This is a genomic window from Gammaproteobacteria bacterium, from assembly GCA_013214945.1.
In the GTDB taxonomy this organism is placed as follows: domain Bacteria; phylum Pseudomonadota; class Gammaproteobacteria; order Enterobacterales; family Psychrobiaceae; genus Psychrobium.
The window spans coordinates 1-91,850 of the sequence record JABSRT010000024.1; the positions used below are offsets into that span (position 1 = coordinate 1).

At 41.5% G+C, this 91,850-nt stretch carries 74 protein-coding genes, 1 pseudogene and 3 riboswitches; of the genes and pseudogenes, 50 read left to right on the top strand and 25 right to left on the bottom strand.

Translation table 11 applies throughout. The annotated features are described in order from the left end of the window. Positions 1 to 8 precede the first annotated feature (8 nt). The 5 genes from HRU23_16565 to HRU23_16585 all read left to right on the top strand — a co-directional run bounded on the left by HRU23_16565 (position 9) and on the right by HRU23_16585 (position 4,489). Positions 9 to 257, top strand: a complete 249-nt coding sequence (locus HRU23_16565; GenBank protein ID NRA55753.1) for a hypothetical protein — start codon at positions 9 to 11, stop codon at positions 255 to 257. Positions 258 to 486: 229 nt separating this feature from the next. Beyond that, positions 487 to 1,284 carry an EAL domain-containing protein gene (locus HRU23_16570; GenBank protein NRA55754.1) on the top strand — a complete coding sequence of 266 codons (798 nt, stop codon included), beginning with the start codon at positions 487 to 489 and terminating at the stop codon, positions 1,282 to 1,284. Positions 1,285 to 1,813: 529 nt separating this feature from the next. Continuing rightward, on the top strand, positions 1,814 to 2,680 hold the full coding sequence (locus HRU23_16575) for an AraC family transcriptional regulator (protein ID NRA55755.1): 867 nt from the start codon (positions 1,814 to 1,816) through the stop codon (positions 2,678 to 2,680). Positions 2,681 to 2,714: 34 nt separating this feature from the next. Further along, positions 2,715 to 3,695 (top strand): alpha/beta fold hydrolase, encoded by a 981-nt coding sequence (locus HRU23_16580; protein ID NRA55756.1) that lies wholly within the window; start codon positions 2,715 to 2,717, stop codon positions 3,693 to 3,695. 449 nt (positions 3,696 to 4,144) lie between these two features. Continuing rightward, positions 4,145 to 4,489 (top strand): hypothetical protein, encoded by a 345-nt coding sequence (locus HRU23_16585; GenBank protein ID NRA55757.1) that lies wholly within the window; start codon positions 4,145 to 4,147, stop codon positions 4,487 to 4,489. A gap of 36 nt (positions 4,490 to 4,525) precedes the next feature. Here HRU23_16585 and HRU23_16590 read toward each other — a convergent pair whose 3' ends face one another. Then, complete coding sequence (locus HRU23_16590) at positions 4,526 to 5,281, bottom strand: ATP-binding protein (GenBank protein NRA55758.1); 756 nt, start codon at positions 5,279 to 5,281, stop codon at positions 4,526 to 4,528. Between the two features lie 14 nt (positions 5,282 to 5,295). Beyond that, positions 5,296 to 6,840, bottom strand: coding sequence for an IS21 family transposase (locus tag HRU23_16595; protein ID NRA55759.1), 1,545 nt, complete (start codon positions 6,838 to 6,840; stop codon positions 5,296 to 5,298). 206 nt (positions 6,841 to 7,046) lie between these two features. Here HRU23_16595 and HRU23_16600 point away from each other — a divergent pair. Then, positions 7,047 to 7,637 (top strand): annotated as a pseudogene (locus HRU23_16600) (arginase family protein). A gap of 120 nt (positions 7,638 to 7,757) precedes the next feature. Here HRU23_16600 and HRU23_16605 read toward each other — a convergent pair. Then, on the bottom strand, positions 7,758 to 8,699 hold the full coding sequence (locus tag HRU23_16605) for a helix-turn-helix domain-containing protein (GenBank protein NRA55760.1): 942 nt from the start codon (positions 8,697 to 8,699) through the stop codon (positions 7,758 to 7,760). 543 nt (positions 8,700 to 9,242) lie between these two features. Here HRU23_16605 and HRU23_16610 point away from each other — a divergent pair. Beyond that, positions 9,243 to 9,602: a nuclear transport factor 2 family protein gene (locus tag HRU23_16610; protein ID NRA55761.1), complete on the top strand. Its 360-nt coding sequence runs from the start codon at positions 9,243 to 9,245 to the stop codon at positions 9,600 to 9,602. A 71-nt stretch (positions 9,603 to 9,673) separates the two neighbouring features. On the opposite strand, the gene HRU23_16615 is transcribed toward HRU23_16610, so the two are convergent. Then, positions 9,674 to 10,153, bottom strand: a complete 480-nt coding sequence (locus HRU23_16615) for a hypothetical protein (protein NRA55762.1) — start codon at positions 10,151 to 10,153, stop codon at positions 9,674 to 9,676. 589 nt (positions 10,154 to 10,742) lie between these two features. Next, a complete protein-coding gene (locus tag HRU23_16620; GenBank protein ID NRA55763.1) occupies positions 10,743 to 14,714 on the bottom strand; it encodes an SEL1-like repeat protein in 3,972 nt (1,323 codons plus the stop codon). 287 nt (positions 14,715 to 15,001) lie between these two features. Between HRU23_16620 and HRU23_16625 the strand changes: the two genes are divergently transcribed. Next, complete coding sequence (locus HRU23_16625; GenBank protein ID NRA55764.1) at positions 15,002 to 15,286, top strand: hypothetical protein; 285 nt, start codon at positions 15,002 to 15,004, stop codon at positions 15,284 to 15,286. Positions 15,287 to 15,410: 124 nt separating this feature from the next. Then, positions 15,411 to 16,517: a helix-turn-helix transcriptional regulator gene (locus HRU23_16630; GenBank protein ID NRA55765.1), complete on the top strand. Its 1,107-nt coding sequence runs from the start codon at positions 15,411 to 15,413 to the stop codon at positions 16,515 to 16,517. A gap of 95 nt (positions 16,518 to 16,612) precedes the next feature. Here HRU23_16630 and HRU23_16635 read toward each other — a convergent pair whose 3' ends face one another. From HRU23_16635 to HRU23_16670, 8 genes are all read right to left on the bottom strand, one after another. Then, positions 16,613 to 17,596 carry an alpha/beta fold hydrolase gene (locus HRU23_16635; protein NRA55766.1) on the bottom strand — a complete coding sequence of 328 codons (984 nt, stop codon included), beginning with the start codon at positions 17,594 to 17,596 and terminating at the stop codon, positions 16,613 to 16,615. Positions 17,597 to 17,852: 256 nt separating this feature from the next. Further along, complete coding sequence (locus HRU23_16640) at positions 17,853 to 18,968, bottom strand: PQQ-dependent sugar dehydrogenase (GenBank protein NRA55767.1); 1,116 nt, start codon at positions 18,966 to 18,968, stop codon at positions 17,853 to 17,855. Between the two features lie 270 nt (positions 18,969 to 19,238). Then, positions 19,239 to 20,141, bottom strand: coding sequence for a hypothetical protein (locus HRU23_16645; protein ID NRA55768.1), 903 nt, complete (start codon positions 20,139 to 20,141; stop codon positions 19,239 to 19,241). 561 nt (positions 20,142 to 20,702) lie between these two features. Next, on the bottom strand, positions 20,703 to 21,833 hold the full coding sequence (locus tag HRU23_16650) for an alkene reductase (protein NRA55769.1): 1,131 nt from the start codon (positions 21,831 to 21,833) through the stop codon (positions 20,703 to 20,705). A gap of 383 nt (positions 21,834 to 22,216) precedes the next feature. Beyond that, the gene (locus tag HRU23_16655; protein ID NRA55770.1) at positions 22,217 to 22,759 is read right to left on the bottom strand and encodes a cupin domain-containing protein; all 543 of its coding nucleotides are present in this window, start codon (positions 22,757 to 22,759) and stop codon (positions 22,217 to 22,219) included. 77 nt (positions 22,760 to 22,836) lie between these two features. Continuing rightward, positions 22,837 to 24,336, bottom strand: a complete 1,500-nt coding sequence (locus tag HRU23_16660) for an aldehyde dehydrogenase (GenBank protein NRA55771.1) — start codon at positions 24,334 to 24,336, stop codon at positions 22,837 to 22,839. A 12-nt stretch (positions 24,337 to 24,348) separates the two neighbouring features. Next, positions 24,349 to 25,701, bottom strand: coding sequence for an aspartate aminotransferase family protein (locus tag HRU23_16665; protein ID NRA55772.1), 1,353 nt, complete (start codon positions 25,699 to 25,701; stop codon positions 24,349 to 24,351). A gap of 10 nt (positions 25,702 to 25,711) precedes the next feature. Then, on the bottom strand, positions 25,712 to 26,485 hold the full coding sequence (locus HRU23_16670; protein NRA55773.1) for a gamma-glutamyl-gamma-aminobutyrate hydrolase family protein: 774 nt from the start codon (positions 26,483 to 26,485) through the stop codon (positions 25,712 to 25,714). 316 nt (positions 26,486 to 26,801) lie between these two features. Here HRU23_16670 and HRU23_16675 point away from each other — a divergent pair, with 316 nt between their 5' ends. The 3 genes from HRU23_16675 to HRU23_16685 all read left to right on the top strand — a co-directional run bounded on the left by HRU23_16675 (position 26,802) and on the right by HRU23_16685 (position 31,197). Beyond that, on the top strand, positions 26,802 to 28,175 hold the full coding sequence (locus tag HRU23_16675; protein NRA55774.1) for a glutamine synthetase: 1,374 nt from the start codon (positions 26,802 to 26,804) through the stop codon (positions 28,173 to 28,175). A gap of 91 nt (positions 28,176 to 28,266) precedes the next feature. Beyond that, entirely contained in the window at positions 28,267 to 29,550 is a 1,284-nt protein-coding gene (locus HRU23_16680) for an FAD-binding oxidoreductase (GenBank protein ID NRA55775.1), read from the top strand. Positions 29,551 to 29,703: 153 nt separating this feature from the next. Then, the gene (locus HRU23_16685; GenBank protein ID NRA55776.1) at positions 29,704 to 31,197 is read left to right on the top strand and encodes a sodium:proton antiporter; all 1,494 of its coding nucleotides are present in this window, start codon (positions 29,704 to 29,706) and stop codon (positions 31,195 to 31,197) included. 83 nt (positions 31,198 to 31,280) lie between these two features. Here HRU23_16685 and HRU23_16690 read toward each other — a convergent pair whose 3' ends face one another. Next, positions 31,281 to 32,132 carry an SDR family oxidoreductase gene (locus HRU23_16690; protein NRA55777.1) on the bottom strand — a complete coding sequence of 284 codons (852 nt, stop codon included), beginning with the start codon at positions 32,130 to 32,132 and terminating at the stop codon, positions 31,281 to 31,283. 194 nt (positions 32,133 to 32,326) lie between these two features. Here HRU23_16690 and HRU23_16695 point away from each other — a divergent pair, with 194 nt between their 5' ends. From HRU23_16695 to HRU23_16770, 16 genes are all read left to right on the top strand, one after another. Continuing rightward, on the top strand, positions 32,327 to 33,223 hold the full coding sequence (locus tag HRU23_16695; GenBank protein ID NRA55778.1) for a LysR family transcriptional regulator: 897 nt from the start codon (positions 32,327 to 32,329) through the stop codon (positions 33,221 to 33,223). A 356-nt stretch (positions 33,224 to 33,579) separates the two neighbouring features. Continuing rightward, entirely contained in the window at positions 33,580 to 37,932 is a 4,353-nt protein-coding gene (locus HRU23_16700; protein ID NRA55779.1) for a response regulator, read from the top strand. Between the two features lie 1,159 nt (positions 37,933 to 39,091). Further along, a complete protein-coding gene (locus HRU23_16705; GenBank protein NRA55780.1) occupies positions 39,092 to 40,543 on the top strand; it encodes a mannose-1-phosphate guanylyltransferase/mannose-6-phosphate isomerase in 1,452 nt (483 codons plus the stop codon). 1 nt (position 40,544) lies between these two features. Then, positions 40,545 to 41,912 (top strand): phosphomannomutase CpsG, encoded by a 1,368-nt coding sequence (locus HRU23_16710; GenBank protein NRA55781.1) that lies wholly within the window; start codon positions 40,545 to 40,547, stop codon positions 41,910 to 41,912. 89 nt (positions 41,913 to 42,001) lie between these two features. After that, entirely contained in the window at positions 42,002 to 43,312 is a 1,311-nt protein-coding gene (locus HRU23_16715; GenBank protein ID NRA55782.1) for a UDP-glucose/GDP-mannose dehydrogenase family protein, read from the top strand. Between the two features lie 2 nt (positions 43,313 to 43,314). Beyond that, on the top strand, positions 43,315 to 44,805 hold the full coding sequence (locus tag HRU23_16720) for a glycosyltransferase (GenBank protein NRA55783.1): 1,491 nt from the start codon (positions 43,315 to 43,317) through the stop codon (positions 44,803 to 44,805). 18 nt (positions 44,806 to 44,823) lie between these two features. Continuing rightward, a complete protein-coding gene (locus tag HRU23_16725; GenBank protein NRA55784.1) occupies positions 44,824 to 45,957 on the top strand; it encodes an alginate biosynthesis protein Alg44 in 1,134 nt (377 codons plus the stop codon). Positions 45,958 to 45,980: 23 nt separating this feature from the next. Further along, positions 45,981 to 47,324, top strand: a complete 1,344-nt coding sequence (locus HRU23_16730; protein NRA55785.1) for a sel1 repeat family protein — start codon at positions 45,981 to 45,983, stop codon at positions 47,322 to 47,324. Next, a complete protein-coding gene (locus tag HRU23_16735; GenBank protein NRA55786.1) occupies positions 47,321 to 48,661 on the top strand; it encodes an alginate export family protein in 1,341 nt (446 codons plus the stop codon). Before HRU23_16730 ends, HRU23_16735 begins: the two co-directional genes overlap by 4 nt. Beyond that, a complete protein-coding gene (locus tag HRU23_16740; GenBank protein NRA55787.1) occupies positions 48,661 to 50,142 on the top strand; it encodes a right-handed parallel beta-helix repeat-containing protein in 1,482 nt (493 codons plus the stop codon). Before HRU23_16735 ends, HRU23_16740 begins: the two co-directional genes overlap by 1 nt. Position 50,143: 1 nt before the next feature. Continuing rightward, positions 50,144 to 51,529, top strand: coding sequence for an MBOAT family protein (locus HRU23_16745; GenBank protein NRA55788.1), 1,386 nt, complete (start codon positions 50,144 to 50,146; stop codon positions 51,527 to 51,529). Positions 51,530 to 51,541: 12 nt separating this feature from the next. Then, entirely contained in the window at positions 51,542 to 52,600 is a 1,059-nt protein-coding gene (locus HRU23_16750; GenBank protein ID NRA55789.1) for a hypothetical protein, read from the top strand. Continuing rightward, positions 52,597 to 53,235 carry an alginate O-acetyltransferase AlgF gene (locus HRU23_16755; GenBank protein ID NRA55790.1) on the top strand — a complete coding sequence of 213 codons (639 nt, stop codon included), beginning with the start codon at positions 52,597 to 52,599 and terminating at the stop codon, positions 53,233 to 53,235. Before HRU23_16750 ends, HRU23_16755 begins: the two co-directional genes overlap by 4 nt. Positions 53,236 to 53,239: 4 nt before the next feature. Beyond that, positions 53,240 to 54,583 (top strand): hypothetical protein, encoded by a 1,344-nt coding sequence (locus tag HRU23_16760; GenBank protein ID NRA55791.1) that lies wholly within the window; start codon positions 53,240 to 53,242, stop codon positions 54,581 to 54,583. After that, complete coding sequence (locus tag HRU23_16765) at positions 54,583 to 55,668, top strand: alginate lyase family protein (protein ID NRA55792.1); 1,086 nt, start codon at positions 54,583 to 54,585, stop codon at positions 55,666 to 55,668. The genes HRU23_16760 and HRU23_16765 overlap by 1 nt, the downstream gene beginning before the upstream one ends. A 54-nt stretch (positions 55,669 to 55,722) precedes the next feature. Beyond that, a riboswitch (cyclic di-GMP riboswitch) is annotated at positions 55,723 to 55,818 on the top strand. A gap of 83 nt (positions 55,819 to 55,901) precedes the next feature. Beyond that, positions 55,902 to 57,035 carry an alginate lyase family protein gene (locus HRU23_16770; GenBank protein ID NRA55793.1) on the top strand — a complete coding sequence of 378 codons (1,134 nt, stop codon included), beginning with the start codon at positions 55,902 to 55,904 and terminating at the stop codon, positions 57,033 to 57,035. A gap of 827 nt (positions 57,036 to 57,862) precedes the next feature. Here HRU23_16770 and HRU23_16775 read toward each other — a convergent pair. After that, on the bottom strand, positions 57,863 to 58,912 hold the full coding sequence (locus HRU23_16775) for a substrate-binding domain-containing protein (protein NRA55794.1): 1,050 nt from the start codon (positions 58,910 to 58,912) through the stop codon (positions 57,863 to 57,865). A 152-nt stretch (positions 58,913 to 59,064) separates the two neighbouring features. Between HRU23_16775 and HRU23_16780 the strand changes: the two genes are divergently transcribed. Next, a complete protein-coding gene (locus tag HRU23_16780) occupies positions 59,065 to 60,186 on the top strand; it encodes a substrate-binding domain-containing protein (protein NRA55795.1) in 1,122 nt (373 codons plus the stop codon). Next, complete coding sequence (locus HRU23_16785) at positions 60,183 to 62,645, top strand: EAL domain-containing protein (GenBank protein NRA55796.1); 2,463 nt, start codon at positions 60,183 to 60,185, stop codon at positions 62,643 to 62,645. The genes HRU23_16780 and HRU23_16785 overlap by 4 nt, the downstream gene beginning before the upstream one ends. Before the next feature lie 163 nt (positions 62,646 to 62,808). On the opposite strand, the gene HRU23_16790 is transcribed toward HRU23_16785, so the two are convergent. Continuing rightward, positions 62,809 to 63,570, bottom strand: coding sequence for an IclR family transcriptional regulator (locus HRU23_16790; protein NRA55797.1), 762 nt, complete (start codon positions 63,568 to 63,570; stop codon positions 62,809 to 62,811). A gap of 305 nt (positions 63,571 to 63,875) precedes the next feature. On the opposite strand from HRU23_16790, the gene aldA reads away from it, so the two are divergent. The 4 genes from aldA (at position 63,876) to HRU23_16810 (ending at position 69,190) form a co-directional block, all read left to right on the top strand. After that, complete coding sequence (gene aldA / locus HRU23_16795) at positions 63,876 to 65,300, top strand: aldehyde dehydrogenase (GenBank protein ID NRA55798.1); 1,425 nt, start codon at positions 63,876 to 63,878, stop codon at positions 65,298 to 65,300. Positions 65,301 to 65,391: 91 nt separating this feature from the next. Then, on the top strand, positions 65,392 to 66,633 hold the full coding sequence (locus HRU23_16800; GenBank protein ID NRA55799.1) for a mandelate racemase/muconate lactonizing enzyme family protein: 1,242 nt from the start codon (positions 65,392 to 65,394) through the stop codon (positions 66,631 to 66,633). 2 nt (positions 66,634 to 66,635) lie between these two features. Beyond that, positions 66,636 to 68,258, top strand: a complete 1,623-nt coding sequence (locus tag HRU23_16805; GenBank protein ID NRA55800.1) for a GMC family oxidoreductase N-terminal domain-containing protein — start codon at positions 66,636 to 66,638, stop codon at positions 68,256 to 68,258. 194 nt (positions 68,259 to 68,452) lie between these two features. Next, positions 68,453 to 69,190 carry a helix-turn-helix domain-containing protein gene (locus HRU23_16810; protein NRA55801.1) on the top strand — a complete coding sequence of 246 codons (738 nt, stop codon included), beginning with the start codon at positions 68,453 to 68,455 and terminating at the stop codon, positions 69,188 to 69,190. Positions 69,191 to 69,236: 46 nt separating this feature from the next. Here the strand turns inward: HRU23_16810 and HRU23_16815 are convergent, their stop codons facing one another. The 3 genes from HRU23_16815 to HRU23_16825 form a co-directional block, all read right to left on the bottom strand. After that, entirely contained in the window at positions 69,237 to 70,088 is an 852-nt protein-coding gene (locus HRU23_16815) for a DMT family transporter (GenBank protein NRA55802.1), read from the bottom strand. Positions 70,089 to 70,155: 67 nt separating this feature from the next. Then, the gene (locus HRU23_16820) at positions 70,156 to 70,887 is read right to left on the bottom strand and encodes an alanyl-tRNA editing protein (GenBank protein ID NRA55803.1); all 732 of its coding nucleotides are present in this window, start codon (positions 70,885 to 70,887) and stop codon (positions 70,156 to 70,158) included. A gap of 228 nt (positions 70,888 to 71,115) precedes the next feature. Then, a complete protein-coding gene (locus tag HRU23_16825; GenBank protein NRA55804.1) occupies positions 71,116 to 72,240 on the bottom strand; it encodes an NADH:flavin oxidoreductase in 1,125 nt (374 codons plus the stop codon). 132 nt (positions 72,241 to 72,372) lie between these two features. Here HRU23_16825 and HRU23_16830 point away from each other — a divergent pair, with 132 nt between their 5' ends. Continuing rightward, complete coding sequence (locus tag HRU23_16830; GenBank protein ID NRA55805.1) at positions 72,373 to 73,296, top strand: LysR family transcriptional regulator; 924 nt, start codon at positions 72,373 to 72,375, stop codon at positions 73,294 to 73,296. A gap of 10 nt (positions 73,297 to 73,306) precedes the next feature. On the opposite strand, the gene HRU23_16835 is transcribed toward HRU23_16830, so the two are convergent. Then, positions 73,307 to 73,480, bottom strand: coding sequence for a hypothetical protein (locus tag HRU23_16835; protein NRA55806.1), 174 nt, complete (start codon positions 73,478 to 73,480; stop codon positions 73,307 to 73,309). Between the two features lie 301 nt (positions 73,481 to 73,781). Next, a riboswitch (cyclic di-GMP riboswitch) is annotated at positions 73,782 to 73,866 on the top strand. A 108-nt stretch (positions 73,867 to 73,974) separates the two neighbouring features. On the opposite strand from HRU23_16835, the gene HRU23_16840 reads away from it, so the two are divergent. Next, entirely contained in the window at positions 73,975 to 75,882 is a 1,908-nt protein-coding gene (locus HRU23_16840; GenBank protein NRA55807.1) for a S8 family serine peptidase, read from the top strand. 327 nt (positions 75,883 to 76,209) lie between these two features. Continuing rightward, positions 76,210 to 76,959, top strand: a complete 750-nt coding sequence (locus tag HRU23_16845) for a hypothetical protein (protein NRA55808.1) — start codon at positions 76,210 to 76,212, stop codon at positions 76,957 to 76,959. A 171-nt stretch (positions 76,960 to 77,130) separates the two neighbouring features. On the opposite strand, the gene HRU23_16850 is transcribed toward HRU23_16845, so the two are convergent. Beyond that, the gene (locus HRU23_16850; GenBank protein ID NRA55809.1) at positions 77,131 to 77,988 is read right to left on the bottom strand and encodes a LysR family transcriptional regulator; all 858 of its coding nucleotides are present in this window, start codon (positions 77,986 to 77,988) and stop codon (positions 77,131 to 77,133) included. A gap of 106 nt (positions 77,989 to 78,094) precedes the next feature. Here HRU23_16850 and HRU23_16855 point away from each other — a divergent pair, with 106 nt between their 5' ends. Both HRU23_16855 and HRU23_16860 read left to right on the top strand, forming a co-directional pair. Continuing rightward, complete coding sequence (locus tag HRU23_16855) at positions 78,095 to 78,799, top strand: AzlC family ABC transporter permease (GenBank protein ID NRA55810.1); 705 nt, start codon at positions 78,095 to 78,097, stop codon at positions 78,797 to 78,799. Beyond that, positions 78,799 to 79,110 carry an AzlD domain-containing protein gene (locus tag HRU23_16860; GenBank protein NRA55811.1) on the top strand — a complete coding sequence of 104 codons (312 nt, stop codon included), beginning with the start codon at positions 78,799 to 78,801 and terminating at the stop codon, positions 79,108 to 79,110. The genes HRU23_16855 and HRU23_16860 overlap by 1 nt, the downstream gene beginning before the upstream one ends. Positions 79,111 to 79,243: 133 nt before the next feature. On the opposite strand, the gene HRU23_16865 is transcribed toward HRU23_16860, so the two are convergent. Further along, entirely contained in the window at positions 79,244 to 79,711 is a 468-nt protein-coding gene (locus HRU23_16865) for an OsmC family protein (protein NRA55812.1), read from the bottom strand. Positions 79,712 to 79,827: 116 nt separating this feature from the next. Here HRU23_16865 and HRU23_16870 point away from each other — a divergent pair, with 116 nt between their 5' ends. Next, the gene (locus HRU23_16870; GenBank protein NRA55813.1) at positions 79,828 to 80,733 is read left to right on the top strand and encodes a LysR family transcriptional regulator; all 906 of its coding nucleotides are present in this window, start codon (positions 79,828 to 79,830) and stop codon (positions 80,731 to 80,733) included. A gap of 420 nt (positions 80,734 to 81,153) precedes the next feature. Then, positions 81,154 to 81,876 carry a hypothetical protein gene (locus tag HRU23_16875; GenBank protein ID NRA55814.1) on the top strand — a complete coding sequence of 241 codons (723 nt, stop codon included), beginning with the start codon at positions 81,154 to 81,156 and terminating at the stop codon, positions 81,874 to 81,876. A gap of 114 nt (positions 81,877 to 81,990) precedes the next feature. Here the strand turns inward: HRU23_16875 and HRU23_16880 are convergent, their stop codons facing one another. Beyond that, positions 81,991 to 82,593, bottom strand: coding sequence for a LysE family transporter (locus HRU23_16880; protein NRA55815.1), 603 nt, complete (start codon positions 82,591 to 82,593; stop codon positions 81,991 to 81,993). A 37-nt stretch (positions 82,594 to 82,630) separates the two neighbouring features. Then, positions 82,631 to 83,458 carry an AraC family transcriptional regulator gene (locus HRU23_16885; protein NRA55816.1) on the bottom strand — a complete coding sequence of 276 codons (828 nt, stop codon included), beginning with the start codon at positions 83,456 to 83,458 and terminating at the stop codon, positions 82,631 to 82,633. Between the two features lie 261 nt (positions 83,459 to 83,719). Next, a riboswitch (TPP riboswitch) is annotated at positions 83,720 to 83,818 on the top strand. Positions 83,819 to 83,887: 69 nt separating this feature from the next. Between HRU23_16885 and thiD the strand changes: the two genes are divergently transcribed. The 7 genes from thiD (at position 83,888) to thiE (ending at position 89,794) form a co-directional block, all read left to right on the top strand. Beyond that, on the top strand, positions 83,888 to 84,739 hold the full coding sequence (gene thiD / locus HRU23_16890; GenBank protein NRA55817.1) for a bifunctional hydroxymethylpyrimidine kinase/phosphomethylpyrimidine kinase: 852 nt from the start codon (positions 83,888 to 83,890) through the stop codon (positions 84,737 to 84,739). Continuing rightward, positions 84,729 to 85,583 carry an ABC transporter ATP-binding protein gene (locus HRU23_16895; GenBank protein NRA55818.1) on the top strand — a complete coding sequence of 285 codons (855 nt, stop codon included), beginning with the start codon at positions 84,729 to 84,731 and terminating at the stop codon, positions 85,581 to 85,583. The genes thiD and HRU23_16895 overlap by 11 nt, the downstream gene beginning before the upstream one ends. Beyond that, positions 85,576 to 86,343: an ABC transporter permease gene (locus HRU23_16900; GenBank protein NRA55819.1), complete on the top strand. Its 768-nt coding sequence runs from the start codon at positions 85,576 to 85,578 to the stop codon at positions 86,341 to 86,343. Before HRU23_16895 ends, HRU23_16900 begins: the two co-directional genes overlap by 8 nt. Before the next feature lie 82 nt (positions 86,344 to 86,425). Further along, positions 86,426 to 87,376, top strand: coding sequence for an ABC transporter substrate-binding protein (locus HRU23_16905; protein ID NRA55820.1), 951 nt, complete (start codon positions 86,426 to 86,428; stop codon positions 87,374 to 87,376). Between the two features lie 170 nt (positions 87,377 to 87,546). Continuing rightward, on the top strand, positions 87,547 to 88,218 hold the full coding sequence (gene tenA / locus HRU23_16910; GenBank protein ID NRA55821.1) for a thiaminase II: 672 nt from the start codon (positions 87,547 to 87,549) through the stop codon (positions 88,216 to 88,218). Between the two features lie 24 nt (positions 88,219 to 88,242). Continuing rightward, positions 88,243 to 89,034 (top strand): hydroxyethylthiazole kinase, encoded by a 792-nt coding sequence (thiM, locus tag HRU23_16915; protein ID NRA55822.1) that lies wholly within the window; start codon positions 88,243 to 88,245, stop codon positions 89,032 to 89,034. A 103-nt stretch (positions 89,035 to 89,137) separates the two neighbouring features. Beyond that, positions 89,138 to 89,794, top strand: a complete 657-nt coding sequence (gene thiE / locus HRU23_16920; protein NRA55823.1) for a thiamine phosphate synthase — start codon at positions 89,138 to 89,140, stop codon at positions 89,792 to 89,794. A gap of 328 nt (positions 89,795 to 90,122) precedes the next feature. Here the strand turns inward: thiE and HRU23_16925 are convergent, their stop codons facing one another. After that, a complete protein-coding gene (locus tag HRU23_16925) occupies positions 90,123 to 90,455 on the bottom strand; it encodes a multidrug efflux SMR transporter (protein ID NRA55824.1) in 333 nt (110 codons plus the stop codon). Between the two features lie 410 nt (positions 90,456 to 90,865). Between HRU23_16925 and HRU23_16930 the strand changes: the two genes are divergently transcribed. Further along, positions 90,866 to 91,138, top strand: a complete 273-nt coding sequence (locus HRU23_16930; GenBank protein ID NRA55825.1) for a DUF4242 domain-containing protein — start codon at positions 90,866 to 90,868, stop codon at positions 91,136 to 91,138. Between the two features lie 265 nt (positions 91,139 to 91,403). Beyond that, a complete protein-coding gene (locus HRU23_16935; GenBank protein NRA55826.1) occupies positions 91,404 to 91,619 on the top strand; it encodes a TIGR02922 family protein in 216 nt (71 codons plus the stop codon). Positions 91,620 to 91,850: the final 231 nt, after the last annotated feature.

Below are 91,850 nucleotides of genomic sequence, written 5' to 3' on the forward strand. Positions count from 1 at the left end.
ACAATGCTATCGCGTTTACACTGTACGACTATTTAGAGCTTGCCGATTGGAGTGGGCGAGCGATACACCCCAACAAACGTGGTTCGATTGACGATACCACCCCAAAACTGATTGATAGGCTAGGGATTAGTCCCGACGATTGGATAGAAGTGATTAAGAACTTTAGGCGGCAATATGGTCACTTTGCTGGCAGCGAATACGCGTTGCGACAATGTGCAAACGACCACGGACAGTGTTGGCATAAAGGCGTCGGTTAAAACACCAAGTAAATACCCAGAATTCATGTTCTAAGTGCACCACTTACTAAATTATTATTTCGTAATTGGCTATCGGGGGGGCCATTAACTAATTCCTGATAGTTTTTACATGAAGCTCGATCTCTCTTTTATTCGTCTACCACAACTATCCAAATGGAATTACAGTAGCAATAGATTTATAAATAAGATCGAACTATACTGGGCTTTTATGGCTGGTGGTTAATGTTTAATGGACGGTTTAATAACAAAATATAACGTTGAAAATGCTATTGAACGGGTGAGTGGCTTATATATTGCGAGGTATAATGGCTTCTATTTTGAAAGTGTCTTTCAGCCGATAATATCTTCTCCTTCTGGTGATTGTTTGGGGTTTGAGGCTTTAGTCAGAATTAAGGATCTAACCACAGGAAAAAGTATAAATCCTTATTGCTTCTTTCAATCTCTGACCTCTGATATTGAGATGACAAATTTTGGCACCGTTTGCTTTGGTATTCACGTGCGTAATTTTGCCCAATCCCCACATAGAGCTTTAAAACTTTTTATTAATATCTCGCCTGTTATGTTTTCTGCGACTTACAATCACCCTGTCTCAGTCTGTGATGCAATCAGTCGAATAGACAAAGAGGGGCTAGCACTTGAGAATATTGTTTTTGAAATAACAGAGTTTGAGGGCAAGCATGTCTCGGGTTTAGTTGCTGGCATTAAGATGTTCAGCTCTCGTGGTATTAGTATCGCAATTGACGATTTCGGCGTGGATTTTTCCAATGAAGCAAGGGTTCATTTATTAAAACCCGACTTTATTAAGTTGGATAAATCTCTTTTGGATAATTATATCGCGGATGGTGATGTCGCACTTATTGATGGTATATCCCTTACTAAAAACGAAGGCGCGACTGTTATTGTTGAAGGGGTTGAAACCAAAGAGCAACGAGACATTTTAACCACGTTAGGGGTTGAGCTTATGCAAGGTTATTATTTTGGTAAACCGGCGGCGTTAACATACATTGAGAGCGATTTTTTAAATTAAGCTCATTACCAATGAGCCAAAATTAAAATCTAAGGTATTCTGGCAAATGTTATTCCTGTGCGCATTGAGTGCTAACTAGATCCAATGAACTCCCAAATAATGGACAAGAATATCGAACAAGATCCTAGTATTTATCACTACTGCAAAGGCGTCTCAAGGAATTAAAAATCCTCTTCCGAAAGGAGTTTATTTCGTAATTAGTGAATGCGGGAAGTGCCTATGTTGTATGGAGTTGTAACTGGTGTGTGATTAGCACGTAGGGGGTAGATAAAAATAACACACATGACTTACGATAAGTAATGCAACATAGTATTGATACCAATGAGCTAACAGCTAAACCTCAAATCTCCGATAGTGGCAGTGTAGGAGTATTGCTGATGTTGACTACTACATACAAAGGGAAGTAAGTATACTTTTTCACAGCCTTTGGTGCTTACATTTAAACTCCGCAACTTTCATCATGTATTATAAGCTGTAAATGAGTAACTTGTTGTTACCGAGCGGTTATATCTAAAGGCTACTATAAAGCATGAATTATCAGGATCGTTTCCATCAATTACTAAATTATATAGATTCTAATTTGGATGAAGATTTAACAGTGGATAAGTTAAGTGATATTGCCTGTTTATCCAAATATCATTTCCATAGGCAGTTTTCTTCGTTCTTTGGTATAACGGCATTTTCTTATATCAGACAGGCGAGAATGAAGCGAGCCTCTTACCAATTGGCTTTTAAGAAAGACATGCGAATTATTGATATTGCTGTTGCCAATGGCTACGAAAGTTCAGAAGCGTTTTCTCGCGCTTTCAGTCAGTCTATTGGTCAGAGTCCATCCCAGTTTAGAGTACAACCGCAGTGGACGCCATGGTATCAAAAATATGAACAGTTCAAGACGTTGAGAATTCAGCGTATGAAATCGGTTAAATGTTCGCATCGCGTTGAAATTATAGATTTTAGTGACGTTAAAGTCGCCACCTTAGCACACCTTGGTCCCCTGGAATTACTTGGCAACACGATTAACTTATTTATTGAGTGGCGTAAAGAAAATAACTTATCACCTAAGATAAGTAGAACATTTAATATTGTTTATGATGATCCCGCAGTGACTGAACCAGATAAATACCGCTGTGATATATGCGTCTCAGTTAAATCTGATGTAAAAAATAATGAGCATGGTGTCATCACAAAGACCATACCTGCGGGACGTTGTGCGGTCATTAGGCATGTTGGTTCTGACGATACTATTAGTGAAAAAATCGCTTACTTATACGCAGAGTGGCTTGCGCAAAGTGGAGAAAAATTACGTGATTACCCTATATTTTTCGAAAGGGTAAGTTTTTTTCCTGATGTTCCAGAGACTGAAGTGATTACAGATATTTATCTGCCCTTGAAGTAGCTTGCAACAATGAGAAAAAATTAAAGGAGTTATGATGAAGTTAAGTTATGTGTTGGTCATTATTATGGCGCTTTTTCTGTTTGTCACACAATCACAGGCAAAGCAATTGGAACAACCACTGGATAAGTTTTTTTCACTTAAAGAGATAAAAAATGCAGATAAAAAGGCGCTGAGTACTCTGGAGTATGTACAGGCGAGTGATGATATCTCCCTCGCATTTCGTTCTTACCTTCCGTTGCAAGCTAAAGCAATTTTGATTTTTTACCATGGTGCAGGTGCTCATAGCGGACTGTCCTATAACCACATTGGTGTAGGGGTACGAGATCAATTTGAAATAGCTGTGTATATGCCCGATTTAAGGGGGCATGGAAGTTCAGGTGGTGACCGAGGTGATGCACCTAGTGATGAACAAGTTTGGCAGGATATTAATACCATGATTACGCATGCGCGTGTTCAGTATCCAAAGCTACCTATCTTTGTCGGTGGACATTCAGGGGGCGCTGGTCTTACGCTTAATTACGCCACTTGGGAGCAAAGAGCGCCTATTGATGGATACGTATTTCTTGCGCCATATTTTGGCTTTCGTTCTGAGACCAGCCACGATAAAGATAAAAATGGCGGTTATGAATTTTCGACAATAAACGTTTCAGACTTTGTGATAAACAGTATGAGTGGAGGGCTATTTTTCGGCCATTCAAAAGCGGTTAAATTTAACTATCCCGCAAGCGTATTAGAAGAAAATCCTCAAATCGTCGCATTTAACACTATCAATATGTCTAAATCAGTAACGCCTTATTCACCTGACACTCAATTATTAGAGTTAAAGCAGTTTGGGTTGTGGATTGGCAATAAAGATGAAGCCTTTGATCCATTAAAGGTAACGCGATTTGCAGAAGAAAACAGCGATATAAAAGCGAATAAGGAAATAAAAATGATTGAAGGGGAAAATCATTTTTCTATTATTATCGGGGCCTCTAACTTTATTGGGTCATGGATAACGAGTGTTATCAGGTAATACAGAACTGAAATAGCTATTTACTTAGAATTAACAATGTAACAAGAGTAACAATGGGACACTCAGTGCGCCGAGCTAAATCGGTACCCGAATTCAACATCAACCGACCATCGAGTCGGTTTTTTCCGTTCAATCAAAAAATATTAACAAATCTAGCATTCATCTCTCGAAATTTTGATTACTAATGGCCGTTAGAGACCAATCATTGTCCTATACAAGCAAGAGTTCCTCTCGTGTATTTATGTATAGTCATCTCCTGCCAATAATAGCGTGAAGTAGCAATCAATTTCTTGTTGGCATCATAGTGGATAAATACTCCTATTTATAATAACAGTTACGTATATTAGGGATCGCAAAGAGGGCGGTGTCGAATAGTTTAACTGTTTATTCAAATGTATTTTGGAGTAGTTGATGTCTACACAAATAACTCATTTAATTAGGTAAATCTTATGTTAGCAAAGAATAAAAAACCACTTCGTTTACTTATGCCTCAATGGCAGGGCGGTAATAATCATGCATACCATTTTGGTGCTCAATTGCTCGCTTGGCTTGCCCCTGCAACGGATGGCCCTATAGAAATCGTTGATATTACATTTGATGAGAATAGACAATTAAAAAATGAAAATGGTATTGTCGGGCGCTCAGAAATTATTCCTCAGTTGTTCAGTGCTAAAGCATTAATAGAAAAACATATGCCAGAAGAGTTGGTGGTATTAGGTGGAGACTGTTTAGTTGATTTAGTGCCTTTTGTGCGTATTCCGGCGAAGGTGAACACCGATTCTGGTTCAACGTGAACACCTAATCATTCAATGTATTGCCCAGCCTCTTTTTTAACTTAAGTGTTCACCATGGGTCAAGTCGTTTAGTATTTTTCGCATTGATTCACCCCGCAGTTTTATCCGATGAGAGTTATGCATTATTCGGTCTAATATGGCGTCAGCCAACGTGTTATCTCCTATCATTTCATACCATTGATCAGTTGGTAATTGACTGATAATGATAACTGAGGCGCATCCGTGACGGTCGTCCATTATTTCCATCAGATCATTACGCTGAGCTGTATTTAGCGGCTCTAGCCCCCAATCATCAAGTATCAACAAGTCGATTTTTGCTAACGTCTTAAGGATCTTCTGATACGTCCCATCAGCTTTAGACTGCGCTAACTCCAGCATCAGGCGAGAGATTCGGTAGTATCGTGTACTAAAACCCTTTAGGCAGGCGGTGTGACCGAAGGCGCAAGCGATATAGGTTTTCCCTGTACCACAGGGCCCTGTGAGCAACAGGTTTTGCGCTTTACTAAGCCAGTCACATTGTGCCAGAGAAGCCACTTGAGATTGCTGCAAGCCTCTCGGGTGCTGGTAGTCTATGTCTCTAAGGTTTGCGCCGAGCTTGAACTTTGCACTGCGGATAAGACGTTGCTGTTTGCGGTTATCGCGATCCTGTTGTTCGCTGTCGACGAGCAACTGTAATCGCTCGTTAAATGATAGGCCTTCATAGGTGCCAGGTTGTTCTGATTGAGTTTGTAGCGCCATCGCCATGCCGCTAAGTTTCAGCTGGCGAAGTTGAGATAAAGTCTGGTCGATCATCGTTATTCTCCTTGTTAGTGAAAGCTTTTAGGGCCGCGAATATTTTCATGGTTCTGCGGCAGTGCCGAGTCAACACACTGTTTATCTCGTGGTAACTTATCTTGATTGCTTAGTAATATGGCTTTGATATTTTTCAGCTTAACGAGCGATTGGTCATTTGCGATGGCGCAAGCGGCATTGAGGCGATTGACTGGGTAGGATTTGCTTAAGTTCAACAGCCCTAGGCACACACGATAAGCGAGTTCTGGGTGAGGTTTTCTGTCGAGTTGGCCAGCAACCCAAAGCAATGTATCGGGTCCCACATCTTTCGCCCAGCTCTTTAACCTACCAGGACTCCATTGCTGATGTTTCGCGTGTTTTCTCGGCATGTGCCCAGGCTCAGAGGTTGTGCCTGGATAATGTTTTCTGACGTGGGTGGCTAGCAGATGCGTTTTAAAGTAAATCTTCATCAGCTTATCGCTGGCGTGACACTCTATTTTTTCACCCACGAGGTGATGTGGAACCGAGTATAGATGCTGTTCATATTGGATATGATAATCAATGTTGACCTTCGCCGTCTTGATATCAACATACTGATACGGGTGGGTTGGCAGCGCTTTTAACAAGGGTTTATCAAGCTGCTCGAACCATTGTTTCCGGTTGCCAGGTAGCTGCTTAAAGGGTCTTGAGTTAACCTCAACGAGCAATGATGCGATGCATTGATTAAGCTCCGCTAGTGAAAAGAAGGTGTGATGGCGCAGACGGGCTAAAATCCAACGTTCAATGATTTGCACGCCCACTTCAGCCTTTGCTTTATCTTTAGGTTTGTAAGGTCTAGCGGGTACGACAGCGACACTATAGTGCTCAGCAAGTTGCTGGTAACTAGGGTTTAACTCCGGATCATAACGACAAGAACGGCTAACGGCACTGCGGAGATTATCAGGCACCACCATGACAGGTGTGCCACCTAAGAACTCAAAGGTACGCACATGACTAGCCAGCCAATCTGGTAAGCGCTGGCTCCAAGTTGCTTCGGCATAGGTATAATTTGAGGCACCAAGCACGGCAACAAAGATCTCAGAAAATCGTATTTCACCTGTCGATGGCGACACCACTGGCATTCTTTGGCCAGCGTAATCAACAAATAACTTGTCGCCAGCTTTATGCGTCTGGCGCATTGAGCGCTTTTGTTTCTTAGCCCAATTGAGGTAACGATCGCAGAACTGAGAGTAACTTAAGCAACGATTAGGATACTGCTGACAATATTCTTCCCAGAGTAACCGCTTGGTCATTCCTTTCCCTTTGAGCTCCAGGTGAAGTACTGGCCAATCTGGCATTTGAAAACGAGTAGAGGCCCGAGTATCGGCTTTGGGGTAAAAGAGCCTGGCTAACTCGGTATCGTCTAGTTCGTTAGGCAAGGGCCAAGAAAGACTTAGTTCGTTGGCCCTAGTCAGCAATTTTTGAATGGCACCAACACTGACTTTTGTGCTGGCATTGATTTGGCGAACGCTGAGTTTTGCTTCTAAACGCAGCCTTAAAACATCTCTGATTTTACGCATTGTGATCCTCTTTGTAGCCATAACCCTTCCTTAATCGTTAAAAGGGTAAATATGGCACTGAAAGATATTATTAATCAATGCATTGAAATGATTCCGGTTCATGGTGAACACCAATTCCGGAAATTAGGGTAAAAGTGTTCACGATAAAGCCGGAATCACTGTTCACGATAAACCAGAATGGGTGTTCACGATGCGCCGGATTAGGTGTTCACGTTAGGCCGGAATATGCACCTTTTGCTTATTTACAGGAAAAGTATGGTGATGATCTGGGTATCTTATGGGTGGATGCACACCCAGATATTATGACATCTGAACAGTTTGAACATTCTCATGCCTCGGTTTTACGAGCGCTGATGGGAGAGGGTGACAGCGATCTCACTCAGTTTGTTAACCGACCGATTGCAGCCAATAAGATAATGTATGCTGGTGTAAATAATGAAAGTGACTATGAAGCTGATTTCCTAAAAAAGAGAAATATGCGTGTTTGTCGCCCTGAAGATATTCACACTAATATCACCCCTATTAGGCAATGGATTGATGAGGAAAATATTAAGGTGTTAGCGATACATCTAGATTTAGATGTTTTAAGCATATCAAATTTTGGATCGCTGTTATTCAACAGCCCAAATGTAGCCGCAGATACTTTTGATGGTATCGCTCAAGGACAGTTAACGATGGAAGATGTCATTAAGGTTATCAATGTGGCCAGTGAAAAGAGCAAGGTTGTTGGCATTGGTATTGCTGAGCATCTACCTTGGGATTCGTTATCCCTTAAAAATATGCTTGAGCAATTACCATTACTTGGAAAGCGCGAGTAATACAGTTTATGATCAGTTATTTATAGGGAATAAAACAATGAAGTTAGCATTAATCCGAGCTGTGTTTTATTCAGCTTGACCATGTACGTTGGAATAAATAGTCCCCGCTATTTATTCCTTTTAGTTTGTTCGGTACAGATCTTTGGGGGAGATACCGTATTGCTTTTTAAACGTTCGACTAAACTGAGACAGATCTTTGTAGCCAAATGTTAATGCCGCTTGCGTTACGTTACTGACTTTTCTGGTCGCTAATGCTTCGTAAGCAAAGCTCAAACGTTGCATTTGCAACCAATTTCTTGGTGTTTCACCTATCTCCGCAAACAAGCGACTTAATGTTCTTACCGAAACATTATTTTCAGTTGCGATACGATTTATGCTCAGTTCCTCATCGGTGATGTGTCTATGAATGTAGGTTTTAATTTCACTTAACAGTTTGCTATGACCTGTGTCTGTTGCTTGCTCTCGCCCATCACTTGCACGTTGCATTGCTGTTGTAAGCATTTCCAACGTTGGCAGGATAAACTCATTTTTTTGACTTAGTTCAGGAGACGATGCAATGACTAAAGTATCTTGCATAAGTGATTTAATCAGTTTGCCATATACTGATTGGCATTTAATTATCGTTCCTCCTAACTGATCGATATGAGATATTTTTGTCTGAACTAATGAACGGGGAAGCTTAAGTAGCATGGATTTATAAGCGTTGCTGTAATTAAAGCAGTAGGGTTTAGCTGAATCGTAGATCAATATATCGCCAGCTTGATGTTTAACCTGATGATCATTTTGACTAAAATAACCTTCCCCCTCTAGCATGATAGAAAGAAAAATATCTTCACGAGGCGTTGAACGCAAATCCGATGGACGTCGATCGTAGCGGATACCATCGGAAATAACATGGCTTAGTTCCGCTAGACCAACATCTTGTACTGTTGTGGTTGCACTGAAATTTTCTTTGTTGTTTGTTAGGCCCGTACACGGTGCATAATATTTAGTGACCACCTCATGCCAGTAACTGAATTTATCTTTATTCTCTAAAGAATCTGTCGAAAACACCATGCTCATTGTTAACACCTCACCCTAAAATCCTAATGATAACAAGTAATTTAGGTACCTGTTTGTTTTTTGAGTTTATTTTCCCCCGAATTCAATTCAAGAACGCATTACCACTTATCAGCAGCATTTTCGCTGGTGGATTATCTCGAACTCGCTGATTGGATCGAGGTAATCAAAAACTTCCGGCGTCACTACGGTAACTTTACTGGCAGTGAACAAAGTTTACGACGCTGTGCTAATGAACATCACCATTGCTGGTATAAAGGCGTTGGCTGGACTGTCTTAACTGTACAATCAGAGAGAGCTTACTCTTGCTGGCTTCGTGTGCCAGTTTTTAAAAACAATGTATCTTTCACGCAGAACTAGGCATCTTAGAGCGCAGCAGCAAAATAAATTCGCTTATTGATATAAAAATGGTGGCGTAGAGCGTTAGTATTTAGTCATCTAAATTTGTTGAGAGTCCTTTTATCAGGCGTTATGTTTCAGTGTTCCCCACAATGAGCAGATACCTTCTATAGTTAATTAGTACTAACTATATTAGGAGAATATGCAATGAAATTAGCTAACATAGTACAACGTGGCTGGGATGCCGTTGGAACTGGTGATTTTGATACTTTAATCAAAGATTATGTGGAAGGGATGACTTTCATCATGCCAGGTCAGGACAATGTTTTGAAAGGGCGGCAGGAGTTTCGTTCTGCGTTAGATGGCCTTGGCTCAATCCTTCCTCCAGGCTTCGAAATCACGAAACTTAGGCAAATAGAAGGTGAAAGTGAAGTTATCTCGATAGTTGAATGGAAATCCGATAAAATTACAGCTTCTCAGTTGTCGGTTTTGTTCAAGTTTGAGGGTGAAAAAATCTACGAAGAGCGCTGGTTTATAGACACTGAACAATGGAAATTCGCATTCTGAGTAGTAGGGAAACATAACCAGAATTTAAAGTGGGACTGCTACAGTTTGCTTGGTTCCGCTTTGTGAGGTGTCTAGAACAAATAACCATGAGATCCCGCCATTGCTCCAGCGATTGCTAGTAAGCTTAATGAAAATAAAACGATATGCATCCACAGAATAACTTTAAAGGCTTGCTCGTCATCGTCTATTGCCTTGTTCTTAAACCATTGATGTAAAAATAATGGCTCTAATATAAATAAAACAATAGAAAACGCTAACCAAACAAAAGTCATTAAGTGAAGCCACCAAAATGACAGACTTAAATATTTTGTCCAGGCATTCATAACTTCGAGCATATAGATACCAGAAACTCCTGTAAGCAGGGTCGTTATCTTGGCCTGAAAACTAAACTTACCTTCAAGTAGCTCAAATAAATTTAATCGATTTTCTGCCGTTTGGGTCTTTCTAAGTGAAGGAATTAATACCGTGGTAACAAAACCAACACCACCAATCCACAGGACGACCGCTAAGATATGGATGACTTTTGCGATAACGAAATAATTGTAATTCATACTTATTACTTGAGCCTAACAAGGCTGTGGAATTGCGCATTCTCAGCCTGAAATTTAAATATATCAAGACCATAATTTAGATAAGGCAGTCTTTCAATCATTAAGTCACGCAACGGTAATAATCTTATTTTAGAACAAGGAATTGAAAGAATTAGATCAAGTAATTAAACACAAAGCTAATATAGACGGGGCGAACCAGGGTAAGTATTAATGCTAAATGCCACCAGTTTAATAAAGTTCAGTTAGTTCTGATTACTTTATTAAATAGCTCAGCCAACTCCTTAATACCAGCAGTGGTGATGTTCATTAACGCAGTGATGTAAACTTTGTGCGCTCGAAAAAAGCTACCGTCTGAAGTGATTTATCGCAATCTAGTTATATTAGCTAATGTGAAAATTTTCAATCAACCAAAATGCAATGACTTGCTTTTTTACGACAAGCCAAAGGATAGCAGGGCGGGTGTCTACTTATATTAAGCAGTTCATTAAGGTATTAGTGTCTTTTTTACTGCATTGCCAAGCGACTTGGTACGCTAGTTCCAATTCGCTTGGCAATAGATCAACATAAAAATCAGGTGCTCGCCTTGATTTTAAATCGGTGTCAGCTCGGTTATTGCATCATCCCAATCAGCGCGTTCTAATCTAACGAGCTGCTCATCGCTCGGATCATCAATATCCATCAATCGCAACGAACGCGATTCTGTCATTGCCTCATAAAGATTACGTACCGCACCAGCGTTGCCGAAACCTGAGCCATAATCTTCCCGCCACTGAGCCATCAGCAAAGGCAACTCACTTAAAAAGTTGGTCTCAATATAATCGCCGCCACGGGTGGAAAATCCTTCTAATATCTCCACTAGTTCTTCTGGAGAAAAGTCCTCAAAGCGCAAATATTGTTTAAACCGACGCTTAAGTCCTTCATTGCTTTCTAGAAAACTAACCATCTCCTGCTCATAACCTGCAACAATCACCACAAATTGGTCGCGTTTGTCTTCCATTTCTTTAAGCAGTACATCAATTGCTTCTTGGCCAAAATCATTATCGCTGTCTTTTTTACTCAGCGTATAGGCTTCATCAATAAACAGTACTCCGCCCATTGCTCTGTCGATGACTTTTTGGGTCTTGGTTGCCGTTTGACCAACGTAGCCAGCAACAAGATCTTGGCGTGAAACCTCCACCACTTGGTCATGAGAAATAACGCCCTTTTGTTTGAGTATCTTGGCTAATAAGCGAGCGACTTGTGTTTTTCCCGTGCCAGGGTTACCCGAAAAAACCATATGCAAATTGCCAGAATCTTGAACTTCCAACGATCGTTCTTGGCGGCGCTTATTGTTGATAATACGTGCATTGAGCTTTTTAACCGATTGCTTAACAGCCTTAAGACCTGTCATCGCAAAGAGCTCTTGCTCTGGGTCTAATCCTTGCTTGTTGACGGGGGAGGGCTCTGAATTGGCGTCATTGGTAACGGCCAGTATGTCTACGGCTTTAATCCTGCCAATATCTTCACCGGTGCTTATCGCGCGTAGATCAGTCTGCTGCTGAATGCTTTCAAGTAAATTTTCTATAAAACGCGCGTTACCAAAATGTTTATCTCGACTTTCGTGCATTCTATTTAGATAGGCGCTTAATGCGTCCTTTGCCTGCACGTTGAGCAAACTGCCGCGTTTTTCAGCATTGACAATAAATAGCTGCAGCAACTCTTTTGGTGTGAAATCTTCAAATAATATTTTTTTATTAAAGCGTGAGCCTAAGCCGACATTAGACTCGATAAACGTTGTCATTTCGGCTGGGTATCCCGCGACAATAACCATTAAATTATCACGCTCATTTTCCATTGTCTGTAGCAGTAAATTGATAATGTTTTGGCCACCTTCGCCTCGACTTAACAGCTGGTATGCCTCATCAATAAATAAGATCCCACCACGCGATTTTTCAATAACTGACTTGAAATTATCCTCGCTCCAACCTCCTTTATCATAATTACCAAAGAAATCTTTATTGCTTACCTCAACTACCTTGCTGTTGGCAATCAAGCCTAAACGTTGGTAGATAACCCCAAGTTTACGCGCGACAGTGGTTTTACCGGTGCCGGGGTTTCCGGCGAAGATTAAATTAAGTCGCGGGGTATTAATGGCTAACCCCTTTTGCTGACGCAACTTGTTAGCCTTTTGCATTGCGGCAAGACTTGCTACCTCTTGACGTACCGCTTCAATCCCCATAAAACCATCGAGTTCTTTAAGCAAACTCTGGGTATCGAGATCCACCACTTTTTTAGTTGGTACATTTGTGCTGGTCTGCTCGGTAGCATTTGAGTTAGCAGTTGAGGTAGAAGCCGAATTAGAATTAGTTTGATGTTGAGAAATTAAACTCTCTGGTAATAAAATTCGTTGTTTTTCTTGCTTCTCACTAATCCGATTATAACGGTCTGACGATGGTCGGTCTAAGAAAAAATAATAAGAGCCTAACATCGCAGAAGCCCGACCATAGCCTTGATCCGATGCCAATTTAAGCGTCGCTATCCACCCATTACGCTCTGGTCCAGTATAATTATCGTGTGAATACTGATTAAGAATTTTAGAGATCGCCACAATATGCCCTTGCTCCGCGGCGGCAATACCAAATTTCATCGCTCGACTGGTATTAAACAATTTCGCATGAAAGCTTGCTTTTGCGAAGGCGTAGAGTTCGTGCACGCCATTGCCTTCAACAGAACGTTTAAACCAATTAAAGCTCTCAGTCTTATTAAAATAACTACCACTTTCTAAATAAATTTCAGCAAGTTCTGACATCGACCGAGAACAACCTAAATTGGCCGCGGCCAAATACCAAGTGTAGGCGGACTCTTTATTTTTCATCGTTTTTTCATAACGATACATCCAGCCCAATGCCTCCATTGCAACAATATCATTAACCGCTGCCGCTTTGAGAAACCAGTGTTCCGACTTTTTAAGATCCAGACATTGGGCTTCATCGCGGTAGACATAACCTAGACTTCTCAGTGCTGGGTTGTAGCCTAAATCAGCAGCCTTGCTATACCAGTTAATCGCAAGGTTCACATCGCGATAACTTTTTTGATAAAGATAAGTACGAGCGAGGTTATACATGGCTCCCTTGTGACCAGCCTGAGCTCCCTTTCGATACCAATGGATTGATAATTCAATATTTTTTACCGAATCCTCTTGGTAAATACCGCCAAGTCCATTCATGGCGTTGTTGTTACCTAAATCAGCCGCCTTGGTACACCACTCAATCGCCAGGAGTAAATCGCGATAACTTTTTTCATTACGATAACCCCGTGCGAGCTGATACATCGCATCAACGTGACCGGCTTGAGCTGCCTTTTTAAACCACTGCATCGATAGATCCAGGCTTTTGACTGAATCTTCGAAAGCATAAACTTTACCAAGCTCGAACATTGAACTTTTGTTGCCTAACTCAGCAGCCTTGGTCCACCACTCAATTGCGCGCTTTAAATCGCGATAATTTTTTTCATGACGATAACCCCAGGCGAGGTTATACATCGCACTTTCATGACCTGCCTGTGATGCCTTTTTATACCACTGCATCGATAGCTCAAGGTTTTTGACTGAATCTTCGTAATCATAAACTTTACCAAGCTCGAACATTGACTCGCAGTCGTCTAGCTCTGCAGCTCTGGTCCACCATTTAACCGCTAATTTTAAATCGCGATAACTTTTATTATGACGGTAAGCCCAAGCTAGGTTATACATCGCACCCGCGTGATTGGTTTGTGCTCCTTTTCCGTACCACAGCATCGATAATTCAAGGTTCTTGACCGATTGTTCATTCTCGTAAATGTCGCCAAGCTCGAACATTGAATCGTTATCTTGCTGATCTGCTGCACGAGTAAGCCACTGTATTGCCAAATCGAGATCTCTAAATTTCTCTTCATTTCGGTAAATCCAACCCAGTACCCCTGAACACAGGCACTGATCCTGAACGAAACCTTGCTGTAACAAGGCAATCGCTTTAGGGATATCTTCAGTCACACCAACGCCGTTTAAATAAAATATCGCACTTTGGCGTAATAACTGTGGAGCTCGTTCGCTTTGCTGTTCAAACCACGCCAAGCCTTTTGTGATGCTGTGGGGACTAAAATACTTGAGGTCTTGCAAGCCTGCTGGCTTTTGGGGGTTATCGAGGTAGTAGCATTGACAAATCAGTGCGGCGCGGACATCAAAAGTCGTGAGCTGAATCATCTTGTTGATCTGTTCGCGAGCTTTATCGGACTTATTGCGATTAATAAGGTAGCGCTGATAGGCCAAGACAAATAAGTCAGCCTTAGCCTCACTTTGCTCTAAGCTTATCAGCTGTTGATCGCTAATCGGATAATCGCCGTATTCAAGGTTATCGTTGGTTTGAAGTGTTTGTTTCGGTTGTTCAGCGACATTAATAGTTGGTTGTGATGATTGTGCTGATGCCACCACATTTTGAGCAGGGATTTTTACGCTAGGGGCGGGCACATCGGCACTAGCTAACTTACTTGAAGACGATTCTGACGAACTGCCAGAGTTAAATAAACTCTTTAACCGTTTAAACATTTTAACCTCTTAAAAAATTAGCTCAGAAAAACCAACGCGCGATAATTTAACCGAGAATACGACCACCATAAAACTAGCCTTTGGCAGTTTAATATTTACAACCCAAGACCATAATTGAGATTGTTCTGACTTTCAATCATTAAGTCACTGATCAATGTAATATTATTGGAGTCTCGGTAGGGGGGAAATAGGTGAAAAGTATATAAAAACGACACTAATCTCTTTTATACGGCTAAACATTTTATGTAGTACGCTTGTCACCTGCTATTTGTAGTAGAACAAGTATTATGGCTTGGGAACGTGACAGTTTAATTGATTTGGCAACTACGCCGTATTATCACGTTATTTCTCGCGGTGTTCGCCGTGCTTATTTGTGCGGCGATGATAGATTCACCGGGAATAATATCAATCATCGCCGTCAGTGGTTAATCGACCAAGTTAAACGGATTTATAGGGTCTTTTCAATTGAGACCGCTGCATATACCATTATGATTAATCCGAACAACAAAATAATTTGTTTATTGATAAAAAAATTGTGGGGTAAAACGTTAGTATTTAGCCATCAAATTTAGTTGAGAGTCTAATTTAAAGGTTTTAAACTAACCTGCGTGAATTTAATCTTTTGTGATATTTGACTGGAGCGGGCTTAAGATGGCTTTCCTATAATTGTCACCTGCAAACCATAATGGGATCTTAATGCTTGCCATACCGTTACCTTTTGTTATGTCACTTTTACTGGTGATAGTTGTGATACTTTTAATTGCTAAACAACCAATCGAAGGAAAAATACCGGCTTTATTCATCACTTTGTGCGCGGTAAGCACATTGATGGTTGGATTGCGCTGGACGTATGATGTTGCAATTTTTAGGTTTCTACAGCCTATTTTGGCTTCATTATTACCGGTTACTGCATGGTATTGTTTTGCTAAAGCACATAATAGAGGGCGTATATCAATACTGCACTTAACCGGGCCTATTGCCATCACCATTTGTTCATTTTGGTTTCAATTTTGGATTTATACGATAGATGCCATTTTAACTGTGCTTTACTTTTGTTATGGGGCCGTACTGATTCGCTACTCATTTTCGATACCGCAAGATGTTCGGCTGAGCGATGCACAACGGGTGATTACTGCAGAGCGTATTGCTGGCATTATGTTAGTTGTCTCTGGTTGCATTGATGGCGTGTTATCGTTTGATTTTATAGCGTACGCAGGAAAACATGCGCTAGACATTTTGTCTCTGGCGTATTTGTTTCTCATTCCTACTGTGGTGGTTGGTGTCATTATTGTTAGTTTCAGTACCATTAGCAATAACAGCAATAACGGTACTAGTACTGGAACAGAGGAGTTATCGGCTGCACCACATAACGGTGCCAGTAATAGTGAGACTGATTTATCTTGTAAAGCTGCTTTGCTGCCAGAGGCCGATGCGAACAACATTGTGAGCAAGATGGAAACCTTAATGGCAGAGCAAGAAGTGTTTCGCGATCCTAATTTGAGTTTGGGGCGTTTATCACGAAAAATCGGTATTCCCGCGCGGCAAGTTTCAATGGCTGTGAATCAAGTTTATACGATGAATATCTCCAAAGTGCTCAATGAATACCGTATCAATTACGCCAAAAAATTGCTTGTTAATACTGACGACAGTATTACAGACATTTATCTCAGTGCGGGTTTTCAAACTAAGTCTAACTTTAATCGAGAGTTTGCACGCATCACTGGGATAACTCCCAGCGTATACCGATCAGATCCCACTATGTTATACGTAAAAGAAAAGATTAAACTTAAGCAAAGTACTTAAGCAAAGTACTTAAGCAAAGTACTCGGCCAAGTATTCAAGTCGAGCAGTCAGCCACGCACTAAAGTCCTGTTCTCCAATATATCTCATGTCGCTGATTAATTAGTTATAAAATTTAAAATATCCTCAAGTATATGGCTATGTAGCACTTGCCTTGTTGTATCAGCGCCGTCCTTACACACAATTCCATCCCCTGGCGTTTCTTCTTCAAGCAGAGGAACTGCATTGGGTTTACACAATTGCATAAAACTGAAATGCGTGGCTTGTTCGTACACCTTATAGCGGCGATTTAACAAGGGTAAATGCTCTGCCAGGTAACCCGATTCTAACGCTTGAGGCAAATCTCCAATATCAACTCCCGCTCCTAAAATCATCACCGCAGTATTAACATTGTTCAGACTCGTTATAGTAAAGCTGCGTGCTAAGCCTAAATCTAAAATGACCGCTTTGGTGATCCTAGCATCATAGAAATTAAAGGATTTAGGCTCTTGTGGCTGAGGTGAACTTAGTCCAAGCTCACTGGCTAGACCACAGGTTCTAGGGTTAGGGTACTGCCGACACTGTTTATTAAAGGTGTTGCGATCAAATTTTGCGCCGACTAACTGCATCACACTCCAGCCCCCTAATGAGTGACCGACAGCAGACACATTTTTAGGATCAATCGCAGTACGCCAAGCTGGGTCTTCTAATAAGTAATTTAATACACGCACTAAATCCTGAGGACGTTGCCACCACTGCGATGCTTGCAAGGCCAAATGGTTATATGTTGTGGTACCCGGATGGTCGGGGGCTGCAACAATAAATCCTTTGAGCGCCAACTTGGTTGCTAGCCAGTTTAAATTTCGCCAGCTGCCACGATAACCGTGTGAGAGTAATACTAGTGGATATTTTTGCTTGGGCAGCGCGGCATGTTTGATCACGTCAGTACCGACAAATGCAATGTTCTCGGCTACTGATATTATTGGAGAAGTTTGTTTTGTCGGGTACCAGATAGTGACTTTTAACGGGCGATCTTCATTACTATTTAATTCAAACTGACCAAAGCCAACTGAACTGGCACAGGCTACCTTAAACATACCCATAAATATGATGCTAACTACGATGAATATTTTCACTGGAATAATTCCTTATTTACAATTAAAGAACCATCAGTATGTTGGTCATCATGGCATTAATCGCCCTAGATCATGATTTAGGACGACCTAAAACAGGTTTTAGTACTTTTTAAATACGCTTGGTTGAAGCTATAGGCTAAATCTTAACGACATTCTTTTGATTAAAGATCCAGAACCTCAGCCGTGCAAAGCTAGTGGCCTCATACAATTAAAATCTATTACCTTATGGCGTATTGGCTGTTGTTGGTTTAAGGCGATAAATTCGACCACTGTCGGTCGATATCAGTAAATTTCCTTGTTTGTCTTCAATAACGTGGCGAATACGTTGTTTTAGCTCGGTGAGTAGTCGATGTTCAGCGGTAACAAGCTCACCATCGAGTTCAACCCGGTTCAGATGAGTTAATTTCAACGCGCCACTGAGTAAATTACCTCGCCATGTTTTAAAGGCGCGGCCAGAATAGAGTAATAAACTAGAGGGGGCGATTGATGGAATATAGACTTTAGCTGGTGGCTCGATTCCCGCTTTTAATGTACCTTCGCCAACGCTAAAGGGGCCCCAATATTCTTTGCCAAATGACACCACTGGCCAGCCATAATTACGACCGGGTTTAATCAGGTTAATTTCGTCACCGCCTCGGGGGCCGTGTTCTATTGCCCATAATCGCTGATGTTTTTGATCAAATGCTAACCCTTGCGGATTGCGATGGCCGTAACTATAAATTTCGGCCAGCGCATTATTCTGGGCAATGAATGGATTGTCTTTGGGCACTGTACCATCAAGGTTTAGCCGCAAGATGCTGCCAGCATGGGTAGATAAATCCTGCCCGTTGGGGCGATGTCCACGGTCGCCAACCGAGAAAAAAACATGACCATTGCCATCAAACGCCATGCGTGAGCCAAAATGACGATTGGTGCTCGTTGCCGACTCGGTTACGAGCAAATCTTGCCATTGCTTTAACTTATGGCCAATGAGTTTGGCGCGCGCCAGTGTGGTTCTGCCCTGACCAGCCACTGGTTTTGCATAGGTAAAATATAGCCACTGTTGGTGCGAGCTATCGGGGGGAATTTTAATATCGAACAAGCCGCCTTGTCCCTTGGCGTATATTGGCGGTAAGCCTGAAATATGTCGTTGTTGTCCTGTAATGAGGTCTAGTTGTAATAATTGACCATTACGTTCGGTGATCAGCAGTTTATTTGGGCCAATCAAGGTCATGCCCCAAGGAATGCCTAACTCAGAGGCTAGCAGGTCAATAGCATAGTTGGTGCTAGATTGCGCCCAAGGTTTTATGCTTATTAAAGAACACAGTAATACGATTGATATTAATGATAGTTTTGTCATCAGCTTAGCCTTGCAAGACAAGTAAGGTTGTTTAATCGTTAGCTCACAAAAAGAGAGCTATTAACCAAGTGCAAAATTTCATGAATAACTATGATACATAGATATTGAGATCTATACAGCACGTTCAAAATAACCAGCAACTAAGTGGTCAGCATCGGACGGGGAGCTTAATTTATATTTCGTCAAGCCCGCTAAACAATGATTGGTACTGCAGTGACACAGTTATTTAACGGGATCTTAATTGTTATCTAGATATGTAGGTAAAATTCACTAATTACTAGCGCTGAAGACTAATCCATTATATGTCGGCAAGGGAACAACTAACCTCAGTTCCCAATCAACAGCATAAGATAATTCGCAACTTGCGGTCCAGAAAGGATTGGTGTCAACAACATTAATGGTACCCTCTAAACGACCTGCAGCATTATCTGATCGAGTTGTCAGATAAGTACTGAGATAAAAGCTATACGACAGAGACCCTCTGTCGTCATACCACTGGTCATGTTCAGTAAAACTAAATCTTACTGACTCAATCAATGAATCATTGACCCCCTTTACTTCAAAAATCTGAGCAAGGTGGCTACCATCTAGTCGGTACGTTGGAATTTCAAAGATAAAATCATCTGATGGCGACCAGTCCCATTCGTTTGTTATCTCGTTGCTCACGGATTGTACAACACTAAATTCATTGGTGCCGCCACCGTCGCACTGATTTTTTAGTCCGACAATTAAACTATAAAAATTAATCTTATATTTAGGTTCAATCAAAATATTCTTGAGCCTAAAATCAAAGTCGCCGTTAAAATCTAATGCCCTAAGAGTAACGAAATAGTCTTGCGGGACTGGGCGGTCATTTCGGTCTTCATAGGTTACCGGGTATCTATGATAAAACTCATAAGTGCCAGGGTTTAATGAATCGGTGCCATTGTAAGCGGGAAGCTTGTAGTGATTGGCAAACCGAATATTAATATTACTTTTTTCACCATCTCCCCAATCTATTTCTAAAAAACTAATTGATTTATCGCTTATCACTGTTGCCTTGGCAACGACACTGTCGGTAGTCACAAAGAAATCTTCGACCTTGGCAATATTACACTTTCTTGCCCGGGGTTTTACCGCGGTTTGACCTATTGAATGTTTAGAATTGCTATGTTTAGTCTTTTGTATACTCATGACTGATACCTCATACAAGCTAATGTTAGATGTAATAGTGAATAAGTAACGTTAGTAACAGCCGTGGTGATTGATTGTAGTTTATTGATGATGTGCTACAAAAGCGGATTTACTGGTTACCTTTAGCTCTACTTTTAGTTGTTTAATGTCGAGTTATTCATCTATCACACGTTTGCTCGATTATTTCAGCCATGTTCCATTGAGTGTACGCAGCGAGATAAGTAGCCTAAAATTTATTAGAGACTTACTATCTAAAGCTATTTAAATACGGGGAAAGGGCTGGCATAACTTAATTCTTGAATTAAATCTGTGCCTACGGCTACCGAGCATTTAAAACCAATCCTTGGTTTACCCTATCAAACGAACTTTAGTTTAAATTATATTTTTCGAGCTCATTAATTTAAAGTTGTTGCTTAGATAAAGAAGACGATTATTAACTTATTGTTATAGAGATAAAATTTGGGGTGTTTGACGGTGGATATGAAAATACTTATTAGCTAAATAACCGCTCAACGGTGTTAATTGAGCAGTTACTTTCCTGTTTAGTGCAACGACTATATGTTATTTAGTGCCAGTATAAGTCGAGTAATCAACATAACCGATATCGGTACCGCCATACATTGTCGTGGGATCAACCGCATTTAATGGCCAGTTGTTTTGGATCCGCTCAGGTAAATCAGGATTAGCGATAAACGGGCGGCCAAAACCAAAAATATCTCCGTTACCGGCGTTGAGTACTTTAAGTGCTTTGTTAGCGGTATATTTGCCAGCGTACATAATTACCCCACTAAATTCCTGACGGACGGCTTTATAAAATGTTTCTGGCAGATCTGGCGCATTATCCCAATCGGCTTCAGCCAATGACAGATAGGCAATACCTATGTCATTCAATACTTTGATGGCACTAATGTAGGTGTGCTGGGGATCAGATTCAACCAAGCCTAAATAGACTCTAGTTTCGGTGGTGCTTTCAAATAACGGTGCAAACCGAACGCCTACTCGGTCTTTACCGACTACATTTGCCACAGCAGTGGTGATTTCTTTTAAAAATCGTAATCGATTTTCTAAACTGCCGCCGTAATGGTCATCGCGCTGATTACTATGCTCTGATATGAATTGATTAACCAAATAACCATTGGCACAGTGTAATTCAACGCCGTCAAACCCAGCTTCCATCGCATTTCTGGCCGCTTGCGCATATAACTCAACTAACGCTTCAACTTCGGTAGTGGTTAAGGCACGCGGACTACTTGGGTTGGCTAAATCGCCTTCGCCAGGTGCTGTTTCGATAAACACTTTAACATTATCTGCTGCGATTGCTGACGGTGCAACAGGAGCATCGCCATTGGGTTGCAATGTGGTGTGTGATACGCGACCGACATGCCACAATTGGGCAAAAATAACGCCACCTTGCTGATGGACTGCTTGAGTTACTTTTTTCCATCCTGAAATTTGTTCAGCGTTGTAAATACCAGGCGTCCAAGCATAACCTTGACCACGAGGTTCTATTTGCGTGCCTTCTGTGACTAAAAATCCCGCACCAGTACGCTGGCTATAATATTTAGCCATTAAATCATTTGCAATATCGCCAGGTTGAGTACTGCGAGATCGCGTTAGTGGTGGTAACACAATGCGATTTTTTAAGGTGAGTGAGCCCAACTGAATTGGCGTAAATAATGACTTGTTGTCCATGGGGTGATCCTACATTTTACGGGATTAATTTGAACGAGCTATACTAAATCACAAGCGATACAATATATAACAACTTGTCTTTGTAGTTGGTACAACTAATAATGGTACCAGTGGTAGTAAGTAATTGAGTTGATTAGATATTGATCAGGTTGGTGAAGTGGCTATTTGTTGCTAAATCTAGTCGCTAAATCGTGAAGCTAAAGAATGCCAAAAAACAGATTTTACGGGTTGATGATTATTGTTTTGCCTGCACTTTTTAGGTCTAAATGTTAGGTCTAAATTTTAGGTCTAAAAAGTGCAGGGCTGTGTTGCTAATATTTGCGATATTGACCAATTAACTGACGTGAAAGAGACATTGTGAACAATATTTTAATTCGCAGCCGTTAGAATGTTGGAGGGGTATGGGCGCTAATTATTTTGCACACCTTGTTCGTGTGGTTCTTAAATCGGTGTGGCAGTTTAGTTGAAAACTTATAACTATCGCCTTTGGTCAGTTTGTAACTGGTACCAGCAATGGTGATCTCAATACTTCCCTCTATCACTGTGCCAGCTTCTTCGCCTTCATGGCTTAACATTTCTGCACCGGTGTCTGAACCCGGAGCGTATTTTTCAACCAAAAATGCGAGCTGTGAATCAGAGCCGCCAGGGCCTACCAGCTTGAGTTCGACCCCGTCACCGCCAACATCTACTAGCTCGTCAGCTTTAAAAACCACTTGTGACTGCTGTTTGAAATCGATGGTAAAAAACTCGGTGAGCGACATCGATACACCGCCCAGTATCCGTTTAAGCGAACTTACTGAAGGGCTAACCGTATTACGCTCAATCATTGAAATTGTGCTGTTTGTCAGCCCAACTCGCTTGGCTAGCTCACGCTGTGACAAGCCATGCATTTGGCGTATTTTCTTTAAACGATCACCGACTTCCATTATTTACCCTTTATATCAATATATTGAACACTATCAGATTATTGCTAATAGTATTCAAAAAACCGAATAAGGAACAGCTAATCTTCCAGTTGTATTAAGGTTGTTTTTATTTCAGTATATTTATCAATGGCATGCAAAGACTTGTCGCGGGCGTTACCTGATTGCTTAAAACCACCAAAAGGTACAGTCATATCACCACCGTTGTAATTATTAACCCACACCGAGCCTGCGCGTAGTGCTTTGGCCATTTTGTGCGCTTTATTCAAGTTGGCGGTCCAGATCCCAGCAGCCAATCCGAAGGGAGAGTCATTAGCAATCGCTATCGCTTGGTCTTGGGTGTCAAACGTTATCACCGCCATCACCGGACCAAAAATTTCTTCACGCGCGAGCCGCATTTGGTTATCGACATCATCAAAAATAGTTGGCGCAATGTAATAACCGCCAGTATCTTGATTCACTTGCTCACCACCGGTTATCAGTTTGCCACCTTGTTCATGACCAATGTTTATGTATTTAAGCACTTGATTCATTTGCACGTCATCAACGATAGCGCCCATGTTGGTTGCCGGATCAAGTGGGTCGCCAGGTTGCAGCGCTTTAATTGCGTCAACGAGTAACGGCATGAAGGCTTCTTTTATTGATGACTCAATCAACAAACGTGTGCCAGCGACACAAACTTCGCCTTGATTATAGAAACAACCCCAAGCAGCAGCTTCGGCAGCTTTTTTAAGATCAATGCAATCTGCAAAAATGATATTAGGGCTTTTTCCTCCGGCTTCGATCCAAACACGTTTCATGTTCGACTGACCTGAATATTGCAGCAAACGTTTGCCGACGCCAGTTGAACCGGTAAAGACTAAACAGTCAACGTCATTGCTCAGCGCCAGCGCTTCACCGACCTCATGACCAAAACCCGGCAATACCTGAAAAACTCCTTTAGGAATACCTGCCTGTTCAGCCAGTTCGGCGATACGAATAGCGGTTAGCGGTGACTTTTCCGAAGGTTTCAAAATAACACTATTACCGGTTGCCAATGCTGGCGCAAATTTCCAACTGCCCATCAGCAGTGGAAAATTCCACGGTACAACCGCGGCTACCACGCCAACAGCTTCTCGTGTGATCAGCGCAATTTCATTATCACTGGTCGGAGCCACTTCGTCATAGACTTTATCGATAGCTTCTGCATACCAGTTAATACAGTTAATAGCGCCGGGCACATCAACACTAGCGCTTTCACTAATAGGTTTGCCCATGTCTAGCGTTTCAAGTAATGCCAGTTCTTGCTGATGTTGCTGCATCAACGATGCAAAGGTTTGCAAAATCTTTTTACGTTTAACCGGTGCCATTTTAGACCAGACGCCAGATTCAAAAACTTGCTTAGCAGTATCAATCGCTATTTTTGCATCATCGCTATTACATCTGGCTACTTTTGCCAGTAATTTGCCGTTTGCCGGGTTAATGCAATCGAATGTTTCGCCACTGACTGCATTGGTATATTCACCATTGATATAGGCGCGACCATTTATGGTTAGTTGTTCTGCCAGTGTCTGCCACTGGCTGTGTGTTAAATTACTCATTAATATTTCCTGTTAGCCGTTAAGTTTTTCTGCGGTTAAATCCAATGCCTGCCACGCCTTGTTAAATAGCTCATCAATGTCATCGTGAGTCATCACCAAAGGCGGCGCTACGACCATAATGTCGCCAACAGCACGCATCACAAGGCCGACATTGATGCACATGTCGCGACAGGTTTTACCTGCAACACCATCGGCAAAGCGCTCTCTAGAATTTTTATCTTTGACTAATTCAATCGCGGCGAGCATGCCAATACTGCGCGCCTCTCCAACGAGCGGGTGTTCGGCCAGTTGTGCCCAGCGGCGACTAAAATAGGGGCCTAAGTCGTCTTTCACTTTGGCAACTAATTGCTCTTTTTCTAAAATATCTAACGTTGCTAGGGCAGCAGCACAAGCTGCGGGATGGCCGGAATAAGTAAAGCCATGACAAAAATCATCGCCAGCAGACTTAATGGCATCACTGACACGATCGCTAATTAATACACCGCCCAGTGGTTGATAACCATTGGTCACCCCTTTAGCAAAACAAATAAAATCGGGCTTAATATTAAAATATTCACTGGCGAACATGGTACCAAGACGACCAAATCCGCAAATTACTTCGTCTGCGACCAATAATATTTGATAGTTATTACAAATTCGCTGAATTTCAGGCCAGTAAGTTGCTGGTGGTATAATGACCCCGCCTGCTCCCTGAACTGGCTCAGCGATAAATGCCGCAACATTTTCAACCCCCAATTCCAGTATTTTTTGTTCAAGCTGCTGTGCGATTTTCAACCCAAAGGCTTCAGGGCTTAAATCACCATCGTCACCATACCAATATGGCTGGTCAATATAGTCAATGTAATCCAAACCTTTAAATTGCTCGTGCATGTAGCTCATGCCACTTAAGCTTGCGGCTGCCACAGTGCTGCCGTGATACCCATTGTGACGACTTATAATTCGTTTTTTGTCATGCTGGTTTTGGAGATCCCAGTATCGGTGAGCCAATTTAATCATGGTGTCGTTAGCTTCTGATCCCGAGTTGGTATAAAACACATTATTGATATGTGATGGGGCCAAATCAGCGAGTCGTTTTGACAATTCAATGGCAGGTTGATGGGTGCACTGAAAAAAGCTGTTATAAAAAGGCAGTTGCTGTAGCTGATCATTAACCGCCTGTACGATCTCCTGACGACCATAACCTAAGTTGCAACACCACAAACCCGACATGCCATCTAAAATAGGCCGGTCGTCTTGTTCATAAATATAAATACCTTTGGCGCGACTGATCACTCGGGTGCCGCTTTTAGCCAGTGCAGCAGAGTCGGTAAAAGGGTGTAAAAAATGCTTACTGTCTAACTGTTGTAATTGCGATAAATTTGACATATTTGCCTCTTTATTTTGTTAAACGATATTTGGCACATGCCTGGCCAAAGCTTTTAAATATTTCTAAATAAAATGGGTGCTGCGCTAACTGCCATTCGGGATGCCACTGCAACCCTAAGTAATAGCTAGAGTTATCAGCTAATGAAAATGCTTCTATTAATCCGTCATCCGCAGTGGCTTCTGGCTTTAATTTGCTCGCAAGCTGATCGACTCCCTGACCATGCAATGAATTTATCTGCTGGCTTAGTTGACCTTTCATTATTTTTGCCAGAATACCGCCATCGTGTAATTTTATCGGGTGTGCAACACCATATTGCTGCGCTAATGTCAGCGACTTGTCCTCTCGATGTTCAATCATGTCATCAAGATTGAATAACTGTTGATGCAGACTGCCCCCTAGCGCTACGTTCATTTCCTGAAAACCGCGACAAACACCTAGCACCGGAAGTTTCATCGCTACGGCTTGTTTTAATAGCGCTAGATTGGTGTGATCTCTGCGTGGGTCGCGCGGCATATCTACCCCAATATCCGGTGCACCATAGTGATGTGGCTCCATGTTGGAATAACTACCGGTGAGATACAGGCCGTCTAAATGCGGCAGTAGATCGAGCATGGCATCACCCAAAGCAGGAACGAGCACAGGGATCACATCGCTGCCAATAACGGCCGCATTAATATATTTATCAGCCACCATTTGAAAGTCATGGATAGCGACTTTATTACTGCAACAGGTGATTCCGATTAATGGCTTTTTGTGTTTTATATTTTGAACGTCAACTAGCATGAAACATCCTGACAACATATTTATATAATTATTTGAACAATAAAATATACGAATAAAAAATCAAAATCAATCAATATATTTAACAATAATAGGCGTTTTCTTTCCGTTGTGGCTGTTTGTGACTCTCTGTTGTGAAATTAATGTTAAATATCTCTTGACGAATTAACGCGGTTCCATTTTAATAAATGGCCATAAGTGATGAATATTTTGTTCATTTGAATTAAACCCAGTTACTTCGGACCTCATTTTTGTGTTGAATATATTGCTCAACCATCTTGAAAGTCGACTTGTAACAGCTGTAATCAAAGGTATCGATATGTCAGATCATGGCAATTCACAGGAAGCTCAAGATTTTCTTGCTCAATATCCGCATATTCAAGCAATCGATTTGCTTGTTTCAGATATAAACGGGATAGCACGCGGCAAGAGAATTGAAAAATGTAACTTAACAAAAGTATTTCAAGATGGGGTTAACCTGCCGGCTTCGGTATTTTCAATGAACATTTTGGGTGAAACCATTGAAGAGTGTGGGCTGGGGTTGAGAGTAGGTGAGCCTGATTTGTTCTGCAAACCTGTTGCTAATTCATTGCATCGGGCTAATTGGCACAAGCGCCCGACAGCGCAACTATTAATGAGTATGTATCAAAAAGACGGCGCACCATTTTTTGCCGATCCGCGACATGTGTTAAGTCGTATTTGTAATAAAATAGCGCAGTTAAAGCTCACACCCGTTGTCGCAGTAGAATTAGAGTTCTATCTATTTGATAAAAACCGCGATCATCAAGGCCACATTCAAGCGCCTATTTCCCCAAAAACAGGCAAGCGAGATCAACATACGCAAGTCTATTCAGTTGATACCATTGCTGATTATGGCGACTTTCTTGAAGAGGTGAGTAATACCTGCAGTGAGCAAGGGGTACCGGCTGATACTGCGGTGGCTGAATGTGCCCCAGGTCAGTTTGAGATAAACCTTAAACATCAGGCGAATCCGTTATTAGCTTGTGACAATGCAATCCTATTAAAACGAATTATTAAAGCGGTTGCAGATCGGCATAACTTTGATATCTCGTTCATGGCTAAACCCTATGCGGAAGAGGCTGGCAGCGGCATGCATGTCCATGTCAGTTTAGTGGACGAGCAGGGCAATAATGCCTTTGCCGCACCAGATCAAGACTATAACCAAACGCTTGAACATGCGATAGGCGGTTTGCTCGAGTTAATGCCAGCGTCAATGCCGCTGTTGTGTCCAAACGTAAATTCTTATCGACGCTTTCAGCCACAATTCTATGTCGCAACCGCATTAAATTGGGGAGTGGACAATCGCACGGTTGCACTACGTATTCCTGCGGGCAATAAACAAGCTACCCGAATCGAGCACCGAGTCGCGGGAGCTGATGCTAACCCTTATTTAGTGATGAGCGCCGTGCTTGCCTCGATTCATCACGGGATCTGTAACAAGATTTCTCCAAACTGCGAGCCATCGACAGGCAATGCCTTCGACGGTCATGCCGCGCCATTACCAACAAAATTCCCACTGGCATTAGCAGCCCTAAAAGCTGACTCAACCCTCACTGCATATTTAGGCGAACAATTCACCAATATTTATGTAACAGCTAAACAACACGAACTCGACAAGTTTGAATCTCATATTAGCGAGTTGGAAGTTCAGTGGTATCTCAATAACGTGTAGCGCTGAAATATACCGTCCCGGCACAAAAATGTAACGAAAAGCAACGAATAAACCAGTTGCTGCTCTTAGACTTTATAAGTTGAGAATTATTATGACATCCATATCGCACACAAATTCATACTATGCGGCAAGCGCTAATGACAAAGTACAGCGCCCGCAATTACAACAAGATATCACTGCAGATGTCTGCATTATTGGCGCTGGTTATACCGGTTTGTCAACGGCACTTCATTTAGCAGAAAAAGGTTATAAAGTCGCCATTCTGGAAGGTAGCCGCATAGGGTTTGGTGCGTCTGGTCGTAATGGTGGCCAAATTGTTCATAGTTATAGCCGTGATATTGATTTTATCGAACGCAATTACGGCAAAGAAGTCGGCACTAAAATGGGCGCAATGGCATTTGAAGGTGGCAAAATTCTGCGTAGTTTGGTCGAGAAATACAATATTGAGTGTGACCTAACAAACGGCGGGATCTTTGCGTCGTGTACCGAGAAACAATTAGCAGAAATGGTGCACAAAAAAGAACTTTGGCAAGCGCACGGCCATAACGAGTTAAAAATGTTGTCAGCGGCTGAAATTAAAAACCATATTGGTTCAGAGTTATATGTTGGCGGTTTGCTCGATAATTCTGGCGGCCATTTTCACCCGTTAAATTTGGTGTTAGGCGAAGCCGCTGCTTTTGAAAGTTTGGGCGGGGTGATCTATGAAGACAGCGCAGTAGAAAAAGTGATTGAAGGACAAAAAGTCAAGTTAGTCACTGCCCATGGCTCGGTTACATCAGATTTTATGGTTGTTGCTGGCAATGCTTACCTCGGCGATTTAATTCCACGCCTTGAGCAAAAAGCCATTCCTTGTGGTACCCAAATCGTGACCACTGAAGTGCTGTCAAAAGAACAGCAACAGCAATTATTACCGACGGGACACTGTGTTGAAGACTGTAACTACCTGCTCGATTATTATCGCTTGTCGGGTGACGGGCGTTTAATTTACGGCGGTGGGGTCACTTACGGTGCGCGTGAGCCAAGCAAAATTGAGTCAAAAATTGTGCCGAACATGCTCAAGACATTCCCACAGCTTAAAGGCACCAAGATTGACTATGCATGGACCGGAAACTTCCTGCTGACATTAATGCGCCTGCCGCAGTTTGGCCGGATTGGCCACAATATTTACTACGCCCAGGGCTACAGTGGTCATGGCGTAACGTCATCTCATCTTGCAGGAAAGGTAATAGCTGATGCTATTTCGGGTCAGGCAGAACGTTTCGACGTTATTGCTAGTCTGCCGCAATATCCATTTCCTGGTGGCCGTTCATTGCGGGTGCCTTACACCGCGATGGGCGCCTGGTTTTACAACTTGCGAGACAAACTAGGTGTGTGACCGATATCAGAAAACGGGCAGAAAAAATTAATCTAACTTATTTCAGTATTTAGCCTGTTAAACATCCACCATCAAGGCTAGTGTGTGTTTAATTGAGCAAAAATACTGAGTCATAGCGAACCAATATAATCAAACCATAAACAAGGGAAAATTATGACTTCAGCTGTAATCAATGACGCTGGCGCGTCACAAACAAAGAAAAATAACAGGCCGATACAATCACTGATATTTTACGGCGCCATTATGGCATCGTTCTTCTTTCTTTCAACAACGCATACTGCGGGAGAACCCTACGGTTTTCTGAGCTTATTGCCCGTTGTCTTGATTCTATTTACCGCTATTGTGACCCATAAAGCGCTTGAAGCAATCTTTGCCGGGATTATTGGCGGACTATTATTGCTTGACCCAACCAATATTTTTACTAATTTGGGCGCAATATCGACCAAGGTAATGATGGATGAAACGATTGCTTGGATCATTCTTGTTTGTGGCATGATGGGCGGCTTGATTACGATGCTTGAGCGCGGTGGTAGTGTGCTTAGTTTTGGCGATTTTCTCGCTGGGCGTATTAAATCGAAACGCGGTACGTTGTTAACCACCTGTATGTTGGGGATTTTGGTATTTATTGATGACTACCTTAATTCACTCGCGGTATCGGCTTCAATGAAAAGCATGACAGACCGATTCAATATCTCGCGTGAAAAGTTGGCCTTTATTGTTGACTCAACGGCGGCTCCGGTTTGTATTTTAGTGCCAGTATCGACTTGGGCTGTTTACTTCGCCGCTTTGCTTGAAGAAAATGGCGCAGCGGGTGAAGGGCAGGGCATGGCGCTTTATATTGAAGCTATTCCTTACATGGCATACGGTTGGATGGCATTACTGGTTGTCTGGTTAGTTGCGATGGGCTTTGTGAAAGATTTTGGCGCAATGAAGCATGCTGAAACTCGTGCCCAAAATGGCCAACCGATCCCCGATGGCATTGAAGCCGATGGTTTTGATACTTCAGGCATAGCCAAAGCGTCACCGGTTATGGGTCTACTTAATTTCTTCTTACCAATGGCTGTACTAGTTGGTGCCAGTGTTTACTATGAAATAGATTTGTTGTTAGGTGCATTAGTTGCGTCATTGTTTACAATGGTTTTATATTTTGTTCAGCGTTTACTTACTTTCGATCAATTAGTTAACTCAATGCTTGACGGCTTTAAGGTTATGCTTCACCCGATAGCCGTAGTCTGTGCTGGCTTTATGGTTAAAGAAGTTAATGATCAATTAGGCATGACCCCCTATATTATTGAGGCGATAACGCCTTACCTAAACAAGGAAATGTTACCTGCTATTATCTTTGCCGTGATGGCGATGGTTGTATTCGGTACTGGCTCAAGCTGGGGGGTATTTGTGGTGTCATTGCCTATCGTTGTCCCAATCGCTCAAAACTTTGATTTATCGATGCCGCTGGTGGTTGGCTCGTTATTATCAGCCTCAGCTTTTGGTTCGCATGCTTGTTTCTACAGTGACTCAACGGTGTTGTCTGCACAGGGATCTGGCTGTACTCCAATGCAACATGCAATAACTCAAATTCCATATGCTTTATTAGGCGGAGTACTTGCCTTTATTTCACTACTGATCCTTGGTTATACAATGGCTTAGGATTAGTTAATAAAAGCAGGATGGCCACAGCTTCAAGTCAGGTGATCGTAATTACCTGACTTGAAGCTTTTTTTTCGGGCTGTTTATAACATTTGCGTGATGCTTTGCGTTAATGGCGTGGTAGCACGGCCAATTAATTTGCTTAACGTTTTGCTGGTATCAGCCAACCAGCCTGTTGCAGCATTTAATTCGGCATCTACCAGACAGGTGGCAAAGCCTTCGTTTAAACCAAAACTCATCAATAGGCTCGTCAGTTCTTGGGCGCTTAGGTTGTCATACTTAATTTCTTTACCAGTTTGCTTGGTAATTTCAGCGGCGTAATCACTCAATGTAAAGCCGTCATCGCCAGCTAATTCATAAACTTTCCCAACATGATTTTCGTTTGAGGTTAAGATCACTGCTGCAGCCTCAGCGTAGTCATTACGGGCAGCTGTAGAGAATATACCTTGGTCGGCACTGCCTGCGATTGAACCTGAGTTGAGCGCACCCTCGATACCTTGAGTATAGTTTTCTGTGTACCAGCCGTTTCGTAAAATCACCGCAGGCAAGCCCGATGCGTTAATTTGTTGTTCAGTGGCTTTATGTTCTTGGGCTAACAACAATGGGCTTGAGTCTGCTTTTAAAATACTGGTGTAGGCGAATAATGCGACACCGGCGGCCTTTGCAGCATCAATAACAGCTTGGTGTTGAGCTAAACGTTGACCGACTTCGCTACCCGATATCAGTAGTAATTTAGAAACGCCGACTAATGCTGATGTTAGCGTTGCTGGTTTGTCGTAATCCGCTTGGCGAACAACGACACCTAAGGCGGTTAATGCTTGCGCATTGTCTAAGTTTCGTACCAGCGCGACTATGTTACTCGCGGCTGTTTTAGTGAGTAAATTGGTGATAACTAATTGACCAAGTTGGCCGTTTGCGCCTGTAATTGCGATCATAATAAAACCCCTAATTAATATTGATATGTTGAATTCCTGTGTAGTATGCAACACAATATTGGTAACGATAAGTGGGGCAATGACGAATGCACCGTCCTGGTTTTGAGAACACTGAGATTAAGATAACGCGAACTAAAGACCCGCACACTTAGCAGCTCTAATCAGATACATAAAAATTATAATGAGATATATACATGAGAGAGATTGATTTTTCTCACCTGCGATTACTGGCTATTTTCGCCACGGTGATAGAAACGGGCACATTCGCAGCCACTGCGCGCAAGCTAAACACCAGTCGATCACGGATTAGTGAACAGGTATCGCAGCTCGAGAGTGATTTGGGAGTGCGCTTGTTACAACGCTCGACACGGCAATTGAACATCACAAGCGAAGGGCAGGAAGTTTATCAGCAAGCACGTCAATTACCGGATATTTTGCAACAAATTGAAGCCATCACCACACCTCCTGAGCCTTCCGGGCGTGTTGCAATTACGATGAATCACGATATTGCCCATAAATATGTATTGCCAGTACTCCATGATTTTAAGCAACAATACCCGCAAGTAAAACTCGATCTCATTCTCGATGACACACGGTTAGATCTTATTAGCGAACAAATAGATTTGGCAATACGGATCGGTTTTCCGCGTGATGAGTCGATTATTGCGCGAAAGATGCATCAAGAGCGATTTAGTTTATTCGCCAGTCCTGACTTTATTGATAAATACGGCGAGCCAAAATCAATCACCGAATGCGAGCAATTACCTTGGGTATTACTGCAACAAACGAATCAAGGCGACGTTCAAACAATGCGCCGGCGCAACGAAACAATCGAGATTAAACCGCAAGACTTTTTTCGGTGTAATTCGCCACTTGCAATGCAGCAAATGGTTGTTCAGGGCTTAGGGATGGGGGCACTATTACCCTCGACAGTAAAACAGCAAATAGAAGCGGGTCAGTTAATTGCGATTATGCCGACATTATCAAGTGATCCATTGACGTTTTCGCTGGTGTATCCATCAAGACGGCAAATACCTTTGAGAACTCGTGTTGTGATTGATTATTTATTAGCAGCAAATATTTTTGGGTAACTTATGAGGTATCGAAAAGTCGGCTTTAACTTTATTTAGTGACGCGAACATTACTTAGATCAAGTCGTTATTCATGCAGTTTTGTTTACATTTAGCTATTGTGGCATTGAGGAAGAACTAGCACCCAGTAACATTGTAGTTACTAAACTGTCCGAATATGGAACAATAAACTTGGTAAAATATTGCCATAATATACAAAAAAACTATGAACTGTTTCATGATGGATGGTGAACAATTAGACATAAACAAATGAAAAGTAGTGTTAAATTACTTTTATTCAATTGAACCTTGTACGAATTACCAGCATAATGCGCATTAGGACTTATTCGTATTTATTACAAGGATGTAGGTTGATTTTGAAAACGTTGTTATTTAGTTTAGTTATCTTGCTCAGTTTTCCCAGTTCCGAAGCGATGGAAATTCGGCATCATTTAGAAAAAATTGAAATTGCTCTGTCACAAAGCTCCATTTACGCTACCATTCAGGATCGGGCTGGTTATTTGTGGTTTGCGACCCAAAGCGGGGTCAATCGTTATGACGGTCACCAAGTTAACATTTACGGTAGTGATCCCAAACAAGATTGTAGCCTGCCTAATGTCGAGGTTAAAAGCTTGCTGGAGGCCAGAAATGGCGATATTTGGGCCGGTACGACCAATGGAGTTGCGCGTTATATTCGTACACAAGATTGTTTTTATGCTTATCAGCATAAACAAGTAGAAAATGTAGCTCAGGCTAATGACGTTGGGTTATTATTTGAAGATAATCTGGGGCGGATTTGGACGGCTGGCCGATATTTAATGGTTTTTAATCCGAAGAACGATAAATTCACCCAAATAGCCGATGTCCCAAATTATCCAGGATATAGTTTCGATAAACATGCGGCAATAAGAAAGACCAGTCCAGGTTATAAAGCTCTTTATCAAGACCCGCAAGGAACTATTTGGGTTGCCGGAATAAATGGCCTGGCTAGAGTGGATCAGATCAACAATACCCTTATCCAGGTATACGCCCCTGAGCTTTACCAACCATGGCATAAAAAAAACTCCATCAATCATATCTTACCAGCAGATGAGAAAAACCTATGGCTTGGTACTGATGATGGCTTGTTTTTAGTTAATAAACACGGTCAATTGATTAAACACTATCAGCTCTCTAATAACTCTGGCCCGGTAGGAATACTTGGTAATATTGTGTCCAGTTTACATCATGATAACAAGGGCCGTCTTTGGGTAGGGAGCTTCAATGGTGTCTATCGCTACCAGCGTAATAGCGACACTTTTATTCCTTATTTACGTACTCAGGATCTTAAGAGTAAGCACAGCACTAATCGCAACGCCAATTTTGTCAACGGTCATAAAGGTCAATTGTGGGTTGGCATGGAAAAAGGTGTCTATGTATATAATCAAGCAGAAGATAACTTTTATATTCACCAGAATGCTAGAGAAAGTGAACAAGGCTTAGAAATTTCCAATAATGGCCATGCGTTTCAGCTGTTTTTAACCCGTAGTGGTACAGTTCTGGCTAGTATGGAACTTAATGGTTTATATAAAATAACCCCGAGTGAAATAACGGTTCACCATTATCGTGACCTTGTTACTACAGGCAATCATTACGGTCACAAGGTTACTCGGGCTATCTATGAAGATCCTATTTTTAATGGCAATGTCGTTTGGCTTGGATTAGATGGTGCAGGCGTAGAGCGCATTGAATTTTCAACCGACAAAGCAGGTCACCGAGTTATCAATAAAGTCGAACAATATGGCCATAATATCGAAAGTGAAAGTAGTTCTGGTCAGTATATCTACGACATTCAACGAGACAGTCTAGGGCGATTATGGTTGGCGACTAATTGTGGTCTCAGACAATGGAGTGATAGCCAGCAAGACTTTATTGTGCCTAAATTTGAAACGCAGTTACTTAAAATTGATAATCAAGGACCTGTTTGTAAGGCTCAGCTCTCGAGCTTATTTAGTGATATCAAAGGCGCTAAATTGTGGTTTGGAGGAGAGAGTACTGTAGGTTATCTAGATTTAACGACAGCAGAGTCAGAGCCGGTATGGTTAACAGCTAGTCATTACTCTCAGCTTAAGGATAACGTCATTTATAAAATTTATCAGGATCAAGGTGGCTTGTTATGGCTGGCGACCAATAATGGTCTAATAAGTTTTAATACGGACACCGGCTCAATGCGTCTGTTTCAGTATCAAAGTGACAATGAAAACAGCTTATCATTAAACTGGGTTCAAGATATTACAGAAATGCCAGCGGGTACCTATTGGTTAGCAACCCGCGGTGGAGGCCTCAATAAACTAACTTTCGATCAACAGCAACAACCCGTTTGGCGTACTTTCGATCAGAGCAATGGTCTAGCTGATAACTTTCTTTATGCTATTTTAGGTGATAAGCAAAGCAATTTATGGTTTTCGACCAACAAAGGAATCACGCGCTTTAATACGTTAAATGGTCAAAGTCGCAACTTTAATTCCAAAAGAGGTCTACGAGGTTATAAATACGATTACGGCGGCGCTCACGTTGGCAGCAGTGGTCAATTCTATTTTGGTGCGAGTAACGGCTTTAATACTTTTAGTCCCGACTGGATAAGTGACAACCCTATTACGCCTAAACTCAGCCTGCAGCAGTTAAGAATAAATGACCAGCTAATAAATATTTCTTCGCTTAGTCAATTAAGTTTAAGCCATAAGCAAAACTACATTAGTTTTGACTTTGTTGGTCTTCATTTTGAAGATCCCGATGCAATTCGCTATCAATATTTTCTTAAGGGCTTCGACAAAGATTGGCTCGATCCTACCAGCGTTCACCATGTTCGATATAGTAATATCAAGTCAGGTCAATATGAATTTTATCTGAAGGCGGCTAATACTGATGGGGTTTGGAGCCAAGCACAATTATTAACCAGTTTTAGGATTGCGCCACAGCCGTGGCAGAGCCTATGGAACTACAGCTTATATTTTTTATTAACAGCACTGCTTGCCTGGTCTTATAAAAAAGGGCGCGATAGTTATGAGCAGATATTAGTACGGCGTATCAATCTAGCTACCTCTAATCTCGCACGCGCCAATGAAAATATTCGGTTGCAGTTTCAAAGTTTTGCCCACGAAGTAAAAACACCGCTAATGTCGCTAGGTAATAACTGTCAGCTAGCCATAGGTCAAATAGCAGGAGACCAGAATTCATCGCAAGCACTCAATTACTTAGAACAAGTTGAACAATCACTAAACGATGTTCGCCAAGTCGTTAAGCAAGAACTCGATAATGCTGAATTGAGAATCCGAACCAACAATGACTTTTTGCATATTTTTGTGCAACCTGTTGTGGAGTATTGCGTTACATCCCGCTACAACCGTGTTCATGAAAAATCACTACTGCTCAATATAGATTTAGCTGATAATCCAGTTATCTACGCGCAGGCTGGTGTATTAGAGTTAATGCTAGGTAATTTGCTAGATAATGCAATTCAGTACACTCCTCAGGGCGGTATCATTGCACTTAAGATCAGAGAAACAGATGCCTACATCGAATTTACAGTGACAGATAATGGTCTCGGTATCCCAACAAAGGATCATTCTCGAATTTTCTTACACGGCTATAGAGGTGATAGTCTTGAAAATACCGATGGTCGTGGCATGGGGCTTTTTTTGGTCAAAAGCACCTTAGAAAATAACAGTGGAAGTATTGATTTAATCAGTGACTCAGAGCAAGGTGCTTGTTTTAAGATTAAACTTCCTCGAGGGGAGTCCAGCCAAGCGCAACATTTAATGTTAAAATCCAATCTTGTTAAACCGTGTAATGTGCTTACGTTGCTACCAGAAGCAGTTAATTTTACTAACGACAAACAGGATAAAATTCTTATTGTTGAGGATAACGACCAACTACGCCATTCCTTAATTCAAATTTTAAATATACAACATCAATGTATTAGTGCTTCATCGGCTGTCGATGGACTTAAACTGGCTCGGGCTCAACTACCAGATTTAATTATTACAGATATCAAAATGGAGCAACATAACAGTGGTATTGAATTAACGAAGGAGCTCAAAAGCCATAGCCATACGGCCCATATACCGGTCATAATCTGTAGTGCCCTTAGTGATGATTCGACACGTATGCAGGCGATTGCGGCTCAGGCTGATTTGTGGCTTGATAAGACGGTGAAACCGGACATATTACAAGCCCATGTTAATACCTTGATTAGCCAACATGCACGAATCCGTAAACGGGTTCAACAAGAACTAAATCAAATTCAGGATCATATCGTTGTTCCTGCATTAGAGGAATCATGGCAAAAGTGCGAGGTAGATGAGCAAGGTCAACAACAGTTTATCGCCACCGTAAAAGCGGTTATTTGCGAATGTTATCTAGATGATACTATTAATGTAGAAACCATGATTGCTCGTCACCTTAATGGCAGCATTCGTAACTTTCAATATAAAGCTAAAAAATACTTCCCTGAGGGGCTGACCATGAAGCAATGTATCAACGGCTACCGGGGGTTGCAGGCAGTAAAAATGTTGGAGCAGACAGATAAACCAATCAAAGCTATTTACGCAGAGGCTGGATTCACCAATGAGCGTCAGATGAGTCGTTGGTTTGATAAATATTTGCAGCAAACGCCAACTGATTATCGTGAAGGTAAGCGTATAAGTAATCCTGATCCGCGCATTACCGCTCTAGAGCGGTTTTTTAACTAGACAACTAAAGTGTTCATAAATTACTAAACCTGGATTTAGGACCATAATTGTCTACCATGTTTAAAATTCTTCGGCCCAAACGATCTAAAAACATGGTGGTTGTAGAGGAATAAACTCATTGAAAAGTCGTGATATCAATGAGTTTTTGTCAATTTCCCCTTTAATAACTCAGTTATTGACGTTTCTTAAACAAAATATCGGTATGGGTTACTCTTATCTTCGCCGACTTACAAACAGTAACAAATAAGCATAGCATTTGTTTATTTTACCAGTCCTAAATTCGCCATAATATTCGTATTCCTCGTTATATAACTGTCGCTGTATAGCTAAACGAGGGGGGCGACTTTACGGCTTTAACTTGCACTTGATTGCAAATTGTCGCAGTAAGTATTCCTACAGCTAATACTCACGTCACCTATATTATCCCCGAAATATCCCCACGTTAATAACGAATGTGCGAAAAATATAAAGGTAAAAGCGTTGTATGGATTTATGGAGAGAGCTTATTGTTGGAAAGAGCATAGCCAACATTGAATATAAGCGCCGCAGAGCTCAATACAAATGTCGGTACTTAACCCGATCTCAAATTATACCAATTCCGTTAAATTAGTGGGCAATTTATTAACAAGGGAAAACGGATGAGAACAAGGCATTTATATACGTCTGTAGTCATTCTACATAGAAAATAAATAACGCGGTTATCATTTGTTTTAACCGTTAAGAATGATCAGTTAATTATCGGAATTGGTATTACTTATAGTCCCCAAATTAAAACATCGTATCAAAATATCAGGAAACGTTCGTAAAGTCGTCATAAAGCGAAATCGTTATGTCATTACACGAAATGAAAGATTTTAGGTTGTTGCTTTGTTTGTGTTTTTTCGTTTTTTGTCAGTTCTTTTTCCTGAAGTGACGTACCACATCATCTTCCCTTGTTATATCGTACGCCGCGAATATTACTTTAACTTATTTGTCAGAAGTAAGAGTTGGTTGACGGCTTGCAATACCATTTATTAGGTAGATAAGCGCTCTAGTTATCCTTGAATAGAATGGAAAATAACAAAGCAGAAATAATTATAACGCTGTTTATAACGCGGTTATTTTAAATTGGCCCCTGAATTACTAGCTAAAACTACATATATAAAAAAGGATTTAAATTATGAATATTATTCCAGTAATTTTAGCTGGTGGAAGTGGCTCAAGATTATGGCCGTTATCGCGTACTCTACGCCCTAAACAGTTCCTTAGATTGATAAACAATCAAAGCATGTTGCAAAGTACTCTGACTCGGTTGAAAAATATTTCTAATATTAGTGCGCCAATTATCGTGTGCAATGAGGAACATCGATTTATTGTTGCTGAGCAACTTCAGGAAATAGGACTAGATAATGCGAAAATTATTCTCGAACCTGCCGCCAGAGACACGGCTCCTGCAATAGCTGCTGCCTCTCTTTATGCCCAGGAAAAAATGACTCAGGATTCATTAATTCTGGTATTGGCAGCGGACCATGAAATTAAAGATATCTCAGCCTTTGAACAGGCTATAAAATCAGCCAGTCAATCTGCAATAGAGGGTAATATACTGACCTTTGGTATTGTACCTGAGAGTGCTCATACTGGTTATGGTTATATTAAAACCAACCAAAATAACAGCGCTGTCATTCTGGAAGTGTCGAGTTTTGTTGAAAAACCAGATACGGTGACAGCCCAAAGCTATCTAGATTCTGGCGATTATTACTGGAATAGCGGGATGTTTTTGTTTAAGGCGACTCGGATAATCTCTGAACTAGAAAAACACCAGCCCGAGCTATTGCAGGCTTGTCAAAATGCCGTATTAAATTCTGAAGTTGACTTGGATTTTGTCAGATTACAAGCCGATGCGTTTCGCGCCTCACCTAGTATTTCTATCGATTATGCTGTGATGGAAAAATCATCTCAGGTCAAACTTATTCCCTTAGTCGCTGGCTGGAGTGATGTAGGTTGTTGGAATTCGCTCTGGGAAATAAGTGACAAAGACAGCAATAATAATGTCTGCGTTGGTGATGTAATTGCCACAGATAGTACAAATTCTTATATACATTCAAATCAAAAACTAATTACCACTCTCGGTGTAGATAATCTTGTTATTGTAGAAACAAAAGATGCATTGTTGATTGCAGATAGAAGCAAGGTGCAAGGGATTAAAGATATTGTAGCAGAACTTAAAGATAAGGGCCGTTACGAAATTAAACATCATCGTCATGTTTACCGTCCGTGGGGATATTATGATTCGATCGACAGTGGTTCACGTTTTCAGGTTAAGCGCATTGTCGTCAAGCCCGGTGCAAAACTCTCAGTACAAATGCATCATCACCGGGCAGAACACTGGATAGTTGTTAAAGGCATGGCTAAGGTCACGTGTGGCAATACTAACAAATTAGTTTGTGAAAATGAATCGACCTATATTCCTGTTGGTGAAATACATGCGTTAGAAAACCCCGGCAAAATCAACCTTGAGTTGATCGAAGTACAATCTGGTGGCTATCTTGGTGAAGACGACATTGTGCGTTTTGAAGATCGTTATGGGCGAAGTGTTAAGGTCGTTGAAGCAACCAGAGTAGCGGAGGCTTAAAATGACTAACTTAACCTGCTTTAAAGCCTATGACATTCGTGGGCGACTGGGGAGTGAATTAAACGAAAAAATCGCTTACTCAATTGGCTGTGCTTTCGCGAAATACCTTAATCCTACCACGGTGGCGATAGGGGCAGATATTCGGCTCACTAGCGAATCATTGAAGTTAGCATTAGCTAATGGGTTGATGGACTCTGGTGTTAATGTGATCGATTTGGGAATGACTGGTACTGAAGAAGTCTATTTTTCCGCCCAACATTTAGATATAGATGGTGCTATTGAAATTACAGCCAGTCATAACCCTATCGACTTTAACGGGATGAAATTGGTCAAGCGGGGTGCCATTCCGATTAGTGGCGATACTGGGTTAAATCAGATTAAAGCCTTGGCTGAGCAGAATAACTTTAAGCTAGCATCGAGCCGTGGCAATTTAAGTCAATGCAACATACTTGAGCCCTATATTGAGCATTTACTTACTTATATAAAGCCTAATGTAATCACTCCGTTACATTTGGTGGTTAATGCCGGAAACGGTGCTGCTGGACACGTTATCGATGCATTGGAGCAGTGTTTTAGCCAAAAAAACATTCCGATCCGTTTTACTAAAATTAATCATCAGGCAGACGGTAAATTCCCCAACGGTATTCCAAATCCAATTTTGCCACAAAATCGCGCCGTAACTGCAGAGGCAGTAATTAAAAATAATGCTGATTTTGGCATTGCGTGGGACGGTGATTTCGACCGTTGTTTCTTATTTGATGAAAACGGCGGCTTTATCGAGGGGTACTATATTGTTGGCTTACTCGCTCAGGCATTTTTAGCCGATGCACCAGGTTCAAAAATTATTCATGATCCCCGTCTAACCTGGAACACCAGGGAGTTAGTCGAATCTGCGGGCGGTATCGCTATTCAATCTAAAACAGGTCATGCGTTTATCAAAGAAAGAATGCGTAAAGAAGATGCTATTTATGGCGGTGAAATGAGTGCTCATCATTATTTTAGAGATTTTTCCTATTGCGATAGCGGAATGATCCCTTGGTTGTTAGTGGCTGGATTGGTGAGTAGCAGTAAAAAAACATTGTCGCAGTTGGTTGACTTAAGAATGAAATTGTTTCCTTCATCGGGAGAAATTAATCTCAAGCTATCCGATCCCAGCAAGGCGCTTAAAGCGATAGATGCGCTTTATCGTCCCGGTGCTATTAGGGTTGATAACACAGATGGCATTAGCATTGAATTCCCCCAATGGCGTTTTAATTTGCGCCAGTCCAATACTGAGCCTGTGATCAGGCTCAATGTCGAAAGTCGCCAGGATCAAAAGTTGATGGAACAAAAAACCCAAGAGCTAGTCGAGCTGCTTAATCAGGCTTAACCTGACTATTAGCAATAAATCCATAACACTGGGTGTTGTGGCTAACATAATTGATAAAAATCGGGCAATGCCCGTTAATGGAGAATAAATTGGATATTAGTATTTTTGGTATGGGTTATGTAGGTGCAGTTTGCTCTGCCTGTTTATCAAAAAATGGCCATAACATTATTGGTGTTGATATTTCACAAGATAAGGTTGATCTAATCAATGCAGGAAGATCTCCGATTGTTGAACCAGGACTGGAAGAACTGATCACCAATGGCGTCACCTCAGGTAACTTAAAAGCAACGACTGATGCCATTTCAGCGGTTAAAAATAGTGAAATATCGATGATTTGTGTAGGCACACCTTCGATGGCTAATGGCAATTTGGATCTAAATTACATCGAGTCGGTATGTCATGATATCGGCACTGCTTTAGCTGACAAAACTCGGCCACATTATGTGGTAGTGCGTAGTACCGTGCTGCCTGGCACCGTGCAGAATGTGGTGATTCCGGCATTAGAAAAAGCGTCGGGTCGTATAGCCGGGCGTGATTTTTTCGTGGCAACCAATCCGGAATTCTTGCGCGAAAGTACCGCGATATTTGATTTTTACAACCCGCCAATGACGGTCATCGGACAAATGGATGACGAGTCTGGTGCGGTATTGGCTTCGTTATATCAGGATTTGGATGCCGAGATCATCCGTAAGCCGATCGAAGTGGCTGAAATGATTAAATATACTTGTAACGTATGGCATGCCACCAAAGTGACTTTTGCCAATGAAATCGGCAATATTTCGCGCGCACTTGGAGTTGATGGCCGAGAGGTTATGGAAGTAGTCTGTAAAGATAAAAAGCTGAATATTTCCAATTATTACATGCGCCCTGGTTTTGCCTATGGCGGTTCTTGTTTGCCTAAAGATGTTAAAGCCCTGACATATCGTGCGTCGTCTCTTGATGTGAAGATTCCTATGTTAAATCAGCTAATGGTGAGTAATCGCAACCAGATTGATAATGCCTTTAACATAATCAAGAAGCTAAATCAGCGCAAGATCACCATGCTCGGATTAAGCTTTAAAGCCGAAACTGATGATCTACGAGAGAGCCCTTTTGTTGAACTGGCAGAACAGCTTATAGGTAAAGGTTATGATCTGAAAATCTATGATCAATACGTTGAATATGCACGTGTTAATGGTGCTAACAAGGAATATATCAATTCCCATATCCCACATGTTTCCAGCCTGCTCGAAAGCGACTTGCAAAGCGCGGTCGATCACGGCGACATCATAATAGTAGGCAACGGCAATAAAGCTTTTGCTAAGGTGTTGGAAAACTTGCCTGCCGGCAAAAAACTTGTCGATCTGTTCGGTTTCATGGATCAAGTTTCTTGTGATTATAAACATGGAATTTGTTGGTAATTATGCTGAATAAAATTTTTAATCAGTCAAAAATTAGAGATTTTTCAGGGTGGTTGTTATTTTTAGCCACCTTAGGAGGGCTCGTTATACTGGTGCCACGAGATGTTTTTCTACCTGAATCAGAAAAATTTATTTTTATTATGGGCATCATTGGTACTTGGCGTTACTCGAATGGCATTATTCATTTTATCAGGGGGATGTGGTTTCTGCACTGGGTATTTCCTACGTTGCGTAGACAGGCTGACCGTATGGGGCAGGATGCAATGCCACCCCATGTTTATTTAATGGTGACTAGTTTTCGAATTGAGCCCGATACAACGGCTTCAGTTTATAATGCGGTGTTTAGCGAGGCAAAAACATGCGATATTCCGTGCACTGTTGTTGTTTCTATTGTTGAATTAAGCGATGAAATATTAATTCGTTCGCTATTTAATAAACATCAACTACCTGATTCGGTCAAGCTGAAAATTGTTCGTATTTCAGGTACCGGAAAACGAGATGCATTGGCCGCAGGTTTTCGGGCTATTAGTCGCGACCTACCTGATGATGATGCCGTTGTAGCGGTGGTTGATGGTGATACCATACTAGAGCAAGGCTGTGTCCGTAAAACAGCTGCCCTGTTTAAACTTCGACCTAAAATGGCTGCTCTGACAACGAACGAAGTGTGTGAAGTCAAGGGTTCCTACATCATGAGCGAATGGCACAAACTCAGGTTTGGTCAACGCCATATCAATATGTGTTCTATGGCCCTGTCTAATCGAGTACTGACCTTGACTGGCAGAATGTCAGTGTTTAGAGCTAGTGTGGTGACTAACCCGATGTTTATTGACGATGTACAACTCGATAATATTGATCATTGGCGTTTAGGTCGTTTTAGATTTCTGACTGGTGACGACAAATCAAGCTGGTTCAGTATTATGAAAATGGGACTAGATACCTTCTATGTACCAGATGCCATGGTAACAACCATAGAGCATCCGCCTAACCGTAGCTTTATCAAGTCTTCTCGCCAATTAATGTATCGTTGGTATGGTAATAGTTCACGCCAAAACAGTCGTGCGGTGAAACTTGGGCCTAAAAAGCTAGGTTGGTTTGCCTTCTATGTAGTTAACGATCAGCGCATCTCGATGTGGACCAGTTTGCTTGGGTTATCGGTCGCTATTGTCGCGGCACTGAAATATTCAATTATATACAGCGTGATCTATTTTATTTGGATAATGATCACCCGCGGCCTAATCACCCTAACCCTATTGGCTGGCGGGCATAAAATTGGACCAGCCTATCCTATGATATTGTATTACAACCAAATTGTAGGTGCCATCATGAAAATATATGTCTTTTTCAGGCTAGATAGACAGTCATGGACCAGACAACCGACCAAGTTAAGTGCAGATCCTGCTTCTTACCAGCGTCTGTTTAACCTGTGGTCATCAAGAGCCGTAACCTTTGCCAGTGTCAGTGTATTTGCCGCTGCTATTTTTGCACTAGTTTAATAATTTGGAATTATAGAAATGAGTCAAGCAATTAAAAATCTTAATGTCGTACACGAAACCGAGGTGCAACGCCAATTTTCTCGGGTTAAAATTCCTGCGACACTAAGTATTAATAAGAAAGAATTTAAAGTACAGGATATGTCGGCTGGAGGTTTTAGCCTTGAGAACAGCAGCAAGGAAATTGAGCCGAACAAACTCTACAAAGGACAATTGTCGCTAACTATTGATGGTTTTGATTTTAGTTACAGCGTCGAATTCAATACCTTAACGCAACTACCTAATAACAATATAGGTTGTACTTTTCAAAATGTTGATAAAAGATTCAGTTCGGCTCTTCGTTATATTATCACCGCTTTCTTAAGCGGAGAACTGCTGGCAACTGGCGATATTATCAATACTCTGAGTCGGGAAAATCATACTGACGCAAGAAATAAAAAACAATTGGTGGCCACTAACAAATTAGAAAGAGTGAAGTCTATGGTTGGTAGCCTGATATTTTTAGTTATTGGATTGTCGGCACTGACTTTCGTTAGTCTAAAATTATTTGGTATGTATTTCGTACAAAGTTCAAAAACTGCGATGGTTACCGCTGAATCACATACCTTGAGCATGCCAAAAGCCGGTAATCTAGAGCCGTTGGTAAGCAAAGGTTTGATATCTGTTAGCAAGGGACAGCTGTTAGCGACTTTTAGCGGGGTTGAACTTGAAGCTGAAACCAGCAACTTACCACAAGAAACACAAGATATTTTGGCCAAATCACTAAAGCAAACTAAGATCAATGGTTCAATTAGCAGTCCTTGTGACTGTAAAATCCTCAGCGTCAACGGCATTTATGGTCAATTCCTGCAAAAAGGTGACCCGACTTTCACCCTAATCAGTAATAGCAGCCGTCCATTTATTAGTGCAAAATTCAGCTTTAAAGATGCCGAATCTCTGCAAGTAGGTCAATCTGTAGTACTAAAAAATCTTGGTGAAGTGGATGGTGAATTTGTTGAAGGTAAAATTGATAAATTGACTGTAGAAGGAAAAGATCAAGACGTTACAGTGTTGATCACTACGAGTAAATCGATTGGACTTAATGATATTAATAAACCCGTTAAGGTCATTGCCAGTTCTAAATTTGCCCAAACCTACCTAAGCTCATGGCTATAAATGACGCTGCCAGGATAAGACTAATGATCAAAAAAACAGTTAGCGCCTGCCTGCCCCTCATCTTGCTCGGTGGCTGTTCAGCGATCCAGTATGATGAAGGGATCGCCGACAGGTTATTGAGTGAGGGGAAGGAGCGCGAAGCCTATACTCATTATCAATACTTGGCTAAATTTGGCCTACCAAAAGCGCAAAGAAAACTAGCGCAGTTATATCAACAACAAGGAAATGATCATCAAGCACTCATCTGGTTGAGCGAAGCCGCCGCTAGTGGAGATCTATCTGCACAACTTAAACGCGCCCGGCTACTGGCTTTTAGCCAAGATCCTAACGTTAGAGATGTAATACAGGGTAGCAAGCTTATATTACGACTTATCGACCAAGGTTATGATGCTGCTATCAAGGATTTGGTTAAGCTACTCGCATCTGACCATGACTATTCGATACCGGAAAAGTACTTGGTTATTGCACTAGCAAAAGCTCAGCAAGGCCAGCCAGAAGCATGTTATCTATTTGCTGAAATGTACACTAACGGTCAAGCACCTCAGCTTAGTGGCCAGCAAGCAAAAGGTTACTACCTGTGTGCGACTAAACGCTATGAAAAGGCCTTGTATGGACTGTCCGTGTTATATAACCAGCAGCCTGATTTGGGAACCTTTGAACAAGTATATCAGCTGCTCAAAGCAAGCAATAATGCCAGCGCTAAAAATGTCGGATTAAAAATTGCAAAAAAAATAGCTGATGGCACCTTGGTTAGCTGGAGCAGCCATAATGCGGATGTATTATTCCATTGGCTTGCTAAAACCGACGCACACGCCTATTTCTACTTGGCGAAATTGTATTTAAATAAACCTACTATCGGTAAAGATTTTTCTGATGTTATTGCCGTTATCTTGGAAGGGAAGGTTGCCGGAGACCTTGATTGTTATGCCCTTGAGGCAGAAATTTACCTTTATGGTATTCAAACTATTCAAGATCCATGGCGGGCAGAAAAATTGTTACTTGCGATACCGCAATCATCTCCCTATATAAATTTCCTGCTAGGCGCACTTTATAGCGAAGGATTTTTAGGTGAACCGCATTACCCAAAAGCTCTGGCATATCTTGGTAAGTCTGCACTGAGCGGATTTAAACGGGCTGACAGACAATTAAGTAAAATTTACAGCGGCGGCAGGGGTATAAAAGTTGATCTTATTGCAGCTACCAAATATCAGTTATTATCGAAAATAAACGCAGAAAAGTTAGCACTGTTTAAACAGAAGTTTCATATTTCTGAACTGGGAATGGCAGAGGCTACTGCCCAAGCGCAGCGAGAGCTAAATAAGCGCCTGGCGTCGCAAATAAATAACAACAAGGATCAACAAATATGACCTACAAGCAATCTTTGCTTGGCTTGATTTACTTAAGCCTAGCAGGCAGCGCTTGCGCCTCGTCATGGCAACATCGTTTAGGTGCTAATGTTGGCTATATTCAACAAAGTGACAAGGAGTTAGGCTTTTATAACGATGGTGAGCGTCGCAACGGCTATTTGCAACTTAATGCCCAAGGCCAATATCAATTATCCGCTGAGCAATCTTTCTTTGTTAAGGCCCGGGGGTTTTACTCAACAGATACCATTAATCTTGAGCCAGAGCAGGGGGGACAATCTGCTAAACATTATCTTGAATTGCAGCAGTTGTACTTTAAAGCTGACAACCTGATATATCCTGGCGTCAGCGCAACCTTAGGACGCAAGCGTTTGCGGGATGGCAGTGGTTTGTGGTGGGACCGAAATTTCACTTCTGCGTCATTAAATATAGAACGCAGTTTGTTTAGTGGTTTTATTGCTATTGGCGAGCAAGTTAGCAGCTTTAGAACCGACAATAGTGACTATAAATACCGGAATCACGACTTATTACGTCTATTAGCAACGACTTCATGGCACTGGAAGTATCAGCAATTTATCGATGTTAATTTCAGTTACCTCAATGATCATAGCTCTATGGCGAAATTAAGCACCACGGCTGAAGCATATGATCCTAGCGATCCTAAAGTTGCATGGCTAGGTGTACGCCCACACGGTTCAACTCAATTAAGCGATGATATGATCATCAATTATAATGCCCAGTATGTTTATCAACAGGGTGATATCAGCTATTTAAATGCTGATGGTGTTGATAAGAAAAAGGTAAAAGGATGGTTAGTTCAAGGAGATATATCAGTTCAGGCTAATTATCTATATCAGCCTGTCGTTGGCCTTCAGTTTGCACAAACTTCAGACAATAATAGCCAAGATACCGAAGGGCGATTTTTCCAGAGTGGACTGCAAAGTAATAAGGCTAAGCTTGTTTCTAATATGCGTGCATTTAGCCGATACAACGAAGCCTATCGGCCTGAATTATCCAATATCCGAGTATTAGGCGTTTACCTAGGCATGCAGCTAGCACCAGAAGTTAAGGTGAACTTGTTATTAAACAAGTTCAACAGGATTAATACTGATTTGGATATAGGCAGCTCAGCAGTCGAGGCATCATTAGTTCCTGGTCGTGACGAGTTAGGTATTGCTGCTGATTTAGTGGTCGAATTCACCCCAAAACTACCAAATGCTTTATTAAATAGCAGTTCGATACAATTTCGTTTATCCAGCTTTTGGCCCGGCGATGCCTACGGCAGTAGTGTTGATAACCAAAGGTATCGGGCGGTGCTAGATTGGAGATTAAACTTCTGATGAAAAAATTATTATTCATTTTCACCTTGCTAGCATCACTTTGCCAGGCGCAACAGATAACCCTGTTGCCACTGCAAGCTAGTGCACCTGAGGTTATGGCACCTCAATTGCCTGATATTTCTAAATATAACCTGCAGTGGGTAAAAAAACATCTGCCTAAGGACAATATGCCACCACAAATTAACGTGGAAAAAATATTTGATATTACTGAATTTCAACACTTTACTAATGGCGTTAGGGCCATGGAGTGGGTCAAGCGTCAAACGGGTTTTCCACAGGCTATAGTGGTTAGGGACGGTGTTGCTCGGTTATCTGATATTGCTGAAACTATTGACCCCCTATACTTTGAATTGAAATCAGATGGTACCTATATTAGCCGCTTACCAATCGTGGTTACTCATGGCGCGACTCTAATCATCAGTAAGGATACTGAGGCCAGTAAATTATTGTTAAGTCAAACTAAAGGAGCTTTCATACTTAACGCTGGCAGTTTGTTTATTATTGAAAGCCAAATTATTGGTTGGAATGAGATTAAAAATGAACCAGCTTACTATGTCTATAAAAAGAACTTTCGTCCCTTTATTACCGGACAGGGCAAGTCAGAGACTTATCTCGCTAGTTCTACCTTTAAACAACTAGGTTACTCTCAGGCAAAATCCTACGGTATTTCACTAACAGGAGTGCCAGAACAATATAAGGAAGTGGTGCATGGTAATCCAAATGGTTGGTTTATCGACAATCTCTTTGAAGATATTTACTACGGTTTTTATTCTCACGAAGCGGAAGACTCTGTGATCCTCGGTAATACCTATTACGACAATATTGTTTATGCTATTGATCCTCATGATTACTCTAAGCGATTGATTATCGCTAGAAATACCACATATAAAACCAGAGAGCGGCACGGAATTATTGTGTCTAGAGGGGTCGAGGATAGCTGGATTTTTAATAATAAATCCTATGAGAACGCACGCCACGGCATCGTATTAGATCGACAGAGCAAAAATAACATCATCGCCTATAACCATTCTTATAATAACAAGGGCGATGGTATAACCCTATTTGAGAGCCCTGATGTCCTCATTTATGGCAATGTTGTTAGCAATAATGGAAAGCATGGTGTGCGGGTTCGCAACAGTCAGAACGTAATATCAGCAAAAAATGTAATAAAAAACAACGGCCAGCTGGCTTTTTATATTTATACCGCTGATCCTAATGGTAAGGAACGCGATTTAGTACTAGATCCGTATGTCAAGAAAGTGAGTTTTTCTACTATTGGCGACTATGTGCTAGAGAATAAATCGGGAGTTCTAAGTGGGGAAAAGGTTCACCCGCTTTTAATTTCAGGAATGGTCATAAAAGCGACTGATGGCGCCAGTACACCACTATTTGGTGGGGGGTATGCTCCTTATAATACCGAAATATTGCAGGGATTGTTAAACCACAAACAAGCTATTCGTTTTAGTGATAAGGAACAATAAGGTGGTTTTTTCATCGAATATTTTTATGTTTAGCTTCCTGCCGCTGTTTTTGGCTATTTATTATATGAGCGCCGACAGGTATAAAAATGGGGTTATTTTAGCGGCAAGTTATGCATTTTATGCTTGGTGGCGAATAGATTTTTTATTGTTGTTTGTTGTGGTCACAGGCTTTAATTATTTCATTGGTCTTAAAGTGTCACAAGACTGCGCCGCTAAAAAGTGGCTTACTGGTGGCGTGTTGGGCAATTTATTGGTGCTGGGGTACTTCAAGTACGCCAACTTTGGCGTTGATAGCTTTAATACCCTTCTAACCACGACTGGGGTTGCTCCTTTTAATCTTTTGCATGTTATTTTACCGATTGGTATCTCTTTTTATATATTTCAGTCGATCAGTTATATCGTCGATGTTTATCGCAAAGATGCGCCAGTCACTAAAAACATAATCGATTTTGCAGCTTTTGTTGCTTTGTTTCCTCAGCTTATCGCCGGTCCAGTGTTGCGTTATAAAGATTTGGCGGATCAATTTAGTGAGCGTACTCATAGTTGGAATAAATTTGGCCAGGGCTGCAGCTGGTTTATGGTTGGCTTTATTAAGAAAGTGTTTATTGCCGATTCCATCGCGCCAATCGTTGATGCAAGTTTTTCCCTTAGTTCACCGGGATTAATCGACGCCTGGACCGGGGCACTAGCCTATACCGCACAGCTGTATTTTGACTTTTCTGGTTATAGTGATATGGCAATAGGACTGGGGTTAATGATCGGCTTTCGTTTTATCAATAATTTTAATCAACCTTACATTAGCCAAAGTATTACTGAGTTCTGGCGTCGTTGGCATATAAGCTTGTCGAGCTGGCTCAGAGATTACCTATACATTCCTTTAGGGGGTAATCGTAAAGGCACGCTAACAACCTATAGAAATCTGTTCTTAACTATGCTGCTAGGAGGTTTCTGGCACGGTGCAAACTGGACATTTTTACTCTGGGGAGCTTGGCATGGTGCGTGGCTGGCTATCGAAAAAAAACTAGGTCTGGGACACTATAAATTTTTTAACCCGCTGGCCTGGCTGATGACCCTGCTGATTATAATTTTAGGCTGGGTGATGTTTCGTGCCGAATCTGTCGGCGCTGCCGTTGGCATCTATAAAGCCATGTTTGGTTTTAACGGTCTCAGATCTGAAGTCGCGCAGTCAATGAGTTCGATGGAACAGGCTATGCTGATATTGGCCTATACCACTGTGTTGGTTGCGGGTTTTTTGCCCAAAATAAAACGTCGGTTTCAACTTAAATTACGTAAAACAGCCAGTTATTTGTTATTGCCGCTATTTACGCTTTCAATATTGAAACTATCGGCACAAAGCTATTCACCCTTTCTGTACTTTCAATTTTAGGATTAATTAACCATGTATAGACAAATAAATGCTTTTGGCTTTATTGGGTTGACCTTAACGTTCACTCTATTGAGTCATCTTGATTGGAATAAAATAACGGTTAATCCGCAACTCAGTTGGACTAATGGTCAGCAGTTTAGTGGGATTGAACAACAATATAATCAGAGTTTTCTGGCGCGCCAGTTTGCGATAAATTTGTGGGCGGCTGCCAATTTTTTCCTATTTAATCAGGGGGATAGTGGAGTAATTGTTGGTCATAATAATTGGTTGTTCACCAGCGAAGAATTAAATAATACCCCAAGTAACGCGGATGAAGTGATGCAGCGTTTAGCTACAATTGAGCAGGCACGTCAGCAGATAGAGCAACATGGTGCTAGGCTGGTTGTGTCTATAGTGCCGTCGAAAGCAAGGGTGTATTCTGAATATTTGCCACAGGCACTACCCGAACATGCCAACGCACGATATAGATTTTTCTCAGAGTGGCTTGAGAAAAATCAGATAGATCATATCGGATTATTACCGGCTCTGATCCCTCAGAATGATCTCGCCACTTTTGTCAAAAATGATACTCATTGGAGTCCGAAAGGTGCTCAGCTTGCAGCACAATTTATCGCACAACAGTTGCAAAGCAACTATAGAGACTTTGAGTGGCACAGTAGTAAATTTAATACCTTAGTTGAAGATAGCGCTCCATATCGGGGGGATTTATTAAATTATCTGCCGTTGGAGCCCTATTTTTCGTTTTTGAGCCCTAAAAATCCCAATATAAAGCCCTTTATTACCCAATCTCTAGACGAAGTTGGTTTATTTGATGATATTCAATATCCAATTACCCTTGTTGGCACGAGTTATAGCGCCAAGCACGAATGGAATTTTGTTGGTGCCTTGCAGCAATATACTGGGGTTAATATTCTCGATATGTCACAACAGGGTAAAGGGCCATTCTTGCCAATGACAGAGTACTTACAGTCGAACGACTTTAAGCAACAGCCTCCTAAATTAATTATCTGGGAAATTCCAGAACGTTATCTTGTTATTAGTCCTAACCTTGCACAGGAAAAATCAGTATGAAACATTTTTTAAAACTACTTGGCGTAATGTTCATCGTTAGCAGTTCCATTGTTAGTGCTAATGAAGCAGCGCTTTACGCCCCTCAGGTTAAGGCCGATGAGGCACTGGTTAGGGTACTTAATTTAACAGAGCGTGGGGTTGTCTTGTCTTTGCAACCCATTAATAAGCAAGTTCCTAACACCGCCAGTTTCCACTTTTCAGACTATATTCGTGCTAAAGCGGGTCAACTTACACTGGCGATAAATCAGCAAGAAATAACCCTTAATGCCAAGGCTGGCAAGCGATATACGCTAGTACTTAAGCCCGATGGTAGCTTTGTGTTAACGACCGATCAAGCTATCACAAAAAAAGGGAAATCTATGTTGGCGTTATATAATTTTTCCACGTCAAAAAAATTAAGCCTAAAAACGACTAACGGTCGAACCCTGATTATTAAGAGCATTGCTCCGGACCATCTGGGATATCGTGAAATCAATGCTATAGCGCTTAACATGGGGATCTTTTACGAAAATATTAAATTACGCGAAATCGTTCAACAATTACAAAAAGACACCGTACATAACATCGCGATTATTGATAGCGAAGATGGCATTGCGATAGCCATTATGCCAAGCAATACCAATACAAGGATTTAACCAGATGAGATTAACACTTTTCACTACAGCGCTACTGTTCTTGTCTTTGAGTTGCAACGCTCAGCAATCGGACTATGTTACGCCAATGTGTTCGCAGTTAGATGATCCGGCTACTTATAGCGATAGTCAGCGGCAAGACTTTGGTCGACTGGTACAGGGACCAGATAACTGGCTATTTCGCCTAGATAAAATATCACCTAATCTAGATATAGAACCGCAGGCACTGGCAATGCTGTCGCAAATAAATAAACTGTTCAAGCAGAGAGGAACCACCCTAGTGATGATCCCTGTACCTCATCGCAGTCTGATTTATCCGCATCAAATCCCTGATTCTATGAATTATGATTTTGAGATCGCGCGTCAGAAATACTTAGAGCATGTCAACAAGTTAACAAAGTCGGGTATTCATACTGTTGATTTTACAACGATGCTTAATACAAATATCCCCAACCTTTATTATAAACGCGACTTTCACTGGCGACCTGAAGGATCCAGAATTGCGGCGCAATTAGTTAACGACTACGTTGCTAAATTACCAGTATATGGGCAATACGAGCGAAAGAAAATTGAAAGCCGCTACCATGGAGTTTATGGGTTAGACAGTAATAATCAGAGAGTTTTTTCTAAGCTGTGCGGCACCGCTTATCCGAAGGAATATCATAAACTTTATCAGGTAGCATCAACGGCGGAAAATAATGAAGATAAGTTATTTGGAGCAGATGAAGGTCAGAACGCGGTATTATTAGGCACCAGTTTTTCAGAAAACTCGGCACGAAATTTCGATGGATTCCTGAGTGAGTTCCTTGGCATTAATATTATCAACCATGCCGTAAGCGGAGGTGGACTCGTCGGCTCAATTACCCAGTATGTCAACTCTGAGGAGTTTGCCAATAATCCTGCTCAATTGGTATTATGGGAGTATCCGGTGCGTGATCTTGCAGCTAATAATTTCGCTCTTGCTTTGCCAAAGATGAAAAATGCCAGCTGCGATACCAATACCTTTGTTGAGTCGTCAACGACCCTTACCCTTGGTTCAAATATGGTCGCCTATAACGGCGGGGAAAACTACCAACAGCTAAAACAGCACCAAGTTTTATATGAGTTTACATTCGACAATCCGAAAATTTCTGAATTTTCTATCAAAACTCACTACGTGGAGCGACGTCAATATGCTAATAAGATTGGGCACTCCCGTATTAAGGGGCTTGAGGGCCATTTTGTAGTTGATCAAGGGGGCAATCGTTCGATAAAAGATTTACATTTTTTAGCGCTGGAAATTAATGTAGAGAGCCCTGAGTTAGTCGGTGCCAAGGTTATTACTAAAGTTTGCACCCAGGAGTCTTCTTAATGTTAAGCAAGGGACTTTGGATGTTTGCTAGTTGCCTGTTAATAGCAGGCTGTCAACAACTTATACCTAGCTATTCATATCCTGACTCATTGAGCAATAGGGAATATACCTGTGATCAGTTGCCTATGATTACCCCGTACACTAATGACCTATCATTTAATTCTAAATATGGACCAAAGGATAATAAAAATAATCGTGCTCGCGATCAAGTCCACAAAGATTGGGCCGCTAAATATAAACAACAAACTAGTGATATACGGTTACTAGAAAAATCTTTAAGCAAGCTTTCAATGAGCTATGCTAGTGGCAAATATTCTGCGGCTAGTGTTAGTACTTGTATGATCGATATGCTTGTGCCTTGGGCTGAGGCTAACGCATTGCTTGGACGGGCAGACAAACACACAGGAAAGTCAGTACGAAAATGGACACTGGCGGCGATTTCATCTAATTATATTGCACTGATGGCGTCATTCGATTCGCAGGAGCCAGGAGTACAAAAAGTGAAGCAATGGATTGAGAAAATTACTCTCATTACCGTGCTTGAATGGAGTAATCGCTCTGATAAAAAAGTCAATAATCATGACTATTGGGCGGCATGGGCTGTAATGAACAGTGCCATTGTGTTGGATAATCATAAATATTATCGCTGGGCACTGGATGTATATCGACGTGCTATGTCGCAACTTAATAGCGATGGATTGTTACCCAATGAATTGAAACGAAATTCTCTTGCCTTGAACTATCATAACTATGCTTTGATCCCCTTAGTAATGATTGCAGATTTAGCCTATAGTAATGGTGATGATTTCATTTCTACGCCCTCGGCCCCGATAAATTTGTTGGTTAACAATGTAACGATAGGGCTGGCTAATCACGCTGATTTTAATAATCTAGCTGATAACCATAACCTTCCTGAGCAAACAACCAAGCAGCTTTACACGAGTTATTCGCTTGCTTGGATCCCTGTTTACTTAAAGTATCACCAGAACAATCAGCTGATTAAGCTTGAACAGAAATATGCACCATTTAAATCGTCAAGGCTTGGCGGTAATGTTTCATTGCAAAGCTTTAACGCTACACAATAGAGGTTATTTCAATAAACTTTGACTAAAACAACAAAGTAGTTTAGCTTATTTACCTTGAAGAAAAGGCAAACTAGGTGAAAGCCTAGGACGCAAAGCCGTCGGTCTAACTGATTGATTAATATTCAATTACATGATTGCGAGGCCGCCGATAAACTACCATGTCAATATGCGAATTAGCTTTTGCTAATAGGGTAGTTGCCTTTCTCGTTTATTATTAACACGAGGATAATAAAATGAAAAACTTCCCTTCTTTTAGCAAAAACTTTGTCATAATATCAATCGTTTTCAATAGTGTAAGCTGGTCGGCTCCAGTTGCTGGTGCAGAAATTATCTCTGGTTTAACATTTGATTCTCATACTGCGCGTCAGCGCTGGAAACATGAAAATCAGTCCCTTGATAATGTAAGCTTTAGCTGTCCAAGCATGATTGAGCCAATAATAACATTTGAATCAACGAGCATTTATCAAGACACACCGTGCCGTTGTATTATCGATCCTGAGAAAAAAGTTATTTATGATAATGAGATGGCTACACTGAAAAATTATAGTAAAACATTAGTTAAACTTGCTGATCGTTATAGTAAAACACCGACTGAGAGCCCTGAAATCGCGCAATGTGTCAACCGGCATATCACGTACTGGTCAGAGGCGGGGGCAATGACTGGCACTCATTTAAGTAGTGTTGGTTATCATAAAACTGGTGAAATCTTGGGAGTTGTAGCCCAATCTTTTAATAAAATTAAGTATGCTGAGGGCATTGAATTACCGTTATTAGGCAGTGTTACTTACGAGTGGATGCGGCAATTAAGCGACTCGGTATTATATTTTTACGGCGGTATAGCCGGGCCTAATACCCGAAATAACAACCATAGATACTGGGATTCATTTTATTTAGGGAGTGCTTCTGTGATTCTGAATGATTCTGAATTATTCAATTGGGCGCAGCAGGGATTGACTATAGGTTTAGATCAAATTCAGGCGAATGGCACGCTGCCACTAGAAATGGCGCGTGGCAGTAGAGCCTACCATTATCATCTATATGCAGTAGCACCGCTGGTGGGCTTAAGTGAGTTAATGCTACGAAATCAGGAGATGATGAGCCCTGCTTATTCACCTTACCAATACAACAATGGTGCGTTGGCTAATTTGGTTGAGTTAGTGCTCAATGATACGACAATTTTTTCTGACAAGAGTGCATTTAACTGCAACCGCAGTGCGTGGATGGAAATCTATGCCCATAATGTGCAACACAATAATGACGCTTTTTTTACACGACTAAAACAGCAACGCCAGCAATGCAACTCTCGGCTGGCTAGCACGACTTTAGGTGGTGATATCAGTCACTATTATGGTTTAAAACTCGATTGAGCTACTCTGTTGCTTGCTCATTTAATTCATACAATAAAATGAGCAAGTAATCAGGTCTAAACTGGTGGTGAGACCAGTTGACTCTATAGTGCCTGACCAATGCTTTGGTAATCCGTTCGATGAGGTTGTTGGTGACTGGACGCAACAAATTAATAAAAATGACTGATGATTAATAGACTTACATATCAGTACGCATGGCTGTAAATAGAGAATCGAGAGTTTTAACGTTAACAACTGTTAATGGTAAGTTGAGGCTGCATCATAATTCACATCAAATTATTTACTGCTAGCTTGGTGCCCATATCAGCAAGTTAATAGGTGTTGTTTATATGGATCAACGAAATGGATTATTTTGTTTTTAACAACTTCAGGAACGAATACACGGTTTCGTTAAATAAGCCTTTTGTACAGACTATGGCTTGGGTGTTTTTTGTTCGTTATGTTGTTAATTTATACATGACCTCCTTGCTTAGATAGTATTTTTCAGTATAACCCCGTCAAATATTACCTCTTATCAAGTGCTTATATCAAATTTGATATTTTCATATTATTTAGAGGAAGGATTATCTAACAAGGAATTTACTGTGGTGAACTGCACCCTATCTACGTCTATCAAACCTCCATTTTACAATTTAATTAGTGCCTTATTAGTATTAACGTTTGCCAGCCTGTTTTCATCAAAAGCTTTAGCGCAACTTCCATCGTGTGAATTGATGCCTATTGAAATGGTCAACTAAAACTGGCCATCTGATTAGAGGTGATATTGGATCAAAGTCCCCACAATTAGCTACCACCTGACTAATCGAGCTTATAATTGACACTAACAATTACTTGATGCCTGAGTATCTAAATGCTTTGCCCGTTAAGGTATTTAGTTCACTATGGCTCATTTCACTATGAACAGCGATGATTCTTCCTAGATAAATAAGTGGCACTTCCGACTCTCTATTGTCGATATAATATTTGATAGATTCAGCCGTTGCTACACCTAAGTCGTCACTTATTCTCATTGGAGTCGCGTCTAATTCACCCAATTTTATCTTTTCGATTTCTTTAGCTGTGCCGCCCCAACCAGTCACAAAAATTTCAGCTAATTTATTGGCTTCTCGTAAAGCATCAACAGCGCCTATAGTCATTGCCGTGTTGGCATTGTGAATCATTTTAACTTCAGGGAAGTTATCAAGAAATAGCCTGACACCGTCTGCGCCGCCGAGTTTTTGGTATTGCCCAAAATGCTCATACATACTTAACCAGCCACCTTTTTCTTCCACACAATCGATAAAGCCCTGAGAACGTTGCGTGTCGGTAATGCCAGGTATGCCTCTGTTGACCGCAAAATTGACATCTTCACCAAGGCGCTTAACCACGTAATCACATAGCACTTCTGCGCCCATTGAACTGGAGAAATCAAACCATCCATCAGGTTGATGTTTCCAACTAGGGTTAGGGGTATGAAAGGCCCAAATAAAGGTTTTGAACACGTCAGATGCAGCAAGCTTTTGGATGTTGTCAGCTTGCAGAGCAAGCTCAGAGGGACCAAAAATAACGAAATCGTATGGTTTTTTTGCGTTCAAGACCGTTTGTGTGTGCTGTGTCTGCAATGAATGTTCTATTTGCCTTGACGTATATTCATCGACTTCAAAAGGAAGCTTTAGCGCCGATAATCGTTTAGTCATCGCCGTATAATTGCGGATCCAAAAATCAGAAATGTCGGCACTTGGATAAATGACTGCAATGCGAACCGGCGCTTTGATGTTTAATTGTTCTAGCGGCTTAGGCGGCGCATTAACTGTTTGCTGAAAAAGGTCGAGCTTACCCGATTTTTGCAGATGTGTACTAGTTGCATTATTGCTTAATTCGTCAGCAGCGACATGCATTGGTAGGGCAATTAGCGCTAATATTAACACGCTAAATGATAATTTATAATTGTGATTAGCCATTAGAACCATCTTTTAATAAATTGTATTCAGATGTTAGCCTATAATAGTAATATTATATAGCAACAATAAGAATTAGTACTTAAATTACAATGAAAATAAAACCTTTAATACGAGCCTTGTCAGTGCTTTTCTTCAGCATTATTTCATCCTCTTTTGTTCATAGTCATGATGACGATTTCTTTGATTTTGCTCAACAGAAGGTAGAGCAAGCTGTTGAAAAAAATACAGTTTGGGACGGCCCTACTCAAGGGCCTAAAATAGTTCACGACCGAAATATTATTTTTATAGCACAAGATCTTCGCAATGGTGGTGTTTACGGCGTTGGTAAGGGAATGTCTGAAGCGATATCTAACCTTGATTGGCATTTAAGGTTTATTGATGGCCGGGGCTCTGAAGTGCGTCAAGGCGCAGCATTAAGAAAAGCCATCGGCTTTAAACCTGATGCTATTGTACTTGGCGGGATTGACGCGCAAAGGCACAAAAAAACGCTAAAACTGGCTCAAAGTTTGGGAATAGTTGTCATTGGTTGGCATGCGACAGAACTTGCTGGAGGTAGTGTTGAACTTGGGTTGTACATGAACATTACTACCGATCCTTTTGATGTTGCTGAAGTTGCTGCGTTATTGGCCATTGTTGATTCAAACGGCAAAGCAAAAGTTATAGTATTTAGTGATCCTAATTACAAAATTGCCTCACTAAAGGCTAGGGTGATGGTCGATACGATTAAACGCTGCCATACATGCACGGTGTTAGAGTTAAAACCACTGCCGTTAGATAAAATTGCAGAAGAAATGCCAAATACATTCACCCATCTGTGGCAAACATATGATCAAGACATTACTCATATATTAACGATTAATGATCTGTATATTGATTACGCTATTCCTTCATTAGAATCTAGGATGGAGCAAGGTAAAAATATTCCATATAACATTTCAGCGGGGGACGGTAGCAAGGCTGCGTATAAACGAATCAATCAAGACAAATTTCAATTAGCAACAGTGCCCGAGCCTCTTTATTTGCAAGGTTGGCAGATAATAGACGAACTTAATCGAGCGTTTAACGAACAACCGCCTAGTGGTTACTCGGCGCCAGTTCACTTGGTGACACCAAACAATGTCCATGATCTGATTAATCAGAAAGGTAGCATCATCTATGACCCACAAAATGGTTACCGAAAAGCATATTTAAATATCTGGGAAAGCCAATGAGATTCAGTCGAGTGACCATTATTCAGCGACTAATTTTATCGAATTTACTTTCTGTGGCGATTGTCAGCTCGGCCATATTTATGGTTATCAGATCGTTAGATTTCGTAGAATATACCCTCAAAACTCAAGCATCTGAACATGTTGAAGTGTTAACTGCAAACTCGGAAATAAGTCGACGAGTTTTTATTCTGACATCTAGAGTCAAGTTGTTAGAACAAACTTTCTTGTTCAGTGAAACGACACTGTCTGAAGAAGCATTTTACATCGATTTACAACTTCAAAAACTCCGTGAATTGTCAACTAATCGTGACTTTTCGAATAAGATGGATGCTTTTATTGATAATTTTCATCGGTTTTTAGGCAGCTCGTTGGCACTTAATCGTATTCTGAAACAAAGTCAGAAAATCGATGATAAGCTTGCCACGCAACTCGATACATTAGAATTGAATATTAGTGAAAGGAAACTCCAACATATCCATGATTCTAATTACATGCGATATAATAATGAACTTGATTTAATCAGCATGTTAAGAGAAGCGTTTTTGACCGCGGGTAAAATGGTGGGCAATATTCACAGCCGAATAACGCCAGAAACGGAAAAAGTTCTGATCATTGAAATTGAAAAAGAACTGGACATTTTTTTGTTACATCTTGAAAACGTTGATATTGACACTACTCAAGTTAAAACTCAGAAAAAACGGATGAAACGCACTGTTCGTCAGTATAACGCTGCCCTAAGACGCATTCGTGCGAATCTAGAGCAACGTTGGTTGGTGATGGCTGCGTTAGTCAATGCTCAAGATGAACTTTTAATGATGGTTGAACGGACCGAAGCTCGAGTTCATCAGCAAGCGGTAGAGCTAACAGAACAACTCGAGAAAGAAATAAGTCAATCACGAGTCAATGCAATTAGCATTAGTTTATTGGCATTTCTTTTGTCTGTGTTACTCGTTAGCTTAGTGGTTAAGCGCCACATTCGAAAACCGCTTGATGACCTTAAGGAAGGATTTGAAAGACTCGAATCTACCGGGGTAAACAAGCCAATAAACTTAGGGCGCACAGATGAATGGAGCCATATTGAAAATGCTTACAATCAAATGTCGCTGCGTTTATCTGAGGCATATTTAGCGCTGAACGACGAAAAGAAAAATTTTGATTTTCTTGCTCACCATGATCCGTTAACAGGATTGGCAAACAGGCTGTTAGCCACGAAGAGATTAAATAGCAATATTGTTAAAGCACAAGAGCAAAATTTATCGTTTTTACTGATCTATCTAGATATTGATGAATTTAAAACCATCAATGATTCTTTGGGCCATACAGCTGGCGATAACTTACTCGTCAATGTGTCCAAGATATTGATAGATATTGTCGGTGACATTGGCTTTGTGGCTAGAATGGGCGGGGATGAATTTATGATCGTTATTTGTGGAGCTGAAAACCTAAATAGCGGAGAAATAATTTCAGAGCGGATAAACAAAGCGCTTCGCAAGCCTTATCATATTCACGATAAGACCATCATCGTTTCCGCGAGTATTGGTGTGTGTCAGTTTCCGCAACATGGCAGGGATGATGAAACACTTATCCGAAATGCAGACACGGCGATGTACTACGCGAAGCGAAATGGCAAAGATCAGTACTGTATTTATGCCGATAGAATGACGCTAGAGATTAAAGATATAATTGAAACCAATGTAGGACTGCATCAAGCGATTAAAAACGATGAACTTGTGGTGTTTTTCCAACCCAAAGTTAATCTTCATACTCAAAAGGTGGTCGGGGCTGAAGCGTTAATCCGCTGGCAACATCCAAAGTTTGGACTGTTACCTCCGGTTGATTTTCTTGAGGTCGCTGAAAAATCTGATCTGATCATCGATATAGACAAATGGGTGTTTAGAAAAGTTGCAATGCTAATTACCCAATGGCAACAAGCTGGTATTGATTTAGACGGTATTGTTTTTTCGGTTAACTTTTCAGCTCGAATGTTCTACATGTTAGATCTGGCTGAGCAGCTTAAAACCATTCTTGATCAAACCGATTGTGAGCCGCATCAGCTACTGCTGGAAATTACAGAAAGAGATATGATGCGTGATTTTGGAACCTGTGTACAAACGATAGAAACGCTAAGAGCTCAAGGTTATAAAATAGCAATTGATGATTTTGGAACGGGTTACTCGTCACTGTCGGTGTTAAAAAATCTTTCAGTAGACTGCATTAAACTCGACCGTAGCTTTATCGAAGATGTTAACACTTCCAAACTTGATTTTGAGATAGTTAGCGCGGTATTAAAACTGGCACAAATATTAGATTCATCAGTCATCGCCGAAGGTGTAGAAACCCAGAGCCACGTCGATACATTACTGGAAATAGGTTGCCATCGTGCCCAAGGGTACTTTTTTTCTAGACCTCTGCCTGTCGATAACTGGATTGAGTACCTAATAGATAATAAGCCGGAATAAAATTAGACCGTTGCTTCAGATAGAGATAAAACCGCTAAATAGGTAATTTTAGCGGTTTTATTATACCGATTTGTTCCTCGTACATACTTCTACATTGATCTGGATGGTTTTACTTTGTTTTGCTAAGCACTATAGACCAATACCAATCTCATTAATTGCAGCGCTATTGCATACGTGACGATAACTGACGAGCAGCTTGAACCAAATTTTTAGCGTAATCTCTGGCATCTTGAGCGGTTAATATCTCATTGCTAATTTCAGCGCTAATAGCTGCAACCGGTTCATTGCGCATATTAAGAATAGGGGCTGAAATACAGCTTACTTTACTGTCAAACTCATCATGGCTAACTGAATAACCCAATCTTTTAGCGCGTTCTAAATCTTGTTTTATCTGATCCAAATCTTGTGTCAGCACAGGATCCGAGTTTAACTCAGCTTGAAAATAACTCTGTTGAAATTCTATTGGGCGCATTGAAAGGATAGCCTTGCCTGATGCCGACAGATGCAAAGGCATGGTTTGGCCAATGAAAATATTAAAAGCAGTGTTAAGCGATGACTCTAGCTTAGACACAACCACGGCTTTATTCCCCACAGGCACACTGAGAAAAATAGATTTGTGAATTTGATTTTTTAATATTTCAGCAATCGGATAAAAAAACGCAATGATACTCTGCTTATTATATATCGTTGATGCAATTTGAAAAATCTTGGACCCAATGCAATAAGATTTTTTTCGGCTATGGTCAATGGCCACCATTTGATGATCGAGCAACACATTAATAATGCGGTGGCCGCTAGCACTGGCAATACCGGTTTGTTGACAAATTTCGGACAGCGTTAGCGGGTAGGTTGAAGCGGCAAGTAAATCAAGGATCATCACGCTATTGTCTACCGCAGGGGCCTTTGATTTCTCGATTGTTGTCATGCGCTAAAACTCCTGTTTCTGTATATGGAAAAACGTTTATTTGATATGAAAAAATTGGCTTGTGATGATAAGTATTATCAATAATCACACGCTAACCGCAGTCTCTGATCCCTAAACTACGCCACAATAGCCAAGTGCGAGCGATAACGTGTTTTAAAAAACGCGTGCAAATAGATTAAGCAAATAACGCTGTTTTATTATCCTACTATATTCCATATATGAAATGATATTTTTAAATATGAAACCAATTGACGGTGATAAAAAAGCCTTTTAAGATAAATTATCTTAACAAAAAGGCAACATTGATGAGAACGGAACATAACTTTGTCAACAACGAATTTATTAGCTCTGACAATCGTGCGACGATCCCGGTTTATAACCCGACCAATGGCGAACTGATTGCTAAGGTCGCAGTTGCAACCGCTGATGATGCCGTTAATGCTGTCAATGTTGCGGCCAAGGCTCAGACAAAATGGCGAAAATTAACCAGCATTGAACGTGCGACATACCTGCACCGTTTGACAAAATCTTTGCTCGAATATAAAGATGAAATTGGCCAAGTCTTGGCGCAAGAATCGGGTAAAAGTGTCGAAGACGCGACTAATGAAGCAGTATATGCGGCTGATATTACTCGTTATCATGCCGAATGGGCGCGGCGGATCGAGGGCGAGATAATTCCCAGTGATACCCCGTCAGAAACCCTGTTACTGCAGCGTGAACCTATTGGGGTAATTAGCTGCCTTATTCCATTTAACTTCCCCGTGTATACCTTGCTGCGAAAAATAGCCCCCGCGTTAATTACCGGCAATACCGTCATTGTACGGCCAAGCAATAATACGCCATGCTCGGCCTTTGTTATTGCTAAAGCGATACAAGCCGCGGGTATTCCTGATGGCGTCGTAAACATATTGACGATGGATCATCGTGTGGCTGAAGTCGTTTGTACTCATCCTAAAGTTGGCATGATTACATTGACTGGTAGCGTGGGCGCTGGGCGTAAAGTACTCGAGTACTCACAAGTGAATATCGCCAAATCATCGCTCGAACTTGGGGGTAAAACACCTGCAATTGTCGAAGCCGATGCTGATCTTGATAAAGCGGCGCAAGAAATTGTGGGTTCCAAAACCAGCAATTGTGGCCAGCTTTGTACTGCGATTGAACGCGTTTATGTACACCAAGATATTTATGACGAATTTGTGCCTCTGCTGCGTAAATACATGAGTGAACAACAATTTGGCGATCGCGGCGTTAACGCCAATTTTATGGGGCCATTAGTAAACGAAAATGCACGGCTTAATATTCACCAAATGGTCGAACGTGCAATTGACGACGGTGCTACTTTGGACGTCGGTGGTTATATTCCTCAAGGCCCGGGCTATTTTTATCCGCCAACGCTATTAACCAATTGCCGTCAAGATATGGAAATTGTTCAAGAAGAAATATTCGGTCCAGTATTACCGATCATCAAATACAGTACGTGCGACGAAGCACTGGCGCTGGCCAATGATCATCAATTTGGGTTGGCATCGGTTATTTATACCGAAAACTATCGTACTGCGATGAAAGTGGCCAATAATATTGAAGCCGGCGAAGTTTATATCAATCGCACCCCGGCCGATCCTTATCAAGGATTTCATGCCGGATGGAAACGTTCAGGACTCGGTGGCGATGATGGCAAACATGGCATGTTGCAATACACCCAAACACGACTCGTGGTGCTTAACTATTAACATCAATACCCAGTAACTTAAACTTAGTAATAATAACTATCAATATTAACGATCGATAATAAAAAAGATTGCCAGTAGCTAAGGATAAACTATGAAAGTCGTTCATTGCGAAACCTATATTGTCGCAACACCGCCGCCGCATATTGGCGGCATGTATTGGATATTTGTTAGTATCAGAACCGACTGTGGTATTCAGGGAATAGGAGAAGTCTACGCGGCGACCTTCCACCCAACAGTGATGGAATCTGCAATCGCCGATGTTTTTGAACGCTACCTCAAAGGCTACGATCCTCATCACATTGAACGATTTTTTCGTGAGGCTTACTCGAGTGGTTTTACCCAACGTCCTGACTTGACCATGATGGGCGTGGTCAGCGGATTAGAAATGGCTTGTTGGGACATCATCGGTAAAGCAGCAAATAAACCAGTTTATGAGCTGATCGGCGGCAAAGTTAACCACAAACTACGTTCTTACACCTATTTGTATCCTAAAAATAAGGCGGGTGCTTACGACTACGATAACGTTGAGTTGGCGGTTGAGTGTGCGATTGAGAATATGGAACTGGGTTTTACCGCGTTAAAGTTTGATCCCGCAGGGCCGTATAGCGCCTATTCTGGCCATCAAATCTCACTAGAGGCGCTTGATAAATCAGCAATGTTTTGTCAAAGGATCCGCCAAGCAGTCGGCAATAATTGCGATCTTCTTTTTGGTACTCATGGCCAAATGACTCCCGCGTCTGCTGTGCGCTTGGCAAAGCGCCTAGAACCCTTCGACCCATTATGGTTTGAAGAGCCGGTTCCTCCGGGGCAAGCCGCTGCGATGGCGCAAGTTGCAAGGAAAACAACTATTCCAGTGGCGACCGGTGAACGTTTAACAACTAAGTATGAGTTTCACGATGTTTTAAAGCATGGCGCCGCTTCTATTTTACAGATGAATTTAGGACGGGTTGGCGGTATTTTAGAAGCAAAAAAGATTGCCGCCATTGCAGAAGTTTACTATGTCCAGATTGCCCCTCATTTATACAATGGCCCAGTTGGTGCGGCAGCAAGCATACAACTGGCCACAGCAACCCCAAATTTCCTGATCCAAGAAAGTATCATGACCTGGGGTGGTTTCCATGCGCAAGTGCTGCAAGAGAAAATTGTGTGGCAAGACGGCTATATTATCCCATCAGACAAACCTGGGCTGGGCATTGAATTAAACATGGAAGTCGTTAAATCCCAGTCGCCTTATACCGGCAAAAAGCTTCACCTGTCGATGGACTCTAAGCCCTACGACTATCAACAGCAATCGAGCACACATTGGAAATCTAAAGCACAAGCAAAGGTTTAAATATGGAATACGATTTCATTATTGTCGGCGCTGGCTCTGCCGGATGTATTTTGGCTGATCGCTTGAGTGAATCAGGTGAGTTTTCGGTATTAATTATTGAAGCGGGTGGCAAAGATACCAGCCCTTGGATCAAACTGCCGGTTGGTTTTGGTAAAACCTATTACAACCCCCAATATAATTATATGTATTATAGCGAGCCTGAAAAGGCGATGAATGGCCGAAAACTCTACGCCCCGCGGGGAAAAGTACAAGGAGGATCAGGTTCTATCAATGCCATGATTTATGTACGAGGCCAAGCCGCTGATTTTAATGCGTGGGCCGATGCGGGCAACAAGGGCTGGTCTTACGAAGAGGTCTTGCCGTATTTTAAACGGCTCGAGCAACATCCTGACGGTGATACTAAATATCGCTGCTCGCATGGCAAGATGGCGATTACGCCAATGAAAGATCGCGCGCACAGTCTTTGTGATTGTTACCTTAAAGGGGCCACCGAGCTTGGTTATAAAATAAATGATGACTTTAACAGTGAGCAATTTGAAGGCGCGGGTATTTACGAGGTTAATGTTCGCCAAGGCATGCGTGATTCAAGTAATACTGCTTACCTAAAACCTGCGCTTGAACGTGCTAATCTTCATATTCAGCGAAACAGTGCTGTTGAAAAAATACTATTTAATCAGCACAAAGCAGCGTCATCAGTCTTAATTCGTCATAACAATCAACTTGAAACTCTGGTTGCTAAACGCGAAATTATACTCGCTGCTGGCGCCGTCGATTCACCAAAATTACTACAATTATCTGGCATCGGTGACAAAGAGCTACTCGCGAAACATTCGATTTCTATGGTACAAAACTCACCTCAAGTGGGCAAAAATCTGCAAGATCATCTCTGTGTTAGTTACTATTACCGCGCTAACATCAAGACCCTAAACGATGAACTTGGTACATTGTTTGGCCAAGCAAAAGCCGGATTACAATATTTAATTAACCGTACTGGGCCGCTATCAATGAGTGTTAATCAAGCTGGTGGCTTTTTTAAGGGCGAAGAAAGTGAGGCGTTGCCCAACATACAGCTGTATTTTAATCCCATGTCCTACCACATACCTCAAAACCCAAATGCAGCCCTAAAACCCGAGCCATATTCGGGCTTTGTGGTTGCTTTTAATGCATGTCGGCCAACGAGTAAAGGAGTTATCGAGTTAGCTTCCGCTGATCCTTGCGAACCGGCATTGATTAAACCTAACTACCTGTCAACCGAGAAAGATATTGCGGAAGTTATTCAGGGTAATAAACTTATCCGTAAAATTATGCAGGCCCCAGCGCTAAAGGCGATTACCGAAGAAGAAGTTTATCCAGCTGGCGCGGTTACTGATGAAGCTAGCATGTTGCAATACTTTCGAGAAAATTCCGGTTCTATCTACCACCTATGTGGCTCTTGCGCCATGGGACCCGATCCGCAATCAGCCGTTGTTGATGAACGACTGCGCGTCTATGGCGTCACCAATCTACGGGTGATTGACGCTTCTATTTTCCCAAGTATCACCTCAGGCAATATTAATGCCCCTGTCATGATGGTTGCAGAGAAGGGCGCCGAAATGGTGCTGCATGATCAAATATCTAATTACTAAGCTGATAAAGTTTTTGCTAGAACCTAGGCTTATTATTACATTCCTCATATTCTCAGCGCTGCCAAAAATAATAGAAATGGTCACTAATAATCTGATTTAATTGTATTTATCAGAGTTTTACTTTATCGTCTGGCTACTGCGTTACCACGTTAAGCTAGCCACGTTAAGCAAGTCGGTAAAATAAGGAACAAGCTTTGCCCATAAAGACCTACAAAAATATAGATAGCTTGCAAATTTTAACGCTAGACACTAATAAATCGATATTATCTTGCACATCTCGCCATGCTTTTTTACAAGATCCGGCTTTATTTTCCATATTCTTTCGATTCTTTAGTCTCAATGATGACATTATTACCTATGAGGAAATTGGCCAGATTATCCGAGAATCTAAATCTCAATTTCATATGCAAGATAGTCCCGACAACATTGTTGCTAATAAATATATATTCAAAGCACGCAGCTTATTAAAAACATTAGCGATTGACGATTTCATTATCACGGTGCGAGGGCTTGGCTATAAACTTTCGGCTCGCTGGTTACCGGTATACCAAGAGGAGCAACCAAAAACTGATGGTAATAATTTTATCGATGAAATCACCGCATTGATCGAAGATTGCATTAAGCACAGCGATCAAATGAAGATTGTGCAAAGCAACAGCGGCTTAACGTTGATCGAGGCCGACCAGCATCTAATGCTAAATAACTTCACTCGAATGACTCAATCTTACCAAACGTTTTTCGACGCCTATTCAGCGCCGGGCAATAGTGTTGAACTGCTTGAGGTTCGCGAGAAGATGATGAAACTGCTTTTTTATACCATCTACTGGCGAATTGGTGATCGACTCAGCGAAAGTCAATTTCGTGCTGATTACAAAAATGAACTAAAAGTTCTGTTAAGGCAGATAAAACATTACGTAAACCTATTAAGCTAGAGCAGCCTTTGCCTTATTTGGCACTATATTCGATGTAAAACATCACTCAATGAATGTACTTGGCTTGAATGAAAAGTAACAGAGTCATTGCACATATAGCAAAAATCTCAAAGGTTGAGAACGATGCGCCATCAACCAATACCATAAAAGTTAGACATATAACTGGGGTGAAAGTCGTAAACTGGGCAGTAAGCGCTGCGCCCAATTTTTTAATGGCGCCCTGCATTAAAAATAATGGAATAATGCTGCCAACTATAGAAATAGCCATTAATAACAATAGCTCTGAAGACTCTAGCGTTAAAAATGAAGAGCGGCACAGACTATAACTTCCACAAAGTACAATAACCAAGAAAAACCTAAGCGCTAATATTTGTGAAATAGTCACGCCTAAATTCTGGTGTAATTTTCCCGTCTCTTTCATATATAACAAAGCAAAGAAGGTTGAAACTAAGGTTAATATTATCCCGATTGTTGTATTAGCAATAGTGCCATCAGCAATGACAATAGATGTCATGATTGAAAATATAAATACAGCCAAGCTCAAACTGAGTTTGAGTTTATTTCCGTCAAATTTACCCAATATTGAAAAGAAAGATAAGCCCGAGAAAAACACAATGATATAAACAATCGGACTGACGTAAAGCATTACATAGAAGGCTAAGAAAGTATTAATTAATGTCGATATGTTGATTTTGATAATCTCGTTAATATTACTTTTAGCGATTAAAGTTAACTCATTAAAACTCTTAATATTTATCAAAATGAAAAACAGTGCCGCAAAGCCATAAGTAATCAAAGTAGATAATACGGGATCAACTGTTTTAACCACGTGTGACATAAAGACAAAGGATATCGAAAATAAAAAACAGAATGCGATAATTTCCTTATATTTACTCATTGCTTAACTCTCTAAATTACAACTGTTCATTATTGTATTGATTATCGGAATAGAATTTTGTGGTTATTTAAACGGCTTTTTTCAATGAATAACTTAGCTTGATACGGTCTTTTTTTCTTTTAATTTTAGTGACATGTAAACCTGAAAGTTCTTGGGTATTGCTGATATGAGTGCCCCCACAAGGCACGGGGATGTAGCCATCAACTTGTAACATTCGAATATATGGACTAACCGGAATAAACGGAGCGAGCAATGGCCTAAGTTTATTCATTTGATCAAAACTCACTTCAATAACTGAAACCTGCCTAGCTTGTCCAATAATTCTATTAATTTCTTGGTTAACACTTTCAACCGAAAAAGACATACTTGTTCGTTCTAACTCAAGCATTTCAACAAACGAACCCGCTAAAAAATGATGCCCTTTGATTGGGGTTAAATTATGGTCCATTACCTCCAGAATATGAGATATTAAATGGCCCGCGGAATGTAAACGTGAATTTGTAATCCGTCTTGGATAATCAATGAGTTGAATTACTTCCTTGTCAATTTCAGCCATTAAATTGTGATTGAAATTAACAATGTGAGCAATGCCTTGGTCCGTTTGCTCAACATGGCGAATTTCATAGGTTTGACCTTCTACAACCAGCTCTCCTAAGTCGCATGGTTGCCCGCCACCTTGAGGATAAAAAATAGTAGTGTCGCAATACACAGCGATGGCATCGTCCATGGCAATCAAAGCTGTAATCTTGGCTCGATTTTTACTCATCAGAGAGTCTTTAAGATATCGTGCTTGTGTCACCATCGGTTAGCTCCAAATCTGTAACGGTTGATAAGTTTTTAAAGTGATATTTGATATAGGCATTATTGTACTCTTGATATAGGATTAATTAAGGTATTGATATTAATGAATTATCAATACCTTAATTAATTGAAGCGCTAAAATAAAATACAAATAAATTCTGGATATAAGAATAAATATCAAATTAACCAGCCAGATTTTGGTGGGGATTACAGGGCCAAGTACCGCTTAAGCCTCCATTGCTGCTTTTTCCTGAGCGACTAAGCCATTAATGCCCGTCATGTAATCGATAGCGGAATGAGTAAATCCGTTATGTGCTAAGTTCTCATAGGAGTAGGGCGGTTTGATTAATGTTTTTCCAGCATTAATTTTGTTAACCCAGTCTGGATTGCCAACGGCTGCTTTACCTATTGCAACAAGATCTGCCCCTTGTAAATTGAGTTGGTCGGCGGCGCTAATGGTCGAAATATTACCCGCAATCATTAGCGGTATTGCTGGGTTGAGTTTAGATTTTATCCACTGTAATAACGTTTTGTTGCCTAGCGGCAGGTGGTTGGGCTGTTTAAACGCGTCATAAAGCGACATATGAATATAGTCAACGCCGAGGTCGTGTAATGCATTACTGAGCTGAATTTGTTCTGCTAAATCTATCCCCGAGAAGTGCGCATAGTTTTCCGGCGACAACCTGACCCCGACAATGAAGTCGCTAGGTATTTCTGCTCGAACCCGTTTAACGATGTTAAAGATAATGCGATTGCGGTTATTAAATGAGCCGCCCCATTGATCGGTGCGTTGGTTAAGCACGGGATTACTGAAATTACTTAACAAGAAATTAAAAGCAGCATGGATCTCAATGCCGTCCATGCCTGCTTGATAAGCCCGTTTGGCACAATTAACGAAATCGTTAATCAGTAACTCAATGTCAAAACAACTGATTGCTTCAACCCCGTGCGGATAATGAGCATCAGCAAGATAGTGCGAGGGTGCAACTGCCTTGGCTGTGCTAAATTTATGTTCGGTTCTCATGCCACCATGGTGAAGCTGCACAATAGCTAACACATTATGCTGATGAGCGTTTTTCGCTATTTTAGCAAAGCCTTGCTGCTGTTTATTTGTGATTAATGCGGGTTGTCCTTGCCAGCAGCGGCCAGTCATCGACACCGAAGTTGCCGCTGTAATTATCATGCCAAAACCACCGGCACAGCATTTATTTAGCCAAGCGATTTCATGGTCACTAATATCACCATTATCTAAGCTCATATTGTGCGTTAACGGCGCCAGTACTGAGCGGTTTTTCATTAGTTTGTTACTGTGTGCAAAATTAAATGGTTGGGTTGTTGCAAAGTGAGTCATGGTATTTTCTCTGTTATTTGGTATACAGCTAGCTTAATGCTTTCCAAATAGATTAGTAATATGACAATATTGAACAACTTAATATCCTGTCAGGATATTATTGGTGGGATGTAACGCTAAAAGGGTGCGCTAATGAATAGTAAATTAAACCAGCTTTATTTAATGAAGTTGTTTATCGCGATTGTTCAAAAAGGCTCGTTCGCCGAGGCTGCAAGGTTGCTTGGCGTTGCAGCAGCTAAAGCGTCTAAAGATATTCACTACTTAGAAATGTCATTGCAGTGTCTGTTACTAAACCGCTCGACCCGTTCCTTAAACATGACCGACGCAGGGGAGCTGTATTATCAATCGGCTTTAGAGATTGTCGAAATGCATTCTCAAATGCTCGATAACTTAGCCATGATTAAGAGCAATATTTGCGGCGAGTTACGCATTACTGCGCCAGCTCTGTGGGGCGAGGTAATGCTTGCGCCTATTATTATCGCTTACCGGCAACGTTTTCCTTTAGTTAAATTTTCTGCCAATTTTTCTAATCAAACGATCGATATTTTTAAAGAAAACATTCATATTGCGTTTCGTAGTACCCATTTAACCGACGAGCCGTATTTAGCAAGATACATTAGTGACGATGAGTTCGTGTTATGCGCTAGCCAAGCCTACTTAGCAGAACATGGCGCGATAAAAGTCCCGCAAGATCTACTCAAACTCGACTTGATATCACTGGCAGCTAGTTTGACAAACACCGACAGTAAATTTGACCGAATTGACTTTATTTATAATCAACAACCCGTTGAGCAGCACGTGCAAGGTCAATTACACTTTAACAACAAGCAAGTGATCTATGAAACGGTAAAAGCAGGGCTGGGTTACGCAGTATTACCAAGGTATTTAGTGCTTAAAGAATTAAAATTGGGTGCTATTGTTGAGCTGTTACCTGACTATCAAATTAAAGGAGCAGCATTTTATGCGCTCTATACTCAACGCAGAAAAGACTCGGCGCTGGTTAATCATTTTATTGATTTTGTGCAAGCACAAATAAAGCAAGTAGACGTTAATTAGGCCACTATATTTAATGAAGTCTCATGTCGCTCTGTTTATCTCTGATTAATAAATTCATTTGGTCATTGGCATAAATAGTTGAGTATTTTTCTAATAATTCAATGACCCAGTCGTCATAGCCTGGTTGTTGCATCAACGCTTCTATTTGGGGTAATAAGTGAAGATATTGCGACGACTTAGACATTGAAATATAGAGTTTACCTTTGATGGCTGGTGGCTCTAAAATAGTAATCTTTGTCTGGTAAGATCACTAGTAAACTAGAGTAAGATCAATGAATAACAATAATTAATGCAATTATTTACTTTAAAATCAACAGTATAAATAAGCTGGTGTTTATTATTGATATATTCTAATCACTTAGTACTTTTAGCTTAAGTTTTAAATGTTATATTGTTGTTTGATTATTGACCGACTGGTGTTTTTTATTTATGATGCGCTTCGTTTATCGAGCCAGAGCATCGTTATAAAGCTCATTGATAAATAATATTGTAAATCGCAAAACACTTGAAAGAGTGTGACGCAAAGTCACCGGTCTACGGGAATTTTCCTACGATAGCGGGACTGCCAATATTAGTCTTATTTTGGTGGCAAGGCTGTTATAGCCACCACAAATCTAGCACTAGGTAGGCATTCTTAGCATAGGTTTTCTGTAGATTTCACACCCCGTGGAGTCAAAAATGAAGTACTTAAAATTTGCTTGTAACAACCAGTCAAATAACGCAACAGCTATTAGCCGGATCAGTGCAGTTTCCCTCGCGATTATTAGCACGATTACCGCCACTAGCGCTCTTGCAGGCAACAGTGCTCTAGCGGGAAATAATGAAATAGCATCTTCGGTTATAAACTTAAACAAGTTCGTTGAAACTAAGTTACACCAAGCAGCTTGGGCCAAAGGTCGAATTTTAGTACAGACTAAAGCGGGTGTTGCTAGCAGTCAATTTGAAGACTCTTTTGGGCGACATGGCATCAAGAGTGCGCGTGCACTACGTAAGCAACTGTCGAATTTTCGCGGTGCGCTTATTACGCCTGGCGTGCAGTTGGTTAGCGTGTCAGAAGACAATGAACTAGCAGCGCTAGAGTCGTTGCGTAACGATCCTAATATTGCATTCGCAGAGCTCGATCGCCTCGTTCCTATCGCACAATATGATGCCAATGATACTTATTTTAGCGCTGGCTGGCATTTACCTAAAATGAAAGTGACCCAAACATGGGAGCTTAGCAAAGGCAATAATGTTGTGGTTGCGGTGCTCGATACTGGGGTTGATAGTACTCATCCAGATCTCAGTGGCAATGTGCTACCGGGCTGGAACACCGTAAGCGAAACGACCGAATCAACTGATGTTTTTGGTCATGGTACCAAAGTGGCAGGCGTTATCGCGGCGTTAAGCGATAATGATCTTGGCGTGACATCGATTGCATGGAATGCTTCAATATTACCGGTTCGGATAACTAATCAGTCAAACGGTTATGCATATTATAGTGATATTGCCGCTGGCATTATTTGGGCTGCCGATAATGGCGCTGACATTGCGAATGTCAGTTATGGCGTCACCAGCAGTTATACCGTAACTAATGCCGCAAATTATATGCGCAGTAAAGGCGGATTGGTTGTGGTGTCTGCAGGTAATGGCGGCAGTGATTTAAACTGTCAAGATAATCCTAGCATGATCACGGTTAGTGCGACCGATAAAAATGATGTCAAGACGAGCTGGTCAGACTATGGTTTGTGTGTTGATGTTGCAGCGCCAGGCGCAGGCATTTGGACCACTAAAAATGGCGGCGGTTATGGTAGCGCCAGTGGCACCTCCTTTTCAGCACCTGCTACCGCAGCGGTGCTAGCGCTAATTAAGGCCGCTAACCCTAATTTAAATATTGATGAAATAGAAAATATTCTAAAATCTAGCGCAGATCGCAGTATGTTTGACCAAGAATTTAGCATCAAATACGGTTACGGCCGAGTCGATGCTTATGCAGCCACCAACATGGCAATTGAGGTGCCTGAAATTGACCAAGAAGCACCGACGGTAGCGATAACCTCACCGAAAGAGCATAGCGTACAAAATGGGGTGTTTATTATTAACGCCAGTGCCCAAGATAATAATGCGGTGGCCTATGTCGAATTATTTGCCAATGGCCAATCGGTAGGAGTTGATCAACAGGCACCTTATGAGTTTAGTATTGACAGTACATTGTACGACAATGGTGAAATTACACTACAAGCCGACGCATTCGACAGTGCAAATAATCAAGCTAGTTCATCAGAACATCAACTAGTTATCGACAACCAAACCACAGTCGAAGATACCACTGCACCGAAGTTACGCTTAAGAAAGCCGGTTGATGGCAGCACCGTGAAAGGTCGTCAACGTATTGTGGCTAAAGCAAAAGATGACGTTGAGCTGGCGAGAGTTGAAATTTTTATTAATGGCGAGTCAGTGGCCAAAACGAGTACAAAAAACCGTTTAGCTTATCGATGGAAAACCGGAAAAATTAACCCTGGTTTATACACCATAACGGCTACAGCGATTGATATGGCGGGCAATAAAACAACCAAGACCAGTACAGTAACCGTCGTTGCACGTTAGTCGCAATAACGAATATAGTATAGGAATAAAGTGGGAGCCAACGCTTAGACGTTGGCTTTCTTTTGTATGCGTTTTATTACCGCGACAGAATTTTAAAGCTAGCTTACGGTATTAATGGAGCGTTAAAGAACATTGAACATTGAAGATTGAATATTCAATCTTCTTATTTTGCGTGTGCCGTCTTGTGCCAATCTTGTTACGCTAGCTTGAAGTTCCATCTTGAAATGATGAACTTACGGTACAGATCAAGGTTGAGTTGATTTATTTTATCTTTTGAACCATTTTTGTCGTATATTAATTGTACGCGCTCCAAGGGCTATCGTGAGAATGATACTTCGAATAATCCTATTAATTTCTTCTCTCATTTACTGCACTATTCTTAGTGCACAAGCACCTAGTACTCAAGCGTATAGCACTAAAACGCTTAGCGCGAAAACGTCGAGTACACAAACTCTATTGCTAAATAGCCCACTGATCAAGAGTCACCCGACTGCCAGAGTTAAAATTGGCTTGGCGATACTTACCGATGCTTTTAATGCATTAGGGTTTAAAGTTGAGTTTCGCTACCGACCTGACAAACGTTCAATTACAGAGGCCAGCAAGGGTTTTGCAGATGGTGATTTTGCACGTATAGCAACGATTGTTGAGTTGTACCCTAATCTCGTTGTCGTGCCAGAGACCTTAGGTGAAACCAGGATTGTCGCTTTCTCTTTAGGCAACGATATTGACTTATCCCACTATCAAATAGTTCAACATCAATACCGTATTGGCTATTTGTCCGGCTGGGCCAACGCTTCTGGTTTATTAAAAGACTACCCTAATAAAGTACCGGTAGCTGAATACAATGTATTATTTAAATTCTTATTGCATAAAAGAGTGGATCTTGTGCTTTATAATAAAGGGGCAGGTGAGAAAATATTACGAAATATGCAAGTCTACGACTATCAAATATCCGCATCGCTATTGTCTAATGCGACCTTTTTGGTCCTTAATAAAAAACACGCTGCATTAACACAACAGCTAGCAGTCGAAATAAAGCGGGCTAAAGCTAAGTATGCCCAGCTAAATAAAAAATAATAAGCAGTAAGTCTAGCTACTCAAAAGCAACTAAAAAAACGTTGTTAGTGTAATGCCAGCTGTCGTAACACTATATCAAAAGCTGGCTCAACGTTATGCTGAATTTATGTAGTTTCAAGTATTAACATGACAACAAGTTAGGTCTTATACCTCTACGCACAGTGGTTGATGTTAAATTTTGAGCGTTTTAACTAATAAGTCATGAAGATAATCAACCGCTTTTGAGCCCTTAGATTTTTTGCTTCGATAAACGGCTACTTCCATCGGTTCTAGTGGTCCTAGCCCATGTTCTTTGCCCAGTATTTTTAGGTGAGGTGGAACACTGCACTGGGCCAATACCGCTATGGCCAATCCGCTTTCAACCGCGGCTATTTGGCCGGCCAAACTGGAACTGTTATATACCACCTTATATCGACGCCCCTGAATAGCGAGCGAGTCAATCGCACTTTTCTTCGCAAGGCTAGTGCTTTCATACACGGCGATAGGCAGAGGATCTCTCTTCCATACTTCAAACTGTGAGGTGCCAACCCAGACCATCGGCTCATGAAAAACTAATGTTCCCCGATTGGCGTTATCTCGCGATACTAAGGCTAAATCTAACGCATTACTTTCAATACTTGGGATCAGAAAAGTCGATTGTTCACAATAAAATTCTATTTCAACCCCACTAAATTTAGGAGCGAAGTTTCTCAATACGGGCGTCATATACTTGGCGGCATAAGTATCGGGAACACCTAACTTAAGCTGGCCTACTAATTCTTGGCCATGAAACGCCGCTTGGGCTTCTGAGTGTAAGTCGAGTATTCGTCTGGCATAGCCTAAAAATTTTTGTCCCTCAGATGTCAATTCACTGTGCCGGCTTCCTCTGACCAGCAACTGACACCCGGCAGCACTTTCTAGTTTTTTTAATTGCATGCTTACGGCAGATTGTGAACGATGAACAGACATTGTTGCGTTCGACAAAGAGCCTGCATCAACAATGGCAACGAAGCACTTTAGCCAATCAATTTGAAAGTCTTGAGAACTCATCTATTTGTTTTTCGAATGGATCGGTTCTGAATTATGCACTTTTCGATACTCCAATTCTAGTTCATTATATGAATAGGATTTGATAATGAGAGTTATGGTTAATAAAATGCAAACAAAAGAGTTGAAAATTGAATTTCATACAGTAAAAGCGGGATTTGTCAGTTTAGTTCCTATTTCGCTTTTTGTACTGGTATTTGGTGCGGCATTTGGTTTAGCGGCTTCACAAGAAGGGCTAAATCAAACATCCGCGGTATTGATGAGCACGATAGTATTTGCCGGGGCTGCTCAGTTTGGGGTGTTAGAGCTTTGGGGCACTCAAGTGCCTGTTGTGCCATTAGTGCTTACCGTGTTTGCAATCAATGCAAGACACTTACTTATCGGAGCAACGCTTTATCCATATATTCAGCATCTTAAGCCTGCATCACGTTATGGCGTTATGTTAGTTGCCTCTGATGCCAATTGGGCGATATCGATGCGTGCTTTTACTCTCAATAATTCATCAAAAGGAGTTGGTTTGCTTTTAGGTGGCGGCATTGCACTTTGGCTATTTTGGGTTATCGGCACCTGGATTGGATTCTATTTTGGACATACGATCAATAATCCGTCGGTTTATGGCGTAGATATGGTGATGGCATGTTTTTTATTAACCATGGTGTTGCAAGGTGAACGAGAGAATAAGACCTATTTGATCTGGCTCGGAGCGGCTGTTTCGTCGATTTTGGCCTATTTATATTTGCCCGAAAATACTCATATTATGGTCGGGGCGTTAACTGGTGGCGTAATAGGTGTATTACTTGGAGATAAAAAATAATGACGATTGATACCGCTGGTTTTGGAACGCTGTATATCATCCTTATAATGGCAGTAGTGACTTTATTTACCCGTTGGGGTGGGATATTTTTGATGTCGTATATCCCAATTAATTCGCGCGTTCAACAGTTTATCACTGCAATGTCGGGTTCTGTGCTTATCGCAATCATCGTGCCAATGTTCATTCGCGGAGACATGGGAGCAAAAGTAGCCTTATTAGTGACACTAGCTGGCACGTTAATCATAAAAAAACCGTTAGTTGCTATCGCAGCGGGTATTTTTATGGCAGCGTTGATTAGAAACATCCAGTGACAATAATCTTGCGATCGGCAGTGACAGCTTGCTTGAACGCAATGAAACAACAGGTTTATGAGCGGATGATAAAACCTGTTGTTACTTTATCCGAGCATGTAAGTAACGGGTTAAGCACCACTCTAAAATCGCACTAAAAAATTATTTCAGTAACGACCTCCGTTTTAACTGAGTTAGCAAGAAAACATTGGTCATGCGCTTGATGATGCATTTTTTCAAGTTGAGTTGGTGTTGGACATTTCTCGCCTGAGAATTTTACGTGCGGGCGCAGAGTGACCTTAGTCATACTGATTTTTCCATCACTATTTTTAGCCATAATGCCAATCGCGAGATCTTGATAGTTATCAACGATCAAATTTCGTTTAGCCGCGATCTCTAAAAAGAACAGCATATGACAGCTAGAAAGCGCGGCAATAAAAGCTTCTTCAGGATCTACGTTTTCCGCAACAGAATATGGCGCGGCAACTATATGCGGCGAAGGAGAAGCAGCTACCGTTGCGCCGCCATCAAAACGCCATTGGTGCGCTCGGCTATATTTACTATCGGTAAACACTTCTTGGCTTGCTCTTTGCCATAATATTTCAGCGGTATACTCAGACATGCTGGTTCCTTTGTTCGGTCAAGATAAGTCATAAATAAGGGCGTATTATTGCTTGCTAAATGAGTTAATTGAAAGCGATAATATTTCAATCTAACTTGAGGCTGACTCACATCATTATGAGTAATAATATTTCATTTTCAGCGATCCATACATTTACCGTCGTCGCTAAAGAGCTAAGTTTTACCCGTGCCGCAGAAGTGCTTCATATCAGCCCTAGTGCAGTCAGCCATCAAATGAAGCTGTTAGAAAATCAAATGGGCGTCACGCTGTTTCACCGCCGCTCAAAAGGCGTTCGTTTGTCGTTGGCCGGTGAAGCATTGCAACGTCATGCCAGCTCTGGTGTGAGAGATATTCAACACGGGATAGTACAAAGCCAATTTGCGAGCCAAAAAGAGCAGCTGGTCATTGCCGTGATCCCTTCATTATGCCAACTTTGGTTAATGCCGCGTTTAGTCGATTTTTGTGAAAAATTCCCGCAAATAGAACTCGAACTGGTAGCGATAGATCAATTAGCTGACTTTTCGAGCGGTCAATACGATGGCCACATTCATTTTGGTGCTGGTGATTATAAAGGTTGTGAAGCCAAATTTTTACGCAATGAAAAAGTCTATCCGGTTTGTCACCCTGATCTTGTTAGTGAAACTGGCGACGCTAGGGTCGAAATGTTGATAAAAGACCATAAGTTGTTACTTTACAAAGCAGGCATTGAAGACGAGCCCGGTGGTATTTCTTGGAGCGATTGGTTACGGACCTTTAGCATTGAGAAACCGGCACAATTGAGTCAAATGTGGTTTAGTCAGGTAGCAATGGCGCTATTGGCGGCCAAACTTAAGCAAGGAATAGCATTGGGCTGGCACCAAATGGTGGTTGATGATATAGCCAGTGGTAAGTTATGTCGATTGACCGAAAGTGAAATTAGCACGGCATACAATTATTACCTAGTTGCGCCGAATCGCTCTTGGAAAAACAGCGCATTTAATCATTTCTCTGGCTGGCTAGAACAGCAAATGTCTTTAAGTTAAATAGCCGTTAAGGCTTATTGCTGACTCAAGGCATTATGTTTGCATTGTGCAACATTTGCGATGTAAATCGCATTATGCTTCTCATAATGGCTTTGTGTCACTCATTGCTAACTGCGCAGCAATAACGTTGAACTGTTAATTGAAGTAGCTTTACAGATGAACATCAGCAGCTCTTCATCTCACAATCTCAGTACCCTACGAAATAATGCTCATTTATATAATTAATCTCAACTCAGATCATTAGATTTTAAACATATTATTAAGAATTTATTGATAAAAGTCAGCGGTAGTAACTGGTAAATTTGTCCAATCTATTTTTATAAATTGAAATTTATACTTGGCTTAAAAATTGCCATTTACCTTAAGTCCTACTTAATTTTTAAGTAGATTTTAAATATTTTGTAAAATAGGTGAAATATAATGAAACGACTTTTTTTTATAATCGCCAGTGGTATGTTATTACTACTGAGCTCAAATCTCCGTGCTGGAATCATACAATTTGATGGTGCTGGTAGTGGTAACTTGGCAACAACAGGCTATATAGAAGCAGGTTACCGTCTCACTTCAGCTGTTGCATACCCAGTGGGTATTTCACTAGCTAATGGTGGCCTAAGGTTCGCAAGTGGCTCAAGTTCTGGTGTTGGTTATTCATCTGTGACTCTTTCTAAAGTAGATGGAGGTTTGTTTGATTTCAATTCATATGATTTAATCGAAATATTCAATAGGTATACGACAGGATACAAGTCTGCTGGCACGGCTCATCTGGACGTTGAATCAAACCTAGGAGGCTTTATATCGTATACTCAACATGGCGAAATTATGAGTGCTGGCGGGCCTGGATTTCAAAGTTTAGATGATAATTCAATAGATAATGCTTCGTTGTGGAACAGTATAAGCTCAGCCATTTTTACTGCTTATGATCCTCAAGGTCATAGTGGAACATATAGATATAATTCACCGGCTTATACCATCGATAATCTGGTTTTATCCGATGCTAGTGCAATTTCCTCTTTTTCTTTAATGGCGTCACCCTCTTTGATTGCCGTTTCTGAGCCAGTAACCCTAGCACTTATGGGGCTAGGACTATTCGGTTTAGGTATTTCCGGGCAAAGCTCAGTACGGAGTAGGGAAAGTAAGAAATAGATATATTACCGGCCTGGCAGTGCACCCGCCTTGCCAACGATTAACGTCTTAATATAATCAAAGGCTAACCAATTTAAAGTTAGCCATTTTAAGCGCGCTCAAAAGGACTGCTGGTTATATTGCCGCAAGATAAATGTTCTCATAACCAATGCTCAAGGCGATATAAATCAGTAGCACCGACATTAATAGATTGAACAATTTAAAGTAAACTGGGTTTTCAAGCCGTTTACCCATAAATACGCCAGCGAGTGAATAACTTGCTGGTGCCCCAAAGGCCAGCGTGGCTAATAGCACAGACCATAAAACGATTGCTGCGCCAGTTATTCCGGCAGCGGGAAATTGAATAGTAGCGATAGGCAATGTTGCAACAAGCGCTTTGGGATTAAGTAGTTGCATAAATAAACCATCCCAAAAAGAGAGCACGTTCGCAGGAACACTCTCATCAGTAATATCAACATCAGCTTTGCAAACTTTCCAAGCGATATAGAGGATATAACTGCATCCGGCGAAGCTTATATAAGGCAATATTTTTAGATTAATAAAAGTCAGTCCAACAAAGCCAAGAAAAATAAATAGAATCAGCATGGCGAATGCCACACCAGTAAAAAATCCGATATGTTGACGGGCCTTAGCATTAATTCCACTGTGCAAGCCAAGGATATTGACAGGGCCGGGTGTGTACATGATGCCAATGGCATATGCAAAAATTTCTAACATGATAACTCCAAACTAAAATGAATTTACTGGGGGCAAATTACTGGAAACGCTGTATTTGATATTGCTTAGGTGTCATACCAAACACTGCTTTAAAGCGGCGGTTAAGGTGACTGCTATCGGCGAATCCAGACGCCGCAGCAGCTTGGCTTGAGGGCAATCCGGCTTCTAATGATTTTCTGGCGTGGTTTATACGACAATTTAAAACGAATTGATGCGGCGTAATACCAAACTGTTCGCTAAAGAGTCTAATAAAGTGAAACTTTGATATATTGGCCGCCTCGGCAATGTCATCAATCGAGATATCTAATACGCAATTTTCGAAAATGAAATCCTTGGCGCGTTGCAACAGCTTATCTTTCCTTTTGTGAGTCGACACCATATCGACAGTGCCGTTGTGCCTAACCAATGACTGAGCTATTTGAAATAGACCTGCCTCAAATTCAATTTTCGAGTGGCCCGGCTGCTGTATAAGCTGCGACATCGATACAATGTTATGGCGTAAAATGGGATCGTCTAGCAGGCTATCTTCTATTCTTAAAATAGAGTGGTTACAATAGCTTATTGAGTTAAATAGTGGTTTTAATATACTCGGGTGAATATAAAGCATAATGTATTCAAGCTGCTGATTGACACCCGAACGACCGTCATGAACATCTTCTGGGTTAAACACAAGCACGCCGCCAGCGGGACTTTTATGCAAGGAATTGCGGCAACAAAAATCCTGTCGACCTTTTAAGGTAACACCCAAAGAATACTCTTCATGCATGTGTTTACTGTAAGAAAAATCGCTCATTACAGAGCTGAGCAAGGTCACTGTGTTTGAATGCACACTACTGGTAAATTGAAAGTTATTCGCTTGGGTCACTGGCTGTCCTATGAGTTATATCGCTCAACTGGGTTTTAATTTGTTGATAATATAGGTTATGGCCTGGTAAAAATCTTGAACAAAATTGCTGTATTTTACACTTATGCTTAAAACATAAACGCAGGTGACTTTTAATAATCAACGTATTATCTCATAGTCTGTTTCTTGGTCAAAACAATGCAATTTATCGGTTAAATTTAAATAGTTAGCCGCTTATTAATATTGTTATATTGCGCTTTGGGCAAAACTTGTTATTATCGCAGAATATAGTCGGGGGGCCATTTAGGCTGAGATTGATTTTCGAGACCCGTTGAACCTGATTCAGTTAACACTGACGTAGGGAACTATAAGTCTTGCGTTGATGATCCGTCTTGTGTCGTAAAATCTCCAGCTCGCTAAAGTTCCTGTGCGCCAGCATTAGGAGCTTTTATGTTACACACTGCTGCAACCACCACCGTTCAAACTTCATCTACCCCTATCGTATTAACGATCGCCGGATCCGACAGCGGTGGCGGGGCAGGTATTCAAGCCGATATTAAAGCGATGTCCGCCACGGGCAGTTATGCTTGTTCAGTTATCACCGCAATTACCGCGCAAAATACCCTCGGTGTTACGGCCATTTTCCCTATTCCGCTTGAACATGTATCGCACCAGCTCGATGCTGTTTTTAGTGATTTGAATGTCGTTGCCGTTAAAGTTGGCATGTTGGCCGACAGCGACATTATTAAAATTGTCGCGGCAAAAATTAAACAGTATCGCCCGCCATTTTTAGTGGTTGATCCGGTGATGATCGCAACCAGTGGCGATTTATTACTGCAACAGTCGGCGATTAATACCCTTAAAACGCAATTGCTGCCACTAGCCGATATTATCACGCCAAATTTACCAGAAGCTGCCGCGCTTATTGGCGGCGCGGTGCCAAGTAACGAAGACGATATGGCGAACATGATCGGCGAACTTCGTCAATTGGGGGCCAAAGCGGTGCTGCTTAAAGGCGGTCATTTAGAGCAAGATCAAAACAGTAATGACCTGCTGATATTCGCTGACTCGGTAGAGCGCCTAACGGCCAAACGCGTTAATACGCGCAATACTCATGGCACGGGCTGCACGCTTTCTTCGGCTATCGCCTCTTATTTGGCCCAAGGCCACCCATTATTGCCAGCAGTTCAATTGGCTAAAAAGTACATTACCCAAGCGATTAGCCATGCCGATGAGTTAGATATTGGCCAAGGGCATGGCCCGGTTAATCATTTCTTTAACGGCCATGCCGATGTCTGTTAGTCATTTGGCTAAATTGGCACCAACCAACACTGCCCCAGTCAATACGGCATCAGTCAATACGGCATCAGTCAATGCGGCATCAGTCAATGCGGTCACGATCAAAATTTCGAATGGCTATCTACGTTATTACGATGAGGCACAGCCGACCATTGCTGGGCTTAACATGGAGATTGCGGCAGGTCAGTGGACCTGTATTTTGGGTCGCAGTGGTTGTGGCAAAAGCACCTTACTGCGCTATCTTGCAAATTTACTTGAAAACAAAGTGCAGTGGACGGGTGAAATTACCAGCCAACCTCCATGTGACATAAAAGATCAGGTTGCCTATATGGCGCAGCAAGATCTGTTGATGCCTTGGTTATCGGTGATAGATAACGTGATGTTAAGTACAAAGTTTGGCGCTGCGCCAGACCAAACCGATAACCCACAAATGATGATCGACAAGGCGCACTCGTTATTGCAAAAGGTTGGACTAGCGGACAAATCTAAGCACATGCCGGCGCAATTATCAGGAGGCATGCGTCAGCGTGTCGCGCTGGTTAGAACGCTGATGCAAGACAAACCCATTGTATTAATGGATGAGCCATTCTCAGCATTAGACGCGGTCGCTCGTTATCGGTTACAAAATTTGGCTTATCAATTACTGCAAGACAAAACCGTGGTATTGATAACTCACGATCCTCAAGAAGCTATTCGTTTAGCCAATCAACTGTACATCTTGCAAGGCCAACCTGCACAGGCTCACGCTTTGGCGGTGCCAATCTCGGCAGCGCCACGTAAGTTTGATGCGCAGTGCGCCCAACTGCAGCAAACAATTATGGAACGTTTGGAGCAAGATCATGAGTAACTTACGTCAATTGACCACCATATCGCAGCCACTTATTCGCATGTTGGTTAGTGCATTGGTGATTATTGGCTTGTGGCAAGCTGTTGTCGTTATCTTTGAAATGCCGTCATTCATTTTACCCAGTCCGTTTGATGTGATTGACCGATTGGTGCACCGACATCAAGTGTTGTTAAAACACAGCTGGGTCACCGCGCAAGAAATTGTACTTGGCTTGCTGCTAGGACTGTCGATGGGGCTGTTATTCGCGTTGCAAATGCTGATGTTCAAACCGATTAAACGTTGGTTGCTGCCCATTTTAATCGCCAGTCAGGCGGTTCCGGTGTTCGCGATTGCCCCAGTACTAATGTTGTGGCTGGGTTACGGCATTGGCTCAAAAATTGTGATGGCTGCTTTGATCATCTTTTTTCCGGTCACTACATGCTGCTACGACGGTTTACGCAATACCCCAGTCGGTTATCTCGATTTGGCAAAAACGATGGGCGCTACAAAATGGCAAATGCTGCGTCATATTCAATTGCCCGCGGCTTTACCCACCTTAGCGTCGGGCATTCGGGTCGCGGTGGTTATTGCGCCAATTGGTGCGGTGGCAGGGGAGTGGGTCGGTTCTAGTGCCGGTTTAGGTTATTTAATGTTGCAGGCTAATGCCCGCATGATGATCGACGAAATGTTTGCCGCGCTCTTTATCTTATCTAGTTTGTCGGTTGCGCTGTATTTTTTAACCGATAAATTGCTTAAAAAATTGATCCCTTGGCAAAATTAATTACCAGGGCATCATAATTCTCAATCGAAAACGCAAATACATAAACACACTCACAATAATGGAAATACAAAAGGAAGTTTTAATGAATAAGAAGATTAGTTTTAGTGCCTTAGCACTTGTTGCAACCATGCTGTCTGGTACAGCTGGGGCCGAAACGAAAACCCTGACCTTAATGCTCGATTGGTTCGTTAATCCAAACCACGGCCCAATCGTTATCGCGCAACAGCGTGGTTATTTTAAAGATCAAGGGCTTAAAGTGGTGATTCAAGAGCCTGCCGACCCAAGCATGCCGCCAAAATTGGTTGCAGCCAACAAAGTTGATTTGGCGATATCATATCAGCCTAATTTAACCATTGATGTCGCGGCAGGTTTGCCCCTAATCCGCTCAGCAACGTTAATCGCAACGCCGTTAAATACCTTGATGGTATTGGACAATAAAAAGATCAACAATTTGTCTGATCTAAAAGGTAAAAAAATCGGTATCGCTATTGCTGGTAACGAAGAAGCGACAATTGGCACCATGCTCAAAACCGGTGGTGTTAACTACGACGAAGTTGAAATTATTAATGTTGGTTGGGCGCTTTCATCGTCGTTAGCTTCAGGTAAGGTCGATGCAATTTGGGGCGGCTTACGTAATTTCGAAACCAACCAATTAGCCCTTGAAGGCTTTAAAGCCAAAGCCTTTTTCCCAGAAGAACATGGGGTCCCAGCTTATGACGAACTAATCTTTGTCGCTAACGCTAATACCTATGATAAAGCTGCGCTTATCGGGTTTAACAAAGCCATCGAGCAAGCCACCATTTATATTGTGAATCATCCGCAAGAATCATGGCATCAGTTTGTGGAGTACGCTCCAGACACGTTAAACAACGAGCTGAACAAACGCGCGTGGAACGATACCTTAACGCGCTTTGCACTGCGTCCATCAGCGGTAGATTTGAAACGTTACGATCAGTATGCCCAATTTATGTATGCGCAAAATATCATTAAAACACTGCCCAAAGCTCAGGACTATGTGCTGGCGATTCAATAAGCCGTTTTACTTTTACTGAACCCTGATGCCAGCGGCATCAGGAAGTCAGCCTAAATAGCGATGGGTTTACGGCGACTTGCGGCTGTCATGGCAACATTTTAGTGCCACATAGTACATTTTAGTACAACTGAGCCAAGGGTATTAACGAACAAAATTAAGCGAGTAGTTATATGAAGCATCAAGATTTAATTAACGCATGCCGCGACGATTGGGCAGCATACACTCAGCATGAGTTTGTGCAGCAATTGGCCCAAGGCACTTTAGCGCAGCCAAGTTACTTGCATTACCTTAAACAAGATTTTTTGTTTCTAAAGCAATACGCCCGTGCTTATGCGCTGGCAATTTACAAAGCACGGACCTTAGCGGATATGCGTAAAGCACTGCCCAGTGTCCATGCATTGCTCGATAGCGAAATAGCGCACCACGTAAATTATTGCGGTAACTGGGGCCTAACCGAAGCAGATCTTGAAGCTGAAGACGAAGACTTTGGTACCGTCGCTTATACCCGTTATGTGTTAGACGCGGGCATGCAAGGCGATCTTGTCGATTTGTACGCAGCCTTAGCGCCTTGTTCTATTGGTTATGCTGAGATTGGTCGTAACCTGATGGCCGACTCATCGACCAATCGCCAAGATAACCCTTTTGACAGCTGGATTGCGCTTTATGGTGGCGACGAATTTCAGCAGGGCGTTGCTTTAGGCACAGCGCATATCGACCAATTACTCGCTGATATTGACATTAATAGTCAACGCGGCCGTGAGCTGGTTAAAGTATTTAGAACCGCGACCAGAATGGAAATTGCCTTTTGGCAGCAGGGGCTTGATGTCCTTGGTAATAAGTAACAGGTCAAGGATTAAGGAATAACAATGGATCAGAATATAAAAACGATTATTGCTGCTTTTGATGCGTTACGCGAGCAAAAGCCGCTGGTGGTTAACATCACCAACTATGTCGTGATGAACAACACAGCTAATGCGTTGCTTGCTATTGGCGCGTCACCAATTATGGCGCATTCACGTCAAGAAATGGCTGAAATGATGACGTTTGCTGGTGCTTTGGTGATCAACATTGGCACCTTAGATAGTCAATGGATCCCGCGAATGACATTTGCGGTAGAACAGGCCAATATCAATAACAAGCTGGTGGTACTTGATCCCGTTGGCTGTGGTGCCAGTAAATTACGTACCCAAACGTCGCGTGACATTGCGCAAGCCGCCAACAAGTTGATTATTCGTGGTAATGCTTCCGAGATTATTGCGATGGCGGGTGAGCAGGGCAATAGCAAAGGCGTTGATGCGCTCGACAGCAGTGAGGCTGCGGTTGGTGCGGCGCGCCACTTGATTGAAACCTATCAATGTAGCGTGGTTATTTCTGGAGCCACTGATTATATCATCACCGCCGAGCGATTAATTAAGCTCAATAATGGCCATGCCATGATGCCTTTTGTTACGGGCATGGGCTGTTCGCTTAGCGCACTTACTGGCGCATTTGCCGCAGTGGGTGAAGAAACGGGATTAGCCGCAACGGCTATCTTGGGTGTAGCGGGTGAGATCGCGGCAGAGCAATCAAAGGGCCCCGGCAGTTTGCAGCTTAACTTGCTGGACGCTTTGTATCAGTTAGATCAAGTCACCTTAATAAAACGTCTAAAAATTTCGTGATATTTTTAAGTGAACCTGTTGGTGCAGCCTTGCTGGTTGCACCAACATTTTGGAGTCAACCTTGAAAGCAGCAGTTAATACCAGTCTCAATACAAATAGCAAGATCCAGCTCAACCTCAAGCCCAATGCAAATCCATACTGTTTATACCTAGTCACGGATGATCAGCAAGATCTTGCGACATTAATAACGGTCGTTCAACAAGCGGTTGCCGGTGGTGTCACCATGGTGCAAGTGCGAGAAAAGCAGGGTGATATTCGCTCTTTCATCAACAGAGCGCAGGCCGTAAAAGAAGTATTAGCTGGTACTGGCGTGCCTTTGATTATTAATGACCGAGTCGACGTAGCATTGGCGGTTAATGCCGACGGTGTACATTTGGGGCAATCGGATATGCCTGCAACAACTGCACGTCGGTTGCTTGGTCAAAACAAATTACTTGGCCTGTCGGTTGAAAACGAGCAGCAGTTACTTGAAGCACAGTCGCTACCGGTCGACTATTTAGGTTTGAGTGCCATTTTTGCGACCCCAACCAAAACCAATATCAAACACCAGTGGGGCATTGCCGGGCTTGCTAAAGCTGTGGAGCAAAGCGCATTACCGCTTGTCGCTATCGGCGGAATTAATGGCTCGAACATTAACGAAATTGCCCTGACCGGCGTTGATGGCATCGCGTTAGTCTCAGCGATTTGTCATGCTGAATCACCAAAACTTGCAGCTAGAAACTTTTACTCGCTGATTAACACACCAGTTGCCAAGCTTTAACTGGAATCAGGCTAATTAGAGTGGGGCTAAGTTAATAGGGCATAGCTTGAATAGGGCATTGCTTGAATTGGAACAGCTCCCTGTTCGCGTTTTAACGGTTCAATGAAAGCCGCGACTAATACCTTGTTAGCTGATGGGTATAGTTAATAATGGTAGCGGCAGAATATAACTGTAATATGACTAGCACTCTCTTGCTTATGTAAAAGTTTAGTTGAAGCAGCTAACTAGGCATTATTCGAAGTGTTATTAGACACCTATACCTGAATTCGGATATAGGTGCTCTGCGAGCTAGATCGGATAATTTTTCGCTGGATTAACTTGTTATATATTAATGTACTGTAACACTTGAGAATAAATTCATGACAACAACACCGATTAAAATTAATGCCATACCAACTAATGTGCCTAAATCTAACTTTTGCCCATACACAACCCAAGCAATTCCCGTAACCATAACAATACCAAGTCCTGCCCAAATAGCATAAGCAACACCAACAGGAATTGTTTTTAAAGCCATAGATAAAAAATAAAAAGAAATTAAATACCCCACAACAACTACTATTGAAGGTGTTAATTTTGAAAACCCATCACTTGCTTTTAATGCAGAAGTTGCAATTACCTCACCTGAAATTGCCACAGCCAAAAATATCCAACTTCTCATTACCAACCTCTAAATATACAAAATAATTGTAAATTATAAGGTTTGATAATAAAAATAACAGTCTAGTATTTCAAATATATTTGTGAGCAACTATGCATTGGTTTTTCGAATTATCCTAATTCAACATGCAAAAAATAAAGATGGGAAACAAATGAATAAATACTTTATATTCCATGGGGAATGTATTGTTGGTGCGTTACTGATCAATGACTTATCACTAATAAACGGGCCGCGCAATAAATTCTGAATTTTTTAGTAAGTGGTGCACTTAGAACATGAGTTCGGAAATACTGCAATTGGCGTACTTGCATGTTGAATTCGGAGGACATTTCTGGTGTAAGGCGCTTGTTTACTTAGGTCCCAGTCTATCAACTATACTATTTAATTCATAAATAGTCTGGAGATATAAAATGCCAAAATATGTGATTGAAAGAGAACTTGAAGGTGCAGGTCAATTGTCAAGTAACGATTTAAAAGGTATTTCCCAAAAGTCTTGCGATGTTCTTGAAGAACTAGGTACCAAAATTCAATGGGTTGAAAGCTATGTTACTGATAACAAAATTTATTGTGTTTACATCGCTTCAGATGAAACATTGATAAGAAAGCACGCTGAAAAAGGCGAATTCCCTATCAATTCAATAAGTGAAGTTAGAGCAATTATAGACCCAACTACTTCAGAGTAAACGTAAACTAATCGGGTAGCCGGAGGCCTCTAACCTCCAGCTCCCAGACCATCCTGCATGCGGGGCACTTAGAACATGAATTCTGGAGGCTTAACAATCGTGACGGTTAATCACTACTATCTTGATTTATGTCATGTGTGGTAATTGTTTACTGCAATTAACTTGTTTGTATTATTGTTCGAATGTTAAACTTAAAGCGATGAATGAGAATTATTTTTAATCATACAGCGTCAGTTACAGAGCCCTATGCATAAAAAGGATTTAGATGAACAAGCACCTTCCATTTACAATAATTTATTCATGTAACAACTCAATTACGATATCACATGAAATACTGAATATCTCAGTAGAGGTAGGGAAAAGAGTTATTATTCCTGATGACTTCAAGAAAGATAAAATCATCATCGCTGTATGCGAAGGTGAGGTTAATGTGTTGAATACTCTTGGGGAACGCATTTGTACAGATAACGATGTTGCCTAATTAACCTTTTAAACAAAATAACAAAATATTAGACCCGCATTACTTTTAGACGGCTATTTACTTTTTGTACTACGCTAGAGTCCTACCAAACGAGAGTGGGAGTAGCACTATGGCTAGAGCGAGAGGAAGTCTCATCGATTTATCGGCGACACCGTATTATCACGTGGTTTCACGGTGTGTTCGGCGTGCATATTTATGTGGCGAAGACAAATACTCGGGTAAAAATTACAA

Bases quoted from the DNA above. Each gene is read 5' to 3' on its own strand.
- HRU23_16570 (NRA55754.1), top strand. From the start codon at position 487: ATGGACGGTTTAATAACAAAATATAACGTTGAAAATGCTATTGAACGG.
- HRU23_16575 (NRA55755.1), top strand. From the start codon at position 1,814: ATGAATTATCAGGATCGTTTCCATCAATTACTAAATTATATAGATTCT.
- HRU23_16580 (NRA55756.1), top strand. From the start codon at position 2,715: ATGAAGTTAAGTTATGTGTTGGTCATTATTATGGCGCTTTTTCTGTTT.
- HRU23_16585 (NRA55757.1), top strand. From the start codon at position 4,145: ATGTTAGCAAAGAATAAAAAACCACTTCGTTTACTTATGCCTCAATGG.
- HRU23_16590 (NRA55758.1), bottom strand. From the start codon at position 5,281: ATGATCGACCAGACTTTATCTCAACTTCGCCAGCTGAAACTTAGCGGC.
- HRU23_16595 (NRA55759.1), bottom strand. From the start codon at position 6,840: ATGGCTACAAAGAGGATCACAATGCGTAAAATCAGAGATGTTTTAAGG.
- HRU23_16605 (NRA55760.1), bottom strand. From the start codon at position 8,699: ATGAGCATGGTGTTTTCGACAGATTCTTTAGAGAATAAAGATAAATTC.
- HRU23_16610 (NRA55761.1), top strand. From the start codon at position 9,243: ATGAAATTAGCTAACATAGTACAACGTGGCTGGGATGCCGTTGGAACT.
- HRU23_16615 (NRA55762.1), bottom strand. From the start codon at position 10,153: ATGAATTACAATTATTTCGTTATCGCAAAAGTCATCCATATCTTAGCG.
- HRU23_16620 (NRA55763.1), bottom strand. From the start codon at position 14,714: ATGTTTAAACGGTTAAAGAGTTTATTTAACTCTGGCAGTTCGTCAGAA.
- HRU23_16625 (NRA55764.1), top strand. From the start codon at position 15,002: ATGGCTTGGGAACGTGACAGTTTAATTGATTTGGCAACTACGCCGTAT.
- HRU23_16630 (NRA55765.1), top strand. From the start codon at position 15,411: ATGCTTGCCATACCGTTACCTTTTGTTATGTCACTTTTACTGGTGATA.
- HRU23_16635 (NRA55766.1), bottom strand. From the start codon at position 17,596: ATGGGTATGTTTAAGGTAGCCTGTGCCAGTTCAGTTGGCTTTGGTCAG.
- HRU23_16640 (NRA55767.1), bottom strand. From the start codon at position 18,968: ATGACAAAACTATCATTAATATCAATCGTATTACTGTGTTCTTTAATA.
- HRU23_16645 (NRA55768.1), bottom strand. From the start codon at position 20,141: ATGAGTATACAAAAGACTAAACATAGCAATTCTAAACATTCAATAGGT.
- HRU23_16650 (NRA55769.1), bottom strand. From the start codon at position 21,833: ATGGACAACAAGTCATTATTTACGCCAATTCAGTTGGGCTCACTCACC.
- HRU23_16655 (NRA55770.1), bottom strand. From the start codon at position 22,759: ATGGAAGTCGGTGATCGTTTAAAGAAAATACGCCAAATGCATGGCTTG.
- HRU23_16660 (NRA55771.1), bottom strand. From the start codon at position 24,336: ATGAGTAATTTAACACACAGCCAGTGGCAGACACTGGCAGAACAACTA.
- HRU23_16665 (NRA55772.1), bottom strand. From the start codon at position 25,701: ATGTCAAATTTATCGCAATTACAACAGTTAGACAGTAAGCATTTTTTA.
- HRU23_16670 (NRA55773.1), bottom strand. From the start codon at position 26,485: ATGCTAGTTGACGTTCAAAATATAAAACACAAAAAGCCATTAATCGGA.
- HRU23_16675 (NRA55774.1), top strand. From the start codon at position 26,802: ATGTCAGATCATGGCAATTCACAGGAAGCTCAAGATTTTCTTGCTCAA.
- HRU23_16680 (NRA55775.1), top strand. From the start codon at position 28,267: ATGACATCCATATCGCACACAAATTCATACTATGCGGCAAGCGCTAAT.
- HRU23_16685 (NRA55776.1), top strand. From the start codon at position 29,704: ATGACTTCAGCTGTAATCAATGACGCTGGCGCGTCACAAACAAAGAAA.
- HRU23_16690 (NRA55777.1), bottom strand. From the start codon at position 32,132: ATGATCGCAATTACAGGCGCAAACGGCCAACTTGGTCAATTAGTTATC.
- HRU23_16695 (NRA55778.1), top strand. From the start codon at position 32,327: ATGAGAGAGATTGATTTTTCTCACCTGCGATTACTGGCTATTTTCGCC.
- HRU23_16705 (NRA55780.1), top strand. From the start codon at position 39,092: ATGAATATTATTCCAGTAATTTTAGCTGGTGGAAGTGGCTCAAGATTA.
- HRU23_16710 (NRA55781.1), top strand. From the start codon at position 40,545: ATGACTAACTTAACCTGCTTTAAAGCCTATGACATTCGTGGGCGACTG.
- HRU23_16720 (NRA55783.1), top strand. From the start codon at position 43,315: ATGCTGAATAAAATTTTTAATCAGTCAAAAATTAGAGATTTTTCAGGG.
- HRU23_16725 (NRA55784.1), top strand. From the start codon at position 44,824: ATGAGTCAAGCAATTAAAAATCTTAATGTCGTACACGAAACCGAGGTG.
- HRU23_16730 (NRA55785.1), top strand. From the start codon at position 45,981: ATGATCAAAAAAACAGTTAGCGCCTGCCTGCCCCTCATCTTGCTCGGT.
- HRU23_16735 (NRA55786.1), top strand. From the start codon at position 47,321: ATGACCTACAAGCAATCTTTGCTTGGCTTGATTTACTTAAGCCTAGCA.
- HRU23_16740 (NRA55787.1), top strand. From the start codon at position 48,661: ATGAAAAAATTATTATTCATTTTCACCTTGCTAGCATCACTTTGCCAG.
- HRU23_16750 (NRA55789.1), top strand. From the start codon at position 51,542: ATGTATAGACAAATAAATGCTTTTGGCTTTATTGGGTTGACCTTAACG.
- HRU23_16755 (NRA55790.1), top strand. From the start codon at position 52,597: ATGAAACATTTTTTAAAACTACTTGGCGTAATGTTCATCGTTAGCAGT.
- HRU23_16760 (NRA55791.1), top strand. From the start codon at position 53,240: ATGAGATTAACACTTTTCACTACAGCGCTACTGTTCTTGTCTTTGAGT.
- HRU23_16765 (NRA55792.1), top strand. From the start codon at position 54,583: ATGTTAAGCAAGGGACTTTGGATGTTTGCTAGTTGCCTGTTAATAGCA.
- HRU23_16770 (NRA55793.1), top strand. From the start codon at position 55,902: ATGAAAAACTTCCCTTCTTTTAGCAAAAACTTTGTCATAATATCAATC.
- HRU23_16775 (NRA55794.1), bottom strand. From the start codon at position 58,912: ATGCATGTCGCTGCTGACGAATTAAGCAATAATGCAACTAGTACACAT.
- HRU23_16780 (NRA55795.1), top strand. From the start codon at position 59,065: ATGAAAATAAAACCTTTAATACGAGCCTTGTCAGTGCTTTTCTTCAGC.
- HRU23_16785 (NRA55796.1), top strand. From the start codon at position 60,183: ATGAGATTCAGTCGAGTGACCATTATTCAGCGACTAATTTTATCGAAT.
- HRU23_16790 (NRA55797.1), bottom strand. From the start codon at position 63,570: ATGACAACAATCGAGAAATCAAAGGCCCCTGCGGTAGACAATAGCGTG.
- aldA (NRA55798.1), top strand. From the start codon at position 63,876: ATGAGAACGGAACATAACTTTGTCAACAACGAATTTATTAGCTCTGAC.
- HRU23_16800 (NRA55799.1), top strand. From the start codon at position 65,392: ATGAAAGTCGTTCATTGCGAAACCTATATTGTCGCAACACCGCCGCCG.
- HRU23_16805 (NRA55800.1), top strand. From the start codon at position 66,636: ATGGAATACGATTTCATTATTGTCGGCGCTGGCTCTGCCGGATGTATT.
- HRU23_16815 (NRA55802.1), bottom strand. From the start codon at position 70,088: ATGAGTAAATATAAGGAAATTATCGCATTCTGTTTTTTATTTTCGATA.
- HRU23_16825 (NRA55804.1), bottom strand. From the start codon at position 72,240: ATGACTCACTTTGCAACAACCCAACCATTTAATTTTGCACACAGTAAC.
- HRU23_16830 (NRA55805.1), top strand. From the start codon at position 72,373: ATGAATAGTAAATTAAACCAGCTTTATTTAATGAAGTTGTTTATCGCG.
- HRU23_16835 (NRA55806.1), bottom strand. From the start codon at position 73,480: ATGTCTAAGTCGTCGCAATATCTTCACTTATTACCCCAAATAGAAGCG.
- HRU23_16840 (NRA55807.1), top strand. From the start codon at position 73,975: ATGAAGTACTTAAAATTTGCTTGTAACAACCAGTCAAATAACGCAACA.
- HRU23_16845 (NRA55808.1), top strand. From the start codon at position 76,210: ATGATACTTCGAATAATCCTATTAATTTCTTCTCTCATTTACTGCACT.
- HRU23_16850 (NRA55809.1), bottom strand. From the start codon at position 77,988: ATGAGTTCTCAAGACTTTCAAATTGATTGGCTAAAGTGCTTCGTTGCC.
- HRU23_16855 (NRA55810.1), top strand. From the start codon at position 78,095: ATGCAAACAAAAGAGTTGAAAATTGAATTTCATACAGTAAAAGCGGGA.
- HRU23_16860 (NRA55811.1), top strand. From the start codon at position 78,799: ATGACGATTGATACCGCTGGTTTTGGAACGCTGTATATCATCCTTATA.
- HRU23_16865 (NRA55812.1), bottom strand. From the start codon at position 79,711: ATGTCTGAGTATACCGCTGAAATATTATGGCAAAGAGCAAGCCAAGAA.
- HRU23_16870 (NRA55813.1), top strand. From the start codon at position 79,828: ATGAGTAATAATATTTCATTTTCAGCGATCCATACATTTACCGTCGTC.
- HRU23_16875 (NRA55814.1), top strand. From the start codon at position 81,154: ATGAAACGACTTTTTTTTATAATCGCCAGTGGTATGTTATTACTACTG.
- HRU23_16880 (NRA55815.1), bottom strand. From the start codon at position 82,593: ATGTTAGAAATTTTTGCATATGCCATTGGCATCATGTACACACCCGGC.
- thiD (NRA55817.1), top strand. From the start codon at position 83,888: ATGTTACACACTGCTGCAACCACCACCGTTCAAACTTCATCTACCCCT.
- HRU23_16895 (NRA55818.1), top strand. From the start codon at position 84,729: ATGTCTGTTAGTCATTTGGCTAAATTGGCACCAACCAACACTGCCCCA.
- HRU23_16900 (NRA55819.1), top strand. From the start codon at position 85,576: ATGAGTAACTTACGTCAATTGACCACCATATCGCAGCCACTTATTCGC.
- HRU23_16905 (NRA55820.1), top strand. From the start codon at position 86,426: ATGAATAAGAAGATTAGTTTTAGTGCCTTAGCACTTGTTGCAACCATG.
- tenA (NRA55821.1), top strand. From the start codon at position 87,547: ATGAAGCATCAAGATTTAATTAACGCATGCCGCGACGATTGGGCAGCA.
- thiM (NRA55822.1), top strand. From the start codon at position 88,243: ATGGATCAGAATATAAAAACGATTATTGCTGCTTTTGATGCGTTACGC.
- HRU23_16925 (NRA55824.1), bottom strand. From the start codon at position 90,455: ATGAGAAGTTGGATATTTTTGGCTGTGGCAATTTCAGGTGAGGTAATT.
- HRU23_16930 (NRA55825.1), top strand. From the start codon at position 90,866: ATGCCAAAATATGTGATTGAAAGAGAACTTGAAGGTGCAGGTCAATTG.
- HRU23_16935 (NRA55826.1), top strand. From the start codon at position 91,404: ATGAACAAGCACCTTCCATTTACAATAATTTATTCATGTAACAACTCA.